Origin of the sequence: Streptomyces griseoruber (assembly GCF_001514205.1) — a bacterium.
Classification (GTDB): domain Bacteria; phylum Actinomycetota; class Actinomycetes; order Streptomycetales; family Streptomycetaceae; genus Streptomyces; species Streptomyces griseoruber.
This window is the reverse complement of record NZ_KQ948764.1, coordinates 195882-310307: the sequence shown is the minus strand read 5'-3', so window position 1 is coordinate 310307 and position 114426 is coordinate 195882. Positions and strand designations below refer to the sequence as shown.

The following is a 114426-nucleotide window of genomic DNA, read 5'->3' as shown; positions in this document are numbered from 1 at the left end:
GCGGCCCGTGTTCCTCGACGCCGCGACAGCCAACAAGGACAGCGAGGAGGCCTGAGATGACAGCACTCTGCGACGGCCGGGTGGTCGTCGTCACCGGCGCGGGACGCGGCCTCGGGCGGGCGCACGCGCGCGCGTTCGCGGCCGAGGGCGCCCGGGTCGTCGTCAACGACCTGGGCGTCGGCCTGGACGGCGCGCCGGGGCCCGGCAGCCCGGCCGGTCAGGTGGTGGCGGAGATCCGCGCGGCGGGTGGCGAGGCGGTCGCCCACGGCGGCGACATCGCCACCCCCGAGGGCGCCGCCTCCCTGATCGCCACCGCCCTGGAGGCGTACGGCCGGCTCGACACCCTCGTCAACAACGCGGGCTTCCTGCGCGACCGGATGCTGGTCAACCTGGACGAGGACGACTTCGACGCCGTCCTGCGCGTCCACCTCAAGGGGCACTTCCTGCCGCTGAGGCACGCCGCCGCGCACTGGCGCGCCGAGGCCAAGGCGGGGCGCGCACCCGTCGCCCGGATCGTCAACACCGCCAGCGGGGCGGGGCTGCTGGGCTCGGTCGGGCAGGGCAACTACAGCGCGGCGAAGGCCGGGATCGTCGGACTGACCCTGGTCGCCGCCGCCGAACTCGCCCGCTACGGCGTCCAGGTCAACGCGATCGCGCCGGCCGCCCGCACCCGGATGACGGAACGGACCTTCGCGCAGACCATGGCGGCCCCGGAGTCCGGCTTCGACGCCATGGCCCCGGAGAACGTCTCGCCGCTCGTGGTCTGGCTGGGCTCCGCCGCGAGCGCGGGCGTCACCGGCCGCGTCTTCGAGGCGGAGGCCGGCCGGATCACGGTGATGGAGGGCTGGCGGCCGGGCCCCACCGCCGACAAGGGCGCGCGCCGGAGCCCGGCGGAGGCGGGGGAGGCCGTACAGAAGCTGCTGGCGGCGGCCGAGCCGCCCGGCGCCGTGTACGGGGCGTAGGGCGGACTCAGCCGGTGAGCCGGGCCGTCGCCCGGCTCTGGGCCTCCGTCATGACCTCCAGGAACCGGTTCACCGTCTCCAGCTCCTGCGCGTCGAACTCCTCGCACGCCCGGACGATGTCGCGGGCCCACTCCTCGAAGAACACCGCCAGCTCGGCGAGCCTGGTCTCGTCGAGCTCGACGAGCACCCGCCGCTTGTCCGTGGGGTGCTTGACCCGGCGGACGAACCCCTTGGCCTGGAGCCGGTCGAGCATGCCGGTGACGGAGGCCGGGGCCAGGCCGGTGTGCTCGGCCAGGTCCTTCGCGGTGAGCGGGCCCCTGCGCTGGAGGACGTCGAGGGTCTTCTCCTCCGTGGCGTTCAGCCCCTGCTTCGCCGCGATCGCCGAGTGGAACATCACCGTGACCATGCTGTGCTGCCGGCCCACGGTCATCAGGTGTTCCAGGGCGGCGGCCCGCCGTTCGTCGGTCATGGGTCCAGGTTAACAAATATTTCGTTCGGACGAACTAACTACTTGCGGCCGCAGGTCTCCCGGTGCAAGTCTTTCGTTAGGTCGAACGAAATAAATCCGCCCGGAACAGATCCCACGCAACAAATCCCACGGAACAAATCCGTACAAGACCCGGAGACTCCCATGACCGCGCCCCTCACCGCCCCGCCGACCCTCGCGACGGAACCCCATCCGCATCGCTGGGCCGCCGCCGTCGTCATGATGGTCGCCGCCCTGATGGACCTCCTCGACACGACCATCGTCAACGTCGCGATCCCCTCCATCGCCCAGGACCTGCACGCCTCCGCCGGCGCGCTCCAGTGGACGGTCTCCGCCTACCTCCTCGGCTTCGCCGCCGCCCTGATCGTCTCCGGCCACCTCGGCGACCGCTACGGCCGCCGCACCCTCTTCCTCGTCGGCACCGCAGGATTCGGACTGGCCAGCCTCGCCTGCGGGACCGCCCAGACCGCCGGCCAGCTGATCGCCGCCCGCGCCGTCCAGGGTGTCCTCGCCGCCGTCCTCGTCCCCCAGGTCATCGGGTCCTTCCCCACCCTCTTCCAGGGCCGCGAACGCGGCGCCGCCTTCGGGATGTACGGCGCCGTCGCGGGCTTCGCCTCCGCCGTCGGACTGCTGCTCGGCGGAGTACTCACCAACGCCGACCTGTTCGGCTGGGGCTGGCGGTCGGTGTTCCTGGTGAACGTGCCCGTCGCCCTGATCACCCTCGTCGCCGGAGCACTCCTCGTCCCCGCCACCCGGGAACGCTCCGCGGGCCGCCCCGACGCCCTCGGCAGCCTCGTCCTGGCCGCCGGTCTGGTCGCGATCGTGCTGCCCCTCGTCCAGGGCCGCGAGAACGGCTGGCCGCTGTGGGGCTGGATCTGCCTGGCCGCCGGCGTGCTCACCGTCACCGGCCTCGGCGTGTTCCAGGCCCGGCGGCACACCACCGCCACCGTCCCCCTCCTCCCGGCCCGCGCCTTCCGGCTCCCCGCGTTCTCCGTCGGCGTCCTGGTCCAGCTCCTCTTCTCCGTCGCCATGCAGGGCTTCTTCCTCGTCTTCGCCGTCTGGCTCCAGTCCGGCCAGGGCTACACCCCGCTACAGGCCGGCCTGCTCACCGTCGCCTTCTCCGCCGGCGGCTTCCTCACCGCCCCGGCCGCCGACGCCCTCGCGGTCCGCCACGGACGGCTCGTCCTGGCCGCCGGAGCACTGCTCATGGCCGGCGGCTTCGGCTGGGTGTGGGCCGCCGTCGACCGCGCCGCCACCGTCCACACCGGCGCCTGGCCGCTCGCCCCCGGCCTGGCCGTCGCCGGCGCCGGCCTCGGATTCCTGGTGGTGCCCCTGGTCAACGTCGTCCTGTCCGCCGTACCCGCCGACCTCGCCGGCGGCGCCTCCGGGATCTTCTCCACCGCCCAGCAGTTCGGCGGCGCCCTCGGCGCGGCGATCCTCGGCACCGTGTTCTTCGGCCACGCCGACCAGGGGCTCACCGAGGCGCTGGGCACCGCGATGCCCTGGGTGACCGGCGGATTCGTGGTGTGCGCGGTGCTGTGCACGGCGCTGCCCCGCACGGCGATCTCCGGCTCCTGAGGAATCCCCGGCCGGGAAGCACTACGTGTCGCACTCCAGAACCGTCCGGCACAGCCCGCACCGCGCCCGGACCCGGCCCTTCACGGGCACCCTGATCCGCTGATGGCAGGTGGGGCAGGGAAACGTCACCCGCAGCGGCCCCCGCGGATCCGGCGCGAACGCGTACGGCGGGTCCGAGGCCGCCGCGGGCCGGTGGTCCTCGCCGTGCCCACGGTCCTGCGCGTGCCGCCGGTCCCGGGCGTACCGCCGCCGCCCCGCCCACCCCGCCGCCGTCAGCGGGGGCTGCCGCCCGTCGTGCAGAGCCCGCTCACGGCCCCGCACATACGCCGTGTACGCCTCGGCGCTGGTGAACCACACCGACGGGTCCTCCCCGAACACCAGCGACCGCTTCGCCAGCACGTACCCGAACTCCTCCGGCGTCAGATACCCCAGCTTCTGCGAGGAGGCCGCGTCCTCCCGGTAGGCGTCCAGCAGCAGCCAGCCCGCCCCCAGATACGTCGTCGCCGTGTCCGTGAGGATCTCGTTGTCCCGCGTCCCCGGGAACGACAGATCCAGCCGGTGCAGATACACGTGCATGATCTCGTGCGCCAGCGCCGCCCCGATGTCCCGCCGATGTGTCCGGAAACGGTCGTTCAGCTCGACGAAGTACTCCGGGCCCGCCGTCAGCTCCACGTGCGCCGCGTGCTCCATCTCCCGGAACGCCACGATCATCCGCGCGTCCGGCAGCCGGTAGTGCCGCACCAGCTCCCGCGCCACCCGCTGCGTCCCCAGATGCAGATCGTCGGTGTCGCAGAACGTCACGTCCACCGGCGGCACACTGGCCGCGAACTGGTGGATCGTGTCGTACGACAACCTCTTGTACAGCGCCGTGACGGCGGCCCGCACCGTCTCCAGATGCGGAAAACCGTGCTCGACCGGTCCGCCGTTGGCCACGCCCGCACCCCCAAGACGCCCTGCACCCGATTCCACTGTACGGGCAGGACGGACGCCTCGAACGGCATGCCCTAGGGTGATCGCCCATGACCACCCGCAACACCCCCGGAACCGGCACCGGAGACGTCGACCCCGCCGTCCGCGCCGAACTCGACCGGCTGCGCGACAGCATCGACAACATCGACGCGGCCGTCGTCCACATGCTCGCCGAGCGCTTCAAGGCGACCCAGCAGGTCGGCCACCTCAAGGCCCGCCACCAGCTGCCCGCCGCCGACCCGACCCGCGAGGCCCGCCAGATCGAACGGCTGCGCACCCTCGCCGAGAACGCCAAGCTCGACCCCGCGTTCGCCGAGAAGTTCCTCAACTTCATCATCGCCGAGGTGATCCGCCACCACGAGCGCATCGCCGAGGACACCGCGGCCCCCACGGCCGGCTGACCGGCCCGCCCCTCGACGACGAGATCCGGCCGGGCCCCGCCCCCACCACGGGCGATGCCCGGCGCCTCCGGCGCGAGAAGGGACATTGGGCACGTAACGATCCGCCCCTGTGCCCGGCCTGCGGTATCAGGCAGCATGTCGTTCATGTCCGTACTGACGCGCGACGAAGCGCTAAGCCGTGCCCGGCTCCTCGACGTCCACCGCTACACCATCGAGCTCGACCTGACCACCGGCGACGAGACCTTCGGCTCCCGCACCGCCATCAGGTTCACCGCGCACACCGATGGGGACACCTTCGTCGAGATCAAGCCCGCCGACCTGCGCTCGGTCACGCTCGACGGACAGCCGATCGACCCCGACAGCCTCGACGGCAACCGGATCGCCCTGAACGCCCTCGGCGCCGGCGAGCACGAGCTGCGCGTCGACGCCCGCATGCGCTACTCCCGCACCGGCGAGGGCATGCACCGCTTCACCGACCCCAGCGACGGTGAGACCTACCTCTACACCCAGCTCTTCATGGACGACGTCCAGCGCGTCTTCGCCGCCTTCGACCAGCCCGACCTCAAGGCCGTCTTCGACCTCACCGTCAAGGCCCCCGAAGGCTGGACCGTCCTCGCCAACGGCGTCACCGAACACCTCGGCGACGGACAGTGGCGGGCCGCCACCACCCCCCTGATCTCCACCTACCTCGTCGCCGTCGCCGCCGGCCCCTGGCACTCCGTGCGCACCGAACACCGCGGCCTGCCCTTCGGCCTGCACTGCCGGCGCTCGCTCGCCCCCTACCTCGACGCCGACGCCGACGAACTCCTCGACATCACGCGCGCGTGCTTCGACCGCTACCACGAGAAGTTCGAGGAGCCCTATCCCTTCGACTCCTACGACCAGGCCTTCGTCCCCGAGTTCAACGCCGGCGCCATGGAGAACCCCGGACTCGTCACCTTCCGCGACGAGTTCGTCTACCGCTCCGCCGTCACCGACACCGAACGCCAGACCCGCGCCATGGTCGTCGCCCACGAGATGGCCCACATGTGGTTCGGCGACCTCGTCACCCTCACCTGGTGGGACGACATCTGGCTCAACGAGTCCTTCGCCGAGTACATGGGCTACCAGACCCTCACCGAAGCCACCCGCTTCACCGACACCTGGACCGACTTCGGCGTCGTCCGCAAGGCCTGGGGCTACGACGCCGACCAGCGCCCCTCCACCCACCCCGTCGCCCCCGAGGACGTCCCCGACACCGCCTCCGCCCTCCTCAACTTCGACGGCATCTCCTACGCCAAGGGCGCCTCCGCCCTGCGCCAGCTGGTCACCTGGCTCGGCGAGAAGGACTTCCTGGCCGGCATCAACACCCACTTCGCCCGCCACCGGTTCGCCAACGCCACCCTCGCCGACTTCATCGACTCCCTCGCCGCCGGCACCGACCGCGACGTCCACGCCTGGGCCGACGCCTGGCTGCGCACCACCGGCGTCGACACCCTCACCCCCGTCGTCACCGGCGACAACGGCGACCACCTCCTCACCGTCGAACGCACCGGCAGCCGCCCCCACCGCATCGCCGTCGGCCTCTACGACCTCGACCTCCCCGGCGACGAGGGCCGCCTCACCCGGCGCGGACGCCTCGAACTCGACGTCCCGCAGCACACACCCGTCCCCGTCGGCAAGCGCCCCACCCTGCTCCTCCTCAACGACGGCGACCTCACCTACGCCAAGATCCGCTTCGACGCCCACTCCTTCCAGGGCGTCACCGCCAACCTCTGCGGACTGCCCGACCCGCTGACCCGCGCCGTCGTCTGGAACGCCCTGCGCGACGCCGTGCGCGACGGCGAACTCGCCCCCACCGCCTACCTCGACGCCGCCCGCGCCCACCTCCCGCACGAGAGGGACCTCGCCCTCGTCCAGGGCGTCCTCGCCTTCGCCGGCGCCCAGATCGCCGGCCGCTACCTCGGCCCCGCCGACCGCCCCGCCGCCCTCGCCACCCTCTCCGCCCTGTGCCGCGACCTCATCCGCCGCACCGAGGACGGCGACCACCCCGGCCTGCGCCTGATCGCCGTACGCCACTTCATCAACGCCGCCGCCCAGCCCGACACCATCGACGCCTGGCTCGCCGACGGCACCGTCCCCGGCGGCCCCGAACTCGACCCCGACCTGCGCTGGCGCGTCCTCGCCCGGCTCGCCGTCCTCGGCGCCACCGACGAGGCCGCCATCGCCGCCGAACTCGAGCGCGACCCCTCCGCCACCGGCCGCGAGGGCGCCGCCCGCTGCCGCGCCGCACTCCCCGACGAGGACGCCAAGGCCAGGGCCTGGGCCGCCATGTTCGCCTCCGACGACCTCTCCAACTACCTCTTCACCGCCACCGCCCAGGGCTTCTGGCAGCCCGAACAGGCCGACCTCGTCCGCCCGTACGTCGCCCGCTACTACGAGGCAGCCGTCGCCGTCGCCGCCCGCCGCGGCCCCGCCATCGCCGACGCCGCCGGCCACTGGGCCTTCCCCGGCCACGCCGTCGACCCCGAGACCCTCGCCCTCGGCGAGACCTGCCTGCGCGACGCCGACCCCATCCCGGCCCTGCGCCGCAAACTCACCGACCAACTCGACGACCTGCGCCGAGCGTTGAAGGTGCGCGCCTCCTAGCCCGGACCGGCCCCGCAGCACGACCACGACGATCGGTACCCCCTTTCGGGTACCGATCGTTGCTCTTTACGGGCGTGTCCCCGCAGCGGCGTACAAGGTGGAACCCCCCCGCCACGCGCCCGCCCGGAGGACCCCATGAGCACCCCGCCGCTCGCCTCAGGCCCCGAAGCCACCGACGCACTCCGGCCGCTGCTCGCCACCGTCCTCGACGCCCTGGACGCCGGCCGCACCGCCCGCGGCGGACCCCTCCCGGCCGGCGGCCCCGGCGCGGTCGCCGCCCGACTGGGCGCCGCCGTCGGCGACGTACTCCCCGAACACGGCGACCCCCAGGCCCTGCCCACCCTCGTCCGCGCCCTCGCCGAAGGCTCCGCCGACCCCGCGCACCCCCGGTGCGCCGCCCATCTGCACTGCCCGCCCCTCGCCGTCGCCACCGCCGCCGACCTCGCCGTCTCCGCCCTCAACCCCTCCCTCGACTCCTGGGACCAGGCCCCGGCCGCCTCGGCACTCGAAGCGCTCGTCACCCGGGCCCTCGCCCGGCTGGCCGGCCTCACCGACGCCCTCGTCACCACCGGCGGCACCGAGTCCAACCAACTCGCCCTCCTCCTCGCCCGCGAGACCCTCGGCCCCGGCGTCCGCCTCCTGTGCGGCGCCAACGCCCACCACTCCCTGGCCCGCGCCACCTGGCTCCTCGGCCTGCCCGGACCCGTCGTCGTCCCCGCCCCCGCCGGCACCCTCGACCCCGCCGCCCTCGACGCAGCCCTCACCACCGTCCCCGGTCCCCACCTGGTCGCCGCCACCGCGGGCACCACCGACGCCGGACTCATCGACCCCCTCCCCGACATCGCCGCCGTCTGCGCGGCCCACGGCGCCCGACTCCACATCGACGCCGCCTACGGAGGCGGTCTCCTCTTCAGCGACCGCCACCGCCCCCGGCTCGCCGGACTCGACGCCGCCCACACCGTCACCCTCGACCTGCACAAACTCGGCTGGCAACCCGTCGCCGCCGGACTCCTCGCCGTCCGCGACCCCGCCGACCTCACCGCCCTGAACCAGCACGCCGACTACCTCAACGCCGACGACGACACCGAAGCCGGCCTCCCCGACCTCCTCGGCCGCTCCCTGCGCACCACCCGCCGACCCGACGTCCTCAAGATCGCCGTCACCCTCCGGACCCTCGGCCGCCGCGGCCTCGGCGCCCTCGTCGACCAGGTCTGCGACCACGCCCACGCCTTCGCCGCCCTCGTCCGAGACCACCCCGGCCTGGAACTCCACGCCCCGCCCACCATCAGCACCGTCCTCTTCCGCCCCACCGGTGCCACCGACACCGCCGTCGCGGAGATACGCCGCCGCCTCCTCACCGACGGCCACGCCGTCCTCGGCCGCGCCCGCCTCGACGGCCGCCTCTGGCTCAAGACCACCCTCCTCAACCCCCACACCCGCCCCCACGACCTGGCCGCCCTCCTCACCACGGTGGCCTCCTGAAAACGGTGGAAGGAAGCACCCCCGCATGAACACGCCCCCACCCCCGGACACCGACACCCCCCGCGACCTCGTCGGCATCGGCATCGGCCCCAGCAACCTCTCCCTCGCCGCCCTCGCCCACCCCCTCGCCGAACTCGACGCCGTCTTCTACGAACAACGCCCCCGCTTCGACTGGCACCCCGGCCTCCTCCTCGACGGCGCCCGCGTCCAGGTCCCCTTCCTCGCCGACCTGGTCACCCTCGCCGACCCCACCAGCCCCTGGAGCTTCCTCAACTACCTCAAGACCCACCACCGCCTCTACCCCTTCTACTTCGCCGAGCGCTTCCACATCCAGCGCGCCGAATACGACACCTACTGCCGCTGGGTCGCCGACCACCTCCCCGGACTCCACTTCCGCCACCAGGTCGACGCCGTCCGCTGGAACCCCGAACGCGACATCTTCGAAGTCGACTTCACCCAGCTCGACACCGACGGAGAAGCCGAAGCCCTCGGCCGCACCCACACCCGCAACATCGTCCTCGGCATCGGCACCGAGCCCTACGTCCCCGACCCCCTGCGCCCCCTCGTCGAGGCCCCCGGCGTCCCCGTCCTGCACGCCGCCGACTACCTCGCCCACCGCGACACCCTCCTCGCCGCCGGCCATGTCACCGTCGTCGGATCAGGACAGTCCGGCGCCGAGGTCTTCCTCGACCTCCTGCGCCACCGCCCCGCCGGCCACGAACGACTCCACTGGATCGGCCGCACCGAGGCCTTCGCCCCCATGGAGTACTCCAAGCTCGGCCTCGAACACTTCACCCCCGACTACACCCGCTACTTCCACGCCCTCACCGAACCCGTCCGCGACCGCCTCGTCAGCGCACAGTGGCAGCTCCACAAGGGCATCGACGCCGGCACCCTGGCCGCCATCCACGACGAGCTCTACCGCCGCACCCTCGACGGCGGCTGGCCCGACGCCGTCCTCACCCCCGGTGTCCGCGTCAGAACCGCCGGCCGTATCTCCACCACCCGCATCGAACTCCACCTCGAACACACCCAGCAGAACACCCGCTCCCGCCTCACCACCGACGCCGTCGTCCTCGCCACCGGCCACCGCGAACGCCCCCTCGACCGCATCCTCGCCGGCCTCGACCCCTACCTGCGCCGCGACAGCCGCGAACGCCCCCGCATCGACGAACGGTTCCGCCTCGTCCTCGACCCCTCCGTCACCGCCACCGGCTGCCAGGTCTACGTCCAGAACGCCGAACGCCACACCCACGGCGTCGGCGCCCCCGACCTCGGCCTCGCCGCCTGGCGCAGCGCCACCGTCCTCAACACCCTCACCGGCAAGGACAACTACCCCCTGCCCACCCGCACCGCCTTCACCACCTTCGGCCTCGAACAACGACAGCCCCAGATCCCGCCCGCACGCCGGCCCCCCACACTGACCCCCCTGCGCGACGGAATCTGAGGCCGCCACCTCAGCCCGGCCGGCCGACTAGAACACCGGCGTACCGTCCCGCGTGAGCTTCCAGTCCACCGACGAGAAGTCCTTCGGGTCCAGCACACCCTTCGCGGTCACCCACTCCGCGATCCGCGTCCGGATCTCCGTCGACTCCGACCACAGCTCGGTGGCGGAGGCCACGTACGGGAACGCGCCGCCGCCGTTCGCCCGGTAGTTGTTCACCGCGAACACGAACTGCTGGGCGTCGTCCAGCGCCGCCCCGCCGAACGTCAGGTTCTTGATCCGCGACCCCGCCGCCTGCGCGATGTCGATGTCGTACGACAGCCCCGAGACGTAGTCGTAGTTGTAGTCCGGCCGGTTGTTGGCGTTCGTCAGCTTGTCGACGTCCACGACCGTACCGGCGGCCGTCTGCACGAAGTACTCCGCCGAGTACTCCAGGTACGCCTTGACCTGCGCGCCCGTCAGCAGCTTCGCCACCAGTGTGTTGTCGTACACGTACAGGCTCGACAGATCCCGGATCGTCACATTGCCCGCCGGGATCTCCGACGTACGCGAGAACGGCGACGCCTGCGAGATCACCGGCAGCGACGCGTACGACGTCCCCGCCAGCGCCGCCTTGACGACGTCCTCCTGGACCTTGGTGATCAGATCGATGATCGGGGCGTCCTTGTACCGCGCCTCGACCGTCGTCAGCGTCTCCGTCGCCGAACCGACCACCTGGTTGACGTACTCCACGACCTTCGCGTGCTCGTCGGAGAGCAGCTTGGTGATCTTCGGGTCGTCGGCCACGGTGTTGGAGTTCAGCACCTTCGACGCCACGGACTCGACCGTCCACCGCCCCTTGTCGAACACCAGCTCGATGTCGAACACGGACAGCCGCTCCGCGTACGCCAGCGGCTCCGACAGGACGACCGTCTTCCCGGTCTTCTCGTTCGTCACCTTCAGCTCGGGAATCTCCACGTGCGCGTGCCCGACCAGCACCGCGTCGATGTCCGGCACCTGCTGCGCCACCAGCGCCGCCGAGTTCTCGACGTACGGCAGCTGGTCACCGTACGAGGACGTACCGGAGGACCCGGAGTGCGCCGAGACCACGACCACGTCCGCGCCCATCGCCTTCAGCCTCGGCACCCACTTGGCGGCCTGCTCCTCCAGCCCCGGGAACGCCAGCTTGCCCTGCACATAGGCCTTGTCCCAGATCGCGATACCGGGATTGGTGAGGCCGAGAATCGCGACCTTGACCGGCGGCGCGCCCTTCACGCAGAACGTCCTGATCGCGTACGGCTGGAAGGCCGGCTTCAGCGTCTTCGCGTCCACCGCGTTCGCGCCCAGCAGCGGGAACCGGAGCTGCGACTCGAACTTCCGCAGCGTCTCGATGCCGTAGTTGAACTCGTGGTTGCCCAGCGCCGCCGCGTCGTACCCGATCGCGTTCATCGCCTGCGCCATCGGGTGCACCGGACCGCCCTTGGCGGTGATCGGGTCCACCTTCGCGTAGTAGTACGTCAGCGGCGTGCCCTGGATCGTGTCGCCCGCGTCCAGCAGCAGCACGTTCTCCCGCCCCTTCTCGGCGCGGATCTGGTTCACCAGCGTCGAGATGCGCGCGAGGCCCTGGGCGTTGCCGGCCTTGTCCGTGTACTCCGCGTTCTTGAAGTAGTCCCAGTTGAAGACATGACCGTGCAGGTCCGTCGTCCCCAGCACGGTCAGGGCGTACCGCTTCGGCTGCCCGACGGGCTTCCCCGGCTTCTTCGCCTCCGCGGCCTGCGCCGCCGGAGCCGCAGCCGCCCCCGCGATCGCCACCCCGGCCCCGGTCACGGCGGACTTCTTCAGAAACTTCCGGCGGTTCAACGGCATGTCGCGAGCTCCTAGGGGAATGGTCAACAACGCGCGTAGACAAACGCGCGTAGATTCTGACCCGTCCATGACCGACGGCAACAGGTCCCGGAGGTTTCGATCTGGTGACCAGAGCGGTCAACTCCGGCCCGGCAAAAGGGAAAGGCGTGACATGGTGGGGCGTATGACCTCACCGCAGATTCCCCCGTACGGCACCCCCGACGCGCCCCTCCTCGCCGTACGCGGCGAGGCCGAACTGGAGACCGACCCCGACCTCGCCCGCATCACCGTCACCGTCACCGCACGGGGGCGCGACCGGCGCACCACCCTCGACGACCTCACCCGCCGCAACACCACGGTCGTCGAACTCGTCAAGTCCTACGGCGACGCCGTCGAGGACGTCTCCACGGGTGCCGTCTCCCTCACCCCCGAACTCGGACAACGCGGCCGCGGCGAACGCGTCCGCGCCTACCACGGCCGCGTCCACCTCACCGCCGAGCTGACCGACTTCACCGCCCTCGGCGAACTCACCACCCGCCTCGCCGACCAGGACCTCACCCGGGTCGACGGCCCCTGGTGGACCCTGCGCCCCGACTCGCCGGTCTACCGCCGCGCCCGCCGGCAGGCGGTCCAGGACGCCGTACAGCGGGCGAAGGAGTACGCGGAAGCGCTGGACACGACGATCGGCGCGCTGATCGAGCTGGCCGACACCGGGACCGGACCGGCGCCCGGCCGCCCGCAGGCCGGCTTCGGCCGCCGTATGCGCCGTATGTCGGCGGCGGCCGACGAAATGGAGTCCGCACCCGACCCCCTGAACCTCGAACCGGAGCGGATGCGAGTCCGGGCCGAGGTGACCGCGCAATTCACGATGGTGCCGCCGACCCTGTGAATTCATCCTTTCGGGGAATCCGGGCGCGCTATCGGTATGCTCATAAGAGCGGCACCCCGCACAATTCAACAGTTGTCAACTCCCCTTCACTAAACGGATGTTGGCCGGTCACGTCCCCCCAATTCGCTACCGCCCGGTAAGACATAGGCTCGAAACATGCGCCGAGCAAAAATCGTCTGCACCCTGGGCCCCGCCACCGACTCCTACGACCAGATCAAAGCCCTGGTCGACGCCGGAATGGACGTCGCCCGCCTCAACCTCAGCCACGGCTCCCACGCCGAACACGAGGAGCGCTACCACCGCGTCCGCAAGGCCTCCGACGAGACCGGCCGCAGCGTCGGCATCCTCGCCGATCTTCAAGGCCCGAAGATCCGCCTCGGCCACTTCGAGGAAGGACCGGTACTCCTCGAACGCGACGACACCTTCACGATCACCGTCGAGGACGGCGTCGCGGGCGACGGCAAGCGCTGCGGCACCACGTACGCCGGCCTCGCTCAGGACGTGACCCCGGGCGAACGGATCCTCGTCGACGACGGCAAGGTCTGCCTGGAGGTGATGGACGTCGTGGGCCACGAGGTCCACACCCGGGTGGTCGAAGGCGGCGTCATCTCCGACCACAAGGGTCTCAACCTCCCCGGCGTGGCGGTCTCGGTCCCCGCCCTCTCCAAGAAGGACGAGGAGGACCTGCGCTGGGCGCTCCGCACGGGCGCCGACGTGATCGCCCTCTCGTTCGTGAGGAGCGGCCGGGACATCCTCGACGTCCACCGCATCATGGACGAGGAGGGCCGCCGCCTCCCGGTCATCGCGAAGGTGGAGAAGCCGCAGGCGGTGGAGGCCATCGACGACATCGTCGCGGCCTTCGACGGGATCATGGTCGCCCGCGGTGACCTCGGCGTCGAGATGCCCCTGGAACAGGTCCCGATCGTCCAGAAGCGAGCGATCAAGCTGGCGAAGCGCAACGCCAAGCCGGTGATCGTCGCGACGCAGATGCTCGACTCGATGATCGAGAACTCGCGCCCCACCCGGGCTGAGGCCTCGGACGTGGCGAACGCGGTGATCGACGGCACGGACGCGGTGATGCTGTCCGGCGAGACCAGCGTGGGCAAATACGCCATCCAGACGGTCCGCACGATGGCGAAGATCGTCGAGGCGGCGGAGGAGGACATCCTCGCGAAGGGCCTCCCGCCCCTGACCGAACGCAACAAGCCCCGCACCCAGGGCGGCGCGGTCGCCCGGGCGGCGGCGGAGATCGGCGACTTCCTGGACGCCAGGCTCCTGGTCGCCTTCACCCAGACCGGCGACACGGCCCGCCGCCTCTCCCGCTACCGCTCCCCGATCCCCCTCCTGGCCTTCACCCCCGAACAGTCGACCCGCTCCCAGCTGAGCCTGACCTGGGGTTCGGAGACCTTCCTGGTCCCGCCGGTGGGCTCCACGGACGAGATGGTCGACCAGGTGGACGAGCTGCTGCTGAAGTACGGCCGCTGCGAGAAGGGCGACGTCATCGTCATCACGGCCGGCTCCCCGCCTGGGGTGTCGGGCGCGACGAACCTGGTCCGGGTCCACCATGTGGGGGAGGACGACAGCCCGAAGTAGGGGCCTGGGGGCCGGTCAGTGCTTGGGGCCTACGTGGGCGTCGAGGAGGGCGACGGAGGCTTTGCGGGCGACGGAGATGTTCTTGGCGTTCGCCTGTTTCCACTCGACGCCCACGTGGTCAACGGCTTCGGTGAAGAGCTGGTCGACCCTGGCTCGCTGCCAGGCTTCGAGTGCGATCCGACGCTCGTGTTCGATAGAGGCCGAGCAGGTAGGCATACGCGGGCTCGTCGAGGGGCCGACCATCACACCGAGGGCACTTCGGGTGTGGGCGCCCGGGACAGGTTCCACGTTTCGCCCGGTCCGCGCGCACCTCGGATCCATGAACAGCCATGCGCACACCGTGTGTCACTGATCGTGGGCTATGTGCAGCAAAAAGCGGAGGTTCACGAGAATGTGAGCCTCCGCTTTTCTGCAAATGTGCCCGGTGTGGGATTCGAACCCACATGCCCTAGGGCACGGTGGTTTGAGCACCGCGAGTCTGACCAGTTCCTCCAACCGGGCAGGTTGGTGAGCTGTCGGGAAGTGTACCGGGTCACCGCAGCTCGTTGCCTCTAGGTAGGCTGCATGAGCAGCAGCACCTGCCCGGCCCGCAACAAGGAGCCCCCGTGACCGCCCCCGAGTCGCCCCAGCCCGTAGACGTGCCCGATGACGACAAGTCGCACGTGCCTCCGCTGACGACCCGTGTCGTCATCGCCGAGGACGAGGCCCTGATCCGGCTCGATCTCAAAGAGATGCTGGAGGAGGAGGGCTACAGCGTCGTCGGTGAGGCCGGTGACGGTGAGCAGGCCATCGAGCTGGCCCGCGAGCACCAGCCCGACCTGGTCATCCTCGACGTGAAGATGCCCAAGATGGACGGCATCTCCGCCGCCGAGAAGATCGCGGAAGAGCGCATCGCGCCCGTGCTCATGCTCACCGCCTTCTCGCAGCGGGACCTGGTCGAGCGGGCCAGGGACGCGGGGGCCATGGCGTATCTCGTGAAGCCCTTCAGCAAGAGTGACGTCGTCCCGGCCATCGAGATGGCGGTCTCGCGGTTCAACGAGCTGAAGGAGCTGGAGAAGGAGGTCGCCGACCTCACGCTCCGCCTGGAGACCCGCAAGCTGGTCGACCGGGCGAAGTCGGTCCTCCAGACGGAGTACGGGCTGACCGAGCCCGCCGCGTTCCGCTGGATCCAGAAGACGTCCATGGACCGGCGGATGTCGATGCAGCAGGTCGCCGAGGCGGTCATCCAGGACGCCGCGGAGAAGAAGAGCAACAAGGGCTGACGTCGGCAAGCCCGGTACATACGACGAGGCCCGCGCCCGGAGAAGGGGCGCGGGCCTCGTCGTAGCCTCAGGACTTCAGGGCCTCAGTCCTCGCCGAGGTAGGCCTTGCGGACCGACTCGTCGTGCAGGAGGTCCTGGCCGGTGCCGGAGAGGACGATGTTGCCGACCTCCATGACGTGGCCGTGGTCGGCCAGGGACAGCGCCGCCTGGGCGTTCTGCTCGATGAGCAGGATCGTCATGCCCTGGGACTTCAGCTCGGCGATGGTGGCCATGATCTTCTGCATCATGATGGGGGACAGGCCCATGGAGGGCTCGTCCAGCATGAGCAGTTTCGGCTGGGACATCAGGGCGCGGCCCATGGCGAGCATCTGCTGCTCGCCGCCGGACAGGGTGCCCGCGGCCTGCTTGCGGCGCTCTCCCAGGATCGGGAAGAGGTCGTAGGCGCGCTGGATGTCCTTCTCGATGCCCGCCTTGTCGCTGCGGAGGAAGGCGCCGAGGCGGAGGTTGTCCTCGATCGTCATGCGGGGGAAGATGTGCCGCCCCTCGGGGGAGTGGGCGAGTCCCAGCGAGACGATGTCGTGGGCCGGGACCTTCTTCAGCGACTTGCCGTTGAACTTGATCTGGCCGCCGACCGGCTTCAGCAGACCCGACAGGGTGCGCAGGGTGGTGGTCTTGCCGGCGCCGTTGGTGCCGATGAGGGTGACGACCTCGCCGGCTTCGACCTTGAAGGAGATGCCCTTGACGGCTTCGATCTTGCCGTAGGCGACCCGGAGGTCCTCGACTTCGAGCAGTGCGGTCATCGGTCGTTCTCCTTGCCGGGCGCGGCGTCCGTCGGGGTCCCGGCCTGTGCTTCGGCGGCTTCGACCTCGGCCACTTCCTCGTCGCCGGGGGCGTTCTCGAAGGGTTCGCCGAGGTAGGCGGCGACGACGCGCTCGTCGCCCTGGACGGTGGCGCTGTCGCCCTCGACGAGCTTCTCGCCCTGGACCAGGACGGCCACGCGGTCGCAGAGGTTGAAGATGAAGCGCATGTCGTGCTCGATGACGAGGACGGCGATGCCCTTGTCGCGGATGGCGAAGACGAGTTCCTCGGTGGCCCGGGTTTCCTGGGGGTTCATGCCGGCGGTGGGCTCGTCCAGCAGGAGGAGTCCCGGCTCGCTGGCCAGCGCTCGCGCGATCTCGAGCTTGCGCTGCTCGCCGTAGGGGAGGTTGCGGGCGAGGTGTTCGGCCTTCTTCTCCAGTCCGACGAACTCCAGGAGTTCCATGGCGCGTTCGCGGGAGGTCGCCTCGGCCTTGTGGAAGCCGGGGCCGCGCAGGACGGCGGACCAGAAACCTTCCTTCGTCCGCGTGTGACGGCCGACCAGCACGTTCTCCAGGACGGTCATGTTGGCGAACAGGCGGATGTTCTGGAAGGTGCGGGCGATGCCGGCCGCGGTGACCTTGAAGGACTTGGGCGGCAGGACGTTGCCCTTGTAGCGGACCTCGCCCTCGGTGGGGATGTAGAGGCCGGTGAGGCAGTTGAAGAAGGTCGTCTTGCCGGCGCCGTTGGGGCCGATGAGGCCGACGATCTCGCCGCTGTTGACGGTGAGGTTGACGTCGCGGACGGCGGTGAGGCCGCCGAAGCGCATCGTGACGCCGCGTGCGTCGAGGACCGTCTCGCCGGTGGGGGCGACCGTGGTGGTGGTGTCGGTGGTCATGGTGGTCAGGCCCCTGCCTTCGTGAGGACGGTGGGCGCTTCCGCTTCCTCGTGGAACTCGAGCTGGCGGCGGCGGTTGGGGATCATGCCCTCCGGCCGGAAGCGCATCAGCAGGATGAGTGCGAGGCCGAAGGCGAAGAGCTGGTAGTCGCCCAGGAACTGGAGCTTGTTGGGGATGAGGAAGAGCAGGGAGGCGCCGATGAGGGGGCCGCCGATGGTGCCCATGCCGCCGAGGACGACCGCGGCGAGGAGGAAGGCGGAGTTGGGCGGGATGGCACCGGCGAACAGGTACTGCTCGGGCGTCACGGTGTAGGTGACGTGGGCCTGGACGGTGCCGGCGAGGCCGGCGAGGGAGGCGCCGACGGCGAAGGCGATGAGCTTGACGCGGAAGCCGTTGATGCCCATGGCGAGGGCGGCGGTCTCGTCCTCGCGGATGGCGACCCAGGCGCGGCCGATGCGGGAGTCACCGCTGCGCCGGAAGACCAGCACGACGATGGCGGTGATGATGAGCATCAGGAAGAAGTAGTTGGCGAAGCGGCCGATGTCGACGCCGAGGATGTTGTGGACGGCGCCGAAGTCGAACCCGAGGATGTCGAGGTTCGGGATCGAGGAGATGCCGTTGGATCCGTTGGTGATGTCGGGGCCGGAGGTGCCGTCGAGGTTGTTGGCGGTGATGCGGAAGATCTCACCGAAGCCGAGGGTCACGATGGCGAGGTAGTCGCCGCGCAGTCGCAGGGTCGGGGCGCCGATGAGGACGCCGAAGACCAGGGAGGCGGCGCAGCCGACGAGGGCGGCGGCCCAGAACGGGAAGTGCACGTCGAAGGGCGAGCTCGGGGAGCCGGAGACCATGGCGGCGGCGTAGGCGCCGACGCCGAGGAAGGCGACGTAACCGAGGTCGAGGAGGCCGGCGAGGCCGACGACGATGTTCAGGCCGAGGGCGACGGTGGCGAAGATGAGGATGTAGACGCCGAGGGTCGCGTACTGGTCGTCGGTCTGGGTGAAGGGGAACAGGGCCGCCGCGACGAACGCGCCGCAGATGGTGATGTTCTGGTGCCGGGCGGTGATCTGGCTGGCCTGGGCGACGAGGCCGGACTTGTTCAGGGCGGCGAAGCCGAGGCCGGCGGTGATCAGGAAGCCGATGAACAGCTCGTCGTACTCGGTGCCGATGCCGTAGGTGAAGACGGCGAGGGCGAGGGCGAGGACGGCGACGATGATCAGGATCTCGGCGTACGAGGGCAGGGCCGGGGCGGGGCGCGCGGTGCCGGTGGCGAAGGCGGCCTTGACGGTCTGCCACTGGTGGCCGAGCTTGTGCTTGGTGTGCTCCCACGAGGTGTCGTCGGGGTCGATCGGGTCGGGCTCGGGGTGCTCGAAGGGCAGGGCCAGGGCGCCGAGGAGGGTGGCGAGGCTGGCCACCGCGACGACGTAGCCGCCGGGTTCGAGGTTGACGACGCCGCCGAGGTTGACGCTGATCGCGATGACGGTGTACCAGGCGGTCGCGAAGGTGGCGAGCGCGGCGAACTTGATGGCGCCGTCGGCGCCGGCCGGGACGAGCCAGCCGAAGCCCTTGACGGAGTAGGAGGCCAGGGAGAACAGGGTGGTGAGGAGGCCGCCGATCAGGACGAGGACCTGGAGGCCGCCCGGGTAGCCGTAGACGGTGAGGTCGCCGGGGAAGTCGGCGGTCCAGGTCCAGGCGAGGAAGGTGGAGATGATGGTGAGGATCGCGCCGCCGGTGGCGAGGGCGCGGGCGGCGTTCTCCGGGATGCCGATGAGGCCGGCTCGTGCGGGCGTGGTGTCGCCGAACGCCTCGGGTGTGGTGGTCTGTGTCGTCATCGGTGTCACGCCCTGTCCGCGACGCGCTCGCCGAGCAGGCCCTGGGGCCGGAACAGCAGCACGAGGATGAGGAGTACGAAGGCCCAGACGTCGGCCCAGGACTGGCTGCCGAACTTGTCCATGCCGGGGATGTCGGCGATGTAGGCGGTGGCCAGGGTCTCGGCGATGCCGAGGACGACGCCGCCGATCATGGCGCCGTAGATGTTGCCGATACCGCCGAGGACGGCCGCGGTGAAGGCCTTGAGACCGAGGATGAAGCCCATGCGGAAGTCGATCTGGCCGTACTTGAGGCCGTAGGCGACGGCGCCGATGGCGGCGAAGGCGGCACCGAGGGCGAACGCGATCACGATGATGCGGTCGGTGTTGACGCCCATCAGCTTCGCGGTGTCGGGGTCCTGTGCGGTGGCCTGCATGCCGCGTCCGGTGCGGGTCTTCATGACGAAGTAGGCGAGGACGGCCATGCTGATCGGGGCGGCGATGAGCAGGAAGATGTCACCGGTCTGGATGGTGACGTCGCCGAGCTTGAAGGGGCCGCCCGGGATCTCGGGGAAGGTGCGGGCGGACTTGGCCTCGGGGTACCAGGCCCAGACGGCCTGCTGAAGGGCGAGCGAGAGGCCGATGGCGGTGATGAGCGGCGCGAGGCGTGGTGCGTTGCGGAGGGGACGGTAGGCGAACCGTTCCGCTCCCACGGCGACGGTGACGGAGACCAGGACCGCGCCCACCAGCATCAGCGGCAGGGCGATGGCCATGGAGGTGCCGTCGGGCAGAATGTATGCGTAGACCGTGAGAGCGCCGAACGCTCCGGTCATGAAGATCTCGCCGTGGGCGAAGTTGATGAGCTGGACAATGCCATAGACCATTGTGTAGCCGATGGCGACCAGGCCGTACATGGATCCCAGTAGCAGGCCGTTGACCAGCTGCTGCGGCAGTTCGTTCACCGCATGTCCTCCGAGACGGTTCGGATGTTTCGACGGGTGGGGCCGGATGTGAGTCCGCGCGGGGCGCCTGTGGAACAGCGCCCCGCGCGGCTCAAGGAGTGGTGCGGGTGGGTCAGCCGGAGTAGGTACCGGACTTGACGGCCTTCCAGGCACCGTTCTCGACGGCGTAGACGGTGAGCTGCTTGTTGGTGGCGTCACCGAACTCGTCGAAGGAGACCTTGCCGGTCACACCGTCGAAGGAGACGTTCTGGGTGGCGGCGGTGATCTTCGCGCGGGCGTCGTCGGGAAGCTTGCCGCCGTTGTCGTCGACGACCTTCTTGACGGCCTCGATGATGGACCAGGCGGAGTCGTAGGCGTAGCCGCCGTAGGCGCCGTAGGCCTCCTTGTAGCCGGCGGCCTTGTAGTTGGCCACGAACTCCTTGGCGGAGTCCAGTTCCTCGACCGGGGCGCCGACGGAGGTGGCGAGGTCACCGGTGGCGGTGGCGCCGGCCAGCTTGATGAAGTCGTCGGCGTAGATGCCGTCGCCGCCGATGAGCGGGATCTTGGCGCCGGCGGCCTTGATCTGCTTGCTGAGCGGGCCGGCCTGCGGGTACTCACCGCCGTAGTAGACGGCCTCGGCGCCGGAGTTCTTGACCTTGGTGGCGACCGCGGAGAAGTCCTTGGAGTCGGGGTTGATGTGCTCGGTGCCGACGACGGTGCCGCCGAGCTTCTTGAACTCCTCGGTGAAGGTGCCCGCGAGGCCGGCGCCGTAGGTCTTCTTGTCGTCGATGACGAAGACCTTCTTCTTCTTGGCGTCGTTGAAGACGTACTGCGCGGCGAACGGGCCCTGGATGGCGTCCGTGGTCGCGGTGCGGAAGTACGACGTGTAGGGGCGCTTCTTGGTGGTCGCCCAGTCGGTGCCCTGGGTGAGCGCCGGGTTGGTGTTGGCCGGGGAGACCTCGACCAGCTTGGCGTCGTCGAAGACCTTCTGCATCGACTCGGCGACGGAGGAGTTCAGCGGGCCGACCACACCGAGGACGGTCTTGTCGGCGACGAGGGCGGTGGCGTTCTGCTGGCCCGCGGAGGGCTGCGCCTGGTCGTCCTTGGCGACGATCTTGAAGGTGACGCCGTCGACGGTCTTCTGCTTGTTGGCCGTCTTGGCGGCGAGGTCGACGGAGTTCTTGATGCCGAGGCCCAGCGCGGACAGGTCGCCGGTGAGCGGGGCGTCGACGCCGATGGTGACGGTGGTGCCGCCGCTGTCGGAGCCCTTGTCGCCGCCGCTGTCGCGCGAACCGCAGGCGGTGAGGGTGAGTGCTCCGGCGGACAGCGCGGCGGTGATGGCGATGAGCGAACGTTGACGCACGTTCCAGTCCTTTCCCTGGGCGGCCCTCCCCCCTGGAAGAGGCCGAGTCGAGCGCTGAGGCCGAAGGGGTATTCCAGCCGCGCGGTGACTGGGCGTGACTCTAAGCGGGTGGAGGGAACGGGGAGGAGGGTCTGAAGCAGGCTGTGACTCTCTTGTTATGACACGAGGTAATGCAGAGCGGTACTTGGCGGGTGGAACAGCGAATTTCAGGCCGATTCGCCCTGTCCGCATGTTGAGAACGTGCAGGATGAACCCCGGTGTGTTCAGGAGTCTCGGACGTTTTGGTGATTACGTCGAATCGTTGCTACAGGCGACTTGTAGGGCCCGGGAGAGGTCGTGCGCATAGCGGGGCCCCAGGATGAAACTCTGCACTTGTATTGCACGCTTATTACGCAGAGTTACGTCGATGAAAGGCAGCCCGGCATTCTCCGGTACTTTCCCGCATTCCGCCACATGCATGGTGACCACGATCTTGCGGGCGGACCCCGCCTTCGTACGGAACGGGGCCCGGGGCGCCGAGGTCAGGGAGACGCCGGCGTACGGCTGGGACACCCGGGTCACCGTGACCGGCGGGCCGGAATCCACGCTCAGCAACACCTCGAAGGCGAGGGTGTGCGGACGGGTGCCGGGTGGCACGGTGTGTTCGCCGACATAGGTGACATCGACGACCTGGGCGGGGAACGGCGGTTCGGGGATGGCCGGTTCCCGCTCCTGGGGCCGGGTCACGTAGAGAAGGGCGCAGGCGGCGAGGAGACCGACGGTGGTGAGGGCGGCCAGGGCGGCCCTGCGGTGGTCCGAGAGGAGGCGGCGCAGACGGGCCGGGGGAGTGCGCGGGGGAGCGGGGGTGCCGGCCGGGGGTTCCGCCGGGTGCGTGTCCCACGCGTGCGTGCCCTCGCCGGGCTCGATCGGGCCGACGCCGCTCACCGCCACGCACCTTCGCCCGGGCCGCCGGAGCGGTACCGGTCGACGCAGCCCGCGCGGGCCTCGCGGTCGATCAACGCGTCGGCGGCCTCGGCCCCTTGGCGCTTCCTCTCGGCCCGTGCCGCGTCCACGACGCTCCGCAGGATGTCGTACTGGCCGTTGGAGAGCCCCATCGACTGGTAGTCGCCGTAGGTGTGGCTGTCCAGTACCTCGCGAGACCAGTGGGCGACCACGCGCGTGCACAGCTCCTCGGGCGAGATGGTGGAGGGGGAGGCGGAGTGGGAGACGGAGGGAGAGGCGGCGGGGGCCTGGCTTCGGGCAGCGTCACCGCAGGCGGCTGCCGAGAGCGAGGCGAGCAGCACCCAGGCCGCCGCCCGCCCCGCCGGCCCTGCCGCCGCCCGCGCTCCGCGCGCGCCTCCCGTGGTCATGCCCCGACGCTAGGGCGCCGGGGCACCGGGGGGCAACGGGCCTTGCGGCGCGTCGCGTTGGGGGCCGTCGCCCGCCGTGGGGTCGTCAGCCCGCCGTGGGGGCGTCCCGCAGCAGACAGGTCAGCCGGGCGGTGCACACCCGGCGCCCCTCCTCGTCGCTGATCACGATCTCGTACGTCGCCGTGGACCGCCCCTGGTGCACGGGCGTGGCCACGCCGGTGACCAGGCCGGAGCGGACGCCCCGGTGATGGGTGCAGTTCAGGTCGACCCCGACGGCGATCTTGGAGCTGCCGCCGTGCAGCATCGACCCGACCGAGCCGAGGGTCTCGGCCAGCACCGCGGAGGCGCCGCCGTGCAGCAGGCCGTACGGCTGGGTGTTGCCCTCCACCGGCATGGTGCCGACGACCCGGTCCGCGGAGGCCTCGACGATCTCCACGCCCATGCGGGATCCGAGGTGTCCGGCCGAGAACAGGGCCACGATGTCGATGCCGAGCGCGGCGTACTCCTCGATGACCTCCGGTGGGAACTTCACGTGCTGCTGTTCGCCCATGGGGCCGGGCTCCGTTCGTCGATCCGGGTCCAGTCACTGAGCAAACGCTCAGTCGGTCGACGATTGTTCCAGACGCACCACGACGGACTTGCTGGCCGGGGTGTTGCTCGTGTCGGCGGTGGCGTCCAGCGGCACCAGCACGTTCGTCTCCGGGTAGTAGGCGGCCGCGCAGCCCCGGGTGGTCGGGTACAGCACGACCCGGAAACCGGGCGCCCGCCGCTCCACGCCGTCCTCCCACTCGCCGACCAGATCCACGTACGAGCCGTCCGCGATCCCGAACGCGCGCGCGTCCTCGGCGTTGACCAGGACGACCCGGCGGCCGTTCCTGATCCCCCGGTAGCGGTCGTCGAGGCCGTAGATCGTGGTGTTGTACTGGTCGTGCGAGCGCAGCGTCTGCAGCAGCAGCCGGCCCTCGGGCAGCCTCGGGTACTCGACCGGCGCGGCGGTGAAGTTCGCCTTGCCGGTGGCGGTCGGGAAGCGGCGCTCGTCGCGCGGGGCGTGCGGGAGGGTGAAGCCTCCCGGGTGGGCTACGCGCGCGTTGAAGTCCTCGAAGCCGGGGACCACGCGGGCTATCCGGTCACGGATCGTCGCGTAGTCCTTCTCGAACTCCTCCCAGGGCACCTTGCTGTCCGCGCCGAGCACCCGGCGGGCCAGCCGGCTGACGATGGCCGGTTCGGACAGCAGCTGGTCGCTCGCGGGGGCCAGCCGGCCGCGCGAGGCGTGCACCATGCCCATGGAGTCCTCGACCGTCACGAACTGCTCGCCACCGGCCTGGAGATCGCGCTCGGTGCGCCCGAGCGTCGGCAGGATCAGCGCCCGCGCGCCCGTGACGACGTGCGAGCGGTTCAGCTTGGTCGACACGTGCACGGTCAGCCGGGCGCGCCGCATGGCCGCCTCGGTGACCTCGGTGTCGGGGGAGGCGGCGACGAAGTTGCCGCCCATGGCGAAGAACAGCTTCGCCTCGCCGTCGCGCAGGGCGCGGATGGCGCGCACCACGTCGAAGCCGTGCCCGCGCGGGGGCGCGAAGCCGAACTCCTTCTCCAGGGCGTCCAGGAAGGCCGGGGCCGGCCGTTCGAAGATGCCCATGGTGCGGTCGCCCTGCACGTTGGAGTGGCCGCGCACCGGGCACACGCCCGCGCCGGGGCGGCCGATGTTGCCGCGCAGCAGGAGGAAGTTGACCACCTCGCGGATGGTCGGCACGGAGTGCTTGTGCTGGGTGAGGCCCATGGCCCAGCAGACGATGGTGCGCTTCGAGGCGAGCACCATGCGCAGGGTCTCCTCGATCTCCGCGCGCGTGAGGCCGGTCGCGGTGAGCGTCTCGTCCCAGTCGGCGGCGCGGGCGGCCTCGGCGAACTCCTCGAAGCCATGGGTGTGCTCGGCGATGAACGCCTCGTCGAGCGCGCCCTGCGTCTCCAGCACCAGCTTGTTCAGCAGCCGGAACAGGGCCTGGTCGCCGCCGATGCGGATCTGGAGGAACAGGTCGGTGAGGGCGGCGCCCCGGAGCATGCCCTGCGGGGTCTGCGGGTTCTTGAACCGCTCCAGGCCCGCCTCGGGCAGCGGGTTGACGCTGATGATCCGCGCGCCGCCGGCCTTGGCCTTCTCCAGGGCGGAGAGCATCCGCGGGTGGTTGGTGCCCGGGTTCTGGCCGGCGACGATGATCAGGTCGGCCCGGTACAGGTCCTCCAGCAGGACGCTGCCCTTGCCGATGCCGATGGTCTCCGACAGGGCCGAGCCGGAGGACTCGTGGCACATGTTGGAGCAGTCCGGCAGGTTGTTCGTGCCGAGCTCGCGCGCGAAGAGCTGGTAGAGGAACGCGGCCTCGTTGCTGGTGCGGCCCGAGGTGTAGAAGACGGCCTCGTCGGGGGAGGCGAGCGCGGCCGTCTCCTCGGCGATGATGCCGAAGGCGCGCTCCCAGGTGACCGGCTCGTAGTGCGTGCCGCCCTCGGGGAGGTACATGGGGTGGGTGAGCCGCCCCTGCTGGCCGAGCCAGTAGCCGCTGCGCGTGGCGAGGTCGGCGACGGGGTGGGCGGCGAAGAACTCCGGGGTGACCCGACGCAGGGTCGCCTCCTCCGCGACGGCCTTCGCGCCGTTCTCGCAGAACTCGGCGGCGTGCCGGTGCTCCGGCTCGGGCCAGGCGCAGCCGGGGCAGTCGAAGCCGTTCTTCTGGTTGACCCGCAGCAGCGTCAACGCGGTGCGCCTGACGCCCATCTGCTGCTGGGCGATCCGCAGGGAGTGTCCGACGGCCGGCAGGCCCGCCGCCGCGTGCTTCGGCTCGGCGACCTCCGGCACGTCCTGGACCGGATCAGCCTCGGGCGGCTTCGTTGCCATCGCACCCTCCCCTTCGTCCTGCGGTGTGCGCCGGTGCCGTGTGCGACACGCTCGCGAATCCTCGCACGGGGCACGGACGGTCGAGGCGGCCGGGCGGGCGAGGACTGGACCCATGGTTGCGTATGGAGCAATGGTTGCGGAAGGGGCAACACCCTCGGGTGGGCGTGACCACGCGGTCACGGCGCGTCGGAGTCCGCGGACCGCGGGCGGAGCCGAGTGTCGGTGGGGCGTGGCAGGATCGGGGGCGTGGCAGAGACAGCATCGAAGAAGACCGAGACCCCCGACGCCGGGAGCCGCCCGCGCCTGATGCTCATGGACGGGCACTCGCTGGCCTACCGCGCGTTCTTCGCGCTGCCCGCGGAGAACTTCACCACCGCGACCGGCCAGCCGACGAACGCGATCTACGGCTTCGCGTCGATGCTGGCCAACACCCTGCGTGACGAGGCGCCCACGCACTTCGCCGTCGCCTTCGACGTCTCCCGCAAGACCTGGCGCTCGGAGGAGTTCACCGAGTACAAGGCGAACCGCTCGAAGACCCCGGACGAGTTCAAGGGCCAGGTCGAGCTGATCGGCGAGCTGCTCGACGCGATGCACGTCTCACGGTTCGCGGTCGACGGCTTCGAGGCCGACGACGTCATCGCCACGCTCGCCACCCAGGCCGAGGCCGAGGGCTTCGAGGTGCTGATCGTCACCGGCGACCGCGACTCCTTCCAGCTCGTCACCGAGCACACGACCGTGCTGTACCCGACGAAGGGCGTCTCGGAGCTGACCCGGTTCACCCCGGAGAAGGTCGTCGAGAAGTACGGGCTGACGCCCGCCCAGTACCCCGACTTCGCGGCGCTGCGCGGCGACCCGTCCGACAACCTCCCGGGCATCCCCGGCGTCGGCGAGAAGACGGCCGCGAAGTGGATCAACCAGTTCGGCTCGTTCGCGGATCTCGTCGAGCGCGTCGAGGAGGTCAAGGGCAAGGCCGGGCAGAACCTCCGCGACCACCTGGAGGCGGTCAAGCTCAACCGCCGCCTCACCGAGATGGTCCGCACCGTCGAACTGCCGAAGACGGTCACCGACCTGGAGCGCGCCCCGTACGACCGCACGGCCGTCGCGATGGTCCTGGACACCCTGGAGATCAGGAACCCCTCCCTGCGCGAGCGGCTCCTCGCCGTCGACCCGGGCGGCGCCGAGGCCGAGACCACCCCGGTGGTCACCGCCGGCGTGGAACTCGACGGCACCGTGCTGGGCACCGGCGAGCTGGCCGGCTGGCTCGCCGGCCACGCCGAGCAGCCCCTCGGCGTCGCCACCGTCGACACCTGGGCGCTCGGCACCGGCTCGGTCGCCGAGATCGCGCTGGCCGGCGCCGACGGCCCCGCCGCCTGGTTCGACCCCTCCCAGCTCGACGAGGCCGACGAGACGGCGTGGGCGGCCTGGCTGGCCGACGGGGACCGCCCCAAGGTCCTGCACAACGTCAAGGGCGCCATGCGGGTGTTCGCCGAGCACGGCTGGTCCGTCGCCGGCGTCCGCATGGACACCGCCCTCGCCGCCTACCTGGTCAAGCCGGGCCGCCGCTCCTTCGACCTGGACGCGCTCTCCCTGGAGTACCTGGGCCGCGAACTGGCCCCCGCCGCCGCGGCCGACGGCCAGCTCGCCTTCGGCGCGGACGACGGCGCCGAGGCCGAGGCCCTCATGGTGCAGGCCCGCGCGATCCTCGACCTCGGCGAGGCCTTCCGCGACAAGCTCGAGGAGGTCGGCGCGGCCGAGCTGCTCCAGGACATGGAGCTGCCCACCTCCACCCTCCTCGCCCGCATGGAGCGGCACGGCATCGCCGCCGACCGCGCCCATCTCGAGGCCATGGAGCAGATGTTCGCCGGCGCCGTCCAGCAGGCCGTGAAGGAGGCGCACGCGGCGGCCGGGCACGAGTTCAACCTGGGCTCGCCCAAGCAGCTCCAGGAGGTCCTCTTCGGCGAGCTGGCCCTGCCCAGGACCAAGAAGACCAAGACCGGTTACACCACCGACGCCGACGCCCTGGCCTGGCTCGCCGGCCAGACGGACAACGAACTGCCCGTCATCATGCTCCGCCACCGCGAGCAGGCGAAGCTCCGCGTCACCGTCGAGGGCCTGATCAAGACGATCGCCGCCGACGGCCGGATCCACACCACGTTCAACCAGACGGTCGCCGCGACCGGCCGCCTGTCCTCCACGGACCCCAACCTCCAGAACATCCCGGTCCGCACGGACGAGGGCCGGGCGATCCGCCGCGGCTTCGTCGTCGGCGAGGGCTTCGAGTCCCTGATGACCGCCGACTACAGCCAGATCGAACTGCGCGTGATGGCCCACCTCTCCGAGGACGAGGGCCTCATCCGGGCGTTCACCTCCGGCGAGGACCTGCACACCACGGCCGCCTCCCAGGTCTTCGCCGTCGAACCGGGCGCGGTGGACGCGGAGATGCGCCGCAAGATCAAGGCCATGTCGTACGGCCTGGCCTACGGTCTGTCCGCGTTCGGCCTGTCCCAGCAGCTGAACATCGAGGCGGGCGAGGCCCGCGCCCTGATGGACGCCTACTTCGAGCGCTTCGGCGGCGTCCGCGACTATCTGCGCCGCGCCGTCGACGAGGCCCGGGCGACCGGCTACACGGCGACCCTCTTCGGCCGCCGCCGCTACCTCCCCGACCTCAACAGCGACAACCGCCAGCGCCGCGAGGCGGCCGAACGCATGGCCCTCAACGCACCCATCCAGGGCACCGCGGCCGACATCGTCAAGATCGCCATGCTCAAGGTGGACGGAGCCCTGCGCGCGGCGGACCTCACCTCCCGCATGCTGCTCCAGGTCCACGACGAAATCGTCCTGGAGATCGCCCCCGGCGAGCGCGCGGCCGTGGAGGAGATCGTCCGCCGCGAGATGACGGGCGCCGTCCACCTCAGGGCCCCGCTGGACGTCTCCGTGGGCGCGGGCTCCGACTGGGAGTCGGCGGCGCACTAGGGTCCCCGGGCCCTGCCGGTCTCGGCAGGGCCCGCTTCCCCCGAAGGGCCCTCACCCACCTGGCCCCCGAGAACACGCCCCTCACCGACTCCGCCCGCCACGATGCCGCCATGGGTATACGTACGCACCACCGCCGGACGGCCCTCTCCCGGGGCACGGCGACCGCAGACACGCAGGGTGACCACGACCCGACTCCGCCCCGGCGCCGGCTCCCCGCCCTCGCGCCCGGTGCCTCCACCGCCCGCGTCCCCGGCACCCCGGGCGGCACCGGCGCCACCCTGCGCCTCCGGGCCGAGCAGGCCCGCGCCCACCTCACCCTCGCCCTGGCCACCCTCGGCCGTCCGCACAGACGAAAGCCGGCCCGCCGTATCACCGTCTTCGTCGCGACGCCGCCGTCCCTCAGCGCACGTCCTGACGGCTCCGCCCCACGCTGACCTCCCCGGGCCGCCCGCCCGCCGCACCCCCGGCGACCGGACGCCACACGCGCACCCCGACGGCGTACAGCAGCAGCCCCAGCACCAGGCCCGCGCCCGCCCCGAAGCAGACCGTCGGGACCAGCTCCCACGGTTTCGCGGCGCGCGGCTCCCCGTAGGTCCACCACCGCGACACCCGCTGCACGGCCCCCGCCAGCCCGCACCCGCCGATCACCGCCGCCGCCGTCCACCGGTCCCGCGCGGACAGCGCCGGCACCCCGACCGGCCCGCCCGCCGGCGCCCGGCGCAGCGCGTGCACGACGAACACGGCGATCACGACGGCGGCCACGGCCGAACCGCCGTACTGGAGATACCAGTACAGCGGCGAACCGGCCACCGTCTCGCCCAGCACCGGGAACAGCCGCATGCCCCAGCGGTCCAGATGCGTGAACGCGTCCCACACCACATGCGTCGACGCGCCGAGCACCGCGGAGACGTACCACCACGCCACGGTGGCCGCCCGCACCCGCGCGCGTGGCGCACCACAACGGGTCAGCGCGGCCGTCCGCGCCTGCCGCGACGGCGGCAGCAGCGCCACCAGCGGCTCACGCAGCAGCAGCCACAGCCCCACCAGCGCCCAGGCGATGACCACGTCGACGGTGAACACACCGGGGAAGGAGTGCGTGACGTCGCCGAACTCCATCGCCCCGGACAGGACACTTGCCGCGTAGTAGGTCAGGTCGGGCGCGAACGACCCCGCCACGAGAACGGCCGGGACCAGCCGTCCGCGGCCGGTCCCGTCGGCGCGTACCCCGGGCAGCACCGCCGCCGCGTGGCTCAGAGTGAACGGCAACGCGGCTCCCGGGGGCGGAGGGTGGAGGTCTCGACCGGCACGGTGACGGAAGACGTCCAGTATGCGGCGGTGGTTCCCGGACGAACGGAACCCGGCCAACCGGTGAAATGGACGTGCGAACGGGTGCCGGTGCAAAAGAAGTTGTCGTAGGGTCGCTGGGGTTGTCGTGCCGCCGCGGGCAGTCGAACAAAAGAACAGACCCATACGGTCGCTCCGCGTGCAACCCTCGGGGCGGTCCGATCGTCACAACAGCCGCAGGGGTCGCCACAGCCCACACGGGTGTGGCGCAGACACGGACACGGACGCCGGGCGTCCACGGGAGGGGTTCGCTTCATGTCGTCGGCGCATTTCGGCAGGAGGCTGCGCAAGGGAGCGGTCAACACCACCGTGGCCGCACTGGCGGTCGCGGCCCTGGCCGCCTCCCAGGCACCGGACGTCACGGCCGGCGGCGTGAGCGGGAGCGGCAGCGGACAGACCGCCGCCGACACCCCGGCGGCCGCGGACGCGAGCACCGACGGCAGCGCCACCGGCAACTCGCCGTACTACACGGACCTGCCGCCGCTGAACAGCCCGAACCCCGCGCCCAGCGCCACCACCAGCCCGGTCGGCACCGGCAGCTCCGAGGCGGGCATCCCCGCGACCGTCCTGGACGCCTACAAGAAGGCCGAGGCGGAGCTGGCGCAGTCCAAGCCCGGCTGCAACCTGCCCTGGCAACTCCTCGCCGCCATCGGCAAGGTCGAGTCGGGCCAGGCCCGCGGCGGCAACGTCACCGCCGACGGCACCACCATCACCCCGATCCTCGGCCCGGTCCTCAACGGCAACGGCTTCGCCAACATCAGCGACACCGACAACGGTGCCTACGACGGCGACAGCACCTACGACCGCGCCGTCGGCCCCATGCAGTTCATCCCCTCCACCTGGGCCTGGGCGGGCCGCGACGGCAACAACGACGGCAAGAAGGACCCCAACAACATCTACGACGCCGCGCTCGCCGCCGGCCACTACCTGTGCCGCAACAACTGGGACATGTCCACCACCTCGGGCATGCGCAGCGCGATCCTCAGCTACAACAACTCGACGGACTACTACAACACCGTCATGTCGTGGCTGGAGTACTACCGCAAGGGCACCCACACCATCCCCGACGGCACCGGCACCGTGCCCTCCGACCGCAGCGACGACGACACGAGCACGCCGTCCACCCCGTCGACGCCCGGCACCCCCTCGACCCCGGGCACGCCCAGCACCCCCTCGACGCCGAGCACCCCGGCGCCCACGCCGACCGACACGGTCGACCACCTCGAGAACGCGGGCAGCACGACCAAGCTCACCGCCATGGCGGGCGACGCCTTCACCACGAAGGTCAGCACCCGCGCGGAGACCGCGGCCGGCAAGGCCGTCGCCAAGGTCAGGGTCCGCTTCACCATCGTCGGCGACACCGACCTCGCGTTCGCCGGCGGCGAGAGCGTCGCCACGGTCGCCACCGACAGCAAGGGCGTCGCCGTCGCGCCCGCGCTCCAGGCGGGCGAGAAGACCGGCACGTTCACCGTCCGCGCCACCATCGTGGGCCGCACGATCACGGCCGTCGACTACAAGGCCACCGTCACCGCGCGCGCCGCCGACGCCCTCGCCCGCACCGCCGACACCGCGCTGACCTGTGTCGCCGGCGGCGAGTTCGCCGACCAGGTCGAGGTGAAGGCCACCTACAAGGGCGCCGTCGCCGACAAGGTCGCCGCGACCGCCACCCTGGTCAAGTCGGCCGACGACCCGACCGCGAACGACAAGGGCCCCTACTTCAAGGACGCCTCCGGCAACCCCGTCCGCACCCTCACGGACCTGCAGACCGACGCGGACGGCGTGCTGCAGCTGCCGAAGCTGTACGCGGACGACACCGCCGGCACCTACCTGCTGCGCATCACCACCACCGGCGGAGCGACCCTCACGGTCGAACTGACCGTCACGGCCGCCGCGTCCACGACCCCGGACCCGACGCCCAGCGAGTCGTCGAGCACGAGCCCGTCCCCGAGCGCCGACGCCGGCACCGGTTCGAGCGAGAGTGCCGACGCCTCGGCGAGCGCCTCGGCGTCCGCCTCCGGCTCGTAGCCCTGCCCCACCCGCTCCCGCACGGCCACTGCGGCGCCCTTCCCGACGGAGGGGCGCCGCAGTGCTGTCCGACGTGTTCTCATCTCACCCGCCGGTTGCTACGGTGCCGCACCTGACGCACAGTCAGCTCCGAGACCGTTCTCGCCGGGAGGTCCGTATGCGCGCCCTGATCGCCGCCGCGACCGGTCTCGCCGTCGCGCTCGCCCTCGTCCTCACGCTCTCCGCGATCGGCACACCCGCCGGCAAGACCTCACCGGAACCACTGCTGACGACCGTGCCCCCACACCCGTGACCGCCCCGCCGGGAGGCCGAGATGCGCCGCAAGACAAGCCTGGTCCTGCTCGCCCTCGCCGTGTTCTGCGCGGCACTCGCCCCACTCGTGCGCTGGTACGCCTTCCCGCGCCTGGCCAAGATCCCGGCGAACGAATACCAGACGATGGTCCTGGAGGCGAAGAACGCCACCCTCCTCGACTACGGCACCATGACCGCCCGCACCGTCCCCAAGGTGACGATCGTGCAGACCCTCAAGGGCGATGTGGCGGCCTCCGAGAAGATCGAGAAGACGGCCGACCGGGACGTCGTCGTCTGGGACGGCCTGTCCTACATCCAGGGCCCCGACGGCAAGATGGTCTCCAGGGTCCCCGAGCGCTACATCTTCGACGCCCACACCCAGGAGCCCGTCCACGCCACCGGTGAGTCGGTCGACGGCGACCCCGTCCGCCGCGAGGGCATCGAGTTCAAGTGGCCCTTCCTGACCGAGAAACGCGACTACGAGTACTTCGACGCCCAGACCCGCACCAGCAACCCCATCCACTACAAGGGCACCCAGGACTTCCGCGGGGTGAAGGTCTACTACTTCGAGCAGACCATCCCCTGGACCAAGGTCGCCATGCCGAAGACGATGCCCGTCGCCGGCATCACCCCCGAGACCGTCGCCAGGACGGGCACCACCCGCTGGTACACGACGGTCCGCAAGTTCTGGGTGGAACCGCTCACCGGCGCACCCGTCTACGGCGAGGAGATCCACCAGGAGGAACTGCGCGGCGGCACCCTCCTCGGCGGCCGGGCCAAGGTCACGGCGTTCGCGGGCGACGTGAAGATGCGCGAGGACTACGTCGAGCACACCGTCGCCCTCGTCAAGCACAACCGCACCCTGGTCCTGCTCATGACGTCCTCCGTGCCCTGGGGCTGCCTCACCCTCGGCGCCCTGCTGCTCGCCCTGTCCCTCTGGCTGGAGGCCCGGGGCCGCCGCCCGGCGGGCCCGCCACCGGCGAGGGCGCCGGAACGGGAGACGGTCACCGCCTGAGCCGCGCGCTGGTGTGCCGCGTCGGCTCGGCGGACGCCGGGTCCTCCGGCCACGGATGCTTCGGATACCGGCCCCGCAGCTCCGCCCGTACCCCCTTGTACCCGTCTCTCCAGAAGGAGGCGAGGTCGGCCGTGACGGCGGCCGGACGCCCCGCGGGCGACAGCAGATGCACGAGGACCGGCACCCCGGCCACCCGCGGCGACTCCTGGAGCCCGAACATCTCCTGCAGCTTCACCGCGAGCACCGGCCGCTCCGGATCCCCGTAGTCGATCCGGATTCTGGACCCACTCGGTACGGCGATCCGCTCGGGCGCCAGCTCGTCCAGCCGCCCCGCCTCCCCGGACGCCCAGGGCAACAGCCGCCCGAGCGCCTCCCCGGCGTCGATCCGCCCCAGGTCCGCCCGCCGCCGGGCCCGGCCCAGCTCGGGTTCCAGCCATTCGTCCACCCGCGCGTGCAGCGCCTCGTCCGACACCTCGGGCCACGGCTCACCCCGGTGCAGCCGCAGGAACGCCAGCCGCCGCCGCAGCGTCTCCGCCTCCGCGGACCACCGCAACAACCTCCAACCCTCCCGCCGCAGCCCCTCCAGCAGAGCGTCCCGTACGAGACCGGCGTCGGCCTCCCGCAGCGGACGCGCCGTCACCTCCACCGCCCCGAGCCGCTCGACCCGCCGCGCGACGACGTCCCCGCCCGCCCAGCGCACCTCGTCCCGCTCGTCCAGCAACGCACCGGCGGCCCCGCGCGCCACGTCCTCGTCCACCACCGCGGCGAGCTGCACCCGAGCGTGCCCCTTCCCCAACGGCCGGTCGGCGACAGCGACGGCGAGCCAGTCCGCGTCCCGCAGCCGCGACCCTCCGGGAAGCTCGGCCCGGGTCCCGGAGACCATGAGGTACGAGCCACCGTCGGCTCGGGCGACCCGCTCGGGAAAGGCGAGGGCGGCGACGAGTCCGGCGAGGCCGTCGACGGTGGCGCCGGCTCCGCCATCGCCCTTGACGTGCACCTCCGTCAGCAGGGCGTCACGGCCGGGTGCGTGGGACATGTCGGCCAGAACGCCCCGCAGCCGCCGAACCTCCGCCCGCCACCTCCCGGCATAGGCGTCACCCCCGCGCCGGACACTCCTCAGGACAGCGCCCAGATCGTCCCCGTACTCCCGCGGAGCCGCCTCGCTCAACAACGCGACGACCTCCGCGGCACGCTCCACCCCCACCAGCGAGGCCCCGTCCAGCAACGCCCGCCCCAGCCGGGGGTGCAACCCCAGCTGCGCCAGCCGCACCCCCCGAGGAGTGGCCCGACCGGCGGAGTCGACCGCCTGCACGGCCGTCAGCAGACTCCGCGCCGCCGCCATCGCCCCGCCCGGCGGCGCATCCAGCAACGCCAGCCCCGACGCCCCGGGATCACCCCAGCAGGCCGCCTGGAGAGCGAACGCGCTGAGATCGGCCACCTTGATCTCCGGCGCGGGGAAACGCGGCAGACGGGCGTCCTCCGCCTCCGTCCAGCACCGGTACACCACCCCCGGCGCCTCCCGCCCGGCCCGCCCCGCCCGCTGCCGCGCCGCCGCCCGCGAGGCCCGTACCGTCGCCAGCGCGCTCAGCCCCCGCGCATGGTCCACCCGCGGCTCCCGCGCCAGCCCCGAGTCGACGACCACCCGCACCCCCGGAACCGTCAGCGAGGACTCCGCGACGGAGGTGGCCAGCACCACCCGGCGCCGCCCACCCGGCGCGAGCACCGCGTCCTGCACCGCGGCCGGCGCCCGCCCGTGCACCTGGAGCACGTCCACCCCGTCCAGGCCCCCGAGCTGCCCGGCCACCCGCGCGATCTCCCCCACGCCCGGCAGGAAGCACAGCACGTCCCCGGGCCGCTCGGCCAGCGCCCGCCGCACCACCGACACCACGTGCGCGAGGAGTGCCGGATCCACCCGCATCCCGTGCGGCGGCCGTACCGGGCGGACCGGGGGAGCCCAGACCACCTCCACGTCGTACGAGGACCCGTGGGCCTCCACCACCGGCGCCCCGCCCAGCAGCCGCGCCCACCCCTCGGTGTCGGTCGTCGCGGACGCGGCCACCAGCCGCAGCTCGGGCCGCAGCGTCTGCCGTACGTCCCACAGGAAGGCGGCCGCGGTGTCCGCGTCCAGATGCCGCTCGTGGCACTCGTCGAGCACGACGACGTCCACGCCGGCCAGCTCCTGGTCGCGCTGGAGCCGCTGCACCAGCACACCCGTCGTGACGACCTCCACGCGCGTGTGCCGCCCCACGACCCGCTCCCCGCGCACGGTGAACCCGACGCTCCCACCGGCCTTCTCGCCCAGCAGCCACGCCATCCGCCGGGCCGCCGCCCGCGCCGCGATCCGCCGCGGCTCGGCCACGACCACCCGCCGCGCCGGCCCCTCGCCCAGCAGCCCGGCCAGCGCCAGCGGGACGAGCGTCGTCTTGCCGGTGCCGGGCGGCGCGGCCAGGACGGCGGTGCCGTGCCCGTCCAGAGCCTCGTTCAGGGCGGGCAGGACGGCGCGCACGGGCAGCGCGGCCAAGGCGTCTTCACGGAGGATCACGCCCCCAGTGTCGTACGGCGGCCGGTGCCGTACGGCGGCTCAGTCCCGTGCGCAGACGAAGATCGCCGTGCCGGGGATCAGGTTGCCGCGCAGCGGGGACCAGCCGCCCCACTCGGAGGTGTTCCACACCGGCCACTCCGGCTCCGCCACGTCGACCAGGCGGAAACCGGCCGCGGCGATGTCACGGACCCGGTCGCCCAGCGTGCGGTGGTGCTCGACGTAGACCGCCTGGCCCCCCTCGTCCACCTCGACGTACGGCGTCCGGTCGAAATACGAGGCCGAGACGGTCAGCCCCTCCGGGCCCGGCTCGTCCGGGAACGCCCAGCGGATCGGGTGGGTCACCGAGAACACGAACCGCCCGCCCGGCCGCAGCACCCGGCGGACCTCCTTCAGGACCAGCACCGGATCGGCCACGAAGGGCAGCGCCCCGTACGCCGAGCAGGCCAGGTCGAAGGAGCCGTCGGCGAAGGGCAGCGCCCCGGCGTCCGCGCACACCAGCGGGAACGCCCCGCCGATCCGCAGCGCGTGCTGGAGCTGGCGGTGCGAGAGGTCCAGGGCGACCGGACGCGCCCCCTGGGCGGCCAGCCAGCGCGAGCACTGGGCCGCGCCCGCGCCGATCTCCAGGACGTCCTTGCCCTTGAGGTCCTCGGCCGGGCCGAGCAGCTCGGCCTCCACCTCGTCCAGCCCCTCGGGACCCCACACGAAGCGGTCGTCGCCGAGGAACGTGCCGTGCTCGATCTGGTACTCGTCCGCGTTGCGGTCCCACCAGCCCCGGTTGGCCCGGGAACTCTCCGTGACATCTGCGTCGCGCCTGGTGGCCTCCGGCTCCGGGGCCGGCTCGGACAGGGGCGCGGACGATGCGGGCTCTTGGATGATCGGCTCCCTCGTCGTACTCTTCCGTGCAACCCGCCCGACGGTGTCACTCGCGGTGTCACCGGAGGGGCTTCCTGCGGCCTGTGTGACCTCAGGAGAAAGGTTGTGTGCCGGTTATGCGGCGTTCTGCCCCGGGTGTGCGCCTTCGCGCATTGACCCTGCCCGGCTGCCCCCGTATGCTACAAGTTGCGCTGCGGGCCTGCGCGCCTCAGACGGAGCAGGCTGCGCTCGCATCTGTTGTATGTCCCCTCGGTTGTCGAGGCGTATCACCGGTTCGTCGGTGAGGCGCTTCCTAAGCTGTCCGGCTTCATCAGAGCGATACGGGCTCCCGGCGTAGCAGTACCTACGACTTTCTGTCCGTAACCGGAGCCCTTTCCCACATGACGAGCAGCACCGAGACCACCGCCACCACCCCGCAGGTTGCGGTCAACGACATCGGTAACGAGGAAGCCTTCCTCGCCGCGATCGACGAGACGATCAAGTACTTCAACGACGGCGACATCGTCGACGGCGTCATCGTGAAGGTCGACCGGGACGAGGTCCTGCTCGACATCGGTTACAAGACCGAAGGCGTTATCCCGAGCCGTGAGCTCTCGATCAAGCACGACGTCGACCCGAACGAGGTCGTCGCCGTCGGTGACGAGATCGAGGCCCTCGTCCTCCAGAAGGAGGACAAGGAAGGCCGCCTGATCCTCTCGAAGAAGCGCGCCCAGTACGAGCGTGCCTGGGGCACCATCGAGAAGATCAAGGAAGAGGACGGGATCGTCACCGGTACCGTCATCGAGGTCGTCAAGGGTGGTCTCATCCTCGACATCGGCCTCCGCGGCTTCCTCCCGGCCTCCCTGGTCGAGATGCGCCGCGTCCGCGACCTCCAGCCCTACGTGGGCAAGGAGCTCGAGGCGAAGATCATCGAGCTGGACAAGAACCGCAACAACGTGGTCCTGTCCCGCCGCGCCTGGCTGGAGCAGACCCAGTCCGAGGTCCGCCAGACGTTCCTCACGACCCTCCAGAAGGGTCAGGTCCGTTCCGGTGTGGTCTCCTCGATCGTCAACTTCGGTGCCTTCGTGGACCTGGGTGGCGTCGACGGTCTGGTCCACGTCTCCGAGCTGTCCTGGAAGCACATCGACCACCCCTCCGAGGTCGTCGAGGTCGGCCAGGAGGTCACGGTCGAGGTCCTCGACGTCGACATGGACCGCGAGCGCGTCTCCCTGTCGCTGAAGGCGACCCAGGAAGACCCGTGGCAGCAGTTCGCCCGCACCCACCAGATCGGCCAGGTCGTGCCCGGCAAGGTCACGAAGCTGGTTCCGTTCGGTGCGTTCGTCCGCGTGGACGAGGGCATCGAGGGTCTGGTCCACATCTCCGAGCTGGCCGAGCGCCACGTGGAGATCCCGGAGCAGGTCGTCCAGGTCAACGACGAGATCTTCGTCAAGGTCATCGACATCGACCTCGAGCGCCGTCGCATCAGCCTCTCGCTGAAGCAGGCCAACGAGGCCTTCGGTGCCGACCCGGCCACGGTCGAGTTCGACCCGACCCTGTACGGCATGGCCGCGTCCTACGACGACCAGGGCAACTACATCTACCCCGAGGGCTTCGACCCCGAGACCAACGACTGGCTCGAGGGCTACGAGACCCAGCGCGAGGCGTGGGAGCACCAGTACGCCGAGGCGCAGACCCGCTTCGAGCAGCACCAGCAGCAGGTCATCAAGTCCCGCGAGGCCGACGCCGCTGCCGCGGCCGAGGGCGGCGAGGCCGCGGCTCCGGCCGCGTCCGGTGGTGGCTCGTACTCCTCCGAGGGCGCGGACACCTCCGGTGCCCTGGCCTCGGACGAGGCGCTGGCCGCGCTGCGCGAGAAGCTGGCCGGCGGCCAGAGCTGACGCTCACTGAGCAGTAGTTCCTGACTGAGGGGCCGTACCTTTCGAGGTGCGGCCCTTCAGCGTTGCCGCGCGGCGTTCCCCGCGCCCCAGGGGGGAGTTGTCCTCACCTCGGGAATGCCGGGGCTCCCAGGCGCGTTGTGATGGAGGAACACGAGGAGGAGCGGTCCAGGTGCTTGATCCGCAGGGTTTGTACGCATGGGAGCCGAAGGGGCTGGCCGTCGTCGACATGGCGCTCGCCCAGGAGTCGGCCGGACTTGTCATGCTCTACCACTTCGACGGATACATCGACGCGGGCGAGACCGGCGAGCAGATCGTCGACCGGCTCCTCGACTCGCTGCCCCACCAGCTCGTCGCCTGCTTCGACCACGACCGACTGGTGGACTACCGCGCCCGCCGGCCGCTGCTGACCTTCAAGCGCGACCGCTGGACGGAGTACGAGGAACCCGCCATCGAGGTACGGCTCGTCCAGGACACCACCGGAGCACCCTTCCTGCTCCTGTCCGGCCCCGAGCCGGACGTCGAGTGGGAGCGCTTCGCCGCCGCCGTGAAGCAGATCGTCGAGCGTCTCGGCGTACGCCTCTCGGTGAACTTCCACGGTATCCCCATGGGCGTCCCGCACACCCGCCCGGTCGGCCTGACCCCGCACGGCAGCCGCACGGACCTGGTCCCGGGCCACCGCAGCCCCTTCGACGAGGCCCAGGTCCCCGGCAGCGCCGAGGCGCTCGTCGAGTACCGCCTCATGGAGGCCGGCCACGACGTGCTGGGTGTCGCCGCGCACGTCCCGCACTACATCGCCCGCTCCGCCTACCCGGACGCGGCGCTCACCGTCCTCGAAGCGATCACCGCGGCGACCGGCCTGGTCCTGCCCGGCATCGCCCACAGCCTCCGCACGGACGCCCACCGCACCCAGACCGAGATCGACCGACAGATCCGCGAGGGCGACGAGGAACTCACCTCCCTCGTCCAGGGCCTGGAGCACCAGTACGACGCCGCCGCCGGCGCCGAGACCCGGGGCAACATGCTCGCCGAACCGGCCGACATCCCGTCGGCGGACGAGATCGGCCTGGAGTTCGAGCGCTTCCTGGCGGAACGCGAAGGCGACAACTGAGCCACCCCTGATGCCCGAAGCCGGAACAGGACGAGCAGGGACGGGACGAGCAGGGACGGGGCCTGTCGGGACGACCGTCGCCGACAGGCCCTAAGCTTCGCCTCATGCTGAAGGTGGGCCTGACCGGCGGGATCGGCGCCGGCAAGAGCGAGGTGTCGCGGCTGCTCGTCGAGTGCGGGGCCGTGCTGATCGACGCCGACCGCATCGCACGCGAGGTCGTCGCGCCCGGAACGCCGGGACTCGCCGCCGTCGTCGACGCCTTCGGCGAGGACGTCCTCACCCCGGACGGCAGCCTCGACCGGCCCCGGCTCGGCTCGATCGTCTTCGCCGACCCGGAGAAGCTGGCCGTCCTCAACCGGATCGTGCACCCCCTGGTCGGCGCCCGCTCCCGCGCACTGGAGAGCGCCGCCCCCGAGGACGCCGTCGTCGTCCACGACGTCCCCCTCCTCACCGAGAACGGCCTCACCGCGCTCTACGACCTCGTGATCGTCGTCGACGCGGCCACCGAGACCCAGCTCGACCGGCTGGTGCGCCTGCGCGGCATGACCGAGGAGGACGCCCGCGCCCGGATGGCCGCCCAGGCCACCCGGGAGCAACGCCGGAAGATCGCCGACGTCGTCATCGACAACGACGTACCCCTGCCGGAACTCGAGCGGCGGGTGAAGGACGTGTGGGCCGAGCTCACGCGCCGAGCGCGGCAGTCCACGCAAGAGGGCCGCCCGGACGAGGCCCGCCTGGAATAGGGGCGCTCGTTCCGCGCGTTGAACCCTCCCAGCAAGGGAAGGATTTTTCCGTGCCCGATACCAGCGGTTCGACCGGACGTACTCCGGAGACGCATGTCATCGACTTCCGTGCCGCGGAGCAGCTGCTCGCCGCACGGGATCCGCGGGGCGCGGTGAAACTGCTCGACAGTGTCATAGCCGCACACCCCGAGAACACCGCCGCCCGCCTGCTGCGCGCCCGCGCCTTCTTCGCCGCCGCGCAACTCAGGCCCGCGGAGCTGGAGTTCACCGTCGTACTGGAGCGGGAACCGGACAACGCGTACGCGCACTTCGCGCTCGCCCGCACCTACGAGCGGCAGGGCCGCGGCGACCAGGCCAAACGCCACTTCCGCCTGGCGGCCGCACTGGACCCCAACCCGCAGTACCTCAAGGCGGCCCGCTTCGAGACCTGACCGCGCCCGACACTCACGGATGACGCCGCTCCGGCGGCCGGTACGGCGGGATGTCGCGACCGGGCTGGTAGTGCGGGCCCTGCCGGAGGTGCCTGAGGATCAGCGCCAGATCCACGGTGACCACCACCCAGAGCACCCCACAGGCGGCCGCCCAGCCGGGACGCCCCGCGAGGGAGAACGCGACCGTCCCGAAGATCGCCCACACCAGTCCCCACACGCTCAGCCAGGCACGCATCCGCAGTGCACTGCGCGCTGTCGTCGGTTCACTGCCCGTACGCATCGGGAATCACCACTCCTCCCTTGAAACGTACTCTTCCGTCCGGACGTTCTCCAGGCAGACAGGGACCGACGGAGAGGGGCGGGATCGGTGCTGCCGGAAGCCGACGAACTGGCCGAGGCGCTGCTCGACCTCGGCGTACCGTACGAGGACATCGACGAGGCCGTCCGACTGAGCCGCCGTCTCCCCGACGACACCGAGGCACTGCGGCTGCTGGAGGAGACCGTCAGGGAACTCGTACCGGAGACCGCCGGGACCGGCGAGACCGGGGTGGCCGGCCGCTCGGCGACGGAGGGGATCCTCGGATCGATCGAGCTGCCCGAGCTTCCGGACGCCGCCGGCCCGCACGCCCGCTACTTCCCCCTGTACGTGTTCGCCGCGGCGCTGCCCCGGGCGCGGGCCCGGCACCGCGCGCGAGGCATTCCGGAGCCGGTCAGCCGGCTCACCCTCGCCGACGTCGGCCGGTGCGTCGCCCTGCACCGGCGCCGGCACGGCACCGGCGGAGTCCTGAACGCGGGGTGGCCGACCCTGCACTTCCGCGGCGAGCTCTACCAGTTGGGGCGACTTCAGTTCCAGCGCACCCGCATCGGCGGCCGGACCGGCGACCTGCTCGCCGCGGCCGGGCTCCCGGTCGGCCCCGGCGACCCGGCGCTCGCCCTGCACGTCCCCGACTTCATGGGCCCGCTGACCCCCGGGGCCGTCGATCGTTCCCTCGCGCTGGCACGGGAGTTCTTCCCCCGCCACCACCCCGAGGAGCAGTACACGGTCGCGACCTGCGCCTCATGGCTGCTCGACCCGCAGTTCAAGCGCCACCTGCCCGGGGACTCCAACATCGTCCGCTTCCAGGACCGGTTCCGCCTCGGACCCCCGCCGGCCGAACCGGAGGACTCGGTCCCCGTCCGCTTCGTCTTCGGCACCACCGACGAGCCCCTGGACCGGCTGCCGCGCGACACGGTCCTCCAACGGGCGGTCCTGGACCATCTGCGGGAGGGCGGGCACTGGTTCATCGGACACGGCTGGCTCCCGCTGTGACACGAACGGGTGAACCTGTGCGGGAGGGGAACGGCTGACCGAGGGCGGCCCGTTGGACGGGCATGCGACAAGACATGCGACATGGATACGCGGGCACGGGCCCCGGAGCGATCACCCCGGACGGCTGCGCGGTCGAGCTCTACTCACGCCTGCCGGTGCGGGACGAGCCGGACGTCATCGCCGCGGCGGTGCCCGCCGGCGCGCACATCCTCGAACTCGGCAGCGGAGTCGGCCGGATCACCCACGCCCTCCTGGACCGAGGATTCACCGTCACCGCGGTGGACGAGTCCCCCGAAATGCTGGAACGCGTCCGGGGCGCGCGCACCTTATGCGCCTCCATCGAGACCCTCGACCTGGACGAGACCTTCGACGTGGTGCTGCTCGCCTCGTTCCTCGTCCACAGCGGGGACATCGAGGTCCGCCGGGGCATGCTCCGCGTCTGCGCACGGCACCTGGCCGACGGAGGGTGCGTCCTGATCCAGCGCGAGGGCGCCGACTACCACACCGACCTGCCCCGCGAACGCGTCGACCCGACGGGCTTCACCCTGCGCATGGTCTCCTCGGACCCGATGGGCGACGGCGTCCACTCCGTCCGCGCGGAGTACGCGTTCCCGGACGCGACCTGGACCCAGACCTTCCTCGCCCGCCCCCTCACCGAGGAGCAGTTCGAGGAGGCACTGGCGGAGGCGGGTCTGAAGGTCGACCGATACCTGACGGAGGACGGGGTCTGGGCGAGAGCGGTCCGGTCGCAGCGATGAGTTCCGGGCGGCGGCACGGTCTCCTTCCGCGGCGGCGGTGGCGCCGAGGGCGCTGATGGCGGGCGCGTGCACCGCCCGGATCGCGGTCCTCGAGGCCGTACGGTGGAGGCATGGATGCCGCACACCGCTCCGGCCTCGCGGGTCTCGCCGGTCTCGCGGGTCTCGATCGGCGGGTCGTGGGGTGTCGGGCGTGTCCTCGGCTGGTGGCGTGGCGGGAGGAGGTGGCCGTCGCCAAGCGGGCGGCCTTCTCCGACTGGACGTACTGGGGCCGGCCGGTGCCCGGCTTCGGCCCGCCGGACGCGCGGCTGCTGATCGTGGGGCTCGCCCCGGCGGCACACGGCGGCAACCGCACGGGCCGTATGTTCACCGGCGACCGCTCCGGAGACGTCCTGTACCGGGCGCTGTACGAGGTGGGGCTCGCCTCGCAGCCCACCTCCGTCTCCGCGGACGACGGGCTGCGCCTGTACGGGGTCCGGGTGACCGCGCCGGTGCACTGCGCACCGCCCGCCAACAGGCCCACCCCCGAGGAGCGGGACACCTGCCGGCCCTGGCTCGTCCAGGAACTGCGGCTGCTGCGGCCGACGCTGCGCGCGGTCGTCGTCCTCGGCGCGTTCGGCTGGCAGGCCGCACTGCCCGCGTTCGCCGAGGCGGGCTGGAGCGTACCCCGGCCCCGGCCGGCGTTCGGGCACGGGGCACGGGTGACGTTGGCGAGGCTGGAGGGGGAGGGCGGGAGGGAGGGGAGGGAGGGGAGGGGGCCCCGGGAAGGGCGGGAAGGGCACGAAAGCCCCCTCGAACTGTTCGGCTGCTTCCACGTCAGCCAGCGCAACACCTTCACCGGCCGGCTCACCCCCGAGATGCTCAGGGACGTACTGCGCACGGCGGCGGACGCGGCGGGGCTGCCGCGGTAGAGGGCGCCGACGCGATGGCCGAAAGGGGTGCGACCTCGGTGGGGCGAACGTTGCCTGCCGCGGCACTAGGGTGCCCGGATGACCCTGTATCCGGAGATCGAACCGTACGACCACGGCCTGCTCGACGTGGGGGACGGCAATCGCGTGTACTGGGAGACCTGCGGCAGTCCACGGGGCAAGCCGGCGCTGGTGCTGCACGGAGGTCCGGGGTCCGGGGCGAGCGCGTGGGCGCGGCGGCTGTTCGATCCGCAGGCGTACCGGATCGTGCTGCTCGACCAGCGGGGGTGCGGGCGTTCCACGCCGAGCGCGAGCGCGTACGACACCGACATGAGCGTCAACACGACGGCTCACCTCATGGCGGACCTGGAGCTGCTGCGTGAGCGGCTGGGGATCGAGCGGTGGCTGGTGTGGGGAGTGTCGTGGGGGTCGGTGCTGGGGCTGCGGTATGCGCAGACGCATCCCGGTGCGGTGAGCGAACTGGTGCTGACCGGGGTGGCGTCGGGATCCGACGCGGAGGTGGAGCTGCTGACCCGGGGGATCGGGAAGTTCTACCCGGAGGCCTTCGAGGAGTTCCTGGGCGGGCTGCCGGAGGGGGCGGCGCGGGAGGGGAATCTCCCCGCCGCCTACAACCGGCTGCTGGAGTCGCCCGATCCGCAGGTGCGGGAGCGGGCGGCGCGGGCGTGGACCGACTGGGAGACGGCGATCATCCCGGCGCCGCCGCGTTCGGTGGAGCGGTTCGAGGATCCGGCGTTCCGCAGGGGGTTCGCCCGTACCGTCACGCACTACTGGGGCAACGGGCACTTCCTGGGCGAGGAGGGGGAGGAGGGTGTGGTCCTGCGCGACGCGCATCTCCTCGAGGGCATCCCGGGCACCCTCGTCCAGGGCAGCCTCGACTTCGGCAACCTCGTCGGTGTCGTCTGGCGGCTCCACCACGCCTGGCCCGGCAGTGAGCTGGTGATCGTGGACCAGGCCGGGCACAACGCGAGCGCGCCGGGCATCGCGGAGGCGCTGGTGGCGGCCACCGACCGGTACGCCCGCCGCTGACCGGCCCACCCCGCACACGGCACGGCATCGAGGAGGTGCGGGGCGGCGACCGGGGTGAACGGGGTCCTTTTTCTCCTCCCGTTGGGTGTCCGACCCCGGGAGTCTATTCGGACTGCTGTTCGAGTGCCGGCTTCTGTGGTGTCTGTCGTCGGGGTGCCGGTCCGGAGAGGTCTCCGAAGAGATGCCGCACGCTGGAGCGGTAGTTGGCCTGGACGTGGTGCAGTGCGTGGGTGCGGGCCCGGTCGGGGTCGCCGGAGGCGATGGCGTCGTACAGCTCGCGGTGTTCGGTGAGGAGCTGGGGCCATTCCTCGTTCTGCCGGGTGAGCCAGCGCATCCGGCCGTCGACGGGTTCCATGACCGAGATCAGCAGGCTGTTGCCCGCCATGGCGAGGATGCCGTCGTGGAAGCGGGTGTTGACGTCGGTGATCGTCTCGGCGTCCCCGGCGGCGGTCGCGGTGGCCGCCTGGTCGAGGAGTTCGCGCAGCTCGGCGAGGGCGTCCGGGGTGGCGCGGGCGGCGGCCAGTCCGGCCGCGTACACCTCCAACGCCTCGCGCAGCTCGAAGAGTTCCTTGACGTCGTCGGGGGTGAGGCGGCGGACGACGGTGCGGCGCGCCGACTCGAAGAGGACGAAGCCCTCGGCGACCAGGGACCGGATGGCCTCCCGGACCGGTACCCGGGAGACGCCGAACCGCTCGGCCAGTTCGCGCTCGACGAGCCGGTCGCCGGGGCGCAGGCGGCCCGCGATGATGTCCTGCCTGAGGGTGGCCAGGACGCGTTCGCGTACCGCTCCGAGGGGTTCGATCTTCGCCGTGGGGCTCATGGGGCCATCTTCGCCGACCCGTGGGTGCTTTTACGGAGCCGTAACGGGACGGACATCGGTCGCAACGCTTGACGGGAGGACGATGACCGCAGTTTGGTATACCAAACGAGGATTCCGCATCCGGCGATCCACCTCATGGAGGCCCCCGTGTCCCTCGCCGACCGCGCCGAAGCCACCGGCGCACCAGCGTTCGTCCCCGATCCCCGGCTCACCAACGAAGACCTCGCCCCCGCCGAGAAGCGGAACTGGAAGGTCTTCGACCTCTTCGCCATGTGGATGTCCGACGTCCACAATCTCGGCAACTACACGTTCGCCGCCGGTCTGCTCGTCCTCGGCATGAACGTCTGGCAGGTCTTCACCTCCCTCCTCGTCGGCTTCGTGCTCATCTACATCGGCATGAACTGGATGGGCAGGATCGGCCAGCGCCACGGCGTGCCCTTCCCGGTCGTCAGCCGGATCAGCTTCGGTGTCTGGGGCGCCAACATCCCCGCCCTCATCCGGGCCGTGATCGCCATCATGTGGTACGGCATCCAGACCTATCTGGCGTCCGTCGCGGTCAATGTGATGCTGCTGGCGGCCTGGCCGGGCCTGGAGTCCTGGACGCACCACTCCTTCCTCGGCCTCGACGCCCTCGGCTGGGTCTCCTTCGTCTCCCTCTGGCTGATCCAGGCGCTGATCATCAGCCAGGGCATGGAGTCGGTCCGCAAGTTCCAGGACTTCTGCGGCCCCGCGATCTGGCTGGTCATGATCGCGCTGGCGGTCTGGGTGCTGGCCAAGGCCGACTGGACCATCTCGCTCACCACCACCCCGCACCCCGTCTCCGTGGGCGAGCAGTGGCGGCAGTGGTTCGGCGCGATCGGCCTGATCCTCGCCACCTACGGCACCCTGATGCTCAACTTCTGCGACTTCTCCCGCTTCGCCCCCGACTACCGGACCGTGCGGCGCGGCAACTTCTGGGGCCTGCCGATCAACTCCACGGCCTTCGTGGTCGTCTCGGTCATCGTCACCGCCGGCTCCCTGGAGGTGTTCGGCGAGGCCATCACCGACCCGGCGGAGCTGGTCGCCAAGGTCGGCAACACCTGGGTGCTGGTCCTGGCCGCGCTGACCTTCGCCGTCGCCACCATGGGCGTCAACATCGTCGCCAACTTCGTCTCCCCGGCGTACGACCTCGCCAACGTCTGGCCGCAGAAGATCAGCTTCAAGGTCGGCGGCATGATCAGCACGGTCGCCGCGCTGGTCGTCACCCCCTGGAACCTCTTCTCCAACCCGACCGTCGTCAACTACTTCCTCGGCGGCCTCGGCGCCTTCCTCGGCCCGCTGTTCGGCGTGATCATGGTCGACTACTACCTGGTCAAGCGCGGCCGCGTCGACGTCCGTGAACTCTTCGACGCCACCCCCGGCTCCCGCTACTACTACCGCAAGGGCGTCAACCCCAAGGCCCTGGGGGCGTTCCTGCCCTCCGCCGCGGTCGCGGCCGTCCTCGCCCTGGTGAAGACCTTCAGCGACATCGCCCCGTACTCCTGGTTCATCGGTACGGCCCTCGCGGCCGGCCTCTACGTCCTGCTGACCCGCACCGAGCGGGCGGCCGTCCCCGAACAGCCCGCGGAGGTCTGAGAAGCGTGCGGATCGTCGTCACCAACTGCAACACCACGCAGGAGATGACCGAGGAGATCGTGCGAGGTGCCCGGGCCGCGGCAGGCCCGGGCACCGCCGTGCTCGGCCTCACCCCCGCCTGGGGACCGGAGTCGGCGGAGGGCTGGCTCGACAGCTACCTCTCGGCGGCGGCCGTCATCGACCTCCTGCGCACCTACGACGGACCGCCCTACGACGCCGTCGTCATGGCGGGCTTCGGCGAGCACGGCCGCGAGGGCGTCCGGGAGCTGGTCGACGTCCCCGTCGTCGACATCACCGAGGCCGCCGCCCACCTGGCCTGCCTCCTGGGCCGCCGCTACGGCGTCGTCACCACCCTGGAGCGCTCCTGCGGCCAGATCGAGGACAGCCTGGAACTCGCCGGCGTCGGCCGCAACTGCGCCGCCGTCGTCGGCACCGGCCTCGGCGTCCTCGACCTCGGCGACGGGGAACGCACCGAGGCGGCGTTCCTCGCGGCGGCCGAACGGGCCCGCGACGCGGGCGCGGAGGTGCTGGTCCTGGGCTGCGCCGGGATGACCGGCCTCCAGACGGCGGTGGGGGAGAAACTGGGGCTACCGGTCGTGGACGGCGTGGGAGCCGCGGTGAAGCTGGCGGAGTCCCTGGTGCACCTGGGTCTGACGACGAGCAGAGCGGGGAGTTTCGGGCGGCCGGTGCCGAAGAGGCGGGTGTGGGGGACGCCCTGAGCACGGCGCCGCCGGGGCGCCGTCGGCGATAACCGTTCGACACCGGCCGCGCCGCCCGCCACCCTTGCCTCCCGGAGCGCCCCCGCCCCGCCACCGTCACCATGACCTCCGGGAGACCGATGCCCGTGCCCGCCCTGAGCGACGCCGAGTTCCTCGACACCACCGCCGACCGACTCGCCGCGCTCCCCGCGGTCCGGGCCGTGGCGCTCGGCGGGTCGCGGGCCGAGGGGACCCACCGCCCCGGCAGCGACTGGGACCTCGCCGTGTACTACCGGGGATCCTTCGACCCCGACGACCTGCGGGCCGTCGGCTGGGAGGGCGAGGTGTCGGAGATCGGCGGGTGGGGCGGCGGGGTCTTCAACGGGGGCGCCTGGCTCACCGTGGACGGGCGGCGGGTCGATGTGCACTACCGGGACCTCGACGCCGTGGAGCACGAGTGGGCCGAGGCCGAGGAGGGGCGGTTCCGGGTGGAGCCGCTGCTGTTCCATCTCGCCGGCATCCCCAGCTATCTCGTCGTCGCCGAGCTGGCCGTCGACCGGGTGCTGCGCGGTGAGCTGCGGCAGCCCTCGGCCTACCCCCGGGCGCTCCGCCGTACCGCGCCCGACCGCTGGTACGGAACCGCCCGCGCCACCCTCGAGTACGCCCGGGCCCATCACGCCCCCGCCGGACGGCGGACCGAGGCGGCCGGAGCGCTCGCCGTGGCGGCCGTACAGACGGGGCACGCCGTGCTGGCCGCCCGCGGGGAATGGGTGACGAACGAGAAACGGCTGCTGGAAAGGGCGGGACTGCGCGGTGCGGACGAACTCGTCCGCCTTCTCGGCAGTGTCGGGGACGATGCGCTGCCGGGCGTGATGGAGCGGGCCTCGGATCTCTTCGGGGAATGCGTCCGGACGGCCCTGGAAAATCGCACCCTCGAATAATCGTTGGAAACCGGTGAGTTGGCGTTGCTACGGTCTTTCCCGTGGCGAAACTCAATCAGATCATCGCAGTCGAGAAGGGCATCAAGTCCAAGGCTCACCAGGACCTGACCGCGGCTCATCACGGGCTCCAGAAGCCCGCGTTGCTGGCCGGTATCTCGCGTACCTATCAGCCCAAGGACGAGGAGGGCGAGCAGCTGCCGCCCGAGTCGACGCGTGTGCAGGTGCAGGCCGAGGACGTGCTGCGGGAGACCGCGGCCACCCTGACCCGGCTGTTCGACGTGACCGCCACGAAGGACTGGGCCAACTGCACCGCCCGTGCCGACGTGACGGTGGACGGACGGGTCCTCGTCGCCGACGCCCCCGTGTCCTACCTGCTGTTCCTGGAGAAGCAGCTCGTCGACCTCAACACCTTCGTACGGAAGCTGCCGGTCCTCGACGCCTCCGAGGCCTGGGTCGAGGACCCCTCCACCGACGCCTGGAAGACCGAGCCGGTGCGGACGCTGCGGACCAAGAAGGTGCCCCGCAACCATGTGAAGGCGGAGGCGACCGAGAAGCACCCGGCGCAGGTCGAGGTGTACTACGAGGACGTGCCGGTCGGTTACTGGACGACCGTGAAGTTCTCCGGAGCGCTTCCCGCCCGCCGGATCAACGAAATCCTGACCCGGGTGGAGAAGCTGCAGCAGGCCGTGAAATTCGCCCGCGAAGAGGCGAACGGCGTCGATGTCGTCGACCAGCGGGTGGGTGACTCGGTTTTCGGCTACCTCTTCGAGTGACCCCGTCACGGAGAAATCCATTACAGACCCCCCGGCCCACTGAGGCCGGGGTGCGCGAGGAGCGCAAGCTGAAACTGAAGCCTGTCGTGATGATCACCAAAAATCGGTGATCGTTGAATCTCAGACTCTTGCTCCAGACTCAGCATTCGCCGCCGATCGCCGGATCGACCGGGCCCAGGGCCCCGGACGTCGAATTGCTGGTTCAAGTCCAGCCCGCGCAGCTCGATGCGCGGTGGTCCAAAGGCAGGACGCGACGACATCAGACTGACCTGGGTCCTCAAGCGTGCCGGCGTGCCGCATGGGTGGCATCTACAGGGGCCGGGGGCAGGCTACGCCTCCGGTCCCGCTCCCGTCTTTCCGCTACCGCTCCCGCATTCCCGCTCCCGTATTCCCGCTCCCGCATTTCCGTTCTTCCGGTACGAGGAATGCCTTTCCGGACGTTGCGTTCATAAAGAAAGCGGGATCCGGCCCAGCCGTCACCTCGCCGAAACGCGACCGTCCCACGATCCCCGGAACCACCCCCTACCGTGGACAGCACAGCTCACCGCTGACCGCCCCGGCCGCCGTCGCCCGAAGGCACACCTGCCCTCGACACGACAGGAGCCCTGTGTCCCCGCGTTCCGCCGTTGCCGTTCGCACCGTCCTTCCGCCCTGGCTCGCCCACGCCCTGCGCGCCCAGCGCGGACCCGTCCCCTGGAGCGCGGTCACCCGCGGCGCGCTCGCCGCCGGGCCGCTGCTGCTGGTCGCCGTCCTCACCGACCGTGTCTCCCTCGGGGTCGTCGCCGCCATCGCCGCGATGCTCGCCGGGATCAACGACCGGCCCGGCAGCAGGCGGGCCGCCGTCAAACGGCTCGGCGCGCCCGCCCTCGCGGGAGCGGGCGGGATGCTCGTCGGGACGTACGTCGGCGACCAGGTGGGTGCCGTCGCGCTGACGGCCGTACTCACCGGGCTGGGCCTGCTCGCCGGCGGGATGAGCGCCATCGGGCCCGTCGCCTCCGGCGCCGCGACACAGCTGCTGGTGGCGGCGGCCATCGGCGCCGGGATGCCGGTGCCCGAGGCCGGCTGGACGCGCGCCCTCGCCTTTCTCGCCGGCGCCGGCTGGCTGCTCGTGCTGCGGCTCGCGCTGCCCACCCCCGGCGCCCTGACCGGCGACTTCCGCTTCGACGGGGAACGCGCCGCCGTCTCCGGGGTGTACGACGCCGTAGCCGACCTCCTGGACGCCGCCGGCACCGCCCACGCCACCGCCCGCCGCGCCGCCCTCACCGCCGCCCTCGACCACGCCCAGGACGCCCTCACCGGCCCCCGTCTGCGCCGCTTCGCCAGCTCCGCCGCCGAACGGCGACTGCATGCCCAGTACGCCGCCGCCCTGCCCCTCGCCGAAGCCGCGACCGCCCTCGCCTGGGGCGGGGAAGCCGTCTCCGCACGCGCCGCCGAAGGCCTCCGGCGGCTCGCCGTCGCCGTCCGCGACAACACCCCCACCGGGCCGCTGCCCGCCCCCTCCCGGTCCGCGCCCGCGCTGCGCGCCCTCGACGACGCGCTGCTGCACGCCGCCGAGGCCTTCGACCGGGGCGGCGGTGGCGATCTGCACACCCGTCGGCGCAGTCCCCGCGATCTGCTGCGGACCGCGTTCGGGGCGGGCGGGCGCGAGTACGGCCTGCGGGTCGCCCTCTGCTTCGGGGCCAGCGCGGCCATCGCCCAGGCCCTGCACCACTCCCACTGGTACGGGCAGCACACCCACTGGTACTGGCTGCCCGCCACCGCCGTCTTCCTCGTCAAGCCCGACCTCGGACCGCTGGTGTCCCGGGTGCTGTGCCGGGCCGCCGGGACCGTGCTCGGCGCGCTGCTGTTCGCCGCCTTCGCCGCCGTGCTGCCCCGGCCGGAGGGACTCGTCGCGCTGGTCGCCGTCTGCGGGGCGCTGGTCCCCGTCTCCACCCGGCACTTCGCCGCGCAGACCGCCGTCGTCACCGTGCTCGTGCTGTCCCTCGTGATGGTCGGCGGCGAGCCGCAGGCCTCCGTCAGCCGCATCGCCGAGACCCTGCTGGCCTGCGCGATCGTCATCGTCGTCGGACATCTGCCGATGCCGGGGGAGCGCGGCGGCCAGGTGCGCGCCCGGCTCACCGCGGCCACCGGCGCCGCGCACGCCTACCTCACCCACGTCCTCGACGGCCCCGACGACCGCGCCCACCGCTGGACCCTGCGCCGCGAGGCCTACCGCACCCTCGCCGAGGCCCGCACCGCCATCGCCCTCGCCGCCCATGAACTGCCCGCCCTCGCCCGCCACACCGAGGGCACGGACGAGGTCGCCGCCCTCCTCGAACGGCTCGTCGACACCACCACCGCCTGTGCCGTCCACCTGGACGACACCGGCCGGCTCACCCCCGGGCACCGGGCCCAGCTCACCGAACTCCTCGGTGAACTCGCCGTACGCCGGGACCGCCTGGGCCTGACGAGCCCGGCCCCCGAGCTGCCGCTCGCGGTCTGAAGGTTCCAGGTGCTGACACGACGACGCCTTCTCCCCATGGCGCGCGGCACGTGAGGAACTGCTGAACCGTGACGTCGAGGCCGCGCGGGAGCAGGACGGCGGCCGCGTCCGCCATCACGACGCGTACGGCGTCCGACACGTGCGGTGCCGGAGATGTCCGGAACGTGACCGGATCCTCACGGTCCGCGCCGAACCCGTGTCAACTACGTCTCAGTAACGCAACCGAGCGAGCTTCCCGGCCTCCGGAGGGCGTTAACTCCTACAGGTACGACGCTTTCTGGAGGTGCGAGATGGTGAACGGGCGAACCGTGCTCGAGCGCTTTCCCGCAGGCGGGCCGCGCGGATCGTGGCCCGCGGAGGAGTTCGCGCACGCACGCCGCATGGAGGGACTGGCCGCCGAGGTCGTCATGGACCTCGCGACCGACACCTTCCTGGTGATCGTCCGGGGCGGCGACGCCGCGGACTGACCCTCAGCCGACGCTCGACGTGGGCGCCGTCGGGCTGAACTGCTCCGCCTGGAGCGCGTACAGCTCCGCGTAGACGCCACCGCAGGCCAGCAGCTCGTCCGGGGTCCCGGACTCCACCACCCGGCCCTGGTCGAGGACGTGCACCAGGTCCGCGTGGCGCACCGACGCCAGCCGGTGGGTGATCAGGACGACCGTCTGGCCGCTGTCCGCCAGCGCTCGGATCTTGTCGAAGACCTCCAGCTCCGCGCGGGCGTCCAGGGCCGCCGTCGGCTCGTCCACGATCAGGATGCGGCCGCGCCGGTACGCGGCCCGCGCGATGCCGAGCCGCTGCCACTGGCCGCCGGACAGCTCGTGCCCGCCGCTGAAGTTCCGGGCCAGCAAGGTGTCCAGACCGCGCGGCAGATCCCCGACCACCTCCGCGGCGCCCGCCTGCGCGATCGCGTCCGCCAGCCGCTCCTCCGTCAGCGGCGCCGACGAACGCCCCACGGCCACGTTCACCCGCGCGGTGAACGGCCACCGCTTGAAGTCCTGCGCCACCATCGCGATCCGCTCGGCCAGTTCGTGCCGGTCCGCGTCCGCCGCGTCCACGCCGTCCCACAGGATCCGCCCCCGGTCCGGCCGGTACAGCCCGGCCAGCAGTTTCACCAGGGTGGTCTTGCCGGAGCCGTTCTCCCCGACCAGCGCGACGATCCGGCCCAGCGGGAGGGAGAGCGTGACGTCCTCGAGGGCGGGCCGGGCCGACTCGCCCGGATAGCCGAACGTGACGTTCTCGAAGCGGATCTCCCGCGGATCCTCCGGCAGGGCCGCTCCGCCCACCGGGATCGCCCGCTCGGCCGCCTCGACGTACAACCGCTGGAGATCCCCCACGAACAGGGCCTCCTCGTGCAGCTGGTTGACCTCCAGGACCAGCGTGTTCAGGCTCGCCGAGCCGCTGCGGATCGCGATCACCGCGGTGCCCGCGACCGCCAGCGCCATCGTCCCGGTGAGCAGCAGTCCGCCGAGCGTGGCGTACGTCGCCAGCGTCGCCAGGCCCGTCCAGGTGGCCGCGAACAGACCGGTGCGGGCGGCGAGCCGGGCCAGCCGGGCCTGCTCCGCCTCCGCGGTCTCCGACATCGCCCGGAAGTGCCGCAGCAGGAACGGGCCGACACCGTGCACCCGGATCTCCGGCGCCGCCTCCGGCTCGGTGAGCAGAGCGGCGATGAGATGACCCGCGCGCGCGTGCTGCACCCAGGTGTGGAACGACTCGTAGCGGCGTCGCGCGTTCGTCAGCGCGCTCCAGGCGCTCGGCAGCGTCATCGTGATCAGCAGCGGCAGCAGGAGCGGATGCAGCACCGTCAGCACACCGGCCGCCGCCACCAGCGAGATCATCGCGTTCACCACGCGCGTGCCGTAGAGGATCATCCGCCGGGCGGAGGAGGCGCCGTACTGTGCGGTGTCCAGCAGCTTGTGGAAGGCGTGGTCCTCGATCGCGGCCAGCTCCACCGCCGCCGCCCGTTCCAGATACAGCTCGGTCGCCACCCGCTCCACCTTGGGCTCCAGCCGCCCGGTGGCGTACGTGGACGCGGCCCGCAGCAGCGCTCCGACGAGGAGTACGACGGCCATGACGACCAGGGCGGGAAGGGCGCCGCGCAGCCGGTCCTCGATCGGGCCGCCGCCGATCAGCCGGCTCAGCACCGAGTTCACCGCGAGCAGACCGACCGCCTGGGCCATGCCCCGGCCGACCTCGGCGGTCAGCACCGTGCGGGCGGCCCGCGGGTCGGCCTGCCGGGCCAGCCGCAGGCTCACGCCCAGCAGGGAGGGCAGCCGGGTCACCATGGCGCGGAAGCTCAGCTCCAGGAAGGCGTCCCGGTGCTGGTTCCAGCCCATGTCGTAGCGGAGCGGGCCACCGAAGAGCAGCCGTTCCGACTCGGACACCTCGCGGTCGTCGGGCCCCTTCGGTTTCTGTGCCTCTCCCGTCTCTCCCGCCTCTCCTGGCTTCCCCGCCTTCCCCACTTTCCGGCCTCCCGCGATCGTGGACGAACGGCCACTATCCCGAGAGGCGACGGGTCAGGACAGGGCGCGGGACGCGGAAGCGGGATGCGCGGGGGCGTACGCCGGGGGCGGCGGAACGGGGCGCCGGCTGCGCGGCCGGGCGGTGCGGCCGGCCGAGGAGACCGGCGGTGCGTGCCGGCCGGGGGGACCGGCTAGGCACTGATCGGCCGTGACCAGGTGGGGGTTGTGCCCGTGAGGCGGCACAGGGCCAGGTAGAGCGGGATCGGCGGGGTGTACGGAAGCGTACCCTCCGGTCGGTGGATGAGGTCCGGGGCGGGCAGCGACTCCGGGACGATCGCACCCGGTGTGTAGCGCGCGGGGGCGGGCCACTCCAGGGCGTAGTCGGAGTCGGACGGAACGAGCCACCACCAGTGCGCCTCGTCGGCGTAGACGCAGCCCACGCGGGGCAGCCGGGGCATGAGCAGCGGGCCGATCCCGGCCGGTACGGCCACGGCGTCACAGCCCAGTGGGGCGGTCATGCCGTCCGGCACGGTCAGCCGGCGGGGAGGCTCCGGGGCGGGGCCCAGGTCGCGCCGCAGCCGGACGAGCGTGTCGAGGGAGCGCACCGGCCTGCGGCCGGGCGCGCCGCTCATGCCCTGCCTCGCTCTCGGCTTCTCTCGAACCGAGGGAGCCCCGTGCCGCCCCCGACAGCGGGGAACGGAGGCGGGACGGAGGCCTCGCCGGCGGGGGTGACCGGAGCGGCGGGGCCGACGGGAGCGGGGGACTGGCTGGTGGCCTGGTGGGGCGAGGTGCGGTGGTCCGGGCCGCGCTCGTCCGCGCGGTGGGCGTCGACGGTGCGGTGATCCGGTGCGCGGTGAGCCGGTGCGCAGTGGTCTGGCGTGCGGTGATCCGTCGCACGGTGGTCTGCCGCACGGTGATCTGCCGTGCGGTGATCCGTCGTGCGGTGGCTCAGCGGGGTGTGACTGTGGCTGTGGCCCGCGGAGGTGTGGCCCAGAGGAGTGTGCCCGAAGGGGGTCTGGTCCAGGGCGTGATGGCTCGGGCCCTGGTGCTCCAGGACGCAGAGGTCGGACACCCGCTGTTCCGGGGTGCGGCGGTCCGGGCCGAAGAGGTTGGCCGCGCGCTGCTCCGGGCCGCGGTGCTCCTTGGCCGAGGGCCTGCCCGGAGTCTGGCCGGCGGGCTTCGGTATGCCGGACGGCGCCCTGCGCATCAGCTCGGCCGCGTACGCCTCCGCCGCGCCGCGCGAGGGCGCCGGACGTATCGCCCGAGCGGAGCCCTGCGGTCCGCGGTCGCGGCCGGTCTGCTCGGGGAGGGCCTGCTCGGGGAGTGCCTGCTCGGGGCGGACCGTGTCGCGGAGGGTCCGGTCGTGGTGGATCTGCTCCACCGCCTCGTCCTCGTCCCCGGAGCCGTCGGCCGGGCCGGGCTTGGGACGGACGCCCCAGCCGAGATCGTCGCGCGGCTCGGCGTGTTCCCCGGCGGCGGCGGAAGCGTCGGCGCGGTCACCCGGCTCCGCGGCCTGCGCCGGTCCGTCCGTGCCGCGCGGCAGGTCCGCCCAGACCAGCAGGCCGGAGCCGTGCTCCTGGGCGCCCCACGCGTGACAGAGGGCTTCGACGAGGAGCAATCCCCTCCCGTGCTCCTCCTCGGGACGCTGCGGGGAGGGGTGCGGATCGTCGGCGGTACAGCCCTGATCGCGCACGGCTATGCGCAGCACGTCGTCACCGTCGAGCAGTTCGCACACGACGACATCGCTGGCCGTGTGCACGATCGCGTTGGTGACCAGCTCGGATATGACGAGAGCCGCGGTGTCGCAGGTGTCCTCGCACACCGACCAGCCGGTCAGCCGGGCCCGTGCCAGGCGTCTGGCCTGGGCGGGGGAACCCGGATGGGCGGCCAGTTCGAATCGGAACCGGCGCTCGGCAGCGGCCTGGTCGGGGCCTGCTCCCGGGGCGGCACCGAGACCCTGGGGGCGGCCTGCGGCGGCGTCTGTTCCTAAAGGCGCGGACGGAATCACGCTTGCCACTATCGCCGCGCCGTGAACACTTGGCAAGTGTCACTCTGAAAAATGCAGAGTGCTGTGTGACGCGGTGGAGGGCCGTGGCACACTGCTCGCAACAGCATGTTGAGCGGCGCCAGTTGGGATCACCGGGCATCCGTACGTAGTCGTACAGATCGTTCGAATAGGTCTTCGAATGGCGCCGTAAGGCTGTCAGGATTCGTTCCGTCACCGGCCGGTCGGGGCTGCGCCCAGCGCGGCCGAGACGACCGGGCGGCCGGGGCCCTTCGTGGAGGTGGAGCGTGAGCGAACCGCGGTCCGCGCCGACCGTCGGACAGGTTGTCCTCGGCCGGCGCCTGCTGGACCTGCGGGAACGCGCAGGGCTCAAGCGTGAGGAGGCCGCCCGCATTCTTCGGGTCGCCCCTGCCACCGTCCGCCGGATGGAGATGGCCGAGGTCGGCCTCAAGATCCCGTATCTCCAGCTGCTGCTGAAGGCCTACGGCGTCACCGACGAGGAGGCCGAGGGGTTCCTGCGGCTGGCCGAGGAGGCCAACAGGCCCGGCTGGTGGCAGCGTTTCCACGACGTCCTGCCCGGCTGGTTCTCGATGCACGTCAGTCTGGAGGGCGCGGCCGCCCTGATCCGCCAGTACGAACCGCACTTCGTCCCCGGTCTGCTCCAGACCGAGGACTACGCGCGCGGGGTCCTGAAGTCCGGTGCCATCGGCCAGACCCGGCCGGAGGACATCCAGCGTCTCGTCGACCTGCGCATGCAACGCCAGGAACTGCTCACTCGTGAGGACGCGCCCCGGCTGTGGGTCGTGATGGACGAGACGGTGCTGCGCCGCCCGGTGGGCGGCCCGGAGGTGATGCGCGCGCAGATCGACAAACTGCTCGAGGCGACGAAGCTGCCCCATGTGACGCTTCAGGTGGCCCCGTTCTCGAACGGACCGCACCCCGGCACCTACGGGCCCTTCGTGCTGTTCCGATTCGCCATGCCGGAGCTTCCGGACATGGTCTACAGCGAGTACTTGACCGGCGCCGTCTATCTCGACGCGCGCACCGAGGTGGCGACCCATCTCGAGGTCATGGACCGCATGGCGGCGCAGGCCGCTACTGCACATCGCACGAAGGAGATCCTCAGGGATTTCCGCAAGGAGCTGTGAATGGATCGCATCAAGCCGCGCAAACGGGTCTACAACGGCATGCCCGCGCGGGACTTGGGCAGCGAAGGCTGGCACAAGCCCTGGAGCGGCGGAAACGGCGGCAACTGCCTGGAGGCGATGAAGCTCGCCGACGGCCGGATAGCCGTCCGCCAGTCGACCGACCCGGACGGTCCGGCGCTGATCTACACCACCGACGAGATGACGGCCTTCATCGAGGGGGCCAAGGCGGGGGATGCCGACTTCCTGCTGTCCTGACCTGATCGCCATCGATTGCCTTTCGATTGCTCCCCTGCCACCCCGTTCGGTCCCCTTCGTTTCTGTCGTTCGACTTCCTTGATTTGGCACTGACTTGATTATTCGTTGCGTCTTACGGAGCGTTTCATGACCGGGCAGGAACCCGCCCCCGCTGTCGAGATCGACACCAGCAAGCCCCACCCCGCGCGGATGTACGACTGGTACCTCGGCGGCAAGGACAACTATCCCGTCGACGAGGCCATGGGCCGCCAGATGCTCGCGCTCGACCCGCGCGTGCCGGTGATGGCACGAGTCAACCGCGCCTTCATGCACCGCGCCACGCGCTGGCTGGCCGGGAACGGCATACGCCAGTTCCTGGACGTCGGCACGGGCATCCCCACCGAGCCCAATCTGCACCAGGTCGCCCAGGAGATCGCGCCGGACGCCCGCGTGGTCTACTGCGACAACGACCCGATCGTGCTGGCCCACGCGGCGGCACTGCTGCGCAGCACCCCCGACGGGGTCACCGAGTATCTCCAGGCGGACGTCCGCGACCCGGCCACCATCGTCGAGGGGGCCCGGAAGACCCTGGACCTCACCCGGCCGGTGGCCCTGTCGCTGGTCGCGCTGCTGCACTTCGTCCCCGACGAGGACGGCGCGCACGAACTCGTCGACCGGCTGCTCGCCGAACTCCCCTCGGGCAGCTACCTGATGATGACCCACGCCACCGCCGACTTCACCCCGGAGGAGTCCGCGGCGGCCACGGAGAAACTCAAGGCCGCGGGCGTCACCCTGGCCCTGCGCTCCCGCGAGGAGTTCGGCCGCTTCTTCGACGGCCTCGAACTGGTCGACCCGGGTGTGGCGGTCGTACCCGACTGGCACCCCGAGCTCGGCGAGCCGGTCCCGGGCCAGGAGGACGGGGTCATCCCGGGCTACGGGGCGTTGGCCCGCAAGCCGTAGCCCGCAAGCCGTAGCCCGCAAGCCGTAACCCGCAAGCCGTAGCCCGCAAGCCGTAACCCGCAAGCCGTAGTTCGGACCCCCGGGATCCCTTGACGACCGACGACCGCCCGCAGCGGGAGGCCGTCAGGGGATCCCGGCACACCTCCCCGCGGAGCCCTCATCCCGGGGCCGGCGACGGCCCGCGGCGCCTCCTCCGGAGGCAGGGACGGGTTCCGCAGGGACGGGTTCCGCAGGGGCGGGGTGCGCAGGGACGGGTTCCGCAGGGGCGGGGTGCGCAGGGACGGTTTCCGCGCCCGGCGGCGGCAGAGCCTCGCACAGCGCCTCCAGGGCCGCCCCGTACCCGTGCTCCGAAGGCGTCGCGTACCCGACGACCAGGCCGTCCCCCGCCGCCATGTCCGTCTCCGGGTGCCGGTAGTCGGCCAGCCCGTCCAGCGCGACCCCGTGCCAGGCGGCCGCCCTGACCGCCGACCGCTCGGTGCCCGCCGGCAGACGCAGCACCGCGTGCAGACCCGCCGCGACCCCGGTGACCTCGATGTGCGGGGCCTGCGCCGCCAGCGCCTCCACCAGCCGGTCCCGGCGACCCCGGTAACGCTGTCGCATACGGCGTACATGACGGTCGTACGCCCCCGACACGACGAAGTCGGCCAGGCTCAGCTGGTCCAGGACGCTCGCCCACGCCTCCCGCTCGCCCTTGGCGGCGAGGACGGCGTCGACGTACCGCTGCGGCAGCACCATCCAGCCGAGGCGCAGCGCGGGCGACAGGCTCTTGCTGACCGAGCCGACGTAGATCACCCGCTCGGGGTCGAGGCCCTGCACGGCGCCGACCGGCTTGCGGTCGTAACGGAACTCGCCGTCGTAGTCGTCCTCCAGCACCACCGCGCCCCGCGCGCGTGCCCAGTCGATCACCGCCGCGCGACGGCCCGCGTGCAGCGGTCCGCCGGTGGGGAACTGATGAGCGGGCGTCAGCAGGACGGCCCGCTCGCGCCCCAGCAGATCGACGCGCGCCCCGGCCTCGTCCAGCGGCAGGGGAACCGTCCGCACCCCCGCCGCCGCCAGCAGCTCCCGGTGGAAGCCCAGCCCGTACGCCTCCACGGCGAGCGGGCCGCGCAGCACCCCGCCCGGACCGCACAGCAGCCGCAGGGCGTGGGCGAAGCCGGAGCAGACCACGATCCGCTCCGGCTCGGTCCGCACACCACGCGCGCGTGCCAGGTACTCGGTCAGGGCCTCGCGCAGCTCCCGCCGCCCGGCCGGATCACCGGGTCCGAACACCTCGTTCGGCGCCCGTTGCAGCGCCCGCCGGTAGGAGGCCAGCCAGGCCGCGCGCGGGAACGCCGAGACGTCCGGGGTGCCCTGCCGCAGATCGTGCCGGGGGCCACGCGCGCGTAGAGGTGCCTTCACGGGCACCCGCTCGGCGGGTCGCAGCGGGTGGACGCGGTCGGCGACCCGGGTGCCCGAGCCCTGACGCGCGGTGAGCCAGCCCTCCGCCACGAGCTCGGCGTACGCGTCCGCCACCGTGTTGCGCGCCACCCCGAGATCCGCGGCGAGCGAGCGGTACGGCGGCAGCCGCGTCCCCGGTGCCAGCCGCCCGCTGCGCACGGCCTCGCGCAGCGCCCCGATCAGCGCCGCCCGCCGACCGCCCGGCCCGGACAGCTCCACGTGCAGGTCGGCACCGATCCGTTCCGCAGAATTGACCCACGAATCCGCCATGGAAATGCACCCTACCGGCGGTCTTTCACGCCCCTAGGTTTACGTACATGACGACGCACACGACCGACACCACGACCGCCTCTCTCCCCGCCGCCTCTCTCCCGGCTGCCGCACGCCCCTCCGAGGCGATCGCCGCCGCCGAGGCCGCACGGACCCGGCTCGACTTCGGGAAGTCCGCCCGGTCGGCCTTCCGCGCCCTCATCGGCCTCGACGCCGCCGCCCGCGAGGGCCTCGACCCCGCCCTCGTCGAACTGATCCAGATCCGCGCCTCGCTGCTCAACCACTGCGCGTACTGCCTGCACATGCACACCAACGACGCCCGCAAGGCCGGCGAGAGCGAGGACCGGCTGCACCTGGTCGCCGTCTGGCGCGAAGCCCGCCACTTCTACACCGAGAAGGAACAGGCGGCCCTCGCCCTCACCGAGGCGGTCACCCTGGTCGCCGACGGAGGCGTCCCGGACGACGTCTACGCCGAGGCCGCCGCCCACTTCGACGACCGCGAACTGGCCCAGGTGCTGGCCCTCATCTGCACGATCAACACCTGGAACCGGGTGGCCCTCGCGACGGGCAAGGTGGCGGGCACGGACGAGCGCCGCTGACCGGCCGTAGCGGCGGGGCCGTCGGGCCGTCACACGCTCATGGGCCGGTCGTACGGAGAGATGGGCGCCGGCAGCCGCGAACCGCCCGAGAGCCGGCGGTCCACCGCCGCCGCCACCGCACGCCCCTCCGCGATCGCCCACACGATCAGTGACTGGCCGCGTGCCGCGTCCCCGGCGGCGAACACGCCGGGGACGTTCGTCGCGAAGTCACGGTCCCGCGCGATGGTGCCGCGCGGCTCGAGCGTCAGCCCCAACTGGTCCACGAGCCCGTCCGCCCGGTCGGGCCCGGAGAAACCGAGCGCCAGCAGCACCAGGTCCACGGGCAGCTCCCGCCCGCTGCCCGCCACCGGCCGCCGCCGCGCGTCCACCTCGACGAGATGCAAGGACCGCACCCGCCCGTCCTCGTCCCCGGTGAAGCGGAGCGTGGACGCCGCGAACAGGCGCGCGTCCGCGTCGGCCGCCGGCGCACTGCGCAGATCGCGCGCCTCCTCGTGCGCGGCCGACAGCCGGTAGATCTTCGGGTACGTCGGCCAGGGATCCGTGTCCTCGTCGCGGTCCGCGCCGGGCTGGGCGTAGATGTCCAGCTGGGTCACCGAGGCCGCGCCCTCCCGGACCGCCGTCCCCAGGCAGTCCGCGCCGGTGTCCCCGCCGCCGACGATCACCACATGCAGGCCCGCCGCCGACATCGGCGAGACCTCGAGATCGCCCTCGCACACCCGGTTGGCCAGCGGCAGATACTCCATCGCCTGATGTATCCCGGCCAACTCCCGCCCTGGCACCGGAAGTTCCCGCCAGGCCGTCGCCCCGGTGGCGATCACCACGGCGTCGTAGCGCGCCCGCAGCTCCGCCGCGCCCACGTCCCGGCCCACCGCCGTCCCCGTACGGAACCGCGTCCCCTCGGCGATCATCTGCTCGATCCGCCGGTCCAGATGGTGCTTCTCCATCTTGAACGCGGGGATCCCGTAGCGCATGAGACCGCCGATCCGGTCGTCCTTCTCGTACACGGCGACCGTGTGCCCGGCCCGGGTCAGCTGCTGCGCGGCGGCCAGCCCGGTCGGTCCGGAACCGATCACCGCCACCGTCTTCCCCGAGAGCCGGTCCGGCGGGTTCGGCGGTGCGAACCCCTCGGCCCAGGCCCGGTCGGCGATCGCCACCTCGACGTTCTTGATCGTCACGGCGGGCTGGTTGATGGCGAGGACGCACCCCGCCTCGCACGGCGCCGGACACAACCGTCCGGTGAACTCGGGGAAGTTGTTCGTCGCGTGCAGCCGGTCGCTCGCCGCCCGCCAGTCCTCCCGCGACACCAGGTCGTTCCACTCCGGGATCAGGTTGCCGAGCGGACACGCGTCGTGACAGAAGGGGACGCCGCAGTCCATGCAGCGGTCGGCCTGCTTGCTGACGATGGGCAGGAGCGCGCCGGGGGCGTACACCTCGTCCCAGTCCCGGACCCGCTCCTCGACCGGCCGGCGGGGCCAGTCCTGGCGGGGGGTGGTCATGAATCCCTTGGGATCGGCCATGGGCGTCTTCCTTGCGTACGCGTGGACAGGCCGAGCGTCATCGGGCGGCACTCTTTCGGCCACGATACGTCCGGTCCGTCCCCTGTGCCGAGAGGCGGACCGAGGCCCGATCGGAGACCAGGCCGCTCAGAACCGGTCCGGATCGGAACCGGACCAGATCGGAATCGGTCCGGTTCAGACCAGGGACATCGCGTACACGATCGCCGCCGCCGCCGAGGTGGCCGCCCGCACATGGTTCCAGCGCGTCCACTGGCGCACGTACGTCGGCCAGTACGCCGCCGCTTCCGGCGCTCCCGGCTCCAGCTTCATCAGTCTGTCGTTGCGCGGCACGTTCGCCATGACGGTCACCCCGAAGGCGCCGACCAGGTACAGCCCACTGCCCAGCAGCAACGGGAGCGTCCCCTCGTCCGGCCACAGCAGGAACGTCACCATGGCGATCCCCGCGCACAGCCCCGCCGCCCCCAGGAACAGCACCAGGAACACCGGCGTCATCGCCGAGGAGTTGATCGCGTTCATCGCGGCGACCCCCTGCGCGGCCGGCAGCTGGGCGAGCCCCCGCATCACCAGCACCGAGAACGCGCAGAACACCCCCGCCATCACCCCCGTCGTGACGGCGCCGAGCAGCGCGAGCATCGGATACGGCCCATCGATCACTGTCACCGTGCACTCCCCCTGTCGTCCGGAGATCCTGCCCGCCCCTGCCCTGTCACCTCAAGTGATATCCCGTATGTGATCGGTGACCGGGGTGGGGCCCTCCCCCTCCCCCTCCCCCTCCCCCTCCCCTCCCTCCCCGCCCCCGCCCTCCCTCCACTCCCGCAGCCGTGCCTCCACCCGCGCGGCGATCCGCCGTCGAGCCTCGTTGCGTGGCACGCCGTTCATCAGCAGCTCGTCGTACGGCGTCTCCACATGCCGTACGGAGGCGGCGACCGCCGAGACCACCGCGCCCTCGGACAACGCCCGCCCGGCGGCGCTACGGCCCACCCGCCCGCTGCCCCGCACCGAGGCGTGGGCCGCGATCTCCCGGGCCCGTGCCACCGGGCAGCCGGGCAGCAGGCGCAGGATCTCCGCCGCGAACGCCTCCGTGAACCGCGCGTCCGCCACGGCCCGCCGCCGCGCGTCCCGCAGCCGGCGCCGCAGCCGGGCCTCGGCGTCGGCCAGGCATCGCCGCTCGGCCCGGGCGAGCCCCGCCTCCTCGACCAGGACGCCCTGCCGCTCGTAGCGCCCCTTGCGCCGGTTGAACCGCACGACCACCGCCGACAGCCCGCTCTCCTCCCGCGACCGGCGGGTCAGCGCCGTGTCCCCGCGCGGCAGGAACACCAGGTGCCCCAGGTCGGCGCAGTCCAGGCAGCGGGCCCCGCCCTCCCCCAGCACCAGCATCGGCTGCGGCCCCCGGCGGCAGCCCGCACAGTACTTCCGCCGAAGCGGCTGCACGACGAGAAGGCCGGTGCGGGGCGGGGGAGTTGCCGGTGCTGCCATGCAGGCTTCATTCCCGCTGGTGGGCGCGGTAGCACCCGGCCGCCGCCTCGGCTCGCGCCCGCACGGGGCGATCTGCCGCCGGAGGGCGACTGCGACGCGTCGCGACCGGTGCCTGACGCATCATGGGCGGTGTGCGACTCGAAGCGATCACCTGGGAACGGCTCGGCGACCTCCTTGCCGAGCGGCTGCTCGACCTGAAGCCGGCGGACGGCAGCCCCTGGCCCCGCATCGCCTTCGACGGCGCCCCGGCAGCCCGCCCCGGAGACCTCGCCGCCCGCGTCGCCGAGGCGCTGCGGATCCACGGCCGCGCCTCCCGCGTCGTGGACGCACACGGCTTCCTGCGCCCCGCCTCCCTCCGCCTGGAGTACGGCCGTCACGACGTCGAGGCCTACTACGACGGCTGGTTCGACACCGGCACCCTCTGGCGCGAGGTGTTCGGCCCCCTGGAACCGGGCGGGGACGGGCGGATCCTGCCCGACTTCTGGGACCCGGCCACGGACCGGGCCACCCGCAGTTCCTACGTCGGCCTCCCGCCGGGCGGTTTCCTGCTGCTGCACGGCCCCCTCCTCCTGCGACACTGGTTCCCCTTCGACCTCACCGTCCATGTCCAGCTCTCCCCGGCCGCCCTGCGCCGGCGCACCCCGGAGGCGGACCGGTGGACCCTGCCCGCCTTCGACACCTACGCCGCCGAGACCGACCCCGCCGCCACGGCCGACGTCCTGGTCCGTGCGGACGATCCGCGCCATCCGGCGTGGGGCGGATGAGCCGAGACGGAGCCGGACGGCCGGTGAGATGCGGGCACCCCCGGGCACGGCGAGAATGGAGGGGCGCCGGGACCAGCGGTGCCCCCCGCGCCGCGCCGGCCGTCCGGTACCGGGAGGTACCCATGACCACAGCCGGAGACATCATGCACCGGGGCGCCCGATGGATCCCCGCCCATGAAACCCTCGACCGCGCCGCACAGTTGATGCGCGAACTCAACGTCGGAGCCCTGCCCATCGGCGACGACAACGACCGGCTCTGCGGCATCCTCACCGACCGCGACATCGTCGTCGGCTGCGTGGCCATGGGCCGCGACCCGGCGAAGGTCACCGCCGGAGAGATGGCCCGGGGCACCCCGCGCTGGATCGACGCGAGCGCCGACGTCGGTGACGTGCTCGGCGAGATGCAGGACCATCAGATCCGCAGGCTCCCCGTCATCGAGAACAAGCGCCTGGTCGGCATGATCAGCGAGGCCGACCTCGCCCGGCATCTGAGCGAGGGCCAGATCGCCTCCTGGGCCGAGAGCGTCTACGCCAGGACCGGCCCCTGACCGCACTGACGACGACCCGGCCCTGCCGCCGCCCGGGGCCGGGTGCCCTCACAGCCAGCCGTTGCGCCGGAATCCGCGGTACAGCACCAGACAGGCCACGGATATCACGCCGAGGACCAGCGGATAGCCGAACCTCCAGTGCAGCTCCGGCATGTGATCGAAGTTCATGCCGTACACCCCGCAGACCATCGTCGGCACCGCGATCACCGCGGCCCAGGCGGTGATCTTGCGCATGTCCTCGTTCTGCGCGACCGTGACCTGCGCCAGATGTGCCTGCAGGATCGAGTTCAGCAGTTCGTCGAACGCGGCGATCTGCTCCGTGGCCCGCAGCAGATGGTCGGAGACGTCCCGGAAGTACGCCTGTATCTCCGGTTCGATCACTCGCACCGGACGGTCGGCGAGATCCAGCAGCGGGCGTTTCAGCGGGACCACCGCGCGCTTCAGCTCCAGGAGTTCACGCTTGAGCTGGTAGATGCGCCCCGGGTCGGCCCGCGCCCCGTTCTCCGCGAAGACGTCCGCCTCGACCTGGTCGATGTCCCCCTGCACCGCGTCCGTGACGTTCAGATAGTCGTCCACGACATGGTCCGCGATCGCGTGCAGCACCGCCGACGGGCCCTTGGCGAGCTGCCCCGGATCGGACTCCAGCTCCTCGCGCAGCGGTCCCAGCGAGCCGTGCCGCCCGTGCCGGACCGTGACGACGAAGTCCCGGCCGACGAACACCATGATCTCGCCGGTGTTCACCACCTCGCTCGTCGCGGTGAGCTCCTCGTGCTCGACGTAGCAGACCGTCTTGAACACCGCGAACAGCGTCTCGCCGTACCGCTCGACCTTGGGGCGCTGATGGGCCTCGACGGCGTCCTCCACGGCCAGCGGATGCAGGTCGAAGAGCTCGGCGATGCCCGCGAACTCGGCGTTCGTCGGCTCGTGCAGCCCGAGCCAGACGAAGCCCTGGCCGCTCTTGCGCACCCGCTCGACCGTTTCGACCAGATCCTCGCAGACAGGGGCGCGCACACCCTCCTGGTAGGTCACGCAGTTCACCACGGAGGAGCCCAACGGGGAGCGCGCGTGGTGACTGAGGTCGACCCGGGCACGACGCCGGGCCAGCCGCGCCACCCCGCGCAGGCCGCCGACCCGGCCGAGGCCGGTGACCTTCCGCAGATTCCCTGCCATGGTCATCTGGATCTCCTTGCGTGGCTCTCCTCGCGCCGCACTCCCGCGCCCTCGTCGGCCAGTCTGCCAGGCTCGCGCATGCCGTGGGTAAGCCTGTGGAAAGGGCCGGTTCCGGTTTGTTCCCGCCTGTGGACAAAGGGGCTCCAGGCCCCGACCGATACGGATTTTCCGCCCTCTCCGACATGAACACCGCTGCGCCCCGCCATGGATTCATGGCCGCGTCGACCGCCTCCGGCAAGCGGGACAACTGGGATGATCGGCACATGACGCGAACCGACGGGTACCTTCTCGACAACCGGCAGACCGAGGCGGCGGAACGCTTCGACGCCTTCGCCGCCCTCTTCGACCCCACGACGTTCCGCCACCTCGAAGGGCTGGGCGTCGGCCCCGGCTGGCGCTGCTGGGAGGTCGGGGCCGGCGGGACCTCGGTGGTGACCTGGCTGGCGAAGAAGGTCGGCCCCACCGGCAAGGTCGTCGCGACCGACATCGACACCTCCCGGCTCGCCCCGGCCGGCCGCCCCCCGGTCGAGGTGCGCGTCCACGACGTCGGCGTCGAGGAACCCCCCGCCGAGGGCTTCGACCTGGTGCACGCCCGGCTCGTCCTGGTCCATGTCCCGGACCGGGAACGGGCGTTGCGTTCCATGGTGAAGGCCCTGCGCCCCGGCGGACGCCTCCTCGTCGAGGACGGCGACCCCGCCCTTCAGCCCCTGCTCTGCCCCGACGAGCACGGCCCCGAGCAGCAGCTCGCCAACCGGCTGCGCCACGGCTTCCGCACGCTGCTCGCCGACCGGGGCGCCGACCTCTCCTACGGCCGCAAGCTCCCGCGTCTGCTCCGCGAGGCCGGACTCCAGCGCGTGGAGGCCGACGCCTACTTCCCGGTCACCTCACCCGCCTGCGCCGCCCTGGAGTCGGCGACGGTCCGCCAGATCCGGGACGGACTCGTCGGCGCCGGTCTCGCGACCGCAGAGGAGATCGACCGCCACCTGGCCAACGTCGCCTCCGGCACCATGGACCTGGCCACGGCACCGATGATCTCCGCCTGGGGACGCAAGGCGTAGAGCCGGCGGGACCGCCCGTCGGGGACGGGCAGCCTCAAGGACCGCGGGGGGTGCGCGGGCAACGGTGACGCCCGCGCCGGGCGGGCCGTCCGCCGGGGACCGCTGGGCCGCCCGCGCGGACCGAGCCGATACGCCCCGCCGACGCGGCCTCAGCCGGTCGGACGGGCCCCGTTCATGACCGCCGGTGTCGTCCCGTCGCCGGGCGTGGGCGGCCGGGCGCCCACCCGTTCCACCGCGCGGGCGCCCGCCCGACACCCCTCGGCCGCCGCTGCCGCGGGCCCGTCGCCCCGGAGGAGGGAGGCGAGGAAGGCGCCCGTGAAGGCGTCACCCGCGCCCGTGGTGTCCCGGGGCGTCGCGGGGACGGCCGGGACAGCGGCGACGACCGCGCCGCCGCGCGCGATCAGCGCCCCGCCGGCCCCCTGCTTGGCCACCACGAGCGGGACACGGCGACTCAGCTCGGCCGCCGCCTCCGCCCCGTCCGGCGACCCGGTCAGCAGACACGACTCGTCACGGCTGGGCAGCAGTACGTCCACCCCCTCGACGAGCGCGAGGAAACGCCCGGCGCCCAGCTCCGCCAGGAAGCCCGCCGACGCCGGATCGAGGCTCGTCGGCACGCCGCGCGCCTGTGCCGACGCCAACGCCGTACGCACCAGGGCCCGCCCGGACGCGGAGAACAGCAGATAGCCCGACAGATGCAGGCGGCCCACCCCGTCCAGCAGGGCGTCCGACCAGTCGCCGGGCTCCAGGCGCAGCGAGGCCCCGCTGCAGGTGAGGAACGTCCGCTCGGCCGCGGCCTCCGCGTCCACCAGACAGATCACCGTCCCGGTCGGTGCCTGCGGATCGACGACGAGCCGGGGCCGTACCCCGCACGCGGTCAGTTCCCGTTCGTGCCAGGCCGCCGAGTCCGCACCCACCCGGCCGAGCAGCCGTACGTCCGCACACCCCCGGTGCGCCGCCCAGCACGCCACATTGGCGCCCGCGCCGCCCGGCAGGGTCCGGATCACGGCGGCCGTGTCCGTACCCGACGCCAGCGGCCCCCGGTGCCGGGCGACGACGTCCGTCACCACGTCCCCGACGACCAGCAGCGCCCCGCCCTGCGGGTTCCCGCCCTCGGCCGGTCCCGGAGCCGGTCCCGGAGCCGGTCCCGGAGTCGTGCCCGGTCCGCCGCGCAGGTGCGCCGATCCGCCCGGGTGTCCGGTCATCCCTCGGCCCAGGCCGCCGCGATCCGGGCCGCCAGACGTACGTTGCCGCGCACCGCCGCCAGATTGGCGCTCAGCGACGCCCCGTCGGTGTGCCGGACGAGATGGTCGAGGAGGAACGGAGTGACCCCCTGGCCGGTGACGCCCGCCTCCTCGCACGCGTGCAGCGCGTCCGCGAGTACGCGCGCGTGCACCTCGGGATCCAGTTGCTCCTCCTCGGGAACCGGGTTGGCGACGATCAGCGCCGACTCCGGCCCGCCGAGCGTGTCCTGGGCCCGCATCACCCCGGCCACCTGCGCGGGGGTCTCCAGCGTCCAGTCCACGGGATGCCCCGAGTCGGACAGGTAGAAGCCCGGGAAGCGGTCCGTGCCGTAGCCGGCGACGGCCACGCCCAGGGTCTCCAGACGCTGCAAGGTCGCCGGAACGTCCAGGATCGACTTCACGCCCGCACACACCACCGTGATCCTGGTACGCGCGAGCAGCCCCAGGTCGGCCGACTCGTCCTGGGTCACCGTCCACTCCCGGTGCACCCCGCCGAGCCCGCCCGTCGCGAACACCCGGACCCCCGCCAGCGCCGCCAGCAGCGCCGTCGCCGACACCGTGGTCGCCCCGCTCGCACCCGAGGCCACCGCGAGCGGCAGGTCACGGTGGCCCAGCTTGCGGATGCCGTCCTCGTTGGCGACCCGCTCCAGCTGCTCCTTGTCGAGGCCGACACGGGGCCGCCCGTCCAGCACGGCGATCGTCGCCGGAACGGCACCCTCCGCGCGGACGGCGGCCTCCAGCTCCCGCGCCACCTGGAGGTTGCGCGGGCGCGGCAGCCCATGAGCGATGATCGTGGACTCCAGAGCCACCACGGGTCGACGCGCGTCGACCGCCTCCCGCACCTCTTCCGACACCACCAGCACCATGCGCCTGTCTCCTGTCCTCGGGCCTTCCCTCATCTCTGGCGGGCGGCGCACCCGGCCAAACCCCGGCCGCCTGTGGGGGACGCCACCGGCCCGCGACGCATGGCGGACGCGACCCCCGCCGGCGAGGAGCCCGGCGCCCCCGGAGGCCCCTCAGAACAGCGGCTCGGGCAGTACCCCTTCGAGCGCGAGCAGTTTCCGCTTGGTCTCCAGACCGCCCCCGAACCCGCCGATGCCGCCGTCGCTCTCGACGACCCGGTGACAGGGCACGACGACCGGCAGCGGATTGGCGCCCATCGCCGTCCCCACCGCCTGCGCCGCCCCCGGCTGCCCGACCCGCCGGGCCAGATCGCCGTAGCCGACGACCGCGCCGTACGGCACTCCGGAGGCGAGCTCGCGCAGGACCTGGCGGTTGAAGCCCGAGATGAGCGACCAGTCCAGGGGCAGCTCGAAAGCGTGCCGCTCACCCGCGAAATAGGCGTCGACCTGGCGTATCGCCTCGGCCAGCAGCGGCGAACCGGGTGCCTCGACGGGCTCCGTGCCCAGCCGGTCCGCGAGCCTGCCGAGCGCCTGGTCACGGACCACCTCGGTGGCGTGGAACACGACGTTGACCAGGCCCTCGCGGGTCGCGGCCAGCAGCAGCGGACCGATGTCGGTGCCGACGACGGCCCAGACGACCTGCTGCCCGTCCCGCCCAAGACTGTTCATGCGCCCCACCGTACGACCTGCCACTGACAGCGCCACCGACAACGCCATCGACAAGGCCACGGACAAGGCCATGGACAACCCGGTCAGTACCGGTACAGGGCCCTGCGCACCACGTCGGGCCTGTTGGTGATCACACCGTCGACCCCGTACCGGGCGACGGTCCTCGCCCTGGCGGCGTCGTCGACCGTCCAGACGAAGACCTTCATCGGCTTGCCGTGCGGTCCCTTCAGCGCGTGCACCGCGTCGACATAGCCGCGAGACAGAGCGGTGTGCGAGGGGTTGATCAGGTCGGCGAAGACCGCGTACCGCGCCAGGTCCGCCTCGGCCGGCGCACCCAGCAGACCGGTCCGCACCGCCGGTTTCAGTTCGTGCACCGTGCGCAGACTGTCGGCGCTGAAGCTCTGCACGATCAGCCGTCCGGTCACATGCCGCTGGTCGAGCCAGCCCTCGTTGCTCAACAGCTTCAGCGTCTGCTGCTCGATGCCCGGATACAGCTCGGGGTTCTTGATCTCCAGAAGCAGCTTCTGGTGGTTGTGCTCCACGCGCTGCATGTACTGCTCCAGTGTGGGCACGCGCGTGCCCGTGTACGTCGCGCCGAACCAGCTTCCCGCGTCCAGCCGGGCGATCTCGGCCGCGGTGAAGTCCTTCACCTTCCAGGGGGCACGGCCGGGAAAGACCTCCTCCACGTTCGTCGTACGGCGGAGGCTGTCGTCGTGGATCACCACGAGTTCGCCGTCCTTGGTGCGCTGGACGTCGTTCTCCACCCAGACGATGCCCAGGGCGGCGGCTTCGTCGACGGCGCCCAGGGTGTTCTCCGGGGCGAGCGCCGAGGCACCCCGGTGGGCGACGACCACGGCATGGGTGGCGATGCCCGCCCGGGCGTCGTGGACGGGGAGCAGAAGGGCGACGGTACCCAGGAGCGCGGTGGTCGTTGCGGCTACTGTGCGCGCATGCATGCGTACTCCTCGCGTCGTTGCTCACGTACAGCTCAACTGTGACAGCACAGAGTCGACGGCGGAGGTGGTGCGGGGTGACCGGAGGATGAAAGAAGGAGGCGCCCGAGGTCGCTCACGGCTGCCGCACATGTGCGGCAAGGACGTGTTTCTTTGCCGGAAAATCGTTCGACCATTCCGGTGGGAGTCATACTCTCTCTCACCTTGACCGCTCGCGCGGTCCTGGGAGGGGCGCGTAAAGGAAAAAAGCAAGCAACAGGGCGGAAGGGCAACCGCGCATGCACGGCACGGTCGACGGATTCAGCTACGGAATCGTCACCCCGCTGGTGGCCTACCTCATGGCCTGCCTCGGCGGTGCGCTCGGCCTGCGCTGCACCACCAGAGCCCTGCTCGTCGCCCATTCCTGGCGCCCCGGATGGCTGGCCCTCGGCTCCGCGGCGATCGGCTCGGGGATCTGGACCATGCACTTCATCGCGATGATGGGCTTCACGGTCAGGGGAGCCCCCATCCACTACGACAAGCCGACGACCTACGCCAGCCTCGGCGTCGCCATCCTCATGGTGGGCGTGGGCGTCTTCATCGTCGGCTTCCGGGGCGCGACCGGAACCGCGCTGTTCACCGGCGGCACCATCACCGGCCTGGGCATCGCGTCGATGCACTACCTCGGCATGGCAGGGATGCGGTTCAACGGCAAGCTGGAGTACAACACGTTCACCGTCGGCGTCTCCGTCGCGATAGCCATGGTTGCGGCCACCGCGGCGCTGTGGTCGGCCGGACAGGTCAGAGGCTTCCTGTGGAGCGTGGGCGCCAGCCTCGTCATGGGGCTCGCCGTCACCGGCATGCACTACACGGGCATGGCCGCGCTGAGCGTCCACCTGCACACGACCGGCAGCCCGGCCGGAGGCGACTCTCCCGCGACCCTCCTCGCGCCGATGCTGATCGGCCCCCTCGCCTTCCTGGTGCTCGCCGGCGTCGTCGTGATGTTCGACCCGCTGATGGTGGGCAAGCCCCGCTGGACCCCCGTCGAACACAAGCCCGGCGTTCCGGCACACCCGAGCGTGCAGCACGCCGCCCGCCGCCCGGCGCTGCGCCCCCGCCGCAAGGTCTCCCACCGCGAGTCCCGCACTCCGCAGAACCGCTGACCCCGCCCCTCGGACCGGGGCCCGCCCGCACGAAACCGCTGATCCGGCCCTGTTGTCAGTGGGGGGTCGTACGGTGGATGGCATGCGGCCCGTCTCTCACATCGAACGCACGGTGGCGCCCTTCGAGGTCGTCAGCCCCTACCAGCCCAGCGGCGACCAGCCGACGGCCATCGCCGAGCTCGCCCGGCGCGTCGAAGGCGGCGAGAAGGACGTCGTCCTCCTCGGCGCGACCGGCACCGGCAAGTCCGCCACCACCGCGTGGATGATCGAGAAGCTCCAGCGGCCCACCCTGGTGATGGCGCCGAACAAGACCCTGGCCGCCCAGCTGGCGAACGAATTCCGCGAACTTCTCCCGAACAACGCGGTCGAATACTTCGTCTCGTACTACGACTACTACCAGCCCGAGGCGTACGTACCGCAGTCGGACACCTACATCGAGAAGGACTCCTCGATCAACGAGGAGGTCGAGCGGCTGCGCCACTCCGCGACCAACTCGCTGCTCACCCGGCGGGACGTCGTCGTGGTCGCCTCGGTGTCCTGCATCTACGGCCTCGGCACGCCGCAGGAGTACGTGGACCGGATGGTCCCGCTGAAGGTCGGCGAGGAGATCGACCGCGACGAGCTGCTGCGCCGCTTCGTGGACATCCAGTACACGCGCAACGACCTGGCGTTCACCCGCGGCACCTTCCGGGTGCGCGGCGACACCATCGAGATCTTCCCGGTCTACGAGGAGCTCGCCGTCCGCATCGAGATGTTCGGCGACGAGATCGAGGCCCTGTCCACGCTGCACCCCCTCACCGGCGAGATCATCAGCGACGACGAGCAGCTGTACGTCTTCCCGGCGTCCCACTACGTCGCCGGCCCGGAGCGGATGGAGCGGGCCGTCAACGACATCGAGAAGGAGCTGGGGGAGCGCCTGGCCGAACTGGAGAAGCAGGGCAAGCTCCTGGAGGCCCAGCGGCTGCGCATGCGCACCACCTACGACATCGAGATGCTCCGCCAGATCGGCTCGTGCTCCGGCGTGGAGAACTACTCGATGCACTTCGACGGCCGTGAGCCCGGTTCCCCGCCGAACACCCTGCTCGACTACTTCCCGGACGACTTCCTGCTCGTCATCGACGAGTCGCACGTCACCGTGCCGCAGATCGGCGCGATGTACGAGGGCGACGCCTCCCGCAAGCGCACCCTCGTCGACCACGGCTTCCGGCTGCCCTCGGCCCTCGACAACCGTCCCCTGAAGTGGGAGGAGTTCCAGGGGCGCATCGGGCAGACCGTGTATCTGTCGGCGACGCCCGGCAAGTACGAGCTCTCCCGCGGGGACGGCGTCGTCGAACAGATCATCCGCCCCACCGGCCTCGTCGACCCCGAGGTGGTCGTCAAGCCCACCGAGGGCCAGATCGACGACCTGGTGCACGAGATCCGGACCCGCGTGGAGAAGGACGAGCGCGTCCTGGTCACCACGCTCACCAAGAAGATGGCCGAGGACCTCACGGAGTACTTCCTGGAACTCGGCATCCAGGTGCGCTATCTGCACAGCGACGTCGACACCCTGCGCCGCATCGAGCTGCTGCGCGAGCTGCGCGCCGGGGAGTTCGACGTCCTGGTCGGCATCAACCTCCTGCGCGAGGGTCTCGACCTGCCCGAAGTGTCCCTGGTGGCGATCCTCGACGCCGACAAGGAGGGCTTCCTGCGCTCCGGCACCTCGCTGATCCAGACCATCGGCCGCGCGGCCCGCAATGTCTCCGGCCAGGTGCACATGTACGCCGACAAGATCACGCCCGGCATGGAGCGGGCCATCGACGAGACCAACCGCCGACGCGAGAAGCAGATCGCCTACAACAAGGCGAACGGGATCGACCCGCAGCCGCTCCGCAAGAAGATCAACGACATCGTCGCGCAGATCGCCCGCGAGGAGGTCGACACCGAGCAGCTGCTCGGCACGGGCTACCGGGCGAAGAAGGACGGACGCGGCACCAAGGCACCCGTGCCCTCCCTCGGCGACAAGGCGGCCAGGACGGCCACGGGCGCCACGTCCAAGTCCGCCAGGGGCAAGGCCAAGGAGACGGTCCCCACCGACCGTCCGGCGGCCCAACTCGCCGAACAGATCGAGGAGATGACGGAGCGTATGCGGGCCGCCGCCGCGGACCTGCACTTCGAGGTCGCCGCCCGGATCCGCGACGAGGTCTCCGAGATGAAGAAGGAACTGCGTCAGATGAGGGAGGCGGGTCTGGCCTGAGGGACCCGTGCGGTCGCCGTGCCCGGGCCGCGACGCGCAGTGTTGCAAGACCGACACAAAGTGCGTGCCCGGGTACGGCACTGTCAGTGCCTGTGCGTAGGGTTTTCCGCAACCGCGGACTCCGCGGCAACAGGGGACAGTTCGAGAGGGGAATCAGCCCGTGACCGTCAACATGACCAAGGGCCAGGCCATCAGTCTGCAGAAGAACGACGGGGGCAGCCTGACCGCGGTCCGTATGGGTCTCGGTTGGCAGGCGGCCCCGCGGCGTGGCCTGTTCGGCTCCCGCACCCGGGAGATCGACCTCGACGCCTCCGCCGTGCTGTTCGCGGACAAGCAGCCCGTCGACGTCGTGTTCTTCCGTCACCTGGTGAGCGACGACGGCTCCGTCCGGCACACCGGTGACAACCTCGTCGGCGGCGTCGGCCAGGGCGGCGACGACGAGGCGATCCTCGTCGACCTCGCGCGCGTACCGGTCCACATCGACCAGATCGTCTTCACCGTGAACTCCTTCACGGGCCAGACCTTCCAGGAGGTGCAGAACGCCTTCTGCCGCCTGGTCGACGAGACCAACGGCCAGGAGCTGGCGCGCTACACGCTCGCGGGCGGTGGCGCCTACACGGCCCAGATCATGGCCAAGGTGCACCGCTCGGGCGCGGGCTGGACGATGACGGCCCTCGGCGCCCCGGCCAACGGCCGTACCTTCCAGGACCTGATGCCGGCCCTCGTGCCGCTCCTGTAACAGGCCCCGGCCGACCGACACGACACCACCACACGCGACACAGGGGGACAGGCGATGACGGCCGAGCTGGTGCGGGGGCAGAACCACCCGCTCTCCACGGTTCGCCTCGAGATCAGGGTCTCGGCCGGCACGCCGGTCGTGGCCGCGGCCACGCTCAGCGACGAGAACGGCCATGCGCAGGGCGTCGAATGGGTGGCCCACCCGGGCTCCCCGACCCTGCCCGGTCTGGAGGTCTCCCGGCAGGCGGCCGCCGATCACCGTCTCGCCGTGGACCTGGACGCCATGCCGGCGAGCGTGCACCGGGTCAACGTCCTGCTCTCCCTGCCCACGGGCGACGGGGGAGGCCCCGTCAGCTTCGGCTCCGTCCCGCCCCCCGCCGTCAGGGTGACCGGCCTCGACGGCACCGAGGTCGCCGGGTACACCGTCACCGGTCTGAGCGCCGAGTCGGCGGTCGTCGCCCTGGAGCTCTACCGGCGCCAGGGCGCCTGGAAGGTGCGGGCCGTCGGCCAGGGGTACGCGGGCGGCCTCGCCGAACTCCTCACCGACCAGGGCCTGCCGCAGGCGCAGCAGCTCGCGGCCGGTATCAACGAGGCGGTGGCCCAGGGCCTGGCCCGCTCGGTCCCGGCCCCGCCCCCGCCCCCGCGTGCGCCCGACGGCGACCGCTCGCGGCAGGCGGCCGCGTCCGCCCTCGGCCCGGACCAGAGCGGCTCCGCGTACGGGGCACAGGGCGCCACCGGCTGCCCGGCCGGCGCGCCGACGGGTTCCGTGCCGACGGGCGGGCCGACGGATCCGGTTCCCGCCGCTGCGGTACCGACGGACCCCGCCACCCCGCAGCCGGCTCCACCGCCTCCGCCCGCCACCGGCGGCCCGGTCGACTACGTCCACCCCGGTCGGCGGAACGCCGCGCCGCCGCCGCCCCCGCCCACCGCGCCGCCCGCCCAGCCGGGGCAGCCCGCCCCGCCCGTCGCGGGCGACGCGACCGGCTGGTCGATGGAGGAGCGGCTCTACAACCAGGTCTGGGGCATGTTCGAGGACCTGGCCCGGACCACGGCCGCCTACCGCAGCGCCGTCGACTTCGCCGACACCCGTATGGAGAGGGAGCTGGACCAGGTCCTGTCCGACCCGCGCAGCAGGATCGGCGGCCAGGGGGACGCGGCCCGCGAGGCGGCTCAGGCCCGGCACATCCAGCTCGTCGACCAGGCCCGCCAGGCCCTGGAGCGGGACCTCGTCCAGCTCGGCGCCGAGTCCGACGTCGTCGAACCGGCGCTGCCCCCGGCCTACGCCCGCTGGGACAACCCCGTCTGGCACGCCTACCGCGTCCCGATGGAGATGCCCATGGCGCTGCGCCTCGGCGACCTGCACCTGCCCGAGAGCGACTCGCTGCGCATCCCGATGCTGGTCCGCCTCCCGCTGGAGCGCGGGCTGTGGATCGACAGTGGCGGTACGGCATCGGCCGAGGAGCCGTTCACCGACTCCCACGAGCTGCGGCACCTCGCTCTGGTGTCGGCCGTGGCGCACACCGCCCGGCTGCTGGCGGTGTATCCGGCGGGCGAGTTCACCGTGCACGTCATCGACCCGGCGGGCTCCGGGGCGCAGGCCCTCGCACCGCTCGTCCGGGCCGGGGTGCTCGCGACCCCGCCGGCCGCCGGCGCGGCGGGGGTGGCGGACGTCCTGGGCCGGCTGACCCAGCGCGTCGACCTGGTGCAGATGGCGGTGCGCGGTGGTGTCGCCGACGCCCTGCCGCCCGGCTTCGACACCTCCCAGCAGCTCCTCGTCGTCAACGACTTCCCGCACGGCTTCGACGACCGCGCCGTGAACCAGCTCCGGTACCTCGCGGACGAGGGTCCCGCCGTGGGCGTCCATCTGATGCTGGTCGCCGACCGGGAGGACGCCGCCGGTTACGGTCCGTTGCTGGATCCGCTGTGGCGGGGGCTGCTCCGGCTGACCCCGGTGCCCGACGACCACCTCGCGGACCCCTGGGTCGGGCACGCCTGGACGTATGAACCGGCGCTCGTGCCGCCCGGCAGTGAAGTGCTCCAGCAGGTGCTGGCCCAGGTGGCGATCGCGCGTACCAAGCACACGTAAAGCATCCCTGAACAGGTAATTTGGTCTTTCTTTTGCCAATCACTTTACCTTTCCTTGGTGATTGGGGTACTGTTTTCCGTACGGAGGGGAGTACTCCCTGCTGCGGCGCACCCGTCAATACGGATCGAAGTGGATCCCGGGACGCCGGCCCAGTCCCGCCCGGGACGGGGTGGAAGAGACCTCCGGCAGCGCGACGACGCTGATTACCTGCCGTTACGTACTGCCGGAGGCGCAGTGGATGTTTCCCTGAACCTATGGGTTCTCACCATCGTGGGTCTGGCCGCCCTGATCGCGGTCGACTTCTTCATCGGCCGCAAGCCGCATGACGTGTCGATCAAGGAAGCGGGCATCTGGACCGTCGTCTGGATCGCCCTGGCCGGACTCTTCGGCCTCGGCCTCCTCGTCTTCGGCGGCGGCCAGCCGGCCGGAGAGTTCTTCGCCGGCTTCATCACCGAGAAGTCGCTCAGCGTCGACAACCTCTTCGTCTTCGTCCTGATCATGGCGAAGTTCGCCGTCCCGTCGCAGTACCAGCAGCGGGTCCTGCTGGTGGGCGTCCTCATAGCCCTGGTCCTGCGGGCCGTCTTCATCGCCGCGGGCGCCGCGATCCTCGCCAGCTTCGCCTGGGTGTTCTACCTCTTCGGCGCTTTCCTGATCTGGACCGCCTGGAAGCTCATCCAGGAGGCCCGGGCCGACGAGGAGGACGAGGAGTTCGAGGAGAACAAGCTGCTCAAGGCGGCCGAGCGCAGGTTCGGCGTCGCCGACCGCTACCACGGGACCAAGCTGTGGATCGAGCAGAATGGCAAGCGGGTCATGACCCCGATGCTCGTCGTGATGCTCGCGATCGGCACCACCGACGTCCTGTTCGCGCTGGACTCCATCCCCGCGATCTTCGGCCTCACCCAGGACCCGTACATCGTCTTCACGGCCAACGCCTTCGCGCTGATGGGCCTGCGGCAGCTGTACTTCCTCATCGGCGGCCTGCTGAAGAAGCTGGTCCACCTCAGCTACGGCCTGTCGGTCATCCTGGGCTTCATCGGCGTCAAGCTGGTGCTGCACGCACTGCACGAGTCCGGCGTCCACGTCCCCGAGATCAGCATCCCGGTCTCGCTCGGCGTCATCTGCGCCGTCCTGATCGTCACCACGATCACCAGCCTGCGCGTCTCGAAGAAGCAGGCGGCGGCCGAGGCGGCGCGGACGGAGAGCGAAGGCGCTCCGAAGGACAGCATCCAGGCCTGACCGCGGACGACACAGGAACAACCAGCCCGGTGAGCGGTGCGCGGCGAATCGCCGAGCGCCGCTCCCGGTGCTTCCTTGGGACGGGAACCCTTGGGACAGGAACCGGCCGGACCGCTACCCGACGTCGAGGACGTCACCGCGTTCGAGTGACGCGAGGGCCGCACCGGCCGTAGGAGCCGGAATGCGAAGCCCTGACAGCTCTGCGACGATCCCTGCATGATCGCTCGGCTCAGGACGCTCACCACCCGGTGGACGACCCTCGTGCCGGTGCTGGCCGTGGTGCTCCTGGTCCTGACCTGGGGCCGCGATCTGCCTGTGGCGGTCGTCGTGCTGGTCACCGTGGTCCTCGCCGGATCCGTCCTGGCCGCCGTGCACCATGCCGAGGTCGTCGCCCACCGGGTCGGCGAACCCTTCGGCTCGCTGGTCCTCGCGATCGCCGTGACGGTCATCGAGGTCGCCCTGATCGTGACCCTGATGGTGGACGGCGGCGACAAGTCCTCGACCCTGGCGCGGGACACGGTCTTCGCCGCAGTGATGATCACCTGCAACGGCGTGGTCGGCGTCTGTCTCCTCGTCGCCTCGCTGCGGCACGGCACGGCCGTGTTCAACCCCGAGGGCACGGGCGCCGCCCTGGCCACCGTGGCGACCCTGGCCACGCTCAGCCTGGTCCTGCCGACCTTCACGACCAGCACACCGGGACCGGAGTTCTCCTCCGTCCAGCTGACCTTCGCCGCGCTGTCCTCGCTGATCCTCTACGGCCTGTTCGTGGCGACCCAGACCGTCCGGCACCGCGACCACTTCCTGCCGGTCACCCGCCAAGGAGAAGTGATCACCGCCGACGACCACGCGGGAGTCCCGTCCTCACGGGACGCACTGATCAGCCTCGGCCTCCTCGGCCTGGCCCTGATCGGGGTGGTGGGCCTGGCGAAGGGCGTCTCGCCCACGATCGAGTCCGGGGTGGAGGCGGCCGGACTGCACCAAGCCGTCGTCGGAGTGGTCATCGCCCTGCTCGTGCTGCTCCCCGAGACCATCGCGGCGCTGCGCTCCGCCCGCCGCGACCGGGTGCAGACCAGCCTCAACCTCGCGCTCGGCTCCGCCATGGCCAGCATCGGCCTGACGATCCCCGCGGTCGCCCTTGCCTCCATCTGGCTCTCCGGCCCCCTCGTCCTGGGCCTGGGCGCCACCTACATGGTGCTGCTCGCGCTGACCGTGGTGGTCGGCTCCCTGACCGTGGTGCCGGGACGGGCCACCCCGCTCCAGGGCGGTGTGCACCTCGTCCTGTTCCTGGCCTACCTGGAACTGGCGATCAACCCCTGACCGCCTTGACCGTTCGGCGCCGGTCACTCCAGGACCGGCTGCACGGCCGTCAGCCGCACCGGCCGGGTCTCCGGCAGCAGTGCGAAGCAGCCGAGACTGACCAGCGCGATCACCGTGAGATAGGCGCCCACCCCCCACGGGACCCGCCCCGAGTGCTCCGCCAGCGCCGTCGCCACGATCGGCGTGAGCGCACCCCCGAGGACACCGCCGAGGTTGTAGCCGACCGCCGCGCCCGTGCACCGCACCCTCGGCTCGTACAGCTCGGGCAGATAGGCCGCGATCACCCCGAACATCGTGACGAACGCGAGGAGCGCGCCGAGGAACCCGAGGAACATCGGCAGGGGAGCGCCGGTCGACAGCAGCGCCACCATCGGCAGCATCCACAGCGCCGCCGCCGCGCAGCCCACGAGACACAGGGGCCGCCGTCCGAAGCGGTCGCCCAGCATCGCCGCCACCGGCGTCAGCGCGCCCTTCACCACCACCGCGCCCATGATGCAGGCCAGCATGACGGTGCGGCTCACCCCCAGGCGTTCGGTGGCGTACGCGAGGGACCAGGTCGTCACGGCGTAGAAGATCGCGTACCCGACGGCCAGCCCGCCGGCGGTCAGCAGGACCAGCCGCCAGTGGTCGCGCACGACCTCCGCGAGCGGCACGCGCGCGTGGTCGCCGATCTCCAGGAACCGGGGGCTCTCCGGGAGCGACGACCGCAGCCACAGGCCGAGCACGGCCAGCACCCCGGCCGCCCAGAACGGCACCCGCCACCCCCACGCGGCGAACTGCGCCTCCGTCAGCGTCGCCGACAGCACCAGCACCACCCCGTTGGCCAGCACGAACCCGACCGCCGGTCCGACCTGCGGAAAGCTCGACCACAGCCCGCGCCGCTCGGCGGGCGCGTGCTCCGCCGTGAGCAGCACCGCGCCGCCCCACTCCCCGCCGAGTCCCAGCCCCTGCAGAAACCGCAGCACGAGCAGCAGCAGGGGTGCGGCCGCCCCGATGCTGGCGTACGTCGGCAGACAGCCGACCGCGACCGTGGACGCCCCGGTGAGCAGCAGGGAGGCGACGAGGACCGGACGCCGGCCGCGCCGGTCCCCGACGTGCCCGAAGAGCACCGATCCGAGCGGCCTCGCCACGAAGCCCACGCCGAACGTCGCGAACGCGGCCAGCGTCCCGGCCAGCGGCGAGAACGTCGGGAAGAACAGCGGCCCGAGAACCAGCGCGGCCGCGGTGCCGTAGACGAAGAAGTCGTAGAACTCGATGGCCGTCCCCGCGAGCGAGGCGGCGGCGAGCCGTGGCATGGAGGGCGCCCTGACGGTGCGTACATCGTGCATGCCGCGTCAACTACCCATGGTGACGACCGGTTACGGGGGCGCACGGGGGTGACCGGAGGGGCGGCGGGTGATCGAGGCGGCCTCTCGGTGCGCCGTTCCACCGTGATAGACCGGGTCCGAGCGGCGGTTCCCGACGGACCGCCCCGAACGGACCGGAGGAACCGTGCCGCACACCCTGGCCACCGCCCCGATCATGATCCTGAACGGCCCCAACCTGAACCTCCTGGGTCAGCGCCAGCCGGAGATCTACGGGTCCGACACGCTCGCCGACGTCGAGGCGCTGTGTGTGAAGGCGGCGGCGGCCCACGGCGGCACGGTGGACTTCCGGCAGTCCAACCACGAGGGGCAACTCGTCGACTGGATCCATGAGGGGCGCCTGAACCACTGCGGCATCGTGATCAACCCGGGCGCCTACTCGCACACGTCGGTCGCGATCCTGGACGCGCTCAACACCTGCGACGGACTGCCGGTGCTGGAGGTCCACATCTCCAACATCCACCGGCGCGAGTCCTTCCGCCACCACTCCTACGTCTCCCTGCGCGCCGACGGGGTCATCGCGGGATGCGGAGTCCAGGGATACGTGTTCGGGGTCGAGCGGGTCGCCGCGCTGGCGGGGACGGGCAAGGCCGACGCGTAAGCACCGGCCTCCCGGAGCACGCCCCTTACCTGCCGCTGATCACAGCCGGCCGGCCTCCACGATCCGCCGCAGGAAGCGCCGGGTGCGTTCCCGCCGCGGGTCGCCGAAGATCTGCTCGGCCGTGCCGCGCTCCAGCACGACCCCTCCGTCCAGGAAACAGACCTGGTCGGCGACCTCGCGGGCGAAGCCCATCTCGTGCGTGGCCAGCACCATGGTCATGCCGTCGCCCTTCAGATCGCGGACGACGTTCAGGACCTCACCGACCAGCTCCGGGTCGAGGGCCGCGGTGATCTCGTCGAGCAGCAGCAGCCGGGGACGTACGGCGAGGGCGCGCGCGATCGCCACACGCTGCTGCTGGCCGCCGCTGAGCCGGTCGGGGTACTCACCCGCCCGGGCGCCCAGCCCGAGCCGCTCCAGCAGCTCCCTGGCGCGTTCCTCGGCCTCCGCGCGCGCCACGCCGTGCACCCGGCGCGGAGCCAGCGTGATGTTCTCCAGCACGGTCATGTGCGGGAACAGGTTGTACGACTGGAAGACCACGCCGATACGGCGCCGTACCGCGTCCTGGTCGGTGCGCGGGTCGGTGATCTCCTCGCCGTCCAGCCAGATCGCGCCGTCGTCGATGTCCTCCAGGAGGTTGGCGCAGCGCAGCAGCGTGGACTTGCCGGAGCCGGAGGCGCCGATCAGCGCGGTCACGGTGTGCGGGGCGACCTCCAGGTCGACGTCCCGCAGGACGACCGAGCCGCCGAAGGTCTTGCGGACGGACTCCATCCGCAGCACCGGGGCGTCGCTCATGTCGTTCCTCCCTGGGCCCGCCGGCCGTCCATCCGGGCCGTCACCCAGTCGGTGAAGCGGGTCATCGGAATGGTCAGCGCGACGAAGACCAGCCCCGCCACGATGTACGGCGTGTAGTTGAGACTGCGGCCCACGATGATGTCCGCCGCGCGTACGGCGTCGATGGCGCCGCCGATCGACACCAGACCGGTGTCCTTCTGCAGGGACACCAGGTCGTTCAGCAACGGCGGCACCTGGCGGCGCACCGCCTGGGGGAGCACGACGTACCGCAGCGCCTGACGGTTGGACAGGCCGAGCGAGCGGGCCGCCGCGCGCTGCGAGGGGTGCACGGACTCGATGCCGGCGCGGAACACCTCGGCGACGTACGCCGAGTACGTCAGTGTCAGCGCCGTACCGCCGAGCAGCACCGGGTCGACCGTCACGCCCTGGAGCCGCAGCGCGGGAACGCCGAGGACCACGATCATCAGGTTGATGATCAGCGGCAGTCCGCGGAAGAAGTCCGTGTACGCGGCCGCCAGCACCCGCAACGGGAAGAACACCGGACCGCGCAGGGTGCGGGCCACGGCGATGAGCATGCCGAGGACGAGCACGGCCACGCCGCAGACGAACAGCAGCCGGACGTTCAGCCAGAGCCCTTCCAGGACCTTGGGGAACGCCTCGCGCGCGTACTGCCCGCTGAAGAACGTCTCCTTGGTACGGGGCCAGCCGGGCGCGCCGACGACGACCAGATAGAGGACGACGGCGGTGACCAGGGTCGACAGGGCGGCGATCGCCGTGGCGCGGCGGGCCCGCGTGCGCTGGTAGCGCTCGCGCTCCAGCCGGCGCCGCGACGGGACGTACGCGTCGCCGCCCCCGGACATGTCACCGTTGTCGTCCGCGCCCTCCTGGCCGGACTCCTCCTTCGTGACCGTCACTTGAGCACCGGGGCGTCGACGGCGTCGGAGAGCCACTGCTGCTCGATCTTCGCCAGGGTGCCGTCCGCACGCAGGGCGTCCACGGCGTCCGTCACGCACGAGGTGAGGACGCTGCCCTTGTCGAGGACGAGCCCGAACTGCTCGGGCGTACCGCCCTGGTTCTCGAACTGGCCGACGATCTCGGCGTTCGTCACCTCGGCGGAGGTGATGTAGAACGCGGTGGGCAGGTCGACCACGATCGCGTCCACCTGGCCGTTCTTCAGAGCGGACTTGGCCTGGTCGTTCTTGGCGTAGACGGCGGCTTCCCGGCTCGGCTTCACCACGTCGTCGATGTAGTCGAGGCTCGTCGTGCCGACCTGGGCGCCCAGCTTGAGGCCCTTGAGGTCCGCGATGCTCGTCGCCTTCGCGGCCTTGCTGCCCTTCAGCGCGATGACGGCCTGGCGGACGTCGTAGTAGCCGGAGGAGAAGTCCACGGCCTTCTTGCGCTCGGCACTGATGGACACCTGGTTGATGTCGAAGTCGAAGGTCTTCTCACCCGGTGCGAAGGCCTTGTTGAACGGCACGCTCTGCCAGACGACGGCGCCCTTGTCGTACCCGAGCTGCTTCGCCACGGCGTACGCCACCGCCGACTCGAAGCCCTCGCCGTTGGACGGCTTGTCGTCCTTGAACCAGGGCTCGTACGCCGGTTCGTCGGTGGCGATCGTCAGCTTTCCCGAGGTCTTGGTCGCCAACTCGCCCTTGGCGCAGGTCTTTTTGGCCGAGGCGGAGGACGTGGCGGACGCGTCGGCCTCGGGCTGCGGGGCGCAGCCGACCGCGGTCGCGAGGAGGGCGACGGTGGCGCCGGCGGCGGCGCGGCGCAGAACACGAGGGGCGAGGTGCATGGCGGGAGAGTGGCAGCGAAATCCGTGTCTGTCCAGGTCACACCCGTGTTTGTCCGCATGGTGGGAACGGGTGTTGCGTTCTCGTGAACAGGTGCGCGTCCGCGAGGTCTGGGCCTGGGCCGCCGGCCGAGGGCGGGGATCGAAGACCGGCGGCCCATTCCGCGCCGGAGCCGTCATCCCGCGCGGGGCTGAGACCAGTTGACCGCGCAACCAGGTGTGCGGGGAGCGCGCGCGAGGCACCGGCGCGTGCGCACGATTCACACGGGGCGCGCGAACGACTCCGCGCGCCCCGTGGCGGGAACTCACCACCCGTGCCCCTGTGTCGGACTCACCACCCGCGCGCGTGCCACTCCGGCAGATGCGGCCGCTCCGCGCCCAGCGTGGTGTCGTTGCCGTGGCCCGGGTAGACCCACGTCTCGTCCGGGAGCACGGCGAAGATCTTCGTCTCGACGTCGTGGATCAGGCTGGCGAACGCCTCCGGATCCTTCCAGGTGTTGCCCGGTTCAAGCGGCGCGGCCACAGCCTCAGCGCCGACGCCCTGAACAAGATCGAAAATGGGCGGACCCCCGAGACCGGCGCCGAGCCTGCGAAGAACGTCCGGACCTCGACGCCGTCCGCGCCACGTACGAGCGGCTCGGGCTCGGCCCGGTCCCGATGAGGCCGGTTCACCGGCGAGCGGACGCCGTCCTCCCGGACGACCGTGCCGAGGGACGCCGCCCGCTCACTGTCCCGGAGGACGACGACGGGACCGCGACGCCGCCGGCCCAGCATGACGCACCTGCCCGCCTTCCATGCCGCCGCCACGGCCGGGGTCGAGCATCGTGCGGGCCCTGCGCTTGCCCCGGTCGGCGGCGCGGTCGACGGCGCAGCGCCTCGCCCCGCTCGTCGAGGCCGCCCTCGCCGAGGGCTGCACCGCAGAGGCGCTGCGGGCCCTGCGCCGGTCAGGGCGATGCTGCCTGATTGCTGGTGGGAGAAGGTGCTGGGCAACCGGAAGACGGGTACCGGTGAGGTGCGGCAGTCGCCGGGCGGGGAGCTGATCATCCCGCCGGTGTCGGCGGAGGACATCCCGGCCGAGGCCGCCGAGCTCAAGGAGGAGCTCTCGGAGCTGCTGCCGCTGGCCCCGATCGCCCCGCTGCTGGTCGAACTCGACCGCCGTACCCGCTTCCTGGACTGTCTGACGCACGCCGGGAGCAAGCAGTCCCGCTCGCCGGAGCTCAAGCGGAACCTGCTGGCGGTGCTGATCGCGAACGCGACGAATCTGGGCCTGGTGAGGATGGCGGAGGCGTGCGGGATCTCCTACGACATCCTGGCCTGGACCCAGGAGTGGTACATCCGGGAGGAGACCCTGGCGGCGGCGAACGCCGCGGTCGTCAACTACCACCACCGGCTTCCGCTGACTCAGGTGTTCGGTGGAGGCACGCTGTCGTCCTCGGACGGGCAGCGGTTCCCGGCGAAGGGGAAGTCGACGACGGCGTGGGCGATGAAGAAGTACTTCGCCGGTCAGGGCCTGTCGACGTACACGCACGTCTCGGACCAGCACACGACGTTCGGCACGAAGGTGATCGTGGTGAGCCGCCGGGAGGCGCACTACGTGCTGGACGACCGGATGGACCCGCAGCGGGACGTCAACAGCCTGTGGCCGGTGGCGGGGCCGCTGCTCACCCAGAAGAGGAGTACGGAGCGCTTCGCCGTACGATCTGCGCCGCCCGCTATCCGGCCGACGAGACCTACCGCAGGAAGATCGCCCGACAGTTGAACAAGGGCGAATCCCTGCACTCGCTGCGCCGCAGCCTGCTCTCCGCGCACGAGGGCGCGATCCGGCACCGCCACCTTGCCGCGCAGACCGAGCAGGCATGGTGCCTGACGCTGCTGACCAACTCGGTGGTCACCTGGACGACGGAGAACTACGGCCTGGCCATCGCGCAGATGCGCGCCGAGGGCCGCGCGGCCGACGACGAACTGCTGGCACACATCTCCCCGGCCCACAGCGAGACCGTGAACTTCTTCGGCACCATCAACGTCGAGGTCGACACCGAGCTTGCCGAGCTCGACCCGGCCGGCTACCGGCCGCTGCGCCCCCGCCGACCGGAGCGGGCCTGACCATACTGGCCGATCGGCATGACACGATCACATCAGTGGTCAAGGTTCCTCCCGCGACGCCTGCTTCATGCCAAGGCCCCGCTGAGGTTCTGGAGCATGCTACGGATCCGGTCCAGTTCGGCTTCGTGGTGACCTGCGTCGGTGAGGATGTCGATGGCCCGTTGCCAGGCGTCCTGTGCCGCGTTGAGGGCGCCGGTGGCACGGTGGGTTTCCCCGAGGTGGACGAGGGTCTCTGCCTCGTTGTAGCGATGCCCGAGTGTCTGGTTGAGTTCCAGACTGTGCTGGTAGCAGTCGATGGCGTTCGGGTAGTCGTTGATCTGCTGGTAGGCGTTGCCGAGGGTGTCCCATGTGCCGGCTTGGCCGCGTTCGTCCTGAAGTTGTTGTTGCAGGGCCAGCGCCTCCCGGCAGTGGGAGATGGCCTGCTGGTGGTGACCGAGCTGGATGTGGTCCCAGCCCACTGCATTGAGTGCTCTGGCGCGTCCGGGCCGGTGGCCGAGCGAGGTGAAGAGCTCCAGGGCAGTGAGATCGTGGCGGAAAGCTGTCTGCTGATCGCCTTGGTACTCGTGCAGCCAGCCCAAGGCGATGTGGGTGTGGGCCTGTCCCAGGACATCGTTGAGCTCCGTGGACAGTTCGAGGGCCTGTAGGAGTGCGCGGCCGGCTTCGGGGCCGCGGCCCGTCAGTGCGAAGGCGTAGGCAAGCTCTCGATGGCACTCGGCCTGTGCCGAGTGATCCCCGAGCCGCACGGCGGCTGCCAGGGCCGTTCGTTCGACGGTCTCCACGTCGTGCCACAGTCCGCCTCGGCTGAGGAAGGTGATGATCGTCCACGCCAGCTGCCAAGCGTGCACATCGCTGCCGGCGAGCGCCGCGTGTTCAACGGCCGCAGTCAGACACGCTCGTTCACGGGTGAACCATTCCAGGGCCTGGCGATGGGTGGTGAGCTGTTCGGGAGAGACGCCGTCTGCCGCAGGTGTCAGGCTGATGGGGTCCCGGTGGGGCAGCAGCAGTCTGTCGGCTGCGTACGCGGTGTGCACGTAGTGGTCGAGTATCCGGCCCAGCGTCGCGCTCCGCTCCCTGTCGGTATCGAAAGTGTCGGCGAGTTCGGTGGCGTAGGCACGCAGCAGGTCGTGGAAGGTGTAGCAGCCGGGTGTGTGTTCCTGGAGCAGGTGTGCGGCCTGCAGTTCGCGCACGTGGGTACGGAGGCGGGGGAGCGGAAGGGCGGTGAGGCTGGCTGCAGCAGGCAGGCTGATGTCGGGGCCAGGTGCCAGGGCGAGCTGCCGGAACACGTCGGCTGTCTGGGGGGCGAGGGCGCGGTAGGAGGCGGCGAAGACCGCACGTAGGTTGGCGGTCGTTTCGCCGGCGTCCAGGACGTCGAGCCGGGGCGTGGTCTCCTGGAGCTCTGCGGCCAGTGCTGCCAGGGTGAGTGCGGGGTTCATGGTGGCCCGGGCTGCCAGGATGCTGATGGCCAGGGGCAGGCCGGCGCAGTGCTTCAGGAGGGTACGGGCGGCCTCGGGTTCGGAGGCAATCCGGTGGGGGCCGAGGTGACGGGTGAGTAACTCGTCTGCCTCGGTATCGGTCAGCACATTCAGGGTGAGGGGGGTTCCGCCATGAGCGGTGATCAGGCCGCCGAGTTGGTGACGGCTCGTGACCAGGACGGTGCAATTCGGGCTGCCGGGGAGCAGAGGCAGAACTTGGGCGGTGTCACGGGCGTTGTCCAGGATGATGAGCAGGCGCCTGTCTGCGATCAGCGTGCGGTAGAGCGCGGCCTGGGCGTCCAGGTGTGCGGGGATCTGCGCAGGGGCAGTGCCCAGGGCGCCGAGGAACATACGCAGCGCCGCCTCGGGCGGTACCGGTTCTTCGGAGGGGGAGAAGCCGCGCAGGTCGGCGAACAGCTGCCCGTCCGGAAAGCGTTCCTGCTGCTGGTGGGCCCAGCACAGAGCCAGCCAGGTCTTACCGATCCCGCCGGTGCCGCCAATGGCGGAAATCACCACCGTGCCACCCCGCTCGGCCTGTGACTCCAGCAAGCGATCCAGACGGGCCAGTTCGCGGTCCCGGCCGACGAAGAACGAAGGCGGCGCCGGAAGCTGCCGGGGCACCGCAGCGGATTCCGGTCCGGCCCCGGTCTCGGACTTAGGGTCGGCTGTGGTGAGCGCCGGGTCGGCTGTGAGGACCTGCTGGTGGAGCTGCCGCAGCGCAGCGCCAGGGTCGGTCCCCAGCTCTTCCCCCAGTCGCCGCCGGATCTCCTGGTAGCGCGTCAGGGCGTCGGCAGACCGGCCGCCGCGATAGAGCGCCAGCATGAGCTGACCGGCCATCCGCTCGTCCAGCGGATGGGCCTCAGCCCGCGCGAACAGTTCGGCCAGTACCCGGTCGTGCTGTCCCAGACGCAGCCGGATGTCGGCCAGGTCCAGCTGCGCGGCCAGCCGCTCCCGTTCGAGGAAGTCGCGCTGGGCGTTGAACCACGGGGTGTCCACCCCGGCGTAAGCCTCCCCGCGCCACAGCCCCAGCGCCTCTTCCCACAACGAGGCTGCTTGCTCGTCGTCGCCTACCACGCGGGCCTGGTCGGCCAGGTCACGGAACCGGTGCACATCCACCAACCCGGCCGGCACCTCCAGGCGATAGCCACCCTGGTCCCGCACGATGTCCGCCCCGACCCCGGACAGCACCTGCCGCAGCCGGGACACGTATCCGTACAGCGCTTGCCGACCACGATCTGGTGCATCCGCGCCCCACACCCGATCCACCAGGACATCCGCCGGCACCACACCCTCAGCATCGGCGAGCAACGCCCCCAACACCCACCGCTGCCGCGCATGACCCACATCCACCGGCACCCCGTCCCGCCACACCACGATGGCGCCCAGGACCCCGAACCGCACCGCCACACCCATCCCCCTCATGGTCACGTCACTCTGCTTACCCGCCGCTGACCACCGGGTAAAGCCCGATTCCAGACTTCCCGAAGGTTTCCCGAAGACCGCCCCGACACATTGGGAACACGCGAAATCCCGTTGTCTTCACGGCAATTGATACCGGGACCCTTTCGCAGACGCCCACCACCGTCAGAACCCCCACCGCTGCGAGCGGTGAAACCAGACCCACCTACGACAGGAACCCGACATGCGTACACACCGTGCCCTGGCAACCGCCACCGTGCTCGCCGCCACCCTTACGGTGAGCGGCATTACGGCGACCACCGCCAGCGCGACCGGGGCGGGCGCCGCCGCAGTCACCTGCAGCGGCTGGTCACACTCCGTCGAAGACGGCCGAACCGGGGCCGTACGAGCCTCCGCCGCCCCCGCCGCAGTCCACACAGGCCCCTACGGCGCCTGCACCACAGTCGGCACCATCAGCGACGGCGTACCCATCCAGTACGACTGCTACGTGGTGAACGACTACGGCAACACCTGGACCTGGGTCCACGGATTCGGCTGGGTGTTCGACGACTACCTCGTCGGCAACGGCGCCTACACACACTGCTGAATCACCCACCAACCACACCCCACCGAACCGGAACCGCACCCGCGGCCGCACGGGCCAGCCGTGCTGCCGCAGGTGCGGGCCCTTGCCGCGCGCGTGCTGCCGGAGAACAAGTGCCGGGTTCGAGAACCGGCGAGGCATCGATCCACTGCCCTTACCGGAGGAGGATGTGAAGAAGATGGGAACGGCAGCGGCCGGCTTGGCACTCGCCGCCCTGGGAGTACTCGCATCGCCGGGATTGGCCCACGCGACGGCTTCGGGGTGCACACATGGCCATCGCGCTGCTGGCGATGTTCGCGCAGATGGAACGGATCTACATGCTGGAGCGTGCCGCCGGCGCCCGTGCCGCCAAGGAGGCCCGCGGACTGCCGACCGGACGGCCCGCGAAGCTCAACGCGACCACCCGCGCCGGAGCCGCCCAGCGGATCAAGGACGGCGCGATCCCCGAACAGGTCGCCGCCGAGCTCGGCGTCAGCCGCTCCACGCTGTACCGGGAACTCCGCAAGCACCGCGAAGGCGCCGCTGTCGAACCCGTGGGACAGGAAGGCTGACCGCCTTCGGGCCGGGGCGCATCACCGCAGGTCAGGGATATCCGTTGTTTTCTCGGCGATTACTACGGGGACCCCCCATGAGGGCATCGCTGAGGACGAACTGGCTGAAATGCTCGACAGTCCCGGGCGGGCGGTAGCGCTGCACCGTATGGTCGACCGCTTGCAGGCCGGTACCTGCCCGGATTGGTTCACCGCGATCATCGGGCGGACCTGGGAGCGGGCCGTCTACTGGCCTTTGTCCCAGGTCGCCGCGTTCACCAGCGGTTCCGGTTGGGCCTTCGCCGGGTTCGCCGTGGGAGCGCTGAGACAGCCTCCATGCTGACTCTGGACGGTCCCAGTGGCGACGGGCCCGGTGTCCCTTTCGATCGGGGGATACCGGGCCCTCGTCGCGTCCGGCTGCGTCACGCGCGGCGCCCCGCCGCCGGGTGTCCGGGACGGGGCGCTGGAGGGGTTGGGTGCTGGTCGTCAGTTGGCGCAGATGGCGTAGACGCTGATGCCGACGCTGCTGTAGGCGTTCTGTCGGCCGAGGGCGATCCAGCCGGTTCCGTCGGGGGTGGGGAAGCTGCCGACGAGGATCGCGTCGTTGCCCTGGGCCTCGGCTCCGCCGCCGATGACGTGCTTGCCGGGCGGGCAGTAGACGGTGCGTCGCTGGAAGTTCGGGACGTTGGCGTTGGGGAGCGTGACGATCTGGTAGCCGTCGACGACGCGGGTGTGTGCGGGCTTGGTGGCGGGGGTGTGCTCGGGGGCTGCCTGGGCGGCCCATCCGGCTCCGGTGGCGATGGTGAGCGCCAGTGCGCCGGCGGTGAGGGCCGTCTTTGCTCGCATGCGTTTCCTCCTGGTCGTGCGGGGCGCCTGTGGTGGTGTCCCGTCACAAGGCGTAATCGTTGCGTGCACGGAGGGTGCGGGCTGGGCTGTTGAGAGCGAAACGCCCTGATCGTGGGAGGTGGGTGCGCGGAGCGCGGGAGGGGCGTGGAGGGGGGTCGGGGCTGTCGAGGTGGGCCGGCACCTCGACGACTGTGCGGCCTCGATGCGGCCGCCGTTGAACGTCCGTCGACGCACGTTGCATGTCCGTTGAGGACGGCTGTGCCTCCGGCGGGAGGCCTTGTGGCCATGACCGCGTCTGCGGGGATCAGCTCGGCGTCCTGGGGCTCGCTCGCCGTCAGTCGGGCATAGCGTGCATGCATGCACTTCCGTCGGAACTGGCTCGTACGCCGGGCCTACGACAACACCCCGGCTGGAGGATCGGCGAGTCTTCAGGAGTTCGCCGGAGACGAGCACTGGTGGTTCGCCGGCACGGGGGTCACCTGGGACGAGGTGTTCGCCGCAGTCGACTTCCTCGAGGCCGAGAACCTCCTCGCCGTAGAGCGCATCCCCGGCCGTATCGGCGTCCGGCCGACTCCCCTGTGCATCGAGTTCGCCCTCTCCCGAATGACCTTGAGGACCTTCATGAGCACTCAGCAGCCGCACTCGTCCAGCGTCACCAACCACTTCGGCAGCATCGTCGTCCAGGGGAACGCGACCGGCAACAACCTCGCCACGGGCGGCGGCAACACCCAGACGGTCAACCAGGGCGTGGACGGAGACGCGCTTGCCTCGCTCGTCGCCCAGCTGCGTCAGATCGCGTGGAGCTCTCCCAGGAGGACGCCGAGGAGCTCGCCGAGGAGATCGACACCCTTGAGAGCGTAGGGGCCGAGCCGACCCGGGGCCGCAGGATCATGCGTCGAATCGCACGCATCGTCACGCCCGCCCTGCCCGTAGCTGCGGCGGCGGGTGCCGATGCAGCTGTCCAGGCGTCCATCGCGGCCGGTACGGGCTCTTCGGCTGACCGTTTTCGTGCGGTGGCCTCTGGCTCCGACCGACTGCCAGAGGCGCGGCTATACCCCAGGGGCCACCGGGGCGGCGATGCCGCCGACCTACCAGCCCCGCTCGTGCCACTCGCCGAGGTGAGGCCGCTCGGCGCCGAGCGTGGTGTCGTTGCCGTGGCCCGGGTAGACCCACGTCTCGTCCGGGAGCACGGCGAAGATCTTCGTCTCGACGTCGTGGATCAGGCTGGCGAACGCCTCCGGATCCTTCCAGGTGTTGCCCACGCCGCCCGGGAACAGGCAGTCGCCCGTGAAGACATGGGGATGCCCGTGCGGGTCGTCGTAGACGAGCGCGATCGAGCCCGGTGTGTGCCCGACCAGATGCCGCGCGGTGAGCTCGACGTTGCCCACCCGGACGGTGTCGCCGTCGTCGAGCGGGACGTCGGTCGGCACGGGGATGCCCCCGGCGTCCTCCCGGCCCGCGTACGTGCGCGCGCCCGTGGCCGCCACGACCTCGGCGAGCGCCTGCCAGTGGTCGCCGTGCCGATGGGTGGTGACGACGGACGCGATGCCGTCGTCACCGATCGTCCCGAGCAGCGCCTGTGCGTCGTTGGCCGCGTCGATCAGCAGCTGCTCGTCCGTGGCCCGGCAGCGCAGCAGGTAGGCGTTGTTGTTCATCGGGCCGACCGCGATCTTGGTGATCATCAGGTCCTTGAGCTCGTGCACGTCCGCCGGGCCGCCGACCGTCACCTCTCCGCTGTACGTCATGACGGCCAGCCTATAGCGGGGGCAGGGCCGGGAGCGGACCGCCGGACACGGTCAGCCCGGATCCGTCGCGGCGCCCGGCGAGCCAGCCGAGGAGGTCGGCCGGGGCTCCGGTGACGGTCACCTCGGGGGTGTCCGCCTCCCGCCCCGTGCGCCACGCGCGCGTGCCGTCCGTCAGCCGGGTCGGCGGCACGTCGGGGTGCCCCGCGAAGCGGTCCGCGAGGAAGTCGGTCTGCCGCCCGGTGAACTCCTGCGGCAGGTCCTCCAGCGCGTAGCCGATGCCGAGGTCGACGTGGTGCAGCTCGACCTCCACCCAGCGCCGGAACGGCACCCGGGCCGCCGTGTCGGTGACGCCGTTGCGCAGTTCCACCGTGCGGGACCAGTCGGCGGGCGCGGCCGCGGCCGCCTGGAAGCGGGCCGCGCTCTCCCGGACGTCGGCGAGCTGGACCTCCAGGGGGCGCGGGGCGTCCCGGTCGATGTCGGCGTCGCGGACGGTCGCGTCGGCGTACATGGGGCGGCCCTCGAAGACGTTCACGAGGGCGTCCGCGTTGCGGGCGAGATGGGCGAGGACGTGACCGCGGCTCCAGCCGGGCAGCAGCGACGGCTCCGCCACCGCCGCGTCGTCCAGTTTGCCGACTGCGGTGAGGAGCCGGTCGGTCGCTTCACGTACAGACGCCAGGTCATGAGCGTGATCAATCATGCTGCTGACCTTAGTACCACCACTCCTTCGGGTGAAGGTGGCGGACCACGGCCCAAAATCGAATGTGCGTGCTATAAGGTCGGTGACGGCATCGGGCATGCTGGATGACCGGGGAGTGTTGTGAACCGGTGAATCCGAACCGGCGCTGTCAGTGGCTCCCCCTAGTCTGAGAACGACGGGGGCCCCGCCCCTGTCACTCCTCTCCAGCAAGAAAGGTGCGGACCGGCGTGGCCGACCGTCTCATCGTCCGTGGCGCGCGCGAGCACAACCTCAAGAATGTCTCGCTCGACCTGCCGCGCGACTCGCTCATCGTCTTCACGGGCCTGTCGGGGTCGGGCAAGTCCTCGCTGGCCTTCGACACCATCTTCGCCGAGGGGCAGCGGCGCTACGTGGAGTCGCTCTCCTCGTACGCCCGCCAGTTCCTCGGCCAGATGGACAAGCCGGACGTCGACTTCATCGAAGGTCTCTCGCCGGCCGTCTCCATCGACCAGAAGTCGACCTCGCGCAACCCGCGCTCGACGGTCGGCACCATCACCGAGGTCTACGACTACCTGCGGCTGCTCTTCGCGCGCATCGGCAAGCCGCACTGTCCCGAGTGCGGCCGCCCGATCTCCCGCCAGTCGCCGCAGGCCATCGTCGACCGGGTCCTGGAGCTGCCCGAGGGCAGCCGCTTCCAGGTGCTCTCGCCGCTGGTGCGGGAGCGCAAGGGAGAGTTCGTCGACCTCTTCGCCGACCTCCAGACCAAGGGCTACTCCCGCGCGCGGGTGGACGGCGAGGCGATCCAGCTCTCCAGCCCGCCCACGCTGAAGAAGCAGGAGAAGCACACCATCGAGGTGGTCGTCGACCGCCTCACGGTCAAGGACTCCGCCAAGCGCCGCCTCACCGACTCCGTGGAGACCGCCCTCGGCCTCTCCGGCGGCATGGTCGTGCTCGACTTCGTCGACCTCCCCGAGGACGACCCCGAGCGCGAGCGCATGTTCTCGGAGCACCTCTACTGCCCGTACGACGACCTGTCCTTCGAGGAGCTGGAGCCCCGTTCCTTCTCCTTCAACTCGCCCTTCGGCGCCTGTCCCGAGTGCACCGGCATCGGTACGCGCATGGAGGTCGACCCCGAGCTGATCGTCCCGGACGAGGACAAGTCCCTCGACGAGGGCGCCATCCACCCCTGGTCGCACGGCCACACCAAGGACTACTTCGGCCGCCTGATCGGCGCCCTCGCCGACGCGCTGGGCTTCCGCACCGACATCCCCTTCGCGGGGCTGCCGCAGCGCGCCAGGAAGGCCCTGCTGTACGGCCACAAGACACAGATCGAGGTCCGCTACCGCAACCGCTACGGCCGCGAGCGCGTGTACACCACGCCCTTCGAGGGCGCCGTCCCGTTCGTGAAGCGCCGGCACGGCGAGGCCGAGAGCGACGCCAGCCGCGAGCGCTTCGAGGGCTACATGCGCGAGGTGCCCTGCCCCACCTGCCAGGGCACGCGCCTGAAGCCGATCGTCCTCGCGGTCACGGTCATGGAGAAGTCGATCGCCGAGGTCTCCGCGATGTCCATCAGCGACTGCGCGGACTTCCTGGGCGAGCTCAGGCTCAACGCCCGCGACAAGAAGATCGCCGAACGCGTCCTGAAGGAGGTCAACGAACGGCTGCGCTTCCTGGTCGACGTCGGCCTCGACTACCTCTCCCTCAACCGCGCGGCCGGCACGCTCTCCGGCGGCGAGGCCCAGCGCATCCGCCTGGCCACCCAGATCGGCTCCGGACTCGTCGGCGTGCTCTACGTCCTCGACGAGCCGTCCATCGGACTGCACCAGCGCGACAACCACCGGCTGATCGAGACCCTGGTCCGGCTGCGCGACATGGGCAACACGCTCATCGTCGTCGAGCACGACGAGGACACCATCAAGGTCGCCGACTGGATCGTCGACATCGGCCCCGGCGCCGGCGAGCACGGCGGCAAGGTCGTGCACAGCGGCTCCCTGAAGGAACTGCTCGCCAACGCGGAATCGCAGACCGGCCAGTACCTGGCCGGCAAGAAGTCGATCCCGCTGCCGGACATCCGGCGCCCGCGCGACCCGTCCCGGCAGCTCACCGTGCACGGCGCCCGCGAGAACAACCTCCAGGACATCGACGTGTCCTTCCCGCTCGGCGTGTTCACGGCCGTCACCGGTGTCTCCGGCTCCGGCAAGTCGACCCTGGTCAACGACATCCTGTACACCCACCTGGCCCGAGAGCTGAACGGCGCGAGGAACGTCCCGGGACGCCACACACGCGTGGACGGCGACGACCTCGTCGACAAGGTCGTGCACGTCGACCAGTCGCCCATCGGCCGCACCCCCCGCTCCAACCCGGCCACGTACACCGGTGTCTTCGACCACGTCCGCAAGCTGTTCGCCGAGACCACCGAGGCGAAGGTCCGCGGCTACCTGCCCGGCCGCTTCTCCTTCAACGTCAAGGGCGGCCGCTGCGAGAACTGCGCGGGCGACGGCACCATCAAGATCGAGATGAACTTCCTCCCGGACGTCTACGTCCCGTGCGAGGTCTGCCACGGCGCCCGGTACAACCGGGAGACCCTGGAGGTCCACTACAAGGGCAAGTCCATCGCCGACGTGCTGAACATGCCGATCGAGGAGGCCACCGACTTCTTCGAGGCCGTCCCGGCGATCGCCCGCCACCTCAACACGCTCAAGGACGTCGGTCTCGGCTATGTCCGGCTCGGCCAGTCCGCGACCACCCTCTCCGGCGGCGAGGCCCAGCGCGTCAAGCTCGCCAGCGAGCTCCAGCGCCGTTCCACCGGCCGTACGGTCTACGTCCTGGACGAGCCGACCACGGGCCTCCACTTCGAGGACATCAGCAAGCTCCTCAAGGTCCTCGCCGGCCTCGTCGACAAGGGCAACACGGTCATCGTCATCGAACACAACCTCGACGTGATCAAGACCGCCGACTGGGTCGTCGACATGGGCCCCGAGGGCGGCGCGGGCGGTGGCCTGGTCGTCGCCGAGGGCACTCCGGAGGAGGTCGCCGGGGTCCCGGCCAGCCACACCGGCAAGTTCCTGCGCGAGATCCTCGGCGCCGACCGCATCAGCGACGCGGCGCCGGTGAGGGCCCCGCGCAGGACGGCGGCCAAGAAGACGGCCGCGGCCAGGACCGCCACCAACACGGTGACGAAGAAGGTCCCCGCGGCCGCCAAGAAGGCCGCCCCCGCGAAGAAGACGACACGGGCCCGCAAGGCCTGAGCCGCACGGCGGGCACACCCCGCCTCACCCACAGGACGGCGCCCCCGGGACTTCCCGCGGGGCGCCGCGTGGCGCACCGGGCCGTGCCCTCAGTCCCGAACCGCCCACGAGCCGCCCAGTTCCGAGGCGTACGGCGGCTCCGCGCCCGCCCGGGAGCAGGTGATCGCCGCCGCGCGGGCGGCGAACCCCAGCAACCGCTGCCAGCCCTCGGCACCCAGCCCCGCGAGGCCGGCCGGGGACAGGGCGTCCCGCGCCGCCAGGCCGTGCAGCAGAGCCGCGTTCACGGTGTCCCCGGCCCCGATGGTGTCCACGACGTCGACCGGCTCGCCCGGGACGGCGTACACGGCGTGGTCCCCGGTGACGACGCTCAGCCCCGCGGCGCCGTGCGTGATCACGACGGCCGAAGGACCGGCCGACAGCCACTCGTGCGGAGTGCCGCCCAGCCACAGGGCGTCCTCCTCCGAGAGCTTGAGCAGGTTCACCGAGGACAGCCAGCCCTTGAAACGGGCCCGGTAGGCGTCGGCGTCGGGGATCAGCCCCGGCCGGATGTTCGGATCGAGCATGGTGAACACCCCCTGCCCGGCCGCGCTCCGCAACAGCTCCTCGTACGCGCTCGCACCCGGCTCCAGCACCAGCGAGCAGGTGCCGAAGGACACCGCGCGCGTCCCCGCGGGGAGGGCGGCCGGCGCGGTGAACAGACGGTCGGCGGTGCCTTCGACGTAGAAGGAGTACGCCGCCGAGCCCTCGTCGCCGACCGTGGCGACCGCCAGGGTGGTCGGCTCGGGGCCCCGCTGCACGGCGGAGGCGTCCACGCCCGCATCCCGCAGCCTGCCGAGCAGCGCCTCCCCGAACGCGTCGTACGACACCCGGGAGCAGAAGGCGGTGGGCGAGCCCAGCCGGCCGAGGGCGACGGCCGTGTTGAAGGGCCCGCCGCCGAGCGTCGGCCGCAGAGCCGCGAGGGCGCCCGTGCCCCGGGGTACCAGGTCGATGAGTGCCTCACCGGCGACGACGATCACGGGGCGGTTCCTTTCGCGGACACTACGGGCTGCTCATGCCGAGTCTGCCCGCTCCCCGAGGCGGCGCGGGACGGAACGGACGACTCCGGGCGGTCGTCCCCACCGCACGCCCCGCCGCCGAAGCCGCCCGGCCATCGCCCCCGACGGCGCCCCGCTCACTCCCAGTCCCAGCCGATGCCCACCATCCCCGACCGCACCCGGGGCTCGACGAGGTGGACCGAGCAGTGACGGAAGCTGAGCGGCAGCTCCTGACGGCCGCCGCGCGGTGCCGCCGCCGAGTGCTGGGTGAACCGGTGACAGCGCACGGGCAGCGCCTGGTCGGCGAACCGGATCTGGAGCGCGTACTGGCCACCCGCCGTGCCGAAACCACGGACGTACTCCCGGCAGACACCGGCGGTGCCGTCCTCGACGGCGTAGCGGAAGAGAAAGGTCTCCCCGGCCCGCAGTCGGGTGTCGAACAGCAGCTCGGCCACCAGGACGCCGGTGTCGTGGTGGCGGCGCAGCCGTCCGGCGCGGCAGTTCTCCAGGGCGTGCACGGTCATCCGCTCGGGCGCGCAGCCGGGATCCCCCTGGTGGACGGCGAGGAAGCGGTCGACGCCGTCGCGGTGGGCGCGCACGATGTGCTGCGACTCGCGGCCCAGCAGCTCGCGGCGCGCCCCGATGCGGACGCGCTCATGATGGCCCAGGGTGTGCAGCCCGCTGTCGAGTGGGCACTCCAGTTCGGCGTGCAGACGTTCAAGGACGCCGGAGGCCTCCAGGACGGAGCGGTAGGACCGGCCCGTGGGCTGCCCGGCGGCGGTCGCGGTGCCGGTCTGCGTGCCCGTGTCCTCCAGCAGCCGGATCAGGGACTCGTCCGGCAGGCGGAGGATCTCCTCCAGCGCGCGGACGGCCCGCAGCGACTCCGGACGCTGGGGACGCCGGGCGCCCTGCTGCCAGTAACTCAGACTCGTGACGCCGACCTTGACCCCGTGGCGCGACAGATGGTGCTGGACGCGCTGCAGGGGCAGTCCACGGGCGGCGATCGCGGCACGCAGCGCGACATGGAACGGGCCGCCCCGCAGGACCGTGTCCAGTTCCGCGACGGCGACGTCCTCGGCGGCGTCCGCGTGCTGTGTGGCGTGCGGCATGCAGGGGCCTTTCTGTGAATGCTCGCGACGGCTGGTCGGACCGCGCGTGAGGGGTCGGGGCTTCCCCGCTGACGCCGGGGGCTCCTTCACATCCGTAAGGCGTCCTTCAGGGCCCCGAGTTCCCCCGCATTGAAGCGTGTTGACCAAGTCCCGACAACACCTGATGTCCGAGTGGCACATGCGTCTGGCCGGTGTACGAGGCTCGCCCGGGGGACGGAGATCCCGTGGCCGGGCACCGCTCCGGGCCCGTCACCGTCGGCGGCGACGAGGGTCCGCCGTACGAGGGATCACGACCGGCTGTCCGGAAACATGCGGAATCTCCTCACCGGCCTGCGGAACCTCCCCGCCGCCCGAGCCCCGCCGCACAGGCGTTCTCCGGGTTTTCCACAGGGCGGCCGACAGCGGCCCATGGTTGTCCACAGAGCCGTCGGAGTGTCACCCCGCGCCAGTAGGGTGTGAGACATGGCCGACCCCTCCAGCTACCGCCCCAAGCCGGGACAGATCCCGGACTCTCCCGGGGTGTACAGGTTCCGCGACGAGCACCGCCGGGTGATCTACGTCGGAAAGGCGAAGAGCCTGCGCCAGCGCCTGGCGAACTACTTCCAGGACCTCGCGGGCCTGCACCCGCGCACCCGCACGATGGTCACCACGGCCGCGTCGGTGGAGTGGACGGTCGTGTCCACGGAGGTCGAGGCGCTCCAGCTGGAGTACTCCTGGATCAAGGAGTACGACCCCCGGTTCAACGTGAAGTACCGCGACGACAAGAGCTACCCCTACCTCGCGGTGACGATGAACGAGGAGTTCCCGCGCGTGCAGGTCATGCGCGGCCACAAGAAGAAGGGCGTCCGCTACTTCGGGCCGTACGCGCACGCGTGGGCGATCCGCGACACCGTCGACCTGCTGCTGCGCGTCTTCCCCGTGCGCACCTGCTCCGCCGGCGTCTTCAAGAACGCCTCCCGCACCGGCCGCCCCTGCCTGCTCGGCTACATCGGCAAGTGCTCCGCGCCCTGCGTCGGCCGGATCTCCGCCGACGACCACGGGGAACTGGCCGACGAGTTCTGCGACTTCATGGCCGGCCGCACCGGCACCCACCTCCGCCGCCTGGAGAAGCAGATGACGGAGGCCGCCGAGGAGATGGAGTACGAGCGGGCCGCCCGCCTGCGCGACGACATCGAGGCCCTGAAGAAGGCCATGGAGAAGAACGCGGTCGTGCTCGCGGACGCGACCGACGCCGATCTGATCGCGGTCGCCGAGGACGAGCTGGAGGCCGCGGTCCAGATCTTCCACGTCCGCGGCGGACGGGTGCGCGGACAGCGCGGCTGGGTCACCGACAAGGTCGAGGAGATCACCACCGGCGCCCTCGTCGAACACGCCCTCCAGCAGCTCTACGGCGAGGAGACCGGCGACGCCGTCCCCAAGGAGGTGCTCGTCCCCGCCCTGCCCGACCCGGTCGAACCCGTCCAGGAGTGGCTCACCGTCCGCCGCGGCTCGGGCGTCTCGCTGCGCATCCCGCAGCGCGGCGACAAGCGGGCCCTGATGGAGACCGTGGAGCGCAACGCCCAGCAGGCGCTCGTCCTGCACAAGACCAGGCGCGCCTCGGACCTGACCACGCGCTCGCGCGCCCTGGAGGAGATCGCCGAGGCCCTGGACCTGGACAGCGCCCCGCTGCGGATCGAGTGCTACGACATCTCGCACCTCCAGGGCGAGGACGTCGTGGCCTCCATGGTCGTCTTCGAGGACGGCCTGGCCCGCAAGAGCGAGTACCGCCGCTTCCAGATCAAGGGCTTCGAGGGCCAGGACGACGTCCGCTCCATGCACGAGGTGATCACCCGCCGCTTCCGCCGCTACCTCACGGAGAAGGAGCGCACGGGGGAGTGGACCGACGCCGGGAGCGCCCTCCCCGACGGCGACGGCCCCGGCGAGGAAACCGCCGAGGACACCGCCACCGACGGCGCGATCCTCGCCAACGGCAAGGAAGTCCCCCTCGCCACCGGCCTCAAGGACGACGAAGGCCGCCCCAAGCGCTTCGCCTATCCGCCCCAGCTCGTCGTCGTCGACGGCGGGCGGCCCCAGGTCGCGGCCGCCCGCCGCGCCCTGGACGAACTCGGCATCGACGACATCGCCGTCTGCGGCCTCGCCAAGCGCCTGGAGGAGGTCTGGCTGCCGCACGACGACGACCCGGTCGTCCTGCCCCGCACCAGCGAGGGCCTCTACCTCCTCCAGCGCGTCCGCGACGAGGCCCACCGCTTCGCGATCACCTACCAGCGCACCAAGAGGGCCAAGCGGCTGCGCTCCGGCCCCCTGGACGACGTACCGGGCCTGGGCGAGACGCGCAAGCAGGCGCTCATCAAGCACTTCGGCTCGGTGAGGAAGCTGCGCGCCGCGACCCTCGACCAGATCCGCGAGGTCCCGGGCATAGGCCGCAAGACGGCCGAGACGATCGCCGCGGCCCTGGCCCAGGCGGCTCCGCCCGCCCCCGCCGTGAACACGGCGACCGGAGAGATCATTGAAGACGAGGAACCCGGTACGACGGCGGGTTCCCCCGGAGATCCCGTCACCGCGGGCGCCCCGGAAGAACGACGGGGGCAGGAGACATGACCGAGCACGAGCACGACGCACACCCCACGGACGAGCGGGACCAGGCGCTCCACTCAGCGCCCCATGAACACGACACAGGTCACGAAGACGGAGCACAGGTGAGTACGGACAGCACGCCGCCCGGGATCCCCGAGGCGGCCATCCCCGAGCTGGTGATCATCTCCGGCATGTCCGGGGCGGGCCGCTCGACGGCAGCCAAGTGTCTGGAGGACCTCGGCTGGTTCGTCGTCGACAACCTCCCGCCCGCCCTGATCCCCACCATGGTGGAGCTGGGCGCCCGTTCCCAGGGCAACGTGGCGCGGATCGCGGTCGTCGTCGACGTCCGCGGCCGGCGCTTCTTCGACAACCTCCGCGAGTCCCTCGCCGACCTGGAGTCGAAGAACGTCACCCGGCGGATCGTCTTCCTGGAGTCCTCCGACGACGCCCTGGTGCGCCGCTTCGAGTCCGTGCGCCGCCCGCACCCCCTCCAGGGCGACGGCCGGATCGTCGACGGCATCGCCGCCGAACGCGAACTGCTGCGCGAGCTGCGCGGCGACGCCGACCTGGTGATCGACACCTCCAGTCTCAACGTGCACGAGCTGCGCGCCAAGATGGACGCCCAGTTCGCGGGCGAGGAGGAGCCCGAGCTGCGGGCCACCGTCATGTCCTTCGGCTTCAAGTACGGCCTCCCGGTCGACGCCGACCTGGTGGTGGACATGCGCTTCCTGCCCAACCCGCACTGGGTCCCGGAGCTGCGCCCCTACACCGGCCTCAACGACGAGGTCGCCACCTATGTCCTCAACCAGCCCGGCGCGAAGGAGTTCCTCGACCGGTACGCGGAGCTCCTCCAGCTGATCGCCGCGGGCTACCGCCGGGAGGGCAAGCGCTATGTGACCATCGCGGTCGGCTGTACGGGCGGCAAGCACCGTTCGGTCGCGATGTCGGAGAAGCTCGCCGCGCGTCTCGCGGCCGAGGGCGTGGAGACGGTGGTCGTGCACCGGGACATGGGACGGGAATGACAGGACGTACTCCGCGGCTGGGCCGACTGCGCAGGGTGCCCGCCGAGGGACGCGCGAGCCGGCCGGTCGAGGCCCGGGGCGCGAGGCCGCGCCGCCGTGGCACCCAGCCCAAGGTCGTCGCGCTGGGCGGCGGGATGGGCCTGTCCGCCTCGCTCGCCGCGCTGCGCCGGATCACCGGTGACCTCACCGCCGTGGTCACCGTCGCCGACGACGGCGGCTCCAGCGGGCGGCTGAGGGACGAGCTGGGCGTGCTGCCGCCCGGCGATCTGCGCAAGGCGCTGGCCGCGCTGTGCGGCGACGACGACTGGGGCCAGACCTGGTCCCGGGTCATCCAGCACCGCTTCCAGTCCCAGGGCGAGATCAACGGCCACGCGGTCGGCAATCTGCTGATCGTCGCCCTGTGGGAGCAGCTCGGCGACCACGTCCAGGCCCTGGACCTGGTCGGCAAGCTGCTGGGCGCGCACGGCCGGGTGCTGCCCATGTCCGCCGTACCGCTGGAGCTCCAGGCCCTGGTCAAGGGGCACGATCCGCGCCGGCCGGAGGACGTCGACACGGTGCGCGGACAGGCGACCGTGGCCCTCACGCCCGGCGAGGTGCAGTCCGTGCACCTCGTGCCGCACGACCCGCCGGCCGTCCCCGAGGCGGTGGCCGCGGTCCTGGACGCGGACTGGGTGGTCCTCGGCCCGGGATCCTGGTTCTCCTCGGTGATCCCGCACCTCCTCGTGCCCGAACTGCTGGACGCCCTCATCGAGACCAAGGCGCGCCGGGTACTCTCGCTGAACCTCGCGCCGCAGCCCGGAGAAACCGAGGGCTTCTCCCCGCAGCGTCATTTGGAGGTTTTGGGACGACACGCCCCTAAACTCGCCCTGGACGTGGTGCTGGCCGACGAGGCCGCCGTGCCCGACCGCGACTCCCTGACCGATGCCGCCACCCGGTTCGGGGCCGCTGTCGAGCTGGCGAAGGTGGCCCGGACCGACGGAACGCCCCGGCACGACCCGGAGCTCCTCGCCGCCGCGTACGACCGTATTTTTCGGATGCATGGAAGGATCGGCCCATGGCGATGACGGCAGCGGTGAAGGACGAGATCTCCCGGCTCCCCGTCACCCGGACCTGCTGCAGAAAGGCGGAGGTCTCCGCCGTGCTGCGGTTCGCCGGCGGCCTGCACCTGGTGAGCGGCCGCATCGTGATCGAGGCGGAGCTGGACACGGCGATGGCGGCCCGCCGGCTCAAGCGGGACATCCTCGAGATCTTCGGCCACAGCTCGGAACTGATCGTGATGGCCCCGGGCGGTCTGCGCCGCGGCTCGCGCTATGTCGTGCGCGTGGTCGCCGGCGGGGACCAGCTGGCCCGCCAGACGGGCCTGGTCGACGGGCGCGGGCGGCCGATCCGCGGGCTTCCCCCGCAGGTGGTCTCCGGCGCGACCTGTGACGCCGAGGCGGCCTGGCGCGGGGCGTTCCTGGCGCACGGCTCGCTGACCGAGCCCGGCCGCTCCTCCTCCCTGGAGGTGACCTGCCCGGGTCCCGAGGCCGCGCTCGCGCTGGTCGGCGCCGCCCGCCGGCTGTCGATCGCCGCGAAGGCGCGCGAGGTGCGCGGGGTGGACCGGGTGGTCGTGCGCGACGGCGACGCGATCGGCGCGCTGCTGACCCGCCTCGGCGCGCACGAGTCGGTGCTGGCCTGGGAGGAGCGCCGGATGCGCCGCGAGGTGCGGGCCACGGCGAACCGGCTCGCCAACTTCGACGACGCGAACCTGCGCCGTTCCGCCCGCGCGGCGGTGGCCGCCGGGGCCCGCGTCCAGCGCGCCCTGGAGATCCTCGCCGACGAGGTGCCCGAGCATCTCGCGGCGGCCGGCCGGCTGCGGATGGAGCACAAGCAGGCCTCGCTGGAGGAGCTGGGCGCGCTCGCCGACCCGCCGCTGACCAAGGACGCGGTCGCCGGCCGGATCCGCCGTCTGCTGGCGATGGCCGACAAGCGCGCCTCCGACCTCGGCATCCCGGGCACGGAGGCCAACCTCAGCGAGGAGCTGGCCGACAACCTCGTGGGCTGACGGACGCTCAGAACGCCGTGCCGCGTTCCCAGGACGCCGGTGGTGTGACCCAATTGGGTGATATCACCGGCGTTTTGCTGTCCTTGAGGCGCCCTTGACTGGATCATGAACTGTCATGAGCCTGGCAGAGTTCGCTGCTGTGGCGAACCTATGCAAGGGGGGTTCATGAGACGTAGAGCGAGATCGATCCTCGCCGTCGGCACACTCCTGCTCGGCGGAGCGGCACTCGCGCCCATCGCCCAGGCACAGCCCGCACAGGCCACGAAACCCGGCCCGGACGAGGTCAAGGTGTTCCGGGCCGAGGTCACCAAGAAGCAGGTACCCCTGCTGCTGGCGGCCGGCCAGGACGGACACGAACTCAGTGAGCAGGCGCCCGAGAAGGGCACTGCCACCGTCGAGGTCTACCTCACCGACAAGCAGGCGGCCAAGCTCGAGAAGCAGGGTGTCGAGCTCACCGAGCACACACTTTCGGCCAAGGCCGAGAAGCGCGTGGAGGCGGCCTCCGACGGAGTGTTCCGCCCCTACAGCGGCAGTGGCGGCCTGAAGGAGGAGATCGTCCGCACCGGGCAGCAGAACCCGGGCCTGACCAAGGTCGTCTCCATCGGCAAGACGGTGGGCGGCCAGGACATCCTCGCGCTCAAACTGACCAAGAACGCGAAGAAGTCCAAGGACGGCTCCAAGCCCTCGGTGCTGTACATGTCCAACCAGCACGCCCGTGAGTGGATCACGCCGGAGATGACCCGCCGGCTGATGCACTACTACCTGGACAACTACAGGACCGACAAACGCGTCAAGAAGATCGTCGACTCCACCGAGCTGTGGTTCGTCCTGTCGGCCAACCCCGACGGCTACGACTACACCTTCCGGAGCACCGACAACCGCCTGTGGCGCAAGAACCTGCGGGACGTCAACGGCGACGGCGCGATCTCCACCGGCGACGGCGTCGACCTCAACCGCAACTTCCCCTACAAGTGGGGCTACGACGACGAGGGGTCGTCCCCCAACCCCACCAGCCAGACCTACCGCGGCGCCAGTCCCGGCTCCGAGCCCGAGACCAAGGCGCTCGACGCCTTCGAGAAGCGGATCGGGTTCACGTACGGCATCAACTACCACTCCGCCGCCGAGCTGCTGCTCTACGGCGTCGGCTGGCAGGTCGCCACCGACACCCCGGACGACGTGCTCTACAAGACGCTCGCCGGCACCCCCGACAACTCCGCGATCCCGGGCTACCACCCGCAGGTGTCCTCGGAGCTGTACACCACCAACGGCGAGGCGGACGGCCACGCGGCGAACGTCAACGGCACGGCGATGTTCACCCCGGAGATGTCGACCTGCCAGACCGCGTCGAACCTCGACCCGAACGACCAGTGGAAGGCCTCCGACTGCCAGTCGGTCTTCAACTTCCCCGACGACGAGAAGCTGATCCAGCAGGAGTTCACCAAGAACATCCCGTTCGCGCTCTCCGTCGCCGACTCCGCCGCCCGCCCCGACCGGCCCAAGTCCTCGGTCGGCCTGAGCGCCGCCGACTTCACCCCGGCGCCGTTCACCACCTCGTACGCGCGCGGCGCCGACCAGCAGGTCTCCGTCGTCGTACGGAAGGCGGTCCGCGACAAGAAGCTCAAGTACCGCGTCAACGGCGGCCGTACGCAGGACCGGGCGCTCAAGGCCTGGAAGGGCGGCGAGACCTACGGCGGGGACGACAACCTGTACTTCGACGAGTACCGGGCCAAGGTGCGGGCCGGCAAGCCGGGCGACAAGGTCGAGGTGTGGTTCACCGGTGAGACCAAGGCCGGCAAGAAGGTCTCCAGCTCGCACTTCACGTACACGATCGCCGCACGGCCCCAGGCCGACACACTGGTCGTGGCCGAGGAGGGCGCGGCCGCCACACAGGCGCAGACCTACGTCGACGCGCTGAAGGCCAACGGCCGCAAGGCGATCGTCTGGGACGTCGCCACCCAGGGCGTGCCCGACGCGCTCGGCGTGCTGAGCCACTTCAGGACCGTCGTGCACTACACGGGCGCGAGCACACCCGGCAACCCGACCCAGCTCGAACTGCGCGCCTTCCTCAACGAGGGCGGCAAGCTGATCGAGGCGGGCGAGCTGGCCGGCGGCACCGTCGACCTCGGCGACGGCACCCCCTCGGACGACTTCAGCCAGTACTACCTGGGCGCCTACTCCCGTACGTCGACCCCCGGCGCCACCGGCTTCACCGGCTCCGGCGCGCTCACGGGCGCCGACGGGGCCCTCGGCGCCGCCCCCGGCAACCCGCTGGACAAGGCGGGCACCTACGGCGTCACCTCCGACGAACTGCCGGCCGCCACGTATCCGCAGTTCGCCAGCTCCGGCGCCGGCCAGTTCTCCGGGACGGTCAACCCGTACGGCCCGTACGCGGGCTCGTACATGGCCGCCGCGGTCCACACCGACGACGCCTACAAGCGACTCACCCGCACCATCGACCTCAGCGGTGTCACCGCGGCGCAGCAGCCCGCCCTGCGCACCCGGCTGCTGTGGGACACCGAGCCCGGCTACGACAACGCGATCGTCGAGGTCCACACCGTCGGCGCCGACGACTGGACCACGCTCCCCGAGCAGGGCGGCGCGACCGGCACCGCCGTACCGGCGGAGTGCGGCGCCGGCTTCTACATCGCCGACCACCCGTGGCTCAAGCACTACCTGACCCTCGGGAACAACGACTGCACCGCGACCGGCACCACCGGCGCCTGGAACGCCTTCACCGGCGCCTCCAGCGGCTGGCAGCAGGTCGCCTTCGACCTGAGCGCCTACGCGGGCAGGAACATCGAGGTCTCGATCAGCTATGTCACCGACCCCGGCAGCGGCGGCCACGGCGTCCTCGCCGACGACGCCTCGCTCGTGATCGGCGGCACGGCCACCGAGACCGAGGGCTTCGAGACCTCGCTCGGCGCCTGGCGGGCCGCCGGTCCGCCCGCGGGCAGCCCCGCCGTCCTGAAGGACTGGACCCGCACCGGAACGCTGTTCCAGACATACGGCGCGGTCACCACCGACGACACCGTGCTGCTCGGCTTCGGCCTGGAGCACGTGACCTCCGCGGCGGACCGCAAAACGCTCATCGGAAAGGCCCTCGCATCACTTGATCAGTGACACACCGGTCAACGGCTTTTGACGCACCGTGACGAAACAGGGCGACAAAGGCCTCAGGTCTGGGCGGTCCGTACCCCTACTGGCGGGTACGGACCGTCCTGCCGTGTATGGGCGAAGTCGATGTCACCGACGGGGCCTCGGAGAGGTAGGGTCGTAGGCGGTCGGGGACATCCCAAATACAGCTCGCCGGCACCGCATGGCCGGCGTACCAACGAGGAGATCGGTTCGTGACGATCCGCGTAGGCATCAACGGCTTTGGCCGCATCGGTCGTAACTACTTCCGCGCGCTGCTGGAGCAGGGTGCTGACATCGAGATCGTGGCTGTCAACGACCTGGGTGACACCGCGACCACGGCTCACCTGCTCAAGTACGACACCATCCTGGGCCGCCTCAAGGCCGAGGTGTCGCACACCGCCGACACCATCACCGTCGACGGCCACACCATCAAGGTCCTGTCCGAGCGCAACCCCGCCGACATCCCGTGGGGCGAGCTCGGTGTCGACATCGTCATCGAGTCGACCGGCATCTTCACCAAGAAGGCCGACGCCGCCAAGCACCTCGCCGGCGGCGCCAAGAAGGTCCTCATCTCGGCTCCGGCCAAGGACGAGGACATCACCATCGTGATGGGTGTCAACCAGGACAAGTACGACCCGGCGAACCACCACGTCATCTCCAACGCCTCCTGCACCACCAACTGTGTGGCGCCGATGGCCAAGGTCCTCGACGAGAACTTCGGCATCGTCAAGGGTCTGATGACGACGGTCCACGCGTACACCAACGACCAGCGCATCCTGGACTTCCCGCACTCGGACCTGCGTCGCGCCCGCGCCGCCGCCGAGAACATCATCCCGACCACGACGGGTGCCGCGAAGGCCACCGCCCTGGTCCTCCCGCAGCTCAAGGGCAAGCTGGACGGCATCGCCATGCGCGTCCCGGTCCCGACCGGCTCGGCCACCGACCTCGTGGTCACCCTCCAGCGCGAGGTCACCAAGGACGAGGTCAACGCCGCGTTCAAGAAGGCCTCCGAGGACGGCGACCTCAAGGGCTACCTGGCCTACACCGAGGACGAGATCGTCTCCTCGGACATCGTCAGCGACCCCGCCTCCTGCACCTTCGACTCCTCCCTGACCATGGTCCAGGAGGGCAACACGGTGAAGATCCTCGGCTGGTACGACAACGAGTGGGGCTACTCCAACCGCCTCGTCGACCTGACGGTCTTCGTCGGCGGCCAGCTCTGATCGTCGGATCAGGCACCACGGTGTGAACGCAGGGCCCGGGCGGCGCAGGGACGCGCCGCCCGGGCCCTGAGTCGCGTGCAGAACCGCCCTGTCTACGATCACGGAGCATCACCAGCCCTCGGGAGCCCTTTTCATGAAGACGATCGACGAACTCCTCGCCGAAGGAGTGGCCGGCCGGCGGGTCTTCGTCCGCGCCGACCTCAACGTGCCGCTGGACGGCACCACCATCACCGACGACGGCCGGATCCGCGCCGTCCTGCCGACCGTCAAGGCCCTCGCCGAGGCGGGCGCCAAGGTCGTCGTCGCCTCCCACCTGGGCCGCCCCAAGGGCGCCCCGGACCCGGCGTTCTCCCTCGCCCCCGCCGCCGCCCGGCTCGGCGAACTCCTCGGCTCCGCCGTGGCCTTCGCGACCGACACCGTCGGCGACTCCGCCCAGGAGACCGTCGCCGGCCTCGCCGACGGCCAGGTCGCCGTCATCGAGAACCTGCGCTTCAACGCGGGCGAGACCTCCAAGGACGACGTCGAGCGCGGCGCCTTCGCCGACCGGCTCGCCCAGCTCGCGGACGTCTACGTCGGCGACGGCTTCGGCGCGGTCCACCGCAAGCACGCCTCCGTCTACGACCTCCCGGCCCGGCTGCCGCACGCCGCGGGCTTCCTCATCGCCACCGAGGTCGGCGTCCTGAAGAAGCTCACCGAGGACGTCAAGCGCCCCTACGTCGTCGCCCTCGGCGGCGCCAAGGTCTCCGACAAGCTCGCCGTCATCGACGAGCTGCTCGGCAAGGCCGACCGGCTGCTCATCGGCGGCGGCATGGCGTACACCTTCCTCAAGGCCAAGGGCTACGAGATCGGGACGTCCCTCCTCCAGGAGGACCAGATCCCGGCGGTCCAGGAGTACATCGAGCGCGCGGAGAAGACCGGCGTCGAGCTGGTCCTCCCCGTCGACGTGGTGGTCGCCCCCGCGTTCCCGGACCTGGCCACCAAGGCCCCGGCCGACGCCACCACCGTCACCGCGGACGGCATCCCGGCCGACCGCATGGGCCTGGACATCGGTCCGGAGTCCCGCACGCTGTACGCCTCGAAGATCACCGACGCCGCCACCGTCTTCTGGAACGGCCCGATGGGCGTCTTCGAGCACCCCGATTTCGCCGAGGGCACCAAGGCGGTCGCCCAGGCCCTCCTCGACTCCCCGGCCTTCACGGTCGTCGGCGGTGGCGACTCCGCTGCGGCCGTCCGCCTCCTGGGCTTCGACGAGAACGCATTCGGCCACATCTCGACCGGCGGCGGCGCCTCCCTCGAATACCTCGAGGGCAAGACGCTCCCCGGCCTCGCCGCACTGGAGGACTGACCGCTCATGAGCACCCGTACGCCGCTGATGGCGGGCAACTGGAAGATGAACCTCAACCACCTCGAGGCCATCGCCCACACCCAGAAGCTCGCCTTCGCCCTCTCCGACAAGGACTACGAGGCCGTCGAGGTCGCCGTCCTGCCGCCCTTCACCGACCTGCGCTCCGTGCAGACCCTGGTCGAGGGCGACAAGCTCGCCATCAAGTACGGCGCCCAGGACATCTCGGCCCACGAGTCCGGCGCCTACACCGGCGAGATCTCCGGACCCATGCTGGCCAAGCTGAAGTGCACGTACGTGGCGATCGGCCACTCCGAGCGCCGCCAGTACCACGCCGAGACCGACGAGCAGGTCAACGCCAAGGCCAAGGCCGCCTTCAAGTACGGCCTCACCCCGATCCTGTGCGTCGGCGAGGAACTGGAGGTCCGCGAGGCGGGCAACCACGTCTCCCACACCCTCGCCCAGGTCGAGGGCGGTCTGAAGGGCATCCCGGCCGACCAGGCCGAGACCGTCGTGATCGCCTACGAGCCCGTCTGGGCCATCGGCACCGGGAAGGTCTGCGGTGCCGGGGACGCCCAGGAGGTCTGCGCCGCCATCCGCGGCAAGATCGCCGAGCTGTACGACCAGGAGCTGGCCGACAAGGTCCGCATCCAGTACGGCGGCTCCGTCAAGTCCGGCAACGTCGCCGAGATCATGGCGCAGGCCGACATCGACGGCGCGCTGGTCGGCGGCGCGTCGCTGGACGCCGACGAGTTCGTCAAGATCGTGCGCTTCCGCGACCAGTGAGCCGAGCTGTGAGTAGGCGGTAGCGGCGATCCGTCGTACTCTTGCGGGGGCATGGCCCCGGTGCCGTGCCCCCGTCGTTATCCGAATCCGAGGAAGTTGGTCCAGCCGTGGTTTTGGGGTTCTCGATCGCCCTGATCGTCTTCAGCCTGCTGCTGATGCTGCTGGTGCTGATGCACAAGGGGAAGGGCGGCGGCCTCTCCGACATGTTCGGTGGCGGCATGCAGTCCTCCGTCGGCGGCTCCTCGGTCGCCGAGCGCAACCTCGACCGCATCACCGTCGTGATCGGTGTGCTCTGGTTCGCGTGCATCATCGTCCTCGGCATGCTGATGAAGACGAGCAGCTGATCAGACTCGCACAGGCACGCACAATCCATACGTAAGGCCCCATGTTCGGTACGCGCAGCTGAGCGCGGCCTATCATGGGGCTTGCGTCTAGGTGCGGGAGCTGTAACTCCAATCACTGGACGCGCGTTGGGCCTTACGTAGACTGAGGCGCTCGCAGCGAAGCGAAACGCCGACTCGCTTTGCGGCACCATCACGCAGGGAGTTACGACCGTGGCAAGTGGCAACGCGATCCGAGGAAGCCGGGTCGGGGCGGGGCCGATGGGCGAGGCCGAGCGGGGCGAGTCCGCGCCCCGTCTGCGCATCTCCTTCTGGTGCTCCAACGGGCACGAGACGCAGCCCAGCTTCGCCAGCGACGCGCAGGTTCCCGACACCTGGGACTGCCCGCGCTGCGGCTTCCCGGCCGGACAGGACCGGGACAACCCCCCGGACCCGCCGCGCACCGAGCCCTACAAGACGCACCTCGCCTATGTGCGGGAGCGGCGCAGCGACGCGGACGGCGAGGCGATCCTCGCCGAGGCGCTCGCCAAACTGCGGGGCGAGATCTAGGAGTCGACACCGGCCGGGTGCCCACGAGGTACCTGGCCGGACCCGTTGTCAGTGGTCTCCTCTACGGTTTTCCGTGTGGGTTCCCGTTCGCGCGGTGACCCGGAGAACCGGAGGGGGGAGCCGTGACGGGGGAGACGCGGGCGCCCGCGTGGCGCGGGGGGTTCGGACGGCTGTGGAGCGCCGCCGTGATCTCCCGCTTCGGGGACGCGCTGCGGACCACCGCCCTGCCGCTGCTCGCCGTGCGGCTGACGGACGAGCCACTGGCCGTCGCCTCCGTGACCGCCTGCGCCTCTCTCCCCTGGCTGCTGTTCGGCCTGCTCGGCGGGGCCGTCGCCGACCGGGTGGACCAGCGGCGCGCGATGTGGGCCGTCGACATCGTCCGGGGACTGCTCGTCGCCGCCTTCGCCCTCGCCGTGGGCCTCGGTCACGCCGGTGTCCCGCTGCTGATCGCCCTCGCCTTCCTGCTGACCACCCTGCAGACCCTCTTCGACAACGCCGCCACGGCCCTGCTGCCCTCCCTGGTGCCCCGCGCGGCCCTCGGCGGCGCCAACGCCCGGCTGCTGACCGGCCAGCAACTGGCCGGCGGCCTGCTGGCCGGACCGTTCGTCCCCCTGCTGCTGGGCGTCGGCGCCTTCCTGCCGTTCGCCGCCGACGCGGGCACCTATCTGCTGGCCGCCGCCCTGGTCGCCTCCCTGCGGACCCGGCCGTCCGATCGGGAGCCCCGCCCCTGCGGCAGCACCCTGCGCAAGGACATAGGCGACGGACTGCGCCACCTCTGGCAGGACCGCGTCCTGCGCGCGATCTGTTCGGCCACTCTCCTGTGCAACATCGGCATGGGCGCCCTCATCGCCACCCTGGTCCTGCACGTGACGCGCTGGCTGCACGCGGACACCACCGGATACGCCGCCGCCATGACGGCGTACGCCCTCGGCAGTCTGGCCGGCGGCCTGCTCGCCCAGCGCCTCGCGCTGCGCACCGGCCGGGCGCGGGCCCTGCTGCTCGGCGGCGCCGTCCAGACCGCCGCCCTGCTGCTCATGGGCACCGTCCGAAGCCTCGGCGCGCTCCTCGCCGGCATGCTGCTGCTCGGGATCATGAACATGGTGTGGAACGTCAACCAGGTCACCCTGATCCAGCAGCGCAGCCCCGCATCCATGACCGGCCGGATCGCCTCGGCGTTCCGTACGGTGTCCACGTCCGGCGCGCCGACCGGCGCGCTCCTCGGCGGGGCGGCCGCCGACGCCCTCGGGCTGAACGCGCCCGCGCTGCTGGCGGCCGTGCTCTTCGCCCTCGCCGTCGCCGCGTTGATACCCGTGGGCCGGGCGGACGTACCTGTTGTTGCCCCGCAGGACGGTTCCGCGTCCGCTCGCGTGACGCGCTGATCAACTAGGTTGGAACCGGCGGGGCAAGGCGTGCACAGCAGCACGGACAGGCAAGGAAGGGCTGAAGTCCGACATGAACGCAGACGGCCGTACGAGGCTCAACCAGACGCCCGAGTGGACGGCTCTGGCCAAGCATCGGGAGGAGCTCGGCGAGGTACAGCTGCGCGAGCTGTTCGCCGCCGACCCCGAGCGCGGCAGCGGGTACACCCTGCAGGTCGGCGACCTGCACATCGACTACTCCAAGCACCTCGTCACCGACGAGACGCTGAGGCTGCTGCGGGAACTGGCCGCGGCAGCCGACGTCTTCGGCCTCCGGGACGCCATGTTCCGCGGTGAGAAGATCAACACCACCGAGGGCCGCGCGGTCCTGCACACCGCCCTGCGCGCGCCCGCCGACGCGGTCGTCGAGGTCGACGGGGAGAACGTGGTCCCCGCCGT

General features: G+C 71.4%; 99 protein-coding genes, 1 tRNA gene and 3 pseudogenes (1 of these 103 cut by a window edge). 61 read left to right on the top strand and 42 right to left on the bottom strand.

The genetic code is table 11. The features are described from left to right. A protein-coding gene (locus AQJ64_RS05775) for an SDR family oxidoreductase (RefSeq protein WP_055632378.1) crosses the window boundary here: on the top strand, positions 1–55 show its final stretch. The gene continues 695 nt to the left of window position 1, outside the view; 55 of the gene's 750 nt are visible here — the last part of the coding sequence; its start codon lies beyond the left edge, outside the window; the stop codon is at positions 53–55. Between the two features lies 1 nt (position 56). Then, positions 57–962 carry an SDR family oxidoreductase gene (locus AQJ64_RS05770; RefSeq protein WP_055632379.1) on the top strand — a complete coding sequence of 302 codons (906 nt, stop codon included), beginning with the start codon at positions 57–59 and terminating at the stop codon, positions 960–962. A 7-nt stretch (positions 963–969) separates the two neighbouring features. Here AQJ64_RS05770 and AQJ64_RS05765 read toward each other — a convergent pair whose 3' ends face one another. After that, entirely contained in the window at positions 970–1431 is a 462-nt protein-coding gene (locus AQJ64_RS05765; RefSeq protein ID WP_055632380.1) for a MarR family winged helix-turn-helix transcriptional regulator, read from the bottom strand. 162 nt (positions 1432–1593) lie between these two features. Between AQJ64_RS05765 and AQJ64_RS05760 the strand changes: the two genes are divergently transcribed. Further along, on the top strand, positions 1594–3027 hold the full coding sequence (locus tag AQJ64_RS05760) for an MFS transporter (protein WP_059202451.1): 1434 nt from the start codon (positions 1594–1596) through the stop codon (positions 3025–3027). A 21-nt stretch (positions 3028–3048) separates the two neighbouring features. Here the strand turns inward: AQJ64_RS05760 and AQJ64_RS05755 are convergent, their stop codons facing one another. Then, on the bottom strand, positions 3049–3960 hold the full coding sequence (locus AQJ64_RS05755) for a hypothetical protein (RefSeq protein WP_055638470.1): 912 nt from the start codon (positions 3958–3960) through the stop codon (positions 3049–3051). An 86-nt stretch (positions 3961–4046) separates the two neighbouring features. Here AQJ64_RS05755 and AQJ64_RS05750 point away from each other — a divergent pair, with 86 nt between their 5' ends. The 4 genes from AQJ64_RS05750 to AQJ64_RS05735 all read left to right on the top strand — a co-directional run bounded on the left by AQJ64_RS05750 (position 4047) and on the right by AQJ64_RS05735 (position 9954). Next, entirely contained in the window at positions 4047–4397 is a 351-nt protein-coding gene (locus AQJ64_RS05750) for a chorismate mutase (protein ID WP_055638471.1), read from the top strand. A 144-nt stretch (positions 4398–4541) separates the two neighbouring features. Continuing rightward, positions 4542–7025: an aminopeptidase N gene (gene pepN / locus AQJ64_RS05745; RefSeq protein ID WP_059202524.1), complete on the top strand. Its 2484-nt coding sequence runs from the start codon at positions 4542–4544 to the stop codon at positions 7023–7025. A 135-nt stretch (positions 7026–7160) separates the two neighbouring features. After that, positions 7161–8507 carry a pyridoxal phosphate-dependent decarboxylase family protein gene (locus tag AQJ64_RS05740; protein WP_059202450.1) on the top strand — a complete coding sequence of 449 codons (1347 nt, stop codon included), beginning with the start codon at positions 7161–7163 and terminating at the stop codon, positions 8505–8507. A 25-nt stretch (positions 8508–8532) separates the two neighbouring features. Beyond that, positions 8533–9954 carry a lysine N(6)-hydroxylase/L-ornithine N(5)-oxygenase family protein gene (locus AQJ64_RS05735; RefSeq protein WP_059202449.1) on the top strand — a complete coding sequence of 474 codons (1422 nt, stop codon included), beginning with the start codon at positions 8533–8535 and terminating at the stop codon, positions 9952–9954. Positions 9955–9981: 27 nt separating this feature from the next. Here AQJ64_RS05735 and AQJ64_RS05730 read toward each other — a convergent pair whose 3' ends face one another. After that, the gene (locus AQJ64_RS05730; protein WP_055635596.1) at positions 9982–11796 is read right to left on the bottom strand and encodes a bifunctional metallophosphatase/5'-nucleotidase; all 1815 of its coding nucleotides are present in this window, start codon (positions 11794–11796) and stop codon (positions 9982–9984) included. Between the two features lie 163 nt (positions 11797–11959). Between AQJ64_RS05730 and AQJ64_RS05725 the strand changes: the two genes are divergently transcribed. Beyond that, on the top strand, positions 11960–12664 hold the full coding sequence (locus AQJ64_RS05725; protein WP_055635597.1) for an SIMPL domain-containing protein: 705 nt from the start codon (positions 11960–11962) through the stop codon (positions 12662–12664). Between the two features lie 156 nt (positions 12665–12820). Further along, on the top strand, positions 12821–14257 hold the full coding sequence (gene pyk / locus AQJ64_RS05720) for a pyruvate kinase (protein ID WP_055635598.1): 1437 nt from the start codon (positions 12821–12823) through the stop codon (positions 14255–14257). Positions 14258–14272: 15 nt separating this feature from the next. Here pyk and AQJ64_RS45340 read toward each other — a convergent pair whose 3' ends face one another. Next, complete coding sequence (locus AQJ64_RS45340) at positions 14273–14473, bottom strand: hypothetical protein (RefSeq protein WP_055635599.1); 201 nt, start codon at positions 14471–14473, stop codon at positions 14273–14275. A 202-nt stretch (positions 14474–14675) separates the two neighbouring features. Then, a tRNA-Leu gene (locus AQJ64_RS05710) sits at positions 14676–14758 on the bottom strand. Positions 14759–14862: 104 nt separating this feature from the next. Here AQJ64_RS05710 and AQJ64_RS05705 point away from each other — a divergent pair. Further along, positions 14863–15519 carry an ANTAR domain-containing response regulator gene (locus AQJ64_RS05705; RefSeq protein ID WP_055635600.1) on the top strand — a complete coding sequence of 219 codons (657 nt, stop codon included), beginning with the start codon at positions 14863–14865 and terminating at the stop codon, positions 15517–15519. 83 nt (positions 15520–15602) lie between these two features. On the opposite strand, the gene AQJ64_RS05700 is transcribed toward AQJ64_RS05705, so the two are convergent. From AQJ64_RS05700 to AQJ64_RS05660, 9 genes are all read right to left on the bottom strand, one after another. Next, positions 15603–16319: an ABC transporter ATP-binding protein gene (locus tag AQJ64_RS05700; protein ID WP_055635601.1), complete on the bottom strand. Its 717-nt coding sequence runs from the start codon at positions 16317–16319 to the stop codon at positions 15603–15605. Further along, positions 16316–17212, bottom strand: coding sequence for an ABC transporter ATP-binding protein (locus tag AQJ64_RS05695; protein ID WP_055635602.1), 897 nt, complete (start codon positions 17210–17212; stop codon positions 16316–16318). The genes AQJ64_RS05700 and AQJ64_RS05695 overlap by 4 nt, the downstream gene beginning before the upstream one ends. A gap of 5 nt (positions 17213–17217) precedes the next feature. Next, positions 17218–19041, bottom strand: coding sequence for a branched-chain amino acid ABC transporter permease (locus tag AQJ64_RS05690; protein WP_055635603.1), 1824 nt, complete (start codon positions 19039–19041; stop codon positions 17218–17220). Between the two features lie 5 nt (positions 19042–19046). Continuing rightward, entirely contained in the window at positions 19047–19979 is a 933-nt protein-coding gene (locus AQJ64_RS05685) for a branched-chain amino acid ABC transporter permease (protein WP_055635604.1), read from the bottom strand. A 112-nt stretch (positions 19980–20091) separates the two neighbouring features. Then, positions 20092–21321, bottom strand: coding sequence for a branched-chain amino acid ABC transporter substrate-binding protein (locus tag AQJ64_RS05680; protein ID WP_055635605.1), 1230 nt, complete (start codon positions 21319–21321; stop codon positions 20092–20094). A 288-nt stretch (positions 21322–21609) separates the two neighbouring features. After that, positions 21610–22245 carry a hypothetical protein gene (locus AQJ64_RS05675; RefSeq protein WP_059202522.1) on the bottom strand — a complete coding sequence of 212 codons (636 nt, stop codon included), beginning with the start codon at positions 22243–22245 and terminating at the stop codon, positions 21610–21612. After that, entirely contained in the window at positions 22242–22670 is a 429-nt protein-coding gene (locus AQJ64_RS05670; RefSeq protein WP_107120594.1) for a hypothetical protein, read from the bottom strand. Before AQJ64_RS05670 ends, AQJ64_RS05675 begins: the two co-directional genes overlap by 4 nt. 85 nt (positions 22671–22755) lie before the next feature. Further along, positions 22756–23220: a PaaI family thioesterase gene (locus tag AQJ64_RS05665; RefSeq protein ID WP_055638767.1), complete on the bottom strand. Its 465-nt coding sequence runs from the start codon at positions 23218–23220 to the stop codon at positions 22756–22758. Between the two features lie 48 nt (positions 23221–23268). Beyond that, positions 23269–25548 (bottom strand): FdhF/YdeP family oxidoreductase, encoded by a 2280-nt coding sequence (locus AQJ64_RS05660; protein ID WP_055638766.1) that lies wholly within the window; start codon positions 25546–25548, stop codon positions 23269–23271. A gap of 246 nt (positions 25549–25794) precedes the next feature. On the opposite strand from AQJ64_RS05660, the gene polA reads away from it, so the two are divergent. Then, on the top strand, positions 25795–28521 hold the full coding sequence (gene polA, locus AQJ64_RS05655; protein WP_055638765.1) for a DNA polymerase I: 2727 nt from the start codon (positions 25795–25797) through the stop codon (positions 28519–28521). Between the two features lie 110 nt (positions 28522–28631). Then, complete coding sequence (locus tag AQJ64_RS05650; RefSeq protein ID WP_055638764.1) at positions 28632–28955, top strand: hypothetical protein; 324 nt, start codon at positions 28632–28634, stop codon at positions 28953–28955. Here the strand turns inward: AQJ64_RS05650 and AQJ64_RS05645 are convergent. Continuing rightward, on the bottom strand, positions 28921–29787 hold the full coding sequence (locus AQJ64_RS05645; protein ID WP_055638763.1) for a DUF4184 family protein: 867 nt from the start codon (positions 29785–29787) through the stop codon (positions 28921–28923). The genes AQJ64_RS05650 and AQJ64_RS05645 overlap by 35 nt on opposite strands. A 333-nt stretch (positions 29788–30120) precedes the next feature. Between AQJ64_RS05645 and AQJ64_RS05640 the strand changes: the two genes are divergently transcribed. From AQJ64_RS05640 to pgfA, 3 genes are all read left to right on the top strand, one after another. Beyond that, on the top strand, positions 30121–31890 hold the full coding sequence (locus tag AQJ64_RS05640; RefSeq protein WP_055638762.1) for a lytic transglycosylase domain-containing protein: 1770 nt from the start codon (positions 30121–30123) through the stop codon (positions 31888–31890). A gap of 157 nt (positions 31891–32047) precedes the next feature. Next, complete coding sequence (locus AQJ64_RS47760; RefSeq protein WP_107103443.1) at positions 32048–32182, top strand: SPW_0924 family protein; 135 nt, start codon at positions 32048–32050, stop codon at positions 32180–32182. A gap of 21 nt (positions 32183–32203) precedes the next feature. After that, positions 32204–33196 (top strand): cell envelope lipid trafficking protein PgfA, encoded by a 993-nt coding sequence (gene pgfA / locus AQJ64_RS05635; protein WP_055638761.1) that lies wholly within the window; start codon positions 32204–32206, stop codon positions 33194–33196. Here pgfA and hrpB read toward each other — a convergent pair. Both hrpB and AQJ64_RS05625 read right to left on the bottom strand, forming a co-directional pair. Continuing rightward, complete coding sequence (hrpB, locus tag AQJ64_RS05630; protein WP_059202521.1) at positions 33186–35735, bottom strand: ATP-dependent helicase HrpB; 2550 nt, start codon at positions 35733–35735, stop codon at positions 33186–33188. The genes pgfA and hrpB overlap by 11 nt on opposite strands. 42 nt (positions 35736–35777) lie before the next feature. Continuing rightward, entirely contained in the window at positions 35778–36614 is an 837-nt protein-coding gene (locus tag AQJ64_RS05625) for a class I SAM-dependent methyltransferase (protein ID WP_206189902.1), read from the bottom strand. Positions 36615–36991: 377 nt separating this feature from the next. Here AQJ64_RS05625 and rpsA point away from each other — a divergent pair, with 377 nt between their 5' ends. The 4 genes from rpsA to AQJ64_RS05605 all read left to right on the top strand — a co-directional run bounded on the left by rpsA (position 36992) and on the right by AQJ64_RS05605 (position 40767). Then, positions 36992–38485 (top strand): 30S ribosomal protein S1, encoded by a 1494-nt coding sequence (gene rpsA / locus AQJ64_RS05620; protein ID WP_030791486.1) that lies wholly within the window; start codon positions 36992–36994, stop codon positions 38483–38485. Positions 38486–38654: 169 nt separating this feature from the next. Then, positions 38655–39593, top strand: a complete 939-nt coding sequence (locus tag AQJ64_RS05615) for a PAC2 family protein (RefSeq protein ID WP_055637993.1) — start codon at positions 38655–38657, stop codon at positions 39591–39593. A gap of 104 nt (positions 39594–39697) precedes the next feature. Further along, complete coding sequence (gene coaE / locus AQJ64_RS05610) at positions 39698–40336, top strand: dephospho-CoA kinase (protein WP_055637992.1); 639 nt, start codon at positions 39698–39700, stop codon at positions 40334–40336. A 50-nt stretch (positions 40337–40386) separates the two neighbouring features. Further along, the gene (locus AQJ64_RS05605; protein WP_055637991.1) at positions 40387–40767 is read left to right on the top strand and encodes a tetratricopeptide repeat protein; all 381 of its coding nucleotides are present in this window, start codon (positions 40387–40389) and stop codon (positions 40765–40767) included. Between the two features lie 13 nt (positions 40768–40780). Here AQJ64_RS05605 and AQJ64_RS05600 read toward each other — a convergent pair whose 3' ends face one another. Beyond that, complete coding sequence (locus AQJ64_RS05600) at positions 40781–41047, bottom strand: DUF6343 family protein (protein WP_055637990.1); 267 nt, start codon at positions 41045–41047, stop codon at positions 40781–40783. A gap of 87 nt (positions 41048–41134) precedes the next feature. Here AQJ64_RS05600 and AQJ64_RS05595 point away from each other — a divergent pair, with 87 nt between their 5' ends. From AQJ64_RS05595 to pip, 4 genes are all read left to right on the top strand, one after another. After that, positions 41135–42076: an acyltransferase domain-containing protein gene (locus AQJ64_RS05595; protein ID WP_055637989.1), complete on the top strand. Its 942-nt coding sequence runs from the start codon at positions 41135–41137 to the stop codon at positions 42074–42076. A 74-nt stretch (positions 42077–42150) separates the two neighbouring features. Further along, a complete protein-coding gene (locus AQJ64_RS05590) occupies positions 42151–42834 on the top strand; it encodes a class I SAM-dependent methyltransferase (RefSeq protein WP_055637988.1) in 684 nt (227 codons plus the stop codon). A 110-nt stretch (positions 42835–42944) separates the two neighbouring features. Beyond that, on the top strand, positions 42945–43742 hold the full coding sequence (locus tag AQJ64_RS05585) for a uracil-DNA glycosylase (protein ID WP_059202448.1): 798 nt from the start codon (positions 42945–42947) through the stop codon (positions 43740–43742). Between the two features lie 78 nt (positions 43743–43820). Continuing rightward, positions 43821–44786: a prolyl aminopeptidase gene (pip, locus tag AQJ64_RS05580; RefSeq protein ID WP_059202447.1), complete on the top strand. Its 966-nt coding sequence runs from the start codon at positions 43821–43823 to the stop codon at positions 44784–44786. A 103-nt stretch (positions 44787–44889) separates the two neighbouring features. Here pip and AQJ64_RS05575 read toward each other — a convergent pair whose 3' ends face one another. Continuing rightward, positions 44890–45606 carry a GntR family transcriptional regulator gene (locus AQJ64_RS05575; protein ID WP_055638803.1) on the bottom strand — a complete coding sequence of 239 codons (717 nt, stop codon included), beginning with the start codon at positions 45604–45606 and terminating at the stop codon, positions 44890–44892. A 147-nt stretch (positions 45607–45753) separates the two neighbouring features. Between AQJ64_RS05575 and AQJ64_RS05570 the strand changes: the two genes are divergently transcribed. The 6 genes from AQJ64_RS05570 to AQJ64_RS49555 all read left to right on the top strand — a co-directional run bounded on the left by AQJ64_RS05570 (position 45754) and on the right by AQJ64_RS49555 (position 52581). Next, complete coding sequence (locus AQJ64_RS05570) at positions 45754–47220, top strand: NCS1 family nucleobase:cation symporter-1 (RefSeq protein ID WP_055638805.1); 1467 nt, start codon at positions 45754–45756, stop codon at positions 47218–47220. 5 nt (positions 47221–47225) lie between these two features. Further along, positions 47226–47939, top strand: a complete 714-nt coding sequence (locus tag AQJ64_RS05565) for an aspartate/glutamate racemase family protein (RefSeq protein ID WP_055638804.1) — start codon at positions 47226–47228, stop codon at positions 47937–47939. 119 nt (positions 47940–48058) lie between these two features. Then, a complete protein-coding gene (locus AQJ64_RS05560) occupies positions 48059–48859 on the top strand; it encodes a nucleotidyltransferase domain-containing protein (RefSeq protein WP_059202446.1) in 801 nt (266 codons plus the stop codon). 41 nt (positions 48860–48900) lie between these two features. After that, on the top strand, positions 48901–49632 hold the full coding sequence (locus tag AQJ64_RS05555; RefSeq protein ID WP_055639057.1) for a DUF7873 family protein: 732 nt from the start codon (positions 48901–48903) through the stop codon (positions 49630–49632). 607 nt (positions 49633–50239) lie between these two features. Beyond that, complete coding sequence (locus tag AQJ64_RS05550; RefSeq protein WP_059202445.1) at positions 50240–52114, top strand: FUSC family protein; 1875 nt, start codon at positions 50240–50242, stop codon at positions 52112–52114. A gap of 290 nt (positions 52115–52404) precedes the next feature. Beyond that, positions 52405–52581: a hypothetical protein gene (locus AQJ64_RS49555; protein WP_099054132.1), complete on the top strand. Its 177-nt coding sequence runs from the start codon at positions 52405–52407 to the stop codon at positions 52579–52581. Between the two features lie 3 nt (positions 52582–52584). Here AQJ64_RS49555 and AQJ64_RS05545 read toward each other — a convergent pair whose 3' ends face one another. The 3 genes and pseudogenes from AQJ64_RS05545 to AQJ64_RS05535 form a co-directional block, all read right to left on the bottom strand. After that, positions 52585–54447 (bottom strand): ABC transporter ATP-binding protein, encoded by a 1863-nt coding sequence (locus AQJ64_RS05545; protein ID WP_240512933.1) that lies wholly within the window; start codon positions 54445–54447, stop codon positions 52585–52587. Positions 54448–54764: 317 nt separating this feature from the next. Then, on the bottom strand, positions 54765–55205 hold the full coding sequence (locus AQJ64_RS05540; protein WP_055638136.1) for a hypothetical protein: 441 nt from the start codon (positions 55203–55205) through the stop codon (positions 54765–54767). Between the two features lie 740 nt (positions 55206–55945). Continuing rightward, positions 55946–56590: pseudogene (locus AQJ64_RS05535) on the bottom strand (ATP-binding protein); the annotation flags it as partial. 275 nt (positions 56591–56865) lie between these two features. On the opposite strand from AQJ64_RS05535, the gene AQJ64_RS05530 reads away from it, so the two are divergent. The 3 genes from AQJ64_RS05530 (at position 56866) to AQJ64_RS05520 (ending at position 58920) form a co-directional block, all read left to right on the top strand. Further along, positions 56866–57726, top strand: a complete 861-nt coding sequence (locus tag AQJ64_RS05530; RefSeq protein WP_055638137.1) for a helix-turn-helix domain-containing protein — start codon at positions 56866–56868, stop codon at positions 57724–57726. Continuing rightward, complete coding sequence (locus AQJ64_RS05525) at positions 57727–57981, top strand: DUF397 domain-containing protein (RefSeq protein ID WP_055638138.1); 255 nt, start codon at positions 57727–57729, stop codon at positions 57979–57981. It abuts the gene before it with no gap. A 126-nt stretch (positions 57982–58107) separates the two neighbouring features. Next, entirely contained in the window at positions 58108–58920 is an 813-nt protein-coding gene (locus tag AQJ64_RS05520) for an SAM-dependent methyltransferase (protein WP_055638139.1), read from the top strand. A gap of 123 nt (positions 58921–59043) precedes the next feature. Here the strand turns inward: AQJ64_RS05520 and pdxR are convergent, their stop codons facing one another. Then, entirely contained in the window at positions 59044–60627 is a 1584-nt protein-coding gene (gene pdxR / locus AQJ64_RS05515; RefSeq protein WP_079061486.1) for a MocR-like pyridoxine biosynthesis transcription factor PdxR, read from the bottom strand. 47 nt (positions 60628–60674) lie between these two features. Between pdxR and AQJ64_RS05510 the strand changes: the two genes are divergently transcribed. Beyond that, positions 60675–61226: a carboxymuconolactone decarboxylase family protein gene (locus tag AQJ64_RS05510; protein WP_055636773.1), complete on the top strand. Its 552-nt coding sequence runs from the start codon at positions 60675–60677 to the stop codon at positions 61224–61226. Positions 61227–61255: 29 nt separating this feature from the next. Here the strand turns inward: AQJ64_RS05510 and AQJ64_RS05505 are convergent, their stop codons facing one another. The 3 genes from AQJ64_RS05505 to AQJ64_RS05495 form a co-directional block, all read right to left on the bottom strand. Beyond that, positions 61256–62743 carry a glutamate synthase subunit beta gene (locus tag AQJ64_RS05505; protein ID WP_055636774.1) on the bottom strand — a complete coding sequence of 496 codons (1488 nt, stop codon included), beginning with the start codon at positions 62741–62743 and terminating at the stop codon, positions 61256–61258. A gap of 174 nt (positions 62744–62917) precedes the next feature. Continuing rightward, positions 62918–63397 (bottom strand): anthrone oxygenase family protein, encoded by a 480-nt coding sequence (locus AQJ64_RS05500; protein WP_055636775.1) that lies wholly within the window; start codon positions 63395–63397, stop codon positions 62918–62920. A 57-nt stretch (positions 63398–63454) separates the two neighbouring features. Then, the gene (locus AQJ64_RS05495) at positions 63455–64219 is read right to left on the bottom strand and encodes a DUF2293 domain-containing protein (protein ID WP_059202444.1); all 765 of its coding nucleotides are present in this window, start codon (positions 64217–64219) and stop codon (positions 63455–63457) included. A 122-nt stretch (positions 64220–64341) separates the two neighbouring features. On the opposite strand from AQJ64_RS05495, the gene AQJ64_RS05490 reads away from it, so the two are divergent. Then, positions 64342–64983 carry a nucleoside/nucleotide kinase family protein gene (locus AQJ64_RS05490; RefSeq protein ID WP_055638631.1) on the top strand — a complete coding sequence of 214 codons (642 nt, stop codon included), beginning with the start codon at positions 64342–64344 and terminating at the stop codon, positions 64981–64983. Between the two features lie 122 nt (positions 64984–65105). After that, positions 65106–65531 carry a CBS domain-containing protein gene (locus AQJ64_RS05485; protein WP_055638630.1) on the top strand — a complete coding sequence of 142 codons (426 nt, stop codon included), beginning with the start codon at positions 65106–65108 and terminating at the stop codon, positions 65529–65531. 48 nt (positions 65532–65579) lie between these two features. On the opposite strand, the gene AQJ64_RS05480 is transcribed toward AQJ64_RS05485, so the two are convergent. Continuing rightward, positions 65580–66707, bottom strand: a complete 1128-nt coding sequence (locus AQJ64_RS05480; RefSeq protein ID WP_055638629.1) for a magnesium and cobalt transport protein CorA — start codon at positions 66705–66707, stop codon at positions 65580–65582. A 257-nt stretch (positions 66708–66964) separates the two neighbouring features. Here AQJ64_RS05480 and AQJ64_RS05475 point away from each other — a divergent pair, with 257 nt between their 5' ends. Further along, complete coding sequence (locus tag AQJ64_RS05475; protein WP_055638634.1) at positions 66965–67759, top strand: methyltransferase; 795 nt, start codon at positions 66965–66967, stop codon at positions 67757–67759. Between the two features lie 149 nt (positions 67760–67908). Here the strand turns inward: AQJ64_RS05475 and AQJ64_RS05470 are convergent, their stop codons facing one another. From AQJ64_RS05470 to AQJ64_RS05455, 4 genes are all read right to left on the bottom strand, one after another. After that, positions 67909–68961: a carbohydrate kinase family protein gene (locus tag AQJ64_RS05470; protein ID WP_079061485.1), complete on the bottom strand. Its 1053-nt coding sequence runs from the start codon at positions 68959–68961 to the stop codon at positions 67909–67911. Then, positions 68958–69866, bottom strand: a complete 909-nt coding sequence (locus AQJ64_RS05465) for a pseudouridine-5'-phosphate glycosidase (protein ID WP_055638628.1) — start codon at positions 69864–69866, stop codon at positions 68958–68960. Before AQJ64_RS05465 ends, AQJ64_RS05470 begins: the two co-directional genes overlap by 4 nt. 150 nt (positions 69867–70016) lie before the next feature. After that, positions 70017–70571 (bottom strand): methylated-DNA--[protein]-cysteine S-methyltransferase, encoded by a 555-nt coding sequence (locus tag AQJ64_RS05460; protein ID WP_055638627.1) that lies wholly within the window; start codon positions 70569–70571, stop codon positions 70017–70019. Positions 70572–70654: 83 nt separating this feature from the next. Beyond that, positions 70655–71527: a glycerophosphodiester phosphodiesterase gene (locus AQJ64_RS05455; protein ID WP_055638626.1), complete on the bottom strand. Its 873-nt coding sequence runs from the start codon at positions 71525–71527 to the stop codon at positions 70655–70657. A gap of 275 nt (positions 71528–71802) precedes the next feature. On the opposite strand from AQJ64_RS05455, the gene AQJ64_RS05450 reads away from it, so the two are divergent. The 6 genes from AQJ64_RS05450 (at position 71803) to AQJ64_RS05425 (ending at position 80279) form a co-directional block, all read left to right on the top strand. Next, positions 71803–72666, top strand: a complete 864-nt coding sequence (locus tag AQJ64_RS05450) for an MHYT domain-containing protein (protein ID WP_055636496.1) — start codon at positions 71803–71805, stop codon at positions 72664–72666. Positions 72667–72748: 82 nt separating this feature from the next. Continuing rightward, the gene (gene uvrB, locus AQJ64_RS05445; protein ID WP_055636495.1) at positions 72749–74902 is read left to right on the top strand and encodes an excinuclease ABC subunit UvrB; all 2154 of its coding nucleotides are present in this window, start codon (positions 72749–72751) and stop codon (positions 74900–74902) included. Positions 74903–75062: 160 nt separating this feature from the next. After that, the gene (locus AQJ64_RS05440; protein ID WP_055636494.1) at positions 75063–75641 is read left to right on the top strand and encodes a TerD family protein; all 579 of its coding nucleotides are present in this window, start codon (positions 75063–75065) and stop codon (positions 75639–75641) included. Between the two features lie 54 nt (positions 75642–75695). Further along, the gene (locus AQJ64_RS05435) at positions 75696–77726 is read left to right on the top strand and encodes a TerD family protein (RefSeq protein ID WP_059202443.1); all 2031 of its coding nucleotides are present in this window, start codon (positions 75696–75698) and stop codon (positions 77724–77726) included. A gap of 234 nt (positions 77727–77960) precedes the next feature. Next, entirely contained in the window at positions 77961–78962 is a 1002-nt protein-coding gene (locus AQJ64_RS05430; RefSeq protein WP_099054026.1) for a TerC family protein, read from the top strand. A 216-nt stretch (positions 78963–79178) separates the two neighbouring features. Further along, positions 79179–80279 (top strand): calcium:cation antiporter, encoded by a 1101-nt coding sequence (locus AQJ64_RS05425; RefSeq protein WP_055635807.1) that lies wholly within the window; start codon positions 79179–79181, stop codon positions 80277–80279. A 23-nt stretch (positions 80280–80302) separates the two neighbouring features. Here the strand turns inward: AQJ64_RS05425 and AQJ64_RS05420 are convergent, their stop codons facing one another. After that, entirely contained in the window at positions 80303–81607 is a 1305-nt protein-coding gene (locus AQJ64_RS05420; protein WP_244902636.1) for an MFS transporter, read from the bottom strand. A gap of 163 nt (positions 81608–81770) precedes the next feature. On the opposite strand from AQJ64_RS05420, the gene aroQ reads away from it, so the two are divergent. After that, positions 81771–82244, top strand: a complete 474-nt coding sequence (aroQ, locus tag AQJ64_RS05415; RefSeq protein ID WP_055635806.1) for a type II 3-dehydroquinate dehydratase — start codon at positions 81771–81773, stop codon at positions 82242–82244. 39 nt (positions 82245–82283) lie between these two features. On the opposite strand, the gene AQJ64_RS05410 is transcribed toward aroQ, so the two are convergent. The 4 genes and pseudogenes from AQJ64_RS05410 to AQJ64_RS05395 all read right to left on the bottom strand — a co-directional run. Then, positions 82284–83036, bottom strand: coding sequence for an amino acid ABC transporter ATP-binding protein (locus AQJ64_RS05410; protein ID WP_276206683.1), 753 nt, complete (start codon positions 83034–83036; stop codon positions 82284–82286). Further along, the gene (locus tag AQJ64_RS05405; protein WP_055635805.1) at positions 83033–83950 is read right to left on the bottom strand and encodes an amino acid ABC transporter permease; all 918 of its coding nucleotides are present in this window, start codon (positions 83948–83950) and stop codon (positions 83033–83035) included. The genes AQJ64_RS05410 and AQJ64_RS05405 overlap by 4 nt, the downstream gene beginning before the upstream one ends. Next, positions 83947–84831 carry an ABC transporter substrate-binding protein gene (locus AQJ64_RS05400; protein WP_055635804.1) on the bottom strand — a complete coding sequence of 295 codons (885 nt, stop codon included), beginning with the start codon at positions 84829–84831 and terminating at the stop codon, positions 83947–83949. Before AQJ64_RS05400 ends, AQJ64_RS05405 begins: the two co-directional genes overlap by 4 nt. A gap of 328 nt (positions 84832–85159) precedes the next feature. Beyond that, positions 85160–85330 (bottom strand): annotated as a pseudogene (locus tag AQJ64_RS05395) (hydrolase); the annotation flags it as partial. Between the two features lie 450 nt (positions 85331–85780). On the opposite strand from AQJ64_RS05395, the gene AQJ64_RS50015 reads away from it, so the two are divergent. Further along, a complete protein-coding gene (locus tag AQJ64_RS50015) occupies positions 85781–86587 on the top strand; it encodes a Tn3 family transposase (protein ID WP_206189773.1) in 807 nt (268 codons plus the stop codon). Further along, positions 86527–86931: a transposase gene (locus tag AQJ64_RS50010; RefSeq protein WP_240512740.1), complete on the top strand. Its 405-nt coding sequence runs from the start codon at positions 86527–86529 to the stop codon at positions 86929–86931. Before AQJ64_RS50015 ends, AQJ64_RS50010 begins: the two co-directional genes overlap by 61 nt. A 65-nt stretch (positions 86932–86996) precedes the next feature. Here the strand turns inward: AQJ64_RS50010 and AQJ64_RS05380 are convergent, their stop codons facing one another. Then, entirely contained in the window at positions 86997–89816 is a 2820-nt protein-coding gene (locus AQJ64_RS05380) for an AfsR/SARP family transcriptional regulator (protein WP_206189772.1), read from the bottom strand. 229 nt (positions 89817–90045) lie between these two features. On the opposite strand from AQJ64_RS05380, the gene AQJ64_RS05375 reads away from it, so the two are divergent. Further along, on the top strand, positions 90046–90408 hold the full coding sequence (locus AQJ64_RS05375; protein WP_055635800.1) for a hypothetical protein: 363 nt from the start codon (positions 90046–90048) through the stop codon (positions 90406–90408). Positions 90409–90674: 266 nt separating this feature from the next. Next, a complete protein-coding gene (locus tag AQJ64_RS05370) occupies positions 90675–90956 on the top strand; it encodes a helix-turn-helix domain-containing protein (protein WP_055635799.1) in 282 nt (93 codons plus the stop codon). Positions 90957–91421: 465 nt separating this feature from the next. On the opposite strand, the gene AQJ64_RS05360 is transcribed toward AQJ64_RS05370, so the two are convergent. Then, positions 91422–91781, bottom strand: a complete 360-nt coding sequence (locus tag AQJ64_RS05360) for a hypothetical protein (protein ID WP_059202442.1) — start codon at positions 91779–91781, stop codon at positions 91422–91424. 357 nt (positions 91782–92138) lie between these two features. Here AQJ64_RS05360 and AQJ64_RS05355 point away from each other — a divergent pair, with 357 nt between their 5' ends. Beyond that, complete coding sequence (locus tag AQJ64_RS05355) at positions 92139–92642, top strand: hypothetical protein (RefSeq protein ID WP_055634801.1); 504 nt, start codon at positions 92139–92141, stop codon at positions 92640–92642. 227 nt (positions 92643–92869) lie between these two features. Here the strand turns inward: AQJ64_RS05355 and AQJ64_RS05350 are convergent, their stop codons facing one another. Together AQJ64_RS05350 and AQJ64_RS05345 are read right to left on the bottom strand one after the other, a co-directional pair. Further along, the gene (locus tag AQJ64_RS05350) at positions 92870–93526 is read right to left on the bottom strand and encodes an MBL fold metallo-hydrolase (RefSeq protein WP_055634802.1); all 657 of its coding nucleotides are present in this window, start codon (positions 93524–93526) and stop codon (positions 92870–92872) included. A 10-nt stretch (positions 93527–93536) separates the two neighbouring features. After that, on the bottom strand, positions 93537–94223 hold the full coding sequence (locus AQJ64_RS05345) for a maleylpyruvate isomerase family mycothiol-dependent enzyme (RefSeq protein WP_055634803.1): 687 nt from the start codon (positions 94221–94223) through the stop codon (positions 93537–93539). Positions 94224–94450: 227 nt separating this feature from the next. Here AQJ64_RS05345 and uvrA point away from each other — a divergent pair, with 227 nt between their 5' ends. Further along, on the top strand, positions 94451–97450 hold the full coding sequence (uvrA, locus tag AQJ64_RS05340; RefSeq protein ID WP_055634804.1) for an excinuclease ABC subunit UvrA: 3000 nt from the start codon (positions 94451–94453) through the stop codon (positions 97448–97450). 89 nt (positions 97451–97539) lie between these two features. Here uvrA and AQJ64_RS05335 read toward each other — a convergent pair whose 3' ends face one another. Beyond that, positions 97540–98466 carry a carbohydrate kinase family protein gene (locus AQJ64_RS05335; protein ID WP_055634805.1) on the bottom strand — a complete coding sequence of 309 codons (927 nt, stop codon included), beginning with the start codon at positions 98464–98466 and terminating at the stop codon, positions 97540–97542. A gap of 155 nt (positions 98467–98621) precedes the next feature. Further along, positions 98622–99593, bottom strand: a complete 972-nt coding sequence (locus tag AQJ64_RS05330; protein WP_055634806.1) for a hypothetical protein — start codon at positions 99591–99593, stop codon at positions 98622–98624. A 462-nt stretch (positions 99594–100055) separates the two neighbouring features. On the opposite strand from AQJ64_RS05330, the gene uvrC reads away from it, so the two are divergent. From uvrC to AQJ64_RS50555, 12 genes and pseudogenes are all read left to right on the top strand, one after another. After that, complete coding sequence (uvrC, locus tag AQJ64_RS05325) at positions 100056–102191, top strand: excinuclease ABC subunit UvrC (protein ID WP_055634807.1); 2136 nt, start codon at positions 100056–100058, stop codon at positions 102189–102191. Next, positions 102188–103189, top strand: a complete 1002-nt coding sequence (gene rapZ, locus AQJ64_RS05320; protein WP_055634808.1) for an RNase adapter RapZ — start codon at positions 102188–102190, stop codon at positions 103187–103189. Before uvrC ends, rapZ begins: the two co-directional genes overlap by 4 nt. After that, positions 103186–104253, top strand: a complete 1068-nt coding sequence (locus tag AQJ64_RS05315; RefSeq protein WP_055634809.1) for a gluconeogenesis factor YvcK family protein — start codon at positions 103186–103188, stop codon at positions 104251–104253. Before rapZ ends, AQJ64_RS05315 begins: the two co-directional genes overlap by 4 nt. Beyond that, positions 104244–105233, top strand: a complete 990-nt coding sequence (gene whiA / locus AQJ64_RS05310) for a DNA-binding protein WhiA (RefSeq protein ID WP_055634810.1) — start codon at positions 104244–104246, stop codon at positions 105231–105233. The genes AQJ64_RS05315 and whiA overlap by 10 nt, the downstream gene beginning before the upstream one ends. A 165-nt stretch (positions 105234–105398) precedes the next feature. Next, on the top strand, positions 105399–108353 hold the full coding sequence (locus tag AQJ64_RS05305) for a M14 family metallopeptidase (protein WP_055634816.1): 2955 nt from the start codon (positions 105399–105401) through the stop codon (positions 108351–108353). Between the two features lie 227 nt (positions 108354–108580). After that, positions 108581–109591, top strand: a complete 1011-nt coding sequence (gene gap / locus AQJ64_RS05300) for a type I glyceraldehyde-3-phosphate dehydrogenase (RefSeq protein ID WP_055634811.1) — start codon at positions 108581–108583, stop codon at positions 109589–109591. Between the two features lie 133 nt (positions 109592–109724). Further along, positions 109725–110936, top strand: a complete 1212-nt coding sequence (locus tag AQJ64_RS05295; protein WP_055634812.1) for a phosphoglycerate kinase — start codon at positions 109725–109727, stop codon at positions 110934–110936. Positions 110937–110942: 6 nt separating this feature from the next. After that, positions 110943–111719: a triose-phosphate isomerase gene (tpiA, locus tag AQJ64_RS05290; RefSeq protein WP_055634813.1), complete on the top strand. Its 777-nt coding sequence runs from the start codon at positions 110943–110945 to the stop codon at positions 111717–111719. 107 nt (positions 111720–111826) lie between these two features. Further along, positions 111827–112063 carry a preprotein translocase subunit SecG gene (gene secG / locus AQJ64_RS05285; protein ID WP_079061483.1) on the top strand — a complete coding sequence of 79 codons (237 nt, stop codon included), beginning with the start codon at positions 111827–111829 and terminating at the stop codon, positions 112061–112063. Between the two features lie 210 nt (positions 112064–112273). Further along, positions 112274–112609, top strand: a complete 336-nt coding sequence (locus tag AQJ64_RS05280; RefSeq protein ID WP_003957010.1) for an RNA polymerase-binding protein RbpA — start codon at positions 112274–112276, stop codon at positions 112607–112609. A 185-nt stretch (positions 112610–112794) separates the two neighbouring features. Further along, the gene (locus tag AQJ64_RS05275; RefSeq protein WP_055634815.1) at positions 112795–113988 is read left to right on the top strand and encodes an MFS transporter; all 1194 of its coding nucleotides are present in this window, start codon (positions 112795–112797) and stop codon (positions 113986–113988) included. 73 nt (positions 113989–114061) lie between these two features. Beyond that, positions 114062–114426: pseudogene (locus AQJ64_RS50555) on the top strand (glucose-6-phosphate isomerase); the annotation flags it as partial.

Coding starts and splice junctions, on each gene's coding strand:
- AQJ64_RS05770 (WP_055632379.1), top strand. CDS start 57: ATGACAGCACTCTGCGACGGCCGGGTGGTCGTCGTCACCGGCGCGGGA.
- AQJ64_RS05765 (WP_055632380.1), bottom strand. CDS start 1,431: ATGACCGACGAACGGCGGGCCGCCGCCCTGGAACACCTGATGACCGTG.
- AQJ64_RS05760 (WP_059202451.1), top strand. CDS start 1,594: ATGACCGCGCCCCTCACCGCCCCGCCGACCCTCGCGACGGAACCCCAT.
- AQJ64_RS05750 (WP_055638471.1), top strand. CDS start 4,047: ATGACCACCCGCAACACCCCCGGAACCGGCACCGGAGACGTCGACCCC.
- pepN (WP_059202524.1), top strand. CDS start 4,542: ATGTCCGTACTGACGCGCGACGAAGCGCTAAGCCGTGCCCGGCTCCTC.
- AQJ64_RS05740 (WP_059202450.1), top strand. CDS start 7,161: ATGAGCACCCCGCCGCTCGCCTCAGGCCCCGAAGCCACCGACGCACTC.
- AQJ64_RS05735 (WP_059202449.1), top strand. CDS start 8,533: ATGAACACGCCCCCACCCCCGGACACCGACACCCCCCGCGACCTCGTC.
- AQJ64_RS05730 (WP_055635596.1), bottom strand. CDS start 11,796: ATGCCGTTGAACCGCCGGAAGTTTCTGAAGAAGTCCGCCGTGACCGGG.
- AQJ64_RS05725 (WP_055635597.1), top strand. CDS start 11,960: ATGACCTCACCGCAGATTCCCCCGTACGGCACCCCCGACGCGCCCCTC.
- pyk (WP_055635598.1), top strand. CDS start 12,821: ATGCGCCGAGCAAAAATCGTCTGCACCCTGGGCCCCGCCACCGACTCC.
- AQJ64_RS45340 (WP_055635599.1), bottom strand. CDS start 14,473: ATGCCTACCTGCTCGGCCTCTATCGAACACGAGCGTCGGATCGCACTC.
- AQJ64_RS05700 (WP_055635601.1), bottom strand. CDS start 16,319: ATGACCGCACTGCTCGAAGTCGAGGACCTCCGGGTCGCCTACGGCAAG.
- AQJ64_RS05695 (WP_055635602.1), bottom strand. CDS start 17,212: ATGACCACCGACACCACCACCACGGTCGCCCCCACCGGCGAGACGGTC.
- AQJ64_RS05690 (WP_055635603.1), bottom strand. CDS start 19,041: ATGACGACACAGACCACCACACCCGAGGCGTTCGGCGACACCACGCCC.
- AQJ64_RS05670 (WP_107120594.1), bottom strand. CDS start 22,670: ATGACCACGGGAGGCGCGCGCGGAGCGCGGGCGGCGGCAGGGCCGGCG.
- AQJ64_RS05665 (WP_055638767.1), bottom strand. CDS start 23,220: ATGGGCGAACAGCAGCACGTGAAGTTCCCACCGGAGGTCATCGAGGAG.
- AQJ64_RS05660 (WP_055638766.1), bottom strand. CDS start 25,548: ATGGCAACGAAGCCGCCCGAGGCTGATCCGGTCCAGGACGTGCCGGAG.
- AQJ64_RS05650 (WP_055638764.1), top strand. CDS start 28,632: ATGGGTATACGTACGCACCACCGCCGGACGGCCCTCTCCCGGGGCACG.
- AQJ64_RS05640 (WP_055638762.1), top strand. CDS start 30,121: ATGTCGTCGGCGCATTTCGGCAGGAGGCTGCGCAAGGGAGCGGTCAAC.
- AQJ64_RS47760 (WP_107103443.1), top strand. CDS start 32,048: ATGCGCGCCCTGATCGCCGCCGCGACCGGTCTCGCCGTCGCGCTCGCC.
- pgfA (WP_055638761.1), top strand. CDS start 32,204: ATGCGCCGCAAGACAAGCCTGGTCCTGCTCGCCCTCGCCGTGTTCTGC.
- rpsA (WP_030791486.1), top strand. CDS start 36,992: ATGACGAGCAGCACCGAGACCACCGCCACCACCCCGCAGGTTGCGGTC.
- coaE (WP_055637992.1), top strand. CDS start 39,698: ATGCTGAAGGTGGGCCTGACCGGCGGGATCGGCGCCGGCAAGAGCGAG.
- AQJ64_RS05600 (WP_055637990.1), bottom strand. CDS start 41,047: ATGCGTACGGGCAGTGAACCGACGACAGCGCGCAGTGCACTGCGGATG.
- AQJ64_RS05590 (WP_055637988.1), top strand. CDS start 42,151: ATGCGACATGGATACGCGGGCACGGGCCCCGGAGCGATCACCCCGGAC.
- AQJ64_RS05585 (WP_059202448.1), top strand. CDS start 42,945: ATGGATGCCGCACACCGCTCCGGCCTCGCGGGTCTCGCCGGTCTCGCG.
- pip (WP_059202447.1), top strand. CDS start 43,821: ATGACCCTGTATCCGGAGATCGAACCGTACGACCACGGCCTGCTCGAC.
- AQJ64_RS05575 (WP_055638803.1), bottom strand. CDS start 45,606: ATGAGCCCCACGGCGAAGATCGAACCCCTCGGAGCGGTACGCGAACGC.
- AQJ64_RS05560 (WP_059202446.1), top strand. CDS start 48,059: ATGCCCGTGCCCGCCCTGAGCGACGCCGAGTTCCTCGACACCACCGCC.
- AQJ64_RS49555 (WP_099054132.1), top strand. CDS start 52,405: ATGGTGAACGGGCGAACCGTGCTCGAGCGCTTTCCCGCAGGCGGGCCG.
- AQJ64_RS05545 (WP_240512933.1), bottom strand. CDS start 54,447: ATGGGCTGGAACCAGCACCGGGACGCCTTCCTGGAGCTGAGCTTCCGC.
- AQJ64_RS05540 (WP_055638136.1), bottom strand. CDS start 55,205: ATGAGCGGCGCGCCCGGCCGCAGGCCGGTGCGCTCCCTCGACACGCTC.
- AQJ64_RS05525 (WP_055638138.1), top strand. CDS start 57,727: ATGGATCGCATCAAGCCGCGCAAACGGGTCTACAACGGCATGCCCGCG.
- AQJ64_RS05520 (WP_055638139.1), top strand. CDS start 58,108: ATGACCGGGCAGGAACCCGCCCCCGCTGTCGAGATCGACACCAGCAAG.
- pdxR (WP_079061486.1), bottom strand. CDS start 60,627: ATGGCGGATTCGTGGGTCAATTCTGCGGAACGGATCGGTGCCGACCTG.
- AQJ64_RS05510 (WP_055636773.1), top strand. CDS start 60,675: ATGACGACGCACACGACCGACACCACGACCGCCTCTCTCCCCGCCGCC.
- AQJ64_RS05505 (WP_055636774.1), bottom strand. CDS start 62,743: ATGGCCGATCCCAAGGGATTCATGACCACCCCCCGCCAGGACTGGCCC.
- AQJ64_RS05495 (WP_059202444.1), bottom strand. CDS start 64,219: ATGGCAGCACCGGCAACTCCCCCGCCCCGCACCGGCCTTCTCGTCGTG.
- AQJ64_RS05490 (WP_055638631.1), top strand. CDS start 64,342: ATGGGCGGTGTGCGACTCGAAGCGATCACCTGGGAACGGCTCGGCGAC.
- AQJ64_RS05485 (WP_055638630.1), top strand. CDS start 65,106: ATGACCACAGCCGGAGACATCATGCACCGGGGCGCCCGATGGATCCCC.
- AQJ64_RS05480 (WP_055638629.1), bottom strand. CDS start 66,707: ATGACCATGGCAGGGAATCTGCGGAAGGTCACCGGCCTCGGCCGGGTC.
- AQJ64_RS05475 (WP_055638634.1), top strand. CDS start 66,965: ATGACGCGAACCGACGGGTACCTTCTCGACAACCGGCAGACCGAGGCG.
- AQJ64_RS05470 (WP_079061485.1), bottom strand. CDS start 68,961: ATGACCGGACACCCGGGCGGATCGGCGCACCTGCGCGGCGGACCGGGC.
- AQJ64_RS05465 (WP_055638628.1), bottom strand. CDS start 69,866: ATGGTGCTGGTGGTGTCGGAAGAGGTGCGGGAGGCGGTCGACGCGCGT.
- AQJ64_RS05460 (WP_055638627.1), bottom strand. CDS start 70,571: ATGAACAGTCTTGGGCGGGACGGGCAGCAGGTCGTCTGGGCCGTCGTC.
- AQJ64_RS05455 (WP_055638626.1), bottom strand. CDS start 71,527: ATGCATGCGCGCACAGTAGCCGCAACGACCACCGCGCTCCTGGGTACC.
- AQJ64_RS05450 (WP_055636496.1), top strand. CDS start 71,803: ATGCACGGCACGGTCGACGGATTCAGCTACGGAATCGTCACCCCGCTG.
- uvrB (WP_055636495.1), top strand. CDS start 72,749: ATGCGGCCCGTCTCTCACATCGAACGCACGGTGGCGCCCTTCGAGGTC.
- AQJ64_RS05435 (WP_059202443.1), top strand. CDS start 75,696: ATGACGGCCGAGCTGGTGCGGGGGCAGAACCACCCGCTCTCCACGGTT.
- AQJ64_RS05425 (WP_055635807.1), top strand. CDS start 79,179: ATGATCGCTCGGCTCAGGACGCTCACCACCCGGTGGACGACCCTCGTG.
- AQJ64_RS05420 (WP_244902636.1), bottom strand. CDS start 81,607: ATGCACGATGTACGCACCGTCAGGGCGCCCTCCATGCCACGGCTCGCC.
- AQJ64_RS05410 (WP_276206683.1), bottom strand. CDS start 83,036: ATGAGCGACGCCCCGGTGCTGCGGATGGAGTCCGTCCGCAAGACCTTC.
- AQJ64_RS05400 (WP_055635804.1), bottom strand. CDS start 84,831: ATGCACCTCGCCCCTCGTGTTCTGCGCCGCGCCGCCGCCGGCGCCACC.
- AQJ64_RS50015 (WP_206189773.1), top strand. CDS start 85,781: ATGCTGCCTGATTGCTGGTGGGAGAAGGTGCTGGGCAACCGGAAGACG.
- AQJ64_RS05380 (WP_206189772.1), bottom strand. CDS start 89,816: ATGGGTGTGGCGGTGCGGTTCGGGGTCCTGGGCGCCATCGTGGTGTGG.
- AQJ64_RS05375 (WP_055635800.1), top strand. CDS start 90,046: ATGCGTACACACCGTGCCCTGGCAACCGCCACCGTGCTCGCCGCCACC.
- AQJ64_RS05370 (WP_055635799.1), top strand. CDS start 90,675: ATGGCCATCGCGCTGCTGGCGATGTTCGCGCAGATGGAACGGATCTAC.
- AQJ64_RS05360 (WP_059202442.1), bottom strand. CDS start 91,781: ATGCGAGCAAAGACGGCCCTCACCGCCGGCGCACTGGCGCTCACCATC.
- AQJ64_RS05355 (WP_055634801.1), top strand. CDS start 92,139: ATGCACTTCCGTCGGAACTGGCTCGTACGCCGGGCCTACGACAACACC.
- AQJ64_RS05350 (WP_055634802.1), bottom strand. CDS start 93,526: ATGACGTACAGCGGAGAGGTGACGGTCGGCGGCCCGGCGGACGTGCAC.
- AQJ64_RS05345 (WP_055634803.1), bottom strand. CDS start 94,223: ATGATTGATCACGCTCATGACCTGGCGTCTGTACGTGAAGCGACCGAC.
- AQJ64_RS05330 (WP_055634806.1), bottom strand. CDS start 99,593: ATGCCGCACGCCACACAGCACGCGGACGCCGCCGAGGACGTCGCCGTC.
- uvrC (WP_055634807.1), top strand. CDS start 100,056: ATGGCCGACCCCTCCAGCTACCGCCCCAAGCCGGGACAGATCCCGGAC.
- rapZ (WP_055634808.1), top strand. CDS start 102,188: ATGACCGAGCACGAGCACGACGCACACCCCACGGACGAGCGGGACCAG.
- AQJ64_RS05315 (WP_055634809.1), top strand. CDS start 103,186: ATGACAGGACGTACTCCGCGGCTGGGCCGACTGCGCAGGGTGCCCGCC.
- whiA (WP_055634810.1), top strand. CDS start 104,244: ATGGCGATGACGGCAGCGGTGAAGGACGAGATCTCCCGGCTCCCCGTC.
- AQJ64_RS05305 (WP_055634816.1), top strand. CDS start 105,399: ATGAGACGTAGAGCGAGATCGATCCTCGCCGTCGGCACACTCCTGCTC.
- AQJ64_RS05295 (WP_055634812.1), top strand. CDS start 109,725: ATGAAGACGATCGACGAACTCCTCGCCGAAGGAGTGGCCGGCCGGCGG.
- tpiA (WP_055634813.1), top strand. CDS start 110,943: ATGAGCACCCGTACGCCGCTGATGGCGGGCAACTGGAAGATGAACCTC.